Source organism: Shimia sagamensis (assembly GCF_900182745.1).
GTDB classification, from domain to species: domain Bacteria; phylum Pseudomonadota; class Alphaproteobacteria; order Rhodobacterales; family Rhodobacteraceae; genus Shimia; species Shimia sagamensis.
Genome location: NZ_FXTY01000003.1, coordinates 1 through 115343 on the forward strand (window position 1 = coordinate 1; position 115343 = coordinate 115343).

At 55.1% G+C, this 115343-nt stretch carries 103 protein-coding genes, 1 tRNA gene, 6 pseudogenes and 2 riboswitches (1 of these 112 running past the window's edge); of the genes and pseudogenes, 64 read left to right on the plus strand and 46 right to left on the minus strand.

Going from position 1 to position 115343, the window contains the following annotated elements; all coding sequences use genetic code 11:
- Positions 1–287: 287 nt before the first annotated feature.
- Entirely contained in the window at positions 288–1871 is a 1584-nt protein-coding gene (locus QOL67_RS08120; protein WP_283425479.1) for a sulfatase-like hydrolase/transferase, read from the minus strand.
- 130 nt (positions 1872–2001) lie between these two features.
- On the minus strand, positions 2002–2409 hold the full coding sequence (locus tag QOL67_RS08125) for a hypothetical protein (RefSeq protein WP_283425480.1): 408 nt from the start codon (positions 2407–2409) through the stop codon (positions 2002–2004).
- A gap of 96 nt (positions 2410–2505) precedes the next feature.
- Between QOL67_RS08125 and QOL67_RS08130 the strand changes: the two genes are divergently transcribed.
- Positions 2506–3486, plus strand: coding sequence for a LysR family transcriptional regulator (locus QOL67_RS08130; protein ID WP_283425481.1), 981 nt, complete (start codon positions 2506–2508; stop codon positions 3484–3486).
- A gap of 55 nt (positions 3487–3541) precedes the next feature.
- A complete protein-coding gene (locus tag QOL67_RS08135; protein ID WP_283425482.1) occupies positions 3542–3865 on the plus strand; it encodes a nuclear transport factor 2 family protein in 324 nt (107 codons plus the stop codon).
- A 488-nt stretch (positions 3866–4353) separates the two neighbouring features.
- Here the strand turns inward: QOL67_RS08135 and QOL67_RS08140 are convergent, their stop codons facing one another.
- Entirely contained in the window at positions 4354–4899 is a 546-nt protein-coding gene (locus QOL67_RS08140; RefSeq protein ID WP_283425483.1) for a type II toxin-antitoxin system PemK/MazF family toxin, read from the minus strand.
- 824 nt (positions 4900–5723) lie between these two features.
- On the opposite strand from QOL67_RS08140, the gene QOL67_RS08145 reads away from it, so the two are divergent.
- Together QOL67_RS08145 and QOL67_RS08150 are read left to right on the plus strand one after the other, a co-directional pair.
- Positions 5724–6848, plus strand: coding sequence for a plasmid recombination protein (locus QOL67_RS08145; protein ID WP_283425484.1), 1125 nt, complete (start codon positions 5724–5726; stop codon positions 6846–6848).
- Between the two features lie 109 nt (positions 6849–6957).
- Positions 6958–7317: a hypothetical protein gene (locus QOL67_RS08150; protein WP_283425485.1), complete on the plus strand. Its 360-nt coding sequence runs from the start codon at positions 6958–6960 to the stop codon at positions 7315–7317.
- 96 nt (positions 7318–7413) lie between these two features.
- Here the strand turns inward: QOL67_RS08150 and QOL67_RS08155 are convergent, their stop codons facing one another.
- The 3 genes from QOL67_RS08155 to QOL67_RS08165 form a co-directional block, all read right to left on the minus strand.
- Positions 7414–7611, minus strand: coding sequence for a TA system antitoxin ParD family protein (locus QOL67_RS08155; protein WP_283425486.1), 198 nt, complete (start codon positions 7609–7611; stop codon positions 7414–7416).
- Positions 7612–7861: 250 nt separating this feature from the next.
- A complete protein-coding gene (locus tag QOL67_RS08160) occupies positions 7862–8737 on the minus strand; it encodes an amidohydrolase family protein (RefSeq protein WP_283425487.1) in 876 nt (291 codons plus the stop codon).
- Positions 8727–9737 (minus strand): ester cyclase, encoded by a 1011-nt coding sequence (locus QOL67_RS08165; RefSeq protein ID WP_283425488.1) that lies wholly within the window; start codon positions 9735–9737, stop codon positions 8727–8729. The genes QOL67_RS08160 and QOL67_RS08165 overlap by 11 nt, the downstream gene beginning before the upstream one ends.
- A gap of 185 nt (positions 9738–9922) precedes the next feature.
- On the opposite strand from QOL67_RS08165, the gene QOL67_RS08170 reads away from it, so the two are divergent.
- The 14 genes from QOL67_RS08170 to QOL67_RS08235 all read left to right on the plus strand — a co-directional run bounded on the left by QOL67_RS08170 (position 9923) and on the right by QOL67_RS08235 (position 23912).
- A complete protein-coding gene (locus QOL67_RS08170) occupies positions 9923–10975 on the plus strand; it encodes an ABC transporter ATP-binding protein (protein ID WP_283425489.1) in 1053 nt (350 codons plus the stop codon).
- A gap of 98 nt (positions 10976–11073) precedes the next feature.
- The gene (locus QOL67_RS08175) at positions 11074–12300 is read left to right on the plus strand and encodes an ABC transporter substrate-binding protein (protein ID WP_283425490.1); all 1227 of its coding nucleotides are present in this window, start codon (positions 11074–11076) and stop codon (positions 12298–12300) included.
- Between the two features lie 72 nt (positions 12301–12372).
- A complete protein-coding gene (locus tag QOL67_RS08180; RefSeq protein WP_283425491.1) occupies positions 12373–13398 on the plus strand; it encodes a carbohydrate ABC transporter permease in 1026 nt (341 codons plus the stop codon).
- Between the two features lies 1 nt (position 13399).
- On the plus strand, positions 13400–14281 hold the full coding sequence (locus QOL67_RS08185; RefSeq protein ID WP_283425492.1) for a carbohydrate ABC transporter permease: 882 nt from the start codon (positions 13400–13402) through the stop codon (positions 14279–14281).
- Between the two features lie 127 nt (positions 14282–14408).
- Positions 14409–14939: an ester cyclase gene (locus QOL67_RS08190; RefSeq protein WP_283425493.1), complete on the plus strand. Its 531-nt coding sequence runs from the start codon at positions 14409–14411 to the stop codon at positions 14937–14939.
- A gap of 10 nt (positions 14940–14949) precedes the next feature.
- Positions 14950–16278 carry a histidinol dehydrogenase gene (gene hisD, locus QOL67_RS08195; RefSeq protein WP_283425494.1) on the plus strand — a complete coding sequence of 443 codons (1329 nt, stop codon included), beginning with the start codon at positions 14950–14952 and terminating at the stop codon, positions 16276–16278.
- Position 16279: 1 nt separating this feature from the next.
- A complete protein-coding gene (locus tag QOL67_RS08200) occupies positions 16280–17338 on the plus strand; it encodes an ester cyclase (RefSeq protein WP_283425495.1) in 1059 nt (352 codons plus the stop codon).
- Positions 17335–18099, plus strand: a complete 765-nt coding sequence (locus tag QOL67_RS08205) for an SDR family NAD(P)-dependent oxidoreductase (RefSeq protein ID WP_283425496.1) — start codon at positions 17335–17337, stop codon at positions 18097–18099. The genes QOL67_RS08200 and QOL67_RS08205 overlap by 4 nt, the downstream gene beginning before the upstream one ends.
- Complete coding sequence (locus tag QOL67_RS08210; RefSeq protein ID WP_430458942.1) at positions 18099–19136, plus strand: LacI family DNA-binding transcriptional regulator; 1038 nt, start codon at positions 18099–18101, stop codon at positions 19134–19136. The genes QOL67_RS08205 and QOL67_RS08210 overlap by 1 nt, the downstream gene beginning before the upstream one ends.
- Positions 19137–19142: 6 nt before the next feature.
- Positions 19143–20132, plus strand: a complete 990-nt coding sequence (locus tag QOL67_RS08215) for a nuclear transport factor 2 family protein (protein WP_283425497.1) — start codon at positions 19143–19145, stop codon at positions 20130–20132.
- A gap of 154 nt (positions 20133–20286) precedes the next feature.
- Positions 20287–21246 (plus strand): cupin domain-containing protein, encoded by a 960-nt coding sequence (locus tag QOL67_RS08220; protein WP_283425498.1) that lies wholly within the window; start codon positions 20287–20289, stop codon positions 21244–21246.
- A gap of 157 nt (positions 21247–21403) precedes the next feature.
- Positions 21404–22528 carry a cobalamin-independent methionine synthase II family protein gene (locus tag QOL67_RS08225; RefSeq protein WP_283425499.1) on the plus strand — a complete coding sequence of 375 codons (1125 nt, stop codon included), beginning with the start codon at positions 21404–21406 and terminating at the stop codon, positions 22526–22528.
- Positions 22525–23220 carry an alpha/beta fold hydrolase gene (locus tag QOL67_RS08230; RefSeq protein ID WP_283425500.1) on the plus strand — a complete coding sequence of 232 codons (696 nt, stop codon included), beginning with the start codon at positions 22525–22527 and terminating at the stop codon, positions 23218–23220. Before QOL67_RS08225 ends, QOL67_RS08230 begins: the two co-directional genes overlap by 4 nt.
- Complete coding sequence (locus QOL67_RS08235; protein ID WP_283425501.1) at positions 23217–23912, plus strand: RraA family protein; 696 nt, start codon at positions 23217–23219, stop codon at positions 23910–23912. Before QOL67_RS08230 ends, QOL67_RS08235 begins: the two co-directional genes overlap by 4 nt.
- Before the next feature lie 126 nt (positions 23913–24038).
- Here QOL67_RS08235 and QOL67_RS08240 read toward each other — a convergent pair whose 3' ends face one another.
- Both QOL67_RS08240 and QOL67_RS22045 read right to left on the minus strand, forming a co-directional pair.
- Complete coding sequence (locus QOL67_RS08240; protein WP_283425502.1) at positions 24039–24380, minus strand: hypothetical protein; 342 nt, start codon at positions 24378–24380, stop codon at positions 24039–24041.
- Between the two features lie 31 nt (positions 24381–24411).
- Positions 24412–24999 carry an AAA family ATPase gene (locus QOL67_RS22045; RefSeq protein WP_430458943.1) on the minus strand — a complete coding sequence of 196 codons (588 nt, stop codon included), beginning with the start codon at positions 24997–24999 and terminating at the stop codon, positions 24412–24414.
- A 172-nt stretch (positions 25000–25171) separates the two neighbouring features.
- On the opposite strand from QOL67_RS22045, the pseudogene QOL67_RS22125 reads away from it, so the two are divergent.
- Positions 25172–25760, plus strand: a pseudogene (locus QOL67_RS22125) (IS3 family transposase); the annotation flags it as partial.
- 299 nt (positions 25761–26059) lie between these two features.
- On the opposite strand, the gene QOL67_RS08250 reads toward QOL67_RS22125, so the two are convergent.
- A complete protein-coding gene (locus QOL67_RS08250; protein WP_283425503.1) occupies positions 26060–27742 on the minus strand; it encodes a sulfatase-like hydrolase/transferase in 1683 nt (560 codons plus the stop codon).
- 200 nt (positions 27743–27942) lie between these two features.
- On the minus strand, positions 27943–29154 hold the full coding sequence (locus QOL67_RS08255; RefSeq protein WP_283425504.1) for a DUF3179 domain-containing (seleno)protein: 1212 nt from the start codon (positions 29152–29154) through the stop codon (positions 27943–27945).
- Positions 29155–29678: 524 nt separating this feature from the next.
- Between QOL67_RS08255 and QOL67_RS08260 the strand changes: the two genes are divergently transcribed.
- A complete protein-coding gene (locus QOL67_RS08260; RefSeq protein ID WP_283425505.1) occupies positions 29679–30293 on the plus strand; it encodes a hypothetical protein in 615 nt (204 codons plus the stop codon).
- 202 nt (positions 30294–30495) lie between these two features.
- On the opposite strand, the gene QOL67_RS08265 is transcribed toward QOL67_RS08260, so the two are convergent.
- Both QOL67_RS08265 and QOL67_RS08270 read right to left on the minus strand, forming a co-directional pair.
- Positions 30496–32166: an alkaline phosphatase family protein gene (locus QOL67_RS08265; protein ID WP_283425506.1), complete on the minus strand. Its 1671-nt coding sequence runs from the start codon at positions 32164–32166 to the stop codon at positions 30496–30498.
- Positions 32167–32239: 73 nt separating this feature from the next.
- A complete protein-coding gene (locus QOL67_RS08270) occupies positions 32240–33883 on the minus strand; it encodes a sulfatase-like hydrolase/transferase (RefSeq protein ID WP_283425507.1) in 1644 nt (547 codons plus the stop codon).
- 526 nt (positions 33884–34409) lie between these two features.
- Here QOL67_RS08270 and QOL67_RS08275 point away from each other — a divergent pair.
- Positions 34410–35606, plus strand: coding sequence for a tetratricopeptide repeat protein (locus tag QOL67_RS08275; protein ID WP_283425508.1), 1197 nt, complete (start codon positions 34410–34412; stop codon positions 35604–35606).
- Positions 35607–36379: 773 nt separating this feature from the next.
- Here the strand turns inward: QOL67_RS08275 and QOL67_RS08280 are convergent.
- Together QOL67_RS08280 and QOL67_RS08285 are read right to left on the minus strand one after the other, a co-directional pair.
- A complete protein-coding gene (locus tag QOL67_RS08280) occupies positions 36380–37219 on the minus strand; it encodes an amidohydrolase family protein (RefSeq protein ID WP_283425509.1) in 840 nt (279 codons plus the stop codon).
- A 35-nt stretch (positions 37220–37254) separates the two neighbouring features.
- Positions 37255–38052 (minus strand): IclR family transcriptional regulator, encoded by a 798-nt coding sequence (locus QOL67_RS08285; protein ID WP_283425510.1) that lies wholly within the window; start codon positions 38050–38052, stop codon positions 37255–37257.
- 181 nt (positions 38053–38233) lie between these two features.
- Between QOL67_RS08285 and QOL67_RS08290 the strand changes: the two genes are divergently transcribed.
- From QOL67_RS08290 to QOL67_RS08335, 10 genes are all read left to right on the plus strand, one after another.
- Positions 38234–39556 carry a type 2 periplasmic-binding domain-containing protein gene (locus tag QOL67_RS08290; RefSeq protein ID WP_283425511.1) on the plus strand — a complete coding sequence of 441 codons (1323 nt, stop codon included), beginning with the start codon at positions 38234–38236 and terminating at the stop codon, positions 39554–39556.
- 71 nt (positions 39557–39627) lie between these two features.
- The gene (locus QOL67_RS08295) at positions 39628–40521 is read left to right on the plus strand and encodes a carbohydrate ABC transporter permease (RefSeq protein ID WP_283425512.1); all 894 of its coding nucleotides are present in this window, start codon (positions 39628–39630) and stop codon (positions 40519–40521) included.
- A 5-nt stretch (positions 40522–40526) separates the two neighbouring features.
- Positions 40527–41390: a carbohydrate ABC transporter permease gene (locus QOL67_RS08300; protein ID WP_283425513.1), complete on the plus strand. Its 864-nt coding sequence runs from the start codon at positions 40527–40529 to the stop codon at positions 41388–41390.
- Between the two features lie 5 nt (positions 41391–41395).
- Positions 41396–42484: an ABC transporter ATP-binding protein gene (locus QOL67_RS08305; RefSeq protein WP_283425514.1), complete on the plus strand. Its 1089-nt coding sequence runs from the start codon at positions 41396–41398 to the stop codon at positions 42482–42484.
- Positions 42485–42487: 3 nt separating this feature from the next.
- Positions 42488–43597 carry a mandelate racemase/muconate lactonizing enzyme family protein gene (locus QOL67_RS08310; protein ID WP_283425515.1) on the plus strand — a complete coding sequence of 370 codons (1110 nt, stop codon included), beginning with the start codon at positions 42488–42490 and terminating at the stop codon, positions 43595–43597.
- On the plus strand, positions 43597–43926 hold the full coding sequence (locus QOL67_RS08315) for an L-rhamnose mutarotase (RefSeq protein ID WP_283425516.1): 330 nt from the start codon (positions 43597–43599) through the stop codon (positions 43924–43926). The genes QOL67_RS08310 and QOL67_RS08315 overlap by 1 nt, the downstream gene beginning before the upstream one ends.
- A 4-nt stretch (positions 43927–43930) precedes the next feature.
- Positions 43931–44680 carry an SDR family oxidoreductase gene (locus QOL67_RS08320; protein WP_283425517.1) on the plus strand — a complete coding sequence of 250 codons (750 nt, stop codon included), beginning with the start codon at positions 43931–43933 and terminating at the stop codon, positions 44678–44680.
- Positions 44681–44700: 20 nt separating this feature from the next.
- Positions 44701–45543: a fumarylacetoacetate hydrolase family protein gene (locus QOL67_RS08325; protein WP_283425518.1), complete on the plus strand. Its 843-nt coding sequence runs from the start codon at positions 44701–44703 to the stop codon at positions 45541–45543.
- A complete protein-coding gene (locus QOL67_RS08330; RefSeq protein WP_283425519.1) occupies positions 45543–46832 on the plus strand; it encodes an L-fuconate dehydratase in 1290 nt (429 codons plus the stop codon). Before QOL67_RS08325 ends, QOL67_RS08330 begins: the two co-directional genes overlap by 1 nt.
- Positions 46833–46911: 79 nt before the next feature.
- Entirely contained in the window at positions 46912–47880 is a 969-nt protein-coding gene (locus QOL67_RS08335) for an aldo/keto reductase (RefSeq protein WP_283425520.1), read from the plus strand.
- Between the two features lie 359 nt (positions 47881–48239).
- On the opposite strand, the gene rhaI is transcribed toward QOL67_RS08335, so the two are convergent.
- Complete coding sequence (gene rhaI / locus QOL67_RS08340; RefSeq protein WP_283425521.1) at positions 48240–49514, minus strand: L-rhamnose catabolism isomerase; 1275 nt, start codon at positions 49512–49514, stop codon at positions 48240–48242.
- 55 nt (positions 49515–49569) lie between these two features.
- Positions 49570–51666, minus strand: coding sequence for a bifunctional rhamnulose-1-phosphate aldolase/short-chain dehydrogenase (locus QOL67_RS08345; RefSeq protein WP_283425522.1), 2097 nt, complete (start codon positions 51664–51666; stop codon positions 49570–49572).
- A gap of 188 nt (positions 51667–51854) precedes the next feature.
- On the opposite strand from QOL67_RS08345, the gene QOL67_RS08350 reads away from it, so the two are divergent.
- From QOL67_RS08350 to QOL67_RS08380, 7 genes are all read left to right on the plus strand, one after another.
- Positions 51855–52655, plus strand: coding sequence for a DeoR/GlpR family DNA-binding transcription regulator (locus QOL67_RS08350; RefSeq protein ID WP_283425523.1), 801 nt, complete (start codon positions 51855–51857; stop codon positions 52653–52655).
- Positions 52656–52710: 55 nt separating this feature from the next.
- On the plus strand, positions 52711–53700 hold the full coding sequence (gene rhaS / locus QOL67_RS08355; protein ID WP_283425524.1) for a rhamnose ABC transporter substrate-binding protein: 990 nt from the start codon (positions 52711–52713) through the stop codon (positions 53698–53700).
- 96 nt (positions 53701–53796) lie between these two features.
- Positions 53797–55341, plus strand: coding sequence for a sugar ABC transporter ATP-binding protein (locus QOL67_RS08360; protein ID WP_283425525.1), 1545 nt, complete (start codon positions 53797–53799; stop codon positions 55339–55341).
- Positions 55338–56315 carry an ABC transporter permease gene (locus tag QOL67_RS08365; protein WP_283425526.1) on the plus strand — a complete coding sequence of 326 codons (978 nt, stop codon included), beginning with the start codon at positions 55338–55340 and terminating at the stop codon, positions 56313–56315. The genes QOL67_RS08360 and QOL67_RS08365 overlap by 4 nt, the downstream gene beginning before the upstream one ends.
- On the plus strand, positions 56312–57313 hold the full coding sequence (locus QOL67_RS08370) for an ABC transporter permease (RefSeq protein ID WP_283425527.1): 1002 nt from the start codon (positions 56312–56314) through the stop codon (positions 57311–57313). The genes QOL67_RS08365 and QOL67_RS08370 overlap by 4 nt, the downstream gene beginning before the upstream one ends.
- A gap of 4 nt (positions 57314–57317) precedes the next feature.
- The gene (gene rhaM, locus QOL67_RS08375) at positions 57318–57632 is read left to right on the plus strand and encodes an L-rhamnose mutarotase (protein WP_283425528.1); all 315 of its coding nucleotides are present in this window, start codon (positions 57318–57320) and stop codon (positions 57630–57632) included.
- Positions 57629–59011, plus strand: coding sequence for an FGGY-family carbohydrate kinase (locus tag QOL67_RS08380; RefSeq protein ID WP_283425529.1), 1383 nt, complete (start codon positions 57629–57631; stop codon positions 59009–59011). Before rhaM ends, QOL67_RS08380 begins: the two co-directional genes overlap by 4 nt.
- A 143-nt stretch (positions 59012–59154) precedes the next feature.
- Here QOL67_RS08380 and QOL67_RS08385 read toward each other — a convergent pair.
- Positions 59155–59960, minus strand: a pseudogene (locus QOL67_RS08385) (transposase); the annotation flags it as partial.
- A gap of 153 nt (positions 59961–60113) precedes the next feature.
- On the opposite strand from QOL67_RS08385, the pseudogene QOL67_RS08390 reads away from it, so the two are divergent.
- The 3 genes and pseudogenes from QOL67_RS08390 (at position 60114) to QOL67_RS08400 (ending at position 64425) form a co-directional block, all read left to right on the plus strand.
- Positions 60114–61316 (plus strand): annotated as a pseudogene (locus QOL67_RS08390) (IS30 family transposase).
- Between the two features lie 327 nt (positions 61317–61643).
- Positions 61644–63167, plus strand: a complete 1524-nt coding sequence (locus QOL67_RS08395) for a sensor histidine kinase (protein ID WP_283425530.1) — start codon at positions 61644–61646, stop codon at positions 63165–63167.
- Positions 63160–64425, plus strand: a complete 1266-nt coding sequence (locus tag QOL67_RS08400) for a response regulator (RefSeq protein ID WP_283425531.1) — start codon at positions 63160–63162, stop codon at positions 64423–64425. The genes QOL67_RS08395 and QOL67_RS08400 overlap by 8 nt, the downstream gene beginning before the upstream one ends.
- Before the next feature lie 293 nt (positions 64426–64718).
- Here QOL67_RS08400 and QOL67_RS22065 read toward each other — a convergent pair whose 3' ends face one another.
- From QOL67_RS22065 to QOL67_RS08410, 3 genes and pseudogenes are all read right to left on the minus strand, one after another.
- The gene (locus QOL67_RS22065) at positions 64719–64958 is read right to left on the minus strand and encodes a transposase (RefSeq protein ID WP_430458944.1); all 240 of its coding nucleotides are present in this window, start codon (positions 64956–64958) and stop codon (positions 64719–64721) included.
- Positions 64906–65425, minus strand: a pseudogene (locus QOL67_RS08405) (transposase); the annotation flags it as partial. The gene QOL67_RS22065 and the pseudogene QOL67_RS08405, both read right to left, overlap by 53 nt.
- Before the next feature lie 273 nt (positions 65426–65698).
- Positions 65699–66670 (minus strand): helix-turn-helix transcriptional regulator, encoded by a 972-nt coding sequence (locus QOL67_RS08410; protein ID WP_283425532.1) that lies wholly within the window; start codon positions 66668–66670, stop codon positions 65699–65701.
- Positions 66671–66925: 255 nt separating this feature from the next.
- Between QOL67_RS08410 and QOL67_RS08415 the strand changes: the two genes are divergently transcribed.
- Both QOL67_RS08415 and QOL67_RS08420 read left to right on the plus strand, forming a co-directional pair.
- Positions 66926–67990 (plus strand): DUF1214 domain-containing protein, encoded by a 1065-nt coding sequence (locus QOL67_RS08415; RefSeq protein ID WP_283425533.1) that lies wholly within the window; start codon positions 66926–66928, stop codon positions 67988–67990.
- 146 nt (positions 67991–68136) lie between these two features.
- Positions 68137–68304 (plus strand): annotated as a pseudogene (locus tag QOL67_RS08420) (IS3 family transposase); the annotation flags it as partial.
- 12 nt (positions 68305–68316) lie between these two features.
- Here QOL67_RS08420 and QOL67_RS08425 read toward each other — a convergent pair.
- The 12 genes from QOL67_RS08425 to QOL67_RS08480 form a co-directional block, all read right to left on the minus strand.
- Positions 68317–68649, minus strand: coding sequence for an L-rhamnose mutarotase (locus QOL67_RS08425; RefSeq protein ID WP_283425534.1), 333 nt, complete (start codon positions 68647–68649; stop codon positions 68317–68319).
- Positions 68643–69503, minus strand: coding sequence for an amidohydrolase family protein (locus QOL67_RS08430; protein WP_283425535.1), 861 nt, complete (start codon positions 69501–69503; stop codon positions 68643–68645). The genes QOL67_RS08425 and QOL67_RS08430 overlap by 7 nt, the downstream gene beginning before the upstream one ends.
- On the minus strand, positions 69500–70465 hold the full coding sequence (locus QOL67_RS08435) for an aldo/keto reductase (RefSeq protein ID WP_283425536.1): 966 nt from the start codon (positions 70463–70465) through the stop codon (positions 69500–69502). Before QOL67_RS08435 ends, QOL67_RS08430 begins: the two co-directional genes overlap by 4 nt.
- 10 nt (positions 70466–70475) lie before the next feature.
- Positions 70476–71675, minus strand: a complete 1200-nt coding sequence (locus QOL67_RS08440; protein ID WP_283425537.1) for a UxaA family hydrolase — start codon at positions 71673–71675, stop codon at positions 70476–70478.
- Entirely contained in the window at positions 71676–71975 is a 300-nt protein-coding gene (locus tag QOL67_RS08445) for a UxaA family hydrolase (protein WP_283425538.1), read from the minus strand.
- Positions 71972–72874 carry a GntR family transcriptional regulator gene (locus QOL67_RS08450; protein ID WP_283425539.1) on the minus strand — a complete coding sequence of 301 codons (903 nt, stop codon included), beginning with the start codon at positions 72872–72874 and terminating at the stop codon, positions 71972–71974. Before QOL67_RS08450 ends, QOL67_RS08445 begins: the two co-directional genes overlap by 4 nt.
- A 40-nt stretch (positions 72875–72914) precedes the next feature.
- Positions 72915–73586: an RraA family protein gene (locus QOL67_RS08455; protein WP_283425540.1), complete on the minus strand. Its 672-nt coding sequence runs from the start codon at positions 73584–73586 to the stop codon at positions 72915–72917.
- 10 nt (positions 73587–73596) lie between these two features.
- Positions 73597–74376: an SDR family NAD(P)-dependent oxidoreductase gene (locus tag QOL67_RS08460; protein WP_283425541.1), complete on the minus strand. Its 780-nt coding sequence runs from the start codon at positions 74374–74376 to the stop codon at positions 73597–73599.
- The gene (locus QOL67_RS08465; protein ID WP_283425542.1) at positions 74369–75403 is read right to left on the minus strand and encodes a zinc-binding alcohol dehydrogenase family protein; all 1035 of its coding nucleotides are present in this window, start codon (positions 75401–75403) and stop codon (positions 74369–74371) included. Before QOL67_RS08465 ends, QOL67_RS08460 begins: the two co-directional genes overlap by 8 nt.
- A 72-nt stretch (positions 75404–75475) precedes the next feature.
- A complete protein-coding gene (locus QOL67_RS08470) occupies positions 75476–76387 on the minus strand; it encodes a sugar ABC transporter substrate-binding protein (protein WP_283425543.1) in 912 nt (303 codons plus the stop codon).
- A gap of 101 nt (positions 76388–76488) precedes the next feature.
- Positions 76489–77481, minus strand: a complete 993-nt coding sequence (locus QOL67_RS08475; protein ID WP_283425544.1) for an ABC transporter permease — start codon at positions 77479–77481, stop codon at positions 76489–76491.
- 1 nt (position 77482) lies between these two features.
- Positions 77483–78262 (minus strand): ATP-binding cassette domain-containing protein, encoded by a 780-nt coding sequence (locus QOL67_RS08480; RefSeq protein WP_283425545.1) that lies wholly within the window; start codon positions 78260–78262, stop codon positions 77483–77485.
- 748 nt (positions 78263–79010) lie between these two features.
- Between QOL67_RS08480 and QOL67_RS08485 the strand changes: the two genes are divergently transcribed.
- From QOL67_RS08485 to QOL67_RS08495, 3 genes are all read left to right on the plus strand, one after another.
- Positions 79011–80444 carry a hypothetical protein gene (locus QOL67_RS08485; RefSeq protein WP_283425546.1) on the plus strand — a complete coding sequence of 478 codons (1434 nt, stop codon included), beginning with the start codon at positions 79011–79013 and terminating at the stop codon, positions 80442–80444.
- A complete protein-coding gene (locus QOL67_RS08490; protein ID WP_283425547.1) occupies positions 80441–81469 on the plus strand; it encodes a hypothetical protein in 1029 nt (342 codons plus the stop codon). Before QOL67_RS08485 ends, QOL67_RS08490 begins: the two co-directional genes overlap by 4 nt.
- A 364-nt stretch (positions 81470–81833) precedes the next feature.
- The gene (locus QOL67_RS08495) at positions 81834–82436 is read left to right on the plus strand and encodes a DUF1415 domain-containing protein (RefSeq protein WP_283425548.1); all 603 of its coding nucleotides are present in this window, start codon (positions 81834–81836) and stop codon (positions 82434–82436) included.
- 23 nt (positions 82437–82459) lie between these two features.
- Here the strand turns inward: QOL67_RS08495 and QOL67_RS08500 are convergent.
- A pseudogene (locus tag QOL67_RS08500) lies at positions 82460–82904 on the minus strand (transposase); the annotation flags it as partial.
- Positions 82905–83046: 142 nt separating this feature from the next.
- Positions 83047–83247: riboswitch (cobalamin riboswitch) on the plus strand.
- A gap of 128 nt (positions 83248–83375) precedes the next feature.
- Here QOL67_RS08500 and QOL67_RS08505 point away from each other — a divergent pair.
- From QOL67_RS08505 to QOL67_RS08525, 5 genes are read left to right on the plus strand one after another with little or no spacing between them, the layout of a single operon-like run.
- Positions 83376–84161, plus strand: a complete 786-nt coding sequence (locus QOL67_RS08505) for a DUF4198 domain-containing protein (RefSeq protein WP_283425549.1) — start codon at positions 83376–83378, stop codon at positions 84159–84161.
- Between the two features lie 6 nt (positions 84162–84167).
- Complete coding sequence (gene cbiM / locus QOL67_RS08510; RefSeq protein ID WP_283425550.1) at positions 84168–84779, plus strand: cobalt transporter CbiM; 612 nt, start codon at positions 84168–84170, stop codon at positions 84777–84779.
- A complete protein-coding gene (locus QOL67_RS08515; RefSeq protein WP_283425551.1) occupies positions 84776–85348 on the plus strand; it encodes a cobalt ABC transporter permease in 573 nt (190 codons plus the stop codon). Before cbiM ends, QOL67_RS08515 begins: the two co-directional genes overlap by 4 nt.
- Positions 85348–86130, plus strand: coding sequence for a cobalt ECF transporter T component CbiQ (gene cbiQ, locus QOL67_RS08520; RefSeq protein ID WP_283425552.1), 783 nt, complete (start codon positions 85348–85350; stop codon positions 86128–86130). The genes QOL67_RS08515 and cbiQ overlap by 1 nt, the downstream gene beginning before the upstream one ends.
- Entirely contained in the window at positions 86127–86771 is a 645-nt protein-coding gene (locus QOL67_RS08525) for an energy-coupling factor ABC transporter ATP-binding protein (RefSeq protein ID WP_283425553.1), read from the plus strand. Before cbiQ ends, QOL67_RS08525 begins: the two co-directional genes overlap by 4 nt.
- A 16-nt stretch (positions 86772–86787) precedes the next feature.
- Here QOL67_RS08525 and QOL67_RS08530 read toward each other — a convergent pair whose 3' ends face one another.
- Positions 86788–88266: a capsular polysaccharide export protein, LipB/KpsS family gene (locus tag QOL67_RS08530; protein WP_283425554.1), complete on the minus strand. Its 1479-nt coding sequence runs from the start codon at positions 88264–88266 to the stop codon at positions 86788–86790.
- A 198-nt stretch (positions 88267–88464) separates the two neighbouring features.
- On the minus strand, positions 88465–89322 hold the full coding sequence (locus QOL67_RS08535) for a MurR/RpiR family transcriptional regulator (RefSeq protein WP_283425555.1): 858 nt from the start codon (positions 89320–89322) through the stop codon (positions 88465–88467).
- Between the two features lie 190 nt (positions 89323–89512).
- Between QOL67_RS08535 and QOL67_RS08540 the strand changes: the two genes are divergently transcribed.
- From QOL67_RS08540 to ddpX, 6 genes are all read left to right on the plus strand, one after another.
- Positions 89513–91078: an ABC transporter substrate-binding protein gene (locus QOL67_RS08540; RefSeq protein ID WP_283425556.1), complete on the plus strand. Its 1566-nt coding sequence runs from the start codon at positions 89513–89515 to the stop codon at positions 91076–91078.
- Between the two features lie 67 nt (positions 91079–91145).
- Positions 91146–92162 carry an ABC transporter permease gene (locus QOL67_RS08545; protein ID WP_283425557.1) on the plus strand — a complete coding sequence of 339 codons (1017 nt, stop codon included), beginning with the start codon at positions 91146–91148 and terminating at the stop codon, positions 92160–92162.
- Positions 92162–93052, plus strand: a complete 891-nt coding sequence (gene ddpC / locus QOL67_RS08550) for a D,D-dipeptide ABC transporter permease (RefSeq protein ID WP_283425558.1) — start codon at positions 92162–92164, stop codon at positions 93050–93052. Before QOL67_RS08545 ends, ddpC begins: the two co-directional genes overlap by 1 nt.
- Position 93053: 1 nt before the next feature.
- Positions 93054–94031: an ABC transporter ATP-binding protein gene (locus QOL67_RS08555; protein WP_283425559.1), complete on the plus strand. Its 978-nt coding sequence runs from the start codon at positions 93054–93056 to the stop codon at positions 94029–94031.
- A complete protein-coding gene (locus QOL67_RS08560; RefSeq protein ID WP_283425560.1) occupies positions 94028–94984 on the plus strand; it encodes an oligopeptide/dipeptide ABC transporter ATP-binding protein in 957 nt (318 codons plus the stop codon). The genes QOL67_RS08555 and QOL67_RS08560 overlap by 4 nt, the downstream gene beginning before the upstream one ends.
- Positions 94981–95508, plus strand: a complete 528-nt coding sequence (gene ddpX, locus QOL67_RS08565; protein ID WP_283425561.1) for a D-alanyl-D-alanine dipeptidase — start codon at positions 94981–94983, stop codon at positions 95506–95508. The genes QOL67_RS08560 and ddpX overlap by 4 nt, the downstream gene beginning before the upstream one ends.
- An 18-nt stretch (positions 95509–95526) precedes the next feature.
- Here the strand turns inward: ddpX and QOL67_RS08570 are convergent, their stop codons facing one another.
- The 4 genes from QOL67_RS08570 to QOL67_RS08585 are packed head-to-tail and all read right to left on the minus strand — an operon-like array spanning position 95527 to position 98712.
- Positions 95527–96567 carry a FecCD family ABC transporter permease gene (locus QOL67_RS08570; protein ID WP_283425562.1) on the minus strand — a complete coding sequence of 347 codons (1041 nt, stop codon included), beginning with the start codon at positions 96565–96567 and terminating at the stop codon, positions 95527–95529.
- Complete coding sequence (locus tag QOL67_RS08575; protein ID WP_283425563.1) at positions 96568–97515, minus strand: ABC transporter substrate-binding protein; 948 nt, start codon at positions 97513–97515, stop codon at positions 96568–96570.
- Positions 97516–97528: 13 nt separating this feature from the next.
- Positions 97529–98311, minus strand: coding sequence for an ABC transporter ATP-binding protein (locus QOL67_RS08580; protein ID WP_283425564.1), 783 nt, complete (start codon positions 98309–98311; stop codon positions 97529–97531).
- Positions 98308–98712, minus strand: coding sequence for a DUF1636 family protein (locus QOL67_RS08585; RefSeq protein WP_283425565.1), 405 nt, complete (start codon positions 98710–98712; stop codon positions 98308–98310). The genes QOL67_RS08580 and QOL67_RS08585 overlap by 4 nt, the downstream gene beginning before the upstream one ends.
- 100 nt (positions 98713–98812) lie before the next feature.
- A riboswitch (cobalamin riboswitch) is annotated at positions 98813–99026 on the minus strand.
- 381 nt (positions 99027–99407) lie between these two features.
- Between QOL67_RS08585 and QOL67_RS08590 the strand changes: the two genes are divergently transcribed.
- Both QOL67_RS08590 and QOL67_RS08595 read left to right on the plus strand, forming a co-directional pair.
- Positions 99408–102197, plus strand: a complete 2790-nt coding sequence (locus QOL67_RS08590) for a bifunctional aconitate hydratase 2/2-methylisocitrate dehydratase (RefSeq protein WP_283425566.1) — start codon at positions 99408–99410, stop codon at positions 102195–102197.
- A 185-nt stretch (positions 102198–102382) separates the two neighbouring features.
- The gene (locus QOL67_RS08595) at positions 102383–104014 is read left to right on the plus strand and encodes a DUF1214 domain-containing protein (RefSeq protein ID WP_283425567.1); all 1632 of its coding nucleotides are present in this window, start codon (positions 102383–102385) and stop codon (positions 104012–104014) included.
- A gap of 280 nt (positions 104015–104294) precedes the next feature.
- Here the strand turns inward: QOL67_RS08595 and QOL67_RS08600 are convergent.
- Both QOL67_RS08600 and QOL67_RS08605 read right to left on the minus strand, forming a co-directional pair.
- Positions 104295–104370: transfer RNA gene (locus QOL67_RS08600), tRNA-Ala, on the minus strand.
- 99 nt (positions 104371–104469) lie between these two features.
- Positions 104470–104805, minus strand: a complete 336-nt coding sequence (locus QOL67_RS08605) for a TIGR02300 family protein (RefSeq protein ID WP_283425568.1) — start codon at positions 104803–104805, stop codon at positions 104470–104472.
- 108 nt (positions 104806–104913) lie between these two features.
- Here QOL67_RS08605 and QOL67_RS08610 point away from each other — a divergent pair, with 108 nt between their 5' ends.
- A complete protein-coding gene (locus tag QOL67_RS08610; RefSeq protein WP_283425569.1) occupies positions 104914–105606 on the plus strand; it encodes a M48 family metallopeptidase in 693 nt (230 codons plus the stop codon).
- A gap of 45 nt (positions 105607–105651) precedes the next feature.
- Positions 105652–106305 carry a GntR family transcriptional regulator gene (locus tag QOL67_RS08615; RefSeq protein ID WP_283425570.1) on the plus strand — a complete coding sequence of 218 codons (654 nt, stop codon included), beginning with the start codon at positions 105652–105654 and terminating at the stop codon, positions 106303–106305.
- 6 nt (positions 106306–106311) lie between these two features.
- Here the strand turns inward: QOL67_RS08615 and QOL67_RS08620 are convergent, their stop codons facing one another.
- Complete coding sequence (locus tag QOL67_RS08620) at positions 106312–107637, minus strand: MFS transporter (protein ID WP_283425571.1); 1326 nt, start codon at positions 107635–107637, stop codon at positions 106312–106314.
- A 125-nt stretch (positions 107638–107762) separates the two neighbouring features.
- Here QOL67_RS08620 and QOL67_RS08625 point away from each other — a divergent pair, with 125 nt between their 5' ends.
- Positions 107763–108746 (plus strand): NAD(P)H-quinone oxidoreductase, encoded by a 984-nt coding sequence (locus tag QOL67_RS08625; protein ID WP_283425572.1) that lies wholly within the window; start codon positions 107763–107765, stop codon positions 108744–108746.
- A 122-nt stretch (positions 108747–108868) separates the two neighbouring features.
- Positions 108869–110170 carry a ferredoxin reductase family protein gene (locus QOL67_RS08630; RefSeq protein ID WP_283425573.1) on the plus strand — a complete coding sequence of 434 codons (1302 nt, stop codon included), beginning with the start codon at positions 108869–108871 and terminating at the stop codon, positions 110168–110170.
- Positions 110171–110416: 246 nt separating this feature from the next.
- On the opposite strand, the gene QOL67_RS08635 is transcribed toward QOL67_RS08630, so the two are convergent.
- From QOL67_RS08635 to dgcN, 4 genes are all read right to left on the minus strand, one after another.
- Positions 110417–111277 (minus strand): D-amino-acid transaminase, encoded by an 861-nt coding sequence (locus QOL67_RS08635; protein WP_283425574.1) that lies wholly within the window; start codon positions 111275–111277, stop codon positions 110417–110419.
- A 68-nt stretch (positions 111278–111345) separates the two neighbouring features.
- Positions 111346–112098, minus strand: coding sequence for a metallophosphoesterase family protein (locus tag QOL67_RS08640; protein ID WP_283425575.1), 753 nt, complete (start codon positions 112096–112098; stop codon positions 111346–111348).
- A gap of 3 nt (positions 112099–112101) precedes the next feature.
- A complete protein-coding gene (gene dgcA, locus QOL67_RS08645; protein WP_283425576.1) occupies positions 112102–113064 on the minus strand; it encodes an N-acetyl-D-Glu racemase DgcA in 963 nt (320 codons plus the stop codon).
- 190 nt (positions 113065–113254) lie between these two features.
- Positions 113255–114256 carry an N-acetyltransferase DgcN gene (gene dgcN, locus QOL67_RS08650; protein ID WP_283425577.1) on the minus strand — a complete coding sequence of 334 codons (1002 nt, stop codon included), beginning with the start codon at positions 114254–114256 and terminating at the stop codon, positions 113255–113257.
- A gap of 335 nt (positions 114257–114591) precedes the next feature.
- Between dgcN and QOL67_RS08655 the strand changes: the two genes are divergently transcribed.
- Positions 114592–115343, plus strand: partial view of an L-malyl-CoA/beta-methylmalyl-CoA lyase gene (locus QOL67_RS08655; protein ID WP_283425578.1) — the 5' portion only. The gene runs 208 nt beyond the window's last position; only the first 752 of its 960 coding nucleotides appear in the window; it begins with the start codon at positions 114592–114594; its stop codon lies beyond the right edge, outside the window.

The window sequence follows — 115343 nt, forward strand, 5'->3', positions numbered from 1 at the left end:
AGCAAACGAGCGAAGCCTGAAAAGAAAGGCGCTCGCGCGACGTTCAGTCCCTCATTTTCTGCGCCAGCAACACGATGTTTTTCCACAGAATCGGCGGATACCGGCCATTCGCTGCGGCGTGGGTAAAGGGCGGCTATGCGCAGAAAGCGAGCTTTGCAAAGTCATTTCCTTAGAGATGGCGTGCTAGTTGTCGACGCACCGCTACACATCCGTTCACCCCGCCCATTTATTGGTGCTGGTTCTAGCGAAAGTGATTGGGCCGCACGCAGTGCGGCCCAATCACTAGTTTAGTGTCCTTGTGCATCCAACCGGGACTCTTCTGGAGCCATAGGAGGGCGATGCGGAAACTCGGCTATGCGGCTATTATGTATACCCAGCAGTTTCTGCATAGGGGCGACTGCGAACAGCCCCGGGTAAAGCTCACCGAATTTCTCGCCTGGGTCTCGCATGATGTTGTAAAAGTCCATGCCGGGCAGCCCACCGTGACCTTCCTTGATGTGGATTTTGAAATCCTCATAGCGGATCGCGGCCAAGGTCGGACCACTGTAGTGCGCCATAAAGTTACGACGGCCGCTGCCTTCGCCATTGAGGAACAAAGACGTTTGATCCACACCGTCCGTGATACGGTCATTGGGGATGAACTCCGTGGCACCACCGATGCGCGCCGCTGTGGTGAACAGATCGGTCACGTGCAACATGTCCACTGGGTCCTGACCTGGATCGATCATGCCGGGCCACCATGCCATCGCAGGAACGCGTACGCCGCCCTCAAGCACATCGCCCTTCGCACCGCGCAGGTTGGTGTACCCCGCGGTTGGGAAAAAGGCGTACATCGGACCGTTGTCGCTGATCCAAACAACCAGAGTATTCTCGGCAATACCCTCTTTCTCCAGCGTCTCCAGCAACTGGCGCACGTGTTTGTTGTGCATAGCCATAAAGGAAGCTTGGCGGTTATTCTTGTCTACTCCAGGCGCATCCATGAACTCTTCAGAGGGTGCAAGTTGCTGTGCGTATGAGGCCCAATAGATGAAGAAGGGGTTTTCTTCATTGGCATGATCACCAACGTATTGCGTGATTTGAGTGATTGACTCGTTTTCGAAGGCTTCTTGACGCTGGGGAGAGAGCTTCCCCGCGACACCTTCAATTGGCGTGCGGCCTTCACCCGCAACGCCGACATAACCGCCAATGGACATGTCGATACCGGTCTTCTCTTTGTACTCCTCATAGCCTGGGAAATCGGCAAATGGGAACGTACCGGTGCGGTCTTCAAAGGAAGCCTGCCAATAGTCTGGTGCGCCGTTAAACAGACCGTAGTAGGCGTAGTCATACCCTTGGTTTTCAGGCGCATGTTCCTCATGATCCCCGAGATGCCACTTGCCCCACATCGCGGTGGAGTAACCCGCGTCGCCAAGGACCTCGGCAATGGTCACTTCTTCCGAGGACAGGCCATCTTCCATGCCAGGCCAGAGGACGGAGAGCAGACCGGTGCGAACAGGGTGCCGGCCGGTGTTGATGGCAATGCGCGTCGGTGTGCAGGACGGCTCCGCATAGGCGGACCAGAAACGCATCCCATCAAAGGCCATTTGGTCAAGTTCTTCGGAAGGGGTGCCGCGGTGTTTGCCGCCGCCCTGCCATCCAAGCTCACCCCAGCCAACATCATCGGTCAGGATGTAGACGATGTTCGGTTTCTTACCAAATTTCGCTTCTAACTCGGCCAATTTTTGGTCGATATCCTTGTCTTCGACAGCCCACGCCTCTGCATTGCGGGATTGGTAATCCAGATGCGGGCCGTCGTATTGTTGGGCGGTCAGAGTTCCACTACTTAGAACGAGGGCGCAAATCAGTGCGCTTTTTGGTAATCTATAGTGCATTTTCTTCTCCAGTTTTGTATTTCAGTAGCCCCGAACGGGGAAATTTGAATGCAATGATCCGGCCCATCGACGCGCAAATGCACTCCGTTGGGAAAGGTCATCAATTTTGAATTGGGCAGTCAGTTGCTGTTTAGCGTTCAGCTTTTGGAGGGGGAAACGTGTCCCCCTTCCTCAACGCGTCATCGACGGATCTCTCTGCTATTTGAACGGCGCATTTGGCAAATAGCAAAGTTAGCTGAGCGTGCTCACTCAACTTGCTCCTCAGTTCTTGCGGCGACAGGTCTGTTTCGGATGGATGCCCCAATGGGTCTGTTGTGAGGCAATCCATTGCTGCGACCATCTGTTTGGCTGCACGCTTGGTCGCGTAAGTGGCACCAGCTTGTTGAAGCTCACATTTGCTCCGTGTGATGGCCTGATTGAGCGCTGCCAGTTTTTGTTCTTGTCGCCGGGTTGTCTCAGCAGAGAAGGCTTCGACGCGTGCTTCAATATCTCCAATCAAAACCGAGAAGTCCGACAGGCTCTCAAACAGCGGTCTCATGAATTGGTCCTTCCTTCAGGCAAGACTTCTTTGGTGACCTGAGAGTGCCCAGATCGATTGAGGTTTACTTAGTGTGGTATTGAGGGCGGATTGCCTGTGACTGTTCTTGCATTTCCAAATCACCCCAGCAATGATGCCTTGGGAATAACAGATATTCCATTTAGGAATTTTATTATGGATCAGCTTGATGCAATGCGTGCTTTTGTACGCGTGGCGCAGTCAGGGAGCTTTCTGAAAGCCGCAAAGCTTGAAGGGCTGGCGCAAGGAACCATCAGCAAACGGGTTGCAGCTTTGGAGACACATCTGGGCTGCGCATTGTTCAGGCGGAGCCAACGAAGTATCAGCCTCACGCCGCAAGGCGACGCATATTACGAACGATGCCTCACCCTATTGAACGATGTTGCCGCGGCGGATGCCTGGATCCAAACGGAGAGACAGTCCCCATCTGGACGTATTCTGGTATCGATGTCACCGGTGCTGGCCAGATTGGTTTTTGCACCGCTAATTGTGGACTTTGTTCGAGAATACCCCCAAATCGAAGTAAGCATGGCGTTGACAGAGGATCATTTGGATATTGTTGGCGAAGGGATCGACCTCGCTCTGCGCGTGCGAGACTTGGAGGATTCTACCCTCATCGCCTCCCGCCTTTCAAAAAACCCGCTTTCGTTGGCCGCCGCCCCCAAGTATTTGAAAACCGCACAAAAGCTGGAGACACCGGAGGATCTTTCGCACCACGAATGTCTGACTTTCACACGCTTGAAAGCCACTCAGACTTGGCGTTTCAAGCAGGGCCGAAAGCAACGTGACGTGTCAGTGTCCGGTTCATTGTCGGCGGACCAAGGGGACACTCTAGTCGAGCTCGCTGTATCCGGCGCGGGAGTGGTGATGATGCCTGAGTGGGTCATGAAAACCGCTTTGGAGCGAGGTGATCTGGTCAAGGTGATAGAGGATTGGCAACCGCCGAGCATCCCCTTACATCTGGTCTACAAGGGAGGAAACTCCGTCTCGCTGCGCATTCGTCTCTTAGTGGATTTTTTGAAGCGCGAAGTGCGGCGTAGGAACCTATTGCCGAGATAACAGACCTCCAATTTGGTTTGACCCTTCACTTTGTACAATCATTTTGGAGTAAGATATGACATTCTCACAAGCATGGAAAAGTGCCTTTGAAAACAGGGATAAGCAGGCACTGAATCAGCTAATAGGCGACGAATTTAGATACATCCGCCACCAGTCAGGCAAAGACCTGAGCAAGAGCGACATCGTTGAAATTTGGTCGTCAGCTGGCCCACGACCAGTACGTTGCGACTATAGGGTCATCTATGAAAACGAGGATGTTTTGGTCACCCACCAATTCATGAATTTCCCCAGCGGAGCAAAGGAGAGCGTGATGGTTGTGATGCTGCTTAAGGATGGAAAACTCATCCGAATGGAAACGGGCGCGACGCCTCTTTCGTAACCGGTGGCACGTGTTGCCCTAATTATGCGCTCTCTGATTGCCAAAACCGTCGTTTTGCCGGCTTTGACTGGGGTGATCTCACGCTGGCGTTTTGTAGGGCGGCATCACCTTCTCTTGACGCCCATGTGTGCAAAAATACGATCTACTACACTTACTCTTAACTGACCGGCTTCCACCCCTTCCCAGAGTGATGCTCCACAAATGCGTCGCGTGGGGCGAATGTCTTGAAAGGGCTGAGAGTGGTCATTTCTTGAGTGCGGCCGAACGGTGGCTTTGTCCGCAGTGCAGCCGTCTGGCGAACCATAATGCTGCATTCTGTGTCGAATGACTGGTTTGGTGAAGCTGCAACGCAAAAATTGACCATCCACTCGAAGGCAGGTCTGGGCCGATCGTGCCATCCACGAGAATTCATCTTCGGCACATTCAAGCGGTTTAAAGAGGGGCGCCCTCCGCGGCGTACGACTGCCGCGAAGGGATATGTCAGCTACCTACTGGCGATGTATGTTCGCGACGCTCTTGGCGGTGACCATACCTGGACGATGCGCAAAGGGACGCCGGCCGTATAGGCGTCTACGCTGCCTGCGGTCAGCGGCAATGTCTGCCTCTGCTTGCAGGCGTGTACGAATACGGTTCATTGCGTCAAACTCTTCCCCTTGCAGTGCCCCAATCACGGGAGACTTGGCGCTTGCTAGCCAGATAAAGCCACTGTGGTTTAGGTGCACCCGGATTTGGCGGGCGCATTGAAACCGTGTTGGCTTGTGAAGGCCTGCCGCACGGATGCTGGCAGGCGAGGTCACGGCCAGGTCATAACCGCGAGACTTGCCGCCATCCTGTGATGTTCCGTAAGCGATCGTCACAAATGGTATAGCGCCAATAAGTGTCCGGTCGATCACAAGGCAGGGGCGTTTCTTTGGCTCCCGTCCTTGGACTGGATTAGTGAGAATGGGAAATCGGAACGAAACGATGTCGCCCCACGTCAGATGGGTTTGCCACTCTGCCGTTCGTTTGGGCTCGTCGTGGATGATATCGAGCATTGTGTGCTCCCTTTGATGTTGATGAAACAACGCCCAACAATGCCAAGTCCCCTGATTGTGTCTGAGAGGCCTGTTCTGCTTGCGCGTCAGAAAGCGCGTGCAAGCAGAACAGGGTTCGAAGTGTTGCGTCGCTTCCCATTCAGAGTCCGGAGAAGAGCTTTCCGGTGCTCTAGTGGTGGCAAATGCAAGAGGGGTTCGGGGAGAGGGGCGCAACCGTCTCCCCGAGCGCAGAGGGGGTCTTGGGGGATGTGCAGAACAGCGCCCCAAGTCTGTCAGAAGGACGCCGAGGGGGAATGCAAAGGGGAGGTGGCGAACGCGCCCCTTTTGCTCGGCAGAAGGCCTCTCGCAGACAGCGCGGGGTTTGGGGCAGCGCCCCGGCGAACGCCAAGTGGCAAGTAGGGTGGAACACCCGAAGTGCCACTTGCTTAGTGAGTACTTACCCGGCATCTGCGTTGCCGCGGTGGATTCAGCAATCACGCTGATTTCTCTGTTTTGAGGTTCGATACCATTTGGCGAGGAGACACGTCACATGGAGCCTCCTGATGTCATATCACACACCGGTTTTTAGCCACGCCTCCGCGCGCCATCCCATTGTATTGCGGTTTGCAGAAATGCGCCTGGAAGATCTTGCCAAGTTTGTCATGCACGCAGAAAGAGCCGGCGGGGATCTGAGCCACGTAGATCCGCTACGCCAAAACAAGAATGAACATCTGATTGGAGATCGGGACTGGGTAGACCTTGCCAAGAAAGAAATCGAGTACATGCGTGTTGCCAACTTCCACGAAGAGCTCTTGGCGCTCAAGAAGCGCAAGCGGCGCAAAGACATGGAGGCGCGTATTCTGGAGGGGCTAAAGGATCCCTGGCGGGCCTCCAAAGGCGGGCCCTTGCGCGAGGTAATCCTGACGGCCAACAAGGATTGGTTTGCAGAAGCAGAAGAGTCCGACGTTCTCTTCAGTGAGGATGAGAAAAGGGCAAAGGAAGAGCAGTTCAAGGCGCACGCGGTGAAGTGGTTGAAAGCCCGATTTGAAGCAGACGTTATTCATGCTCATGCGGATCACGATGAAATGGCTTGCCATGTCCACGCTGTTATCATGCCGCGACATGAAAAAAAGTCAGCACGTCGCGGTACTCAACAAACATTGCAGCCGTCTTCACACCCCTTGCTGGAAAGTTATGAGGACGCTCAAGATGATGTCGGTGCCTTTTTTGAGGAGATTGGCCTGAGAAGGGGCGCAAAGGGGGCGGAGGCGCGCCGAGAGGCCATGCGTGCAAATGCCAAGGCGCGTCTGATTGCGGGTGAGACTGGCGCGGAACCTGTGCTGCAAGACATTCCAAAAAGGCGAGAGCATGTGCCTACGCCAGTTTGGTGGCAGACGGAGATACTACGGTTGCAAAACGAGGCTGAAGCTCTGGTCAGAGATCAAGCCGCTGCTTCCAGAAGCAAAACGGAAGCGAACCAAAAGATTGAAAAGGCCAAGAGTGCTGAACGAGCTGCAAAGCAGCGAGAGAGCGCAGCCCTGGAGCGGGAGAAGGATGCAGCGTCTGTGCTCGCCGTTGCAGACGCTGTCAGCAGTGGCGAGCTTCAATTTGAAGGTGCCGACCACGATGTGAAGCAAGTCCTGACGGAGCCGCAAACCTCGGAGGAAGCCATTACTCAAGAGACGTTAAAGGCTCGATCTCCGCGAGCAGTCCGTCTCCTTCAATCGCTACAAAACAGTTTTGCACAGATGCGGGTGAAATCCGACAAGCTGGCTGAGGAAAAACTCGCGACTGAAGCGAAAGCTGTGCGCGCTTCAGCCAAAGCCATTGAGAGCTTGAAAGACGCCATTTTGAAGGTTGTCCCTCAGGCAGCCCGGAAGCGCGTGTTGGCCGAATTTTTGAGGGTTGGGCAATCCGCGAAGAAAGTAGAAGAAAAGCTCCGAAAATCTCATGGTGGTCGAGATGAATAAAAGAGAAGTCTATATTTATCAGATGATTAGGTGGGTAACATTATTTGTTTCCGTCTTTCTGAAAGCGCCCCATATCCCAAGTACAAGGCACTAACAGAAGGAATTTTCCATGCCTACGACTAACACGAAAAAAGACCGCTTGGATATAAAGACTGCCAGGCTTGTGGATCAACTGAAAGCGGTAATAGCTGAACAGAAAAGCGTTGAAGAACTGCGCAAAGTCGAGTGCCAAAAGGCCATTCTAGCGACCTTTGAAGCGTGGCTAACCAAAGCCCCGGACGCTGTGCGTTTTCCAGTGATTCAATTGCTGTCTGAAACTGCAACCAAACGGAACAAGGCCTTAATTGAAGAGTTCCTTGATGGGCTGAATGTGAATGAGACTGTCGATGAGGAAGCTGAAGAAAAGGTGGAGGTCCTCGCAGACAAAAAAATGGGCGACGTTCCGAAAAGTGAGACAAAAGAAGTTTGACCAAACCTAATCTCCGGCGCGGTGGTCGGTTAAGCACCGCGCTGGAAATATACACCTGCCCAGCCTCACACTTTAGATATGTACGTACTCTCGGGGCTACTCGAACTGGTTCTCCAAGTCGAAACGCTCAAGCAAGGCCGACAGTTCGGTGTGGGGGTAGAGGCCAGATGTCTCAACCGCTTTGCCGATGGTCAGCCAATGCAAAGCCTGGGCTTTGATCGTCCGGTTCCTTCGCGCGGCTTCTTGGCGTAGCTGTTCGTAAAGTTCGGGACGTAGCGTGATGTATCGGGGCATGCGAAACCTTTCCGTTCCAATGCGCTGCATTCAAAAGCGCAAATGAATGGGAAGGGCCCAAAACGGCCTGGTGACGGCGTATGATACTGGTTTTGCCAACACTTGGGGCAATTATTGCCTGGACAGATCACGATGTTTTACCAGGCTTCCGCGGTCGTTTGTCTCAGAAAAAGCTATCGAGAAACATCTGACTGGAACCAAACGCGAATCGCGACGTATGAAGGAATTCACAGCAATTACTTGGCGGCATTCAGTCCAAAACTTCATAAAATAAATTGGCAGTAGCGCCGAAGACGGCATTTGACATATCGGCGGGCACAATGCGCGTGAAAGCATCGAATAGCGTGCCGTAGTCGGAATACAGACTGTCGACGGGGAAATTTGATCCAAACATGCAGCGACCGGGGCCAAACTGCGCAAGGCAGGTTTCCACAATTGGCCGTATGCGCTCAACGGACCATGTGTGATCGAACATTCCGAGACCGGACAGTTTGCACATTACTTGAGGCAACGCGGACAGCGCTTGTAAATCCTCTGCCCACGTTGCCAATCCACTGGTGCTGCGATCGTGTGGGCTGCCTGCGTGGCACAAAGCAACGGGCACTTCCGGCGCCTGTTCAAGCACAGCGGCGGTTTTGGCCATCAGTTCCGGGATAAGTTGCAAATCAAAAGACAAGCCGCGCGCACCAGCAAGTTTCAGCCCAGCGAGAAAGGCCGGATTGTCGAGAAGGTCGTTGGTTCCGGACACCGCGTCTTCGCCCGGTGCACGACCGATGATTTGGCGCACACCACAGACGCTGGGCAACTTCTGAAACACATCCAACTGCGCTTCCAGATCTGGCGCGGTGAGGTCGCAAAACACCACCTGCTTCATCGGCCAATCCGGCGTGGCGTCCGCAACCGATTGCACCCACTTGGCCTCTGCCAAACCATCCGCAGCCCCCACTTGGACATGCACTGAGGCGGCAATTCCGGCGGCGGATGCATTCTTGCGGAACTCTTCGATCACGTAGTCGCGTTGGATCGCGGCAGGGTCCCCAAAAAAACGAGGCGCGCCCTTGGTCATCAGCCAAGGATAGTGCACAGCGTCGAGATCCCAGAGGTGGTGATGTGCATCAATTCTCATGGCGGCCAATCCCGGTTGTGCGTGCAAGCACATCCACGCCTTGTTGGTTCCAAAAATGCAGCAGGTCTATGAAAATCCAGTTCTCTGCCAATTTGTCATCAGAGCGGCGATAGATGTCGATCACGCGAAATTCTCCGGCTTTGCCAGTTGCCGGCATCCCCATGAAGCCACCAGAAGGCACAGCGGTGAAATTGGGCCAGCCAAAGAACCCACCGTAGTGTCCCTCAGCCATGCGGCAGAGGTGCCGTGTTTTGGAGCGGTCGGTGAACCCCGCTCGAAACGGGCCGGAATGCTGTTTGGCATACCGCTCAATTGTGTAGGTCGCGCCGATGCCAGTAGGACCCCACCAGATCATATCATCATGCCATGTCTGGGCCAGTTCGTCTTCAAGTGACAACGTGCTGTCCCATTGCCCGAGATCGGCGATCATGGCTTCAATTGTTGCAAGCGTTTTAACGCCTTCTTCAGCGGGCTGCGGCGCAAACAGCAAGCCGTCGTGCGTCATCGGGCCTGGTTGCACCAGCTGCGCCGCGGTTTGGTCCGGAAAGGGGTGTAGTCCAGCTTGAACCATCAAATGCGGAAGATCGAAGTACATGGCGGTTTCAGTGATTTTCCCGTCAGCGACCCGGTGAAAGGCGCAGTACCGCAGAAAGGCCATTTTGCCTGTTGGCGGGATGCCCAGCCATGGTGCATCAAACAATCCCATCAAATGTCCCATCGAACAGACCCAGGTCCCACCGACATCGGCAATCCCGTTTTCACCTGCAAAAAAGACATCCAAACGTCGTTGAATGCGCGTCAGGCTGCGGCGCAGTGGCTGCCAGAATTGCTCTGCAACGTTCTGCGGCCCACACAGCTCATCAAAGGGATGAAATCCGCGCCACAACAGATCGGTCCCGCAGAATTTGGCGATCACATTTGGTATGTTTTTGACAGACGCGCTGTCCATCTCGGCATAAAACTGGCGCACGATCGACTTAGCGTTCTGCGATTCCGACATCCCTGTTACCCTTGTTTTTAAGGCGATGAAGCTGGGCTTCGGGCCTCTCATTTCTGCTGTTGTGACGCATTTTTGCATACGTATGCAAAAATGTCTTGCCAAAACTGCCGCTAAGTCACTACGGTTTTGCAAGCGTATGCAAAAATGATTCCTGTGAAGTGCAGGTTTCGATCAGGGGGACCAAAATGGCCGAAATTCAGCTTCGTAACGTGGGTAAGCGTTGGGGCAGTTTTGTGGGGGTCGATAACTTCGACCTGACCATCGCTGATAAGGAGTTCCTCGTGCTGCTTGGCCCTTCTGGCTGCGGCAAGACCACCACAATGCGCATGATCGCGGGGCTTGAAGATGCGTCTGAGGGCGACATTCTGATTGATGGCAAGAAGGTCAACGATCTGGAGCCCAAGGACCGCGACGTGGCAATGGTGTTTCAGTCTTACGCGCTTTACCCAAACATGAACGTCTATGAAAACATCCGCTTTCCACTGAAGGTCCGGGGCATCGATCCGTCGACCCACGACGAAAAAGTGCGCCGCGCCTCTGCGATGGTGGAGCTTGATGACTTCCTGCACCGCAAGCCTGCCGAACTGTCCGGTGGTCAGCGTCAGCGTGTGGCGCTTGCCCGTGCCATCGTGCGGGAACCCAACGTCTTTCTGATGGATGAACCGCTGTCCAACCTTGATGCCAAGCTGCGGGTTTCCACCCGCGCGCAGATCAAAAATCTCAGCCACGAACTTGCGGTTACCACAATCTATGTGACCCACGATCAGATCGAGGCGATGACGCTGGCAGATCGCGTTGTGGTGATGAAGCAGGGCGTTGTGCAGCAACTGGGCAGCCCAACGGATATTTACGACAAGCCCGCCAATTCCTTTGTCGCAAGCTTTATCGGCAACCCGGCAATGAACCTCATGACCGGCATCATGGCGGGTGGAACTTTTGAAGCACAGAATGTGCGCATCGAAGGATTGCACGCGCCAGACGGTCCCGTGACCCTCGGTTTCCGCGCCGAAGATGCTGGCCTTGGCGACGCAGGGCACCACGAAATCACAGCTCCGATTTATACGCTGGAGCTTTTGGGCGACGCCACAATGGTCACCGTCCGCATTGGCGGAGAGCTGGTCGCGGTACGAGCCCCCAAAGATTTCCGGTCAGAAATTGGCGACACCGTTTCGCTCTCGGTGCCTGCCGCAATCTGCCATTTGTTTGACGCCAAAACCGGCGCCCGGATTGAGGCCTAAGGGCCTCCAAATATCCGGCAGTCTTCTGCCGGAAACACCAAGGGATGCGCGGTTGCAAGGCGCATCCAAAGACCAAGAAGCATAACAGGGAGAAGAAAATGTTTCTAAAGAAAGTGGCCTTCGCCAGTTCCATCGCCCTCTGGGCCGGCGGCGCGTATGCGTGTGAAATCACCGCCCGCGTCAACATCATCGGCAATGAATTCCCCGCGATCCAGACCGTCGGCGCAGGTGCCGAAGAATGCGCCGGTGCCGAAGTATCCAAAAACCTCACGGCAGATCACAAAGACATTCATGTTGCAGGGATGCAAGGCAACCCTGCAGAATACACCTCTGCAATTGTTGCCAACTCCACTCTGACTATCCTGATGAACGACGATCTTGTGCGTCCATTGGATGATCTGGTTGCCAAGCACGGCGACGCGCTGCAGAAAAGTCAGCTGATCACCGTGGATGGCAAGGTTATGGCCGTGGCGTTTATGGCGAACGCCCAGCACCTGATGTATCGCAAGGACATCCTCGAAGAGATTGGTGTTGAGCCTCCGAAAACCTATGAGGACATGCTCGCCGCTGCGGAGATGATCCGCGAGAAAGGCATCATGCAGAACCCGATTGGCGGCGCTTACGCAGCCGGTTGGAACCTCGCGCAGGAATTCAACAACATGTTCATCGGCTACGGCGGCACCTTCTTCAAAGAAGGCACAGCAGAGCCGATGATCAATTCCGAAGCGGGTGTGAACACGCTGAACATGATGAAGGCCCTGACGGAGTATATGAACCCCGACTACCTGACCCATGACTCCAACGCGACCAACGCGGAATACCGCGCGGGCAACATCGCGATGCTGAACATGTGGGGCAGCCGTGCTGCATCACAGACCACAGCGGATGGTGTGACCGATGCTGTGAAAAACGGCCACGCAATTGCCGGTCCATTGACCGTTGGCGGTGGCTCAACGCCTGCATCTACCCTGTGGTGGGATGGCTGGACTGTTGCCAAAAACGTCTCTGACGAAGAGGCAGAGGCCACTTTTGTTGCCATGATGAACGGTATCCGCCCGGACATGATGCAGAACGAAGAAATCCGTCAACAGGCGGTTTGGTTAATCGACGGCTATCAGCCAACCGACGCGGCCATCGGTGTGTTTGATGCGGCCAAAGCTGGCACTGTGCCTTATCCAATGGTCCCCTACATGGGCCTGATGCACGGGTCCATCGGTAACGAGCTGTCCGACTTCCTGCAAGGCAAGGAAAGCGCAGAACAGGCGCTTGCTGACATCGAAGCAGCCTACACCGCTGCTGCCAAAGAAAAGGGCTTTCTGAAGTAAGCCCGCCTCCTGCCGGAGAGGGCGCGTTCCTCTCCGGTTCTCTTTCCCTCGCCATGTAGTCCGGACCCCAAGATGAAACACCGCACGTTTTTCTGGTTCTTTTTGCCGACAGGCCTTGCGATGCTATTATTCATCGCTCTGCCTATTGTTTCGGTGGTGATCCAGTCGGTTTATGCGCCGCATGAGGCCGTTTTGAAGACGGTCGAAAACTGCACGCCGCTTGTGGGTTGCACCACGGAAACCACCATTGATCAGGATGCCACCCGCGATATCCGCGAGGCAAAGCCGCTGGGCCGGTTTGTTGGGCTTGATATCTATCTGGACCGTGGCCACCTCGCGGCTGCAGAGGTCGGCGAAGCCTGGAGCAGCAGTGCGAGCATGGGAGAGTTCTTTGACCGGCTTTTCAACTTGCCGCTCTACCGTGCTTTGGCTTTCACCCTGACCTTCACTTTCATCGTCACGCCGCTTTTGATTGGTTTTGGTTTGATGATCGCTCTGGCCGTAAATTCTCTGCACAGTCGCCTCAAGGGATTGATGATTTTCTTCTCGCTCCTGCCGATGATCGTGACGCCCTTGATTGGCTCTCTCATCCTCTTCTGGATGGTAGACAGTCGTGGCGTCATCGGCTCCGCTCTTGTGGCGCTGGCGGGCGATCCCAATTTCTCGATGAAGGCCAGCACTGGCCTGACATGGGTCATGCTTATCGTCTACGGCGTCTGGCATTCGGCACCCTTTGCCTTTGTGGTCTTCTATGCAGGGCTACAAACTTTGCCGAAAGACCAGATCGAGGCTGCTCAGATTGACGGAGCCTCCCGTTGGCAACGGATTAAATACGTGGTCGTGCCACATCTCATGCCTCTGGTGACTTTTGTGGCGCTGATTCAGCTGATGGACAACTTTCGTGTCTTTGAACCGGTCGTCGGCTTCAACGCCTCCGCACACGCAACCTCGCTCAGCTGGATCATCTTCAACGATCTTGGCGGCGAAACCCGACAACTCTCCGCGGCCTCCGCAACCTCCGTTTTGACCATACTTGGCGTCGCGATCCTACTGTCGCCGGTGCTGGTACGGACTTGGCGCGACTTCAAGGGCAAGTAACATGGCATCCAAAGCACAACGCATGCCCCTGGGGCTCCGCATCCTGACATACGGCTTTGTCCTTGTCTGGTTCATCCTCGCCGCCTTCCCGTTTTTCTGGACGTTTTGGGGCTCTTTCAAAGTCGAGCTCGATTTCTTCTCGATTGCTGATTGGACCAATGCGCTGACCGGCGAGCGCACCAAGGCCGCCTACGACTCCGCCTTCACCGGCGCGGCTTATAAAGGCGCGTGGGTGCAAGAAGAGTTCTGGCGCAATGTGATCAACACGTTCATCGTTTGCTTCTTCGTGGTCTGTACGTCACTGACCATCGGCACGTTGGGCGGGTATGCGCTGTCTCGCTCATCCTTCCGATACACATTCTGGCTTTTGATCACTGCGCTGATTTTCCGCGCTATGCCGCCGATCACTTTGGTTGCGGGCTACCTGTTGCCGTTCTTTGAATGGAACGTTTGGGGCATCCTGCCGACCACCATCATCGTGCTTGTAGCGATCAATCAGCCATTTACCCTCTGGATGTTGCACAGCTTCTTTCAGAACATCCCCAAGGAACTTGATGAAAGCGCAAAGGTCGACGGCTGCACGCAGTTTCAAGCCTTCCGCCATGTCATCGTGCCCGTCATGTGGCCGGGCGTCATCACCACGGGTCTGTTCAGCTTCCTCTTGGCTTACAACGACTTCGCAGTTACCGCGATGCTGCTCAGCGAAAGTAACCGCACCATGGTGCCTGCCATCGCCGCCTTCCTTGGCACCACCTATACCGAAGGCAACGTCATGTTTGCGGTCGCTGCCGTGGTCTCGGCCACAGCACCTCTGTTCATTCTTGTGATGGTTTTCCAACGTCAGATCGTCTCTGGCCTGACCGCAGGGGCCGTAAAAGGATGAGTTCGTCCGCCCGTCATAACGCAATGGCGCGTCATCCGGCGCTCAACAGAATGCCTCGGGATTTCATAGGGCAGGGAGCTTCACGCCCCTTCGAAATCTCAAATATCATTCTGAAAGGAGACGCCCGATGAAAGGCTCTCGCCCCGAACAGGCCATGCTAACCCGCGACACGGATATGAGCAAGACAGACGACACCCGTCGTGTGATTGAAACTATGGTGGACGGTCTCAACGATCACCGCATCGACGATATCGGCGAGTTTTTCTCGCAGGGGTTTCGCTGGATGGGCAACCAGGGCTGCGGCACCAAAACCGGTCTGCAAGAATTCCAAGACAACTGGCAACGCCCGTTTCAGGCAGCGTTCTCCGACAAAACCTGTATCGATGAGGCCCGCCTCTACATGGGCGAATGGGCCGCGGCCTTTGGCCGGCAAGAGGCGACGCACAGCGGCGAATTTCTTGGGATCGCTGCAACCGGAAAACGCATTGAAATCCGCTACATGGACTTCTGGAAGGTTGTTGACGGCAAGATTGTAGACAACTGGGTAAACGTCGATTTTGCCCATGTCGCAGCTCAACTCGGCGTCGATTTGTTTGATGGCGAGGGCTGGGAAGCTTTTGATCGGGGGGAGAAAACCGCCCCGCGCCCGACTAAATAAGGATGATGGTATGACAATTGAGTATCTCAAACGCGGTAAAGATCAGGCCGAACGCGCCGAAGACGACGCCAAAACCCGAGCCGTGGTCGAGGCCACTCTCAAAGAGATCGAAACGCGCGGTGACACGGCCGTTCGTGAGCTGTCAGAGAAATTCGACAATTATTCCCCCGCGTCCTTCAAACTCAGCCAGCAGGACATCGACGATCTGATCGCACAGCTGAGTGATCGAGAGCTCGCGGACATTAAATTTGCACAAGAACAGGTGCGAAATTTTGCCCAAGCGCAGCGTGACACCATGCTGGATTTGGAAGTGGAGACGCTCCCCGGCGTTGTCCTCGGGCACAAAAATATCCCCGTGCAGTCGGTTGGCTGCTATGTGCCCGGGGGCAAGTTCCCGATGGTTGCCTCGGCCCATATGTCCGTCGCGACGGCCTCTGTGGCTGGTGTGCCACGCATCATTGCCTGCACACCTCCGTTTCAGGGAAAACCCAACGCTGCGGTGATTGCAGCTATGCATCTTGGCGGCGCGCATGAAATTTATGTCATGGGTGGCATTCAGGCGATTGGCGCGATGGCATTGGGCACCGAAACCATCGACCCCGTGCACATGCTTGTCGGACCCGGTAACGCGTTTGTGGCGGAGGCGAAGCGTCAACTCTTTGGCCGTGTGGGCATTGATCTCTTTGCGGGGCCAACCGAGACCATGGTAATCGCGGATGAAACCGTTGATGCAGAAATCTGTGCCACCGATCTCTTGGGACAGGCCGAGCACGGCTACAACAGCCCCTGCGTGATGGTCACCAATTCTCGGAAACTGGCCGACGACACGCTTGGTGAAATCGGCCGTATCCTGAAAATTCTGCCCACCGCCGATACGGCCTCGGTGAGCTGGGAGGAATACGGCGAGGTGATCGTGTGCGACACCTACGACGAAATGCTCGAAGTGGCTGACGACATTGCATCCGAGCACGTTCAAGTGATGACCGATCGCGACGACTGGTTCCTGGAAAACATGACCTGCTATGGCGCGCTTTTCCTTGGGCCACGCACCAATGTTTCCAACGGCGACAAGGTGATAGGCACAAACCACACCCTGCCGACCAAAAAGGCCGGTCGCTATACTGGGGGTCTCTGGGTTGGCAAGTTTCTGAAAACGCACAGCTATCAGCGGGTGTTGACCGATGAAGCGGCCACGATGATTGGCGAGTATGGCTCGCGTCTTTGTATGCTGGAGGGGTTTGTTGGCCACGCCGAGCAATGCAACGTGCGTGTGCGCCGCTACGGCGGCATCAATGTGCCATACGGGCAGGGCGCCCCCCATCGGGAGGCGGCCGAGTGATATGACCGCTGACAAACACACGCACCACAAAAAGCTGATCAAGGCTTTTCGGGATGCGTCCTACAATTTCAGCGAAGAGGGGGTGCGTGCGGCGCTGGGCGATTTGGCGACGTCGGATGCGGTGTTCCGACTGTGTCATCCGTTTGGTGATATGATCGGCCCAGATGGCTTCTTTGACGGCGCATACAGTAAGCTGTTAGAGGCTTGGCCGGATCTGGAGCGTCGTGACTATATTGTCATGGCGGGCTCAGATGATTTCGACAACGATTGGGTCGGCTGTGGTGGTTACTATACTGGTGTTTTCACGGGGCCATGGTTGGATATCCCACCCACCGGTCATCAGGTGGCAATGCGGTATCACGAGTTTTTCCGTTTTGAAGACGGCAAAGTGGTGGAGGTTCAGGCGCTTTGGGATATTCCCGAAGTTATGATGCAGGCGGACGCCTGGCCGATGGCGCCCTCACTGGGGCGCGAATGGCACGTGCCTGGGCCGGCAACCGCTGATGGGCTGGTCGCAGGGCCATATGACGCGCAGAAGGGCCAAGCCACCCGCCAGCGTATCATGGATATGCTTGAGCATCTTTTGCTGCACCCGAACAATCCTGATCCGCGCGCCATGCAGCTGGAACAATTTTGGCATGACCGCATGAGCTGGTACGGCCCCGCAGGCATCGGCACAGCGCGGGGCGTGGCTGGCTTTCGCAACTGGCATCAAATCCCGTTTCTGAGCGGCATGCCGGACCGTGGGCAGTTCGAGGAGGAAACCACCTATCATTTCTTTGGTGATGGCGACTATGCCGCCGTCACCGGCTGGCCCGACATGATCCAATCCGTGACCCATGACGGGTGGTTGGGCATCGCACCCGCGGGCAAGAAGATCACCCTCAAGTCGCTTGATTTCTGGCGCGTTGAGAACGGAAAAATCCGCGAAAACTGGGTGTTGGTGGATTTGCTCGACGTTTATCGCCAATTGGGAGTGGACGTTTTTGGCCGCTTGCGGGAGTTCAACAAGGCGCGCAGTATGGCGCGCCTGAATATCCCGGATGGAATGAGCCTATGACGAGATTACCGCGCCCCCCTTCTTTTTCACTAAGTGGCAAGACTGCCCTTGTCACCGGCGCCTCATCCGGCATCGGACAAGGCTGCGCCGTGGCTCTGGCAGATGCGGGCGCTCATGTGATCTGTGTGGCGCGCGGTGTCGGCAAACTGCAAGACACTGTGGTGGCGATGACAGACGCGGGCATGAGCGCTGAGGCGCTGTCGCTGGATCAGGGAGACCTCACCGCGCTGGCGCAGGTTTTTGAATCCTACACCATCGACATCGTGGTGAACTCGGCTGGATTGGCGCGACACGCCCCCGCAGTCGAGACGACGCCGGAAGACTATGATGCCGCCATGGGGCTCAATCTGCGCTCTGCCTACTTCTTGTCAGCTTACGCCGCCAAGGCGCTGATGGCCGCGGGCAAACCCGGCTCCATTATCCATATCTCCAGCCAAATGGGCCACGTTGGCGGCGTCGACCGCGCAGTCTATTGTGCCTCCAAGCATGGGCTTGAAGGCATGGTGAAATCCATGTCCATCGAATGGGGGCCAAGCCAAATCCGCATCAACACGGTCTGCCCGACATTTATCAAAACTCCGCTCACTGCCCAGACCTTTGAACGTCCAGAGCGCAAGGCTTGGGTGGAAGAAAAGATCAAACTTGGCCGCATTGGCGAGGTCGAGGACATCATGGGCGCTGTGCTGTATCTCGCCTCCGATGCCAGCGCGCTGGTGACCGGCACCTCAATGTTGATTGACGGCGGGTGGACGGCAGACTGATGGCAGATAAGATCACATCTCTTCAAGTGGCCGAGCGTGCCGGTGTCAGCCAGTCCGCAGTCAGCCGCGTGTTCACGCCAGGTGCCTCGGTTAGCCAAAAAACCGTGGATAAGGTGCGCAAAGCCGCCGAGGAACTCGGGTACCGTCCCAATGTTTTGGCGCGTGCCATGGTGTCGGGCAAGAGCCGCATCATTGGCCTCGTTGTTGCGTACCTGGACAACTATTTCTATCCGGAAACACTGGAAATTCTGTCCAACGCGTTGCAGAAGCAGGGCTACCACGTTCTGGTGTTCATGGCTTCAAATACCTCGGGAAACATCGACGGCGTCGTCGAGGAGATTCTTGACTATCAGGTAGATGGCATCGTCACTGCCTCGGTCGCCATGTCCTCAAGCCTGTCACAGCGCTGCCTGCAGGCTGGCGTGCCGGTGGTACATTTCAACCGTTTTGAAAACACAGATGGCGTGAGTTCAGTCACGTCAGACAACTACGAAGGTGGACGCGAGTTGGCCCGCTTCCTTGTGGCCGGAGGTCATGAGAAAATCGGTTACATCGCTGGTTGGGAGGGCGCCTCAACACAACGGGACCGTGAAGCAGGTTTCTGCGATGCGCTTACGGACCTTGGCCAGCCACTCTTTGCGCGTGACGTCGGTGATTTTGATGTTGATCGCGCCCGCGCAGCGGCCAATGCGATGTTCAATGTCACCTCTGAAAACCGCCCCGATGCCGTCTTTGTGGCCAACGATCACATGGCTTTTGCAGTGATGGACGAGCTGAGGTTTGGCCTCGACCTCAAGATCCCAGAAGACGTTTCGGTTGTCGGTTTTGACGACGTGCCACCGGCCGCTTGGCGGGCTTATGACCTCACCACCATGCGCCAGCGGGCCAATTTGATGGTCGAGGAAACCGTCGACGCCCTATTGGCGCACATCGAAAATCCGACCGCAGCGGCGCCGCGCCAGGTCGCGATTTCCACCCCTTTGATTGTACGCGGCTCTGCGCGTGTACCTGACAGTTGGCCTCCACAAGAAGGATAGACCCCCATGCAAGGCTTCGATGCAAAATTTCAGGACTTCCCCGACTACATCATCGGCATCACCAAAGAGATTTGGGAAGACCGTGGCATTGCGACTTTGCATCATTATTACAGCGACGACATTGTGGTGCGCTCGCCCGGTTCTGTGGTGATTGGCAATCAGAATGTGATCGGCGCCACAATGGCCACTTTGGCGGAATTTCCGGATCGCGAGCTTTTGGGCGAAGACGTGATATGGTCTGGAACGCCCGAAGAGGGCATGCTCTCAAGCCACCGTATCTTGACCACGGCCACCCATGACGGTGACGGGGTGTATGGCAAAGCCACGGGCACCAAACTGGCGTATCGCGTGATGGCGGATTGTCACGCCATCAACAATCAAATCAACGACGAATGGCTGATCCGGGATCAGGGTGCCATTGTTCGGCAGATGGGGTGGGATCCCAAAGACTACGCCGCTGCACTGATCGACCGCGAAGGTGGGCGTGATGTTTGTGTCAAACCGCTTACACCTGCAAATGATCAACCCGGTCCCTACAAAGGCACGGGCAACGACAACCCATGGGGACAGCGCTATGCCGATATCCTGAGCCGCATCATGGGAGCGGATATCGCCACCGTGAAACGCGACTATGACCGCGCGGTGCAAACTGAATACCCCGGCGGTTTCACCGGCCATTCATTTGGTTCTGTCGAAAACTTTTGGATGGGGCTACGCGCGGCTTTCCCGAACGCGACCTTCAAAGTCGAGCATCAGATCGGCCGAGACGACGCCATGATGCCGCCGCGTGCGGCTATCCGATGGAGCCTGCACGGCAAGCACGAAGGCTGGGGCGTCTTTGGTGAACCCACCGGTGCTGAGGTTTATGTGCTGGGCATCAGCCACGCAGACTTTGGCGCGGTGATCGCTGATCAGCCCAAAGTGCGTCGCGAATACGCGCTGTTTGACGAAACATCTGTCTGGAAACAGATCCTCCTGCAATCTGGCCAGTCATGAGCGATGCGCTTACATACGGCGGTCTGAGCAACTCTAAATTCGCGCGGCGCTTTCACGCGCACCGCGCCGCTTTACGTGCGCGCCGTCTTAACAACCGTCCTCCGGGGGCGGGATCGCCGATGATCCCACACCCAATCCCCAAAGGAGAGAGACTATGAGTACCATCCAATCCCGCATCGTGCGCTACGGCGAATTGCAACCATGCAAAACCGCCTTCATTGACGCCCATACACCGGGCAGCGACCAGAAAGAAAACTTCACGATTGTCGGTGGCGGCGTGTCCGAGTCCCCGGACCAGCATGTGCACATCACCGATAAGATCGGCTTCAACATCGGCGCCGCGGGTCAACCGCCCAAGTGCCGAAATTCGTTGCACAGTCATACTACTGCCGAAGTGTTCTTTGTCGCCAAAGGCCGCTGGCGGTTTTTCTGGGGCCTGCACGGCAACGCCGGCGAATTCATCGCCGAAGAAGGTGATATCTTCAATATTCCCACTGGTATCTTCCGAGGTTTTGAAAACGTCGGTCGGGACTACGGTATGATCATGGCGATCCTTGGAGGCGATGACGCCGGTGGCGGGGTGACTTGGGCCCCACATGTGATTGAGGAGGCCCAAGCGCATGGGCTGATGCTGGGCGACAACGGCGTGCTGTATGACAGCAAGAAAGGCGAGGCGTTGCCACATAATGTGCGCCCGATGCCGACACTGACCGAAGATGAACTCAAGGCCTTTCCCGAAGTGCCCGTCGAGGACGTGATTGGGCCATTTGTTGCCCGCTACTGGGATCTGATGGCCCTGTCTGGCAAAAAACCGGCCAAGGTCATAGGCGAAGCTGCTCTGATTAAGGACAAACCCGGTTTTGAGGTCGACTTCCTAAGTCGGGGCTCCGCTGTGTCCGCGCCAACCAAAGTGGAAAAGCCGATCGTATTGATGCCGGCCAGCGGCCATTGGCGCATTACAATTGATGATGTGACCACCACATTGTCCGCAGGGGACACCGCGGTGGCTTTGCCGGGAGAAAGCTACAGCGCGGTCCCTTCAATGACAGGAGAAGCAGGTCTTTACCGGATCACGGCAACGGATGATCCCGCCGGTGCCACTTGGGCCGGTTAAGACCACATCGTGGCGCGGCGAAATTTTCGTCGCGCCACGGGCTGGGCTTTCTTTTGAGCAAGCCTGCAAAGCACAAACCTTAACGGTGTCCCGCAGAAACGGCGCCGACGCGATACCGACGTAATACTGACGCGATACAGACAGGAGATTGGGCACTATGAGCAAAATCTTAACGACGCATGTGGGCAGCCTGCCGCGCACCCAAGACGTGGTGGATTTCATCTTCGCGCGGGAACACGAAAAACCCTATGACGCTGCCGCCTTTGATGCTGCTATGAGCACTGCTGTGGACGAGACTGTGCGCAAGCAGGTCGAGGCAGGCATTGATATAGTAAGCGACGGAGAAACAAGCAAAATCTCCTATGCCACCTATGTGAAGGACCGCTATACGGGCTTTTCGGGAGACAGCGATCGCAACGCGCCTGCCGACCTGAAGATGTTTCCGTCTTTCCTAAAACGCTTAGCGGATGATGGCGGCACCCCTCAATATGCCCGCCCCAAATGCACCGGTGAGGTCCGAAGCAAGGGTCAGGGGGAATTGATGAAAGATATCAATAACCTAAAGTCAGCGATGGCGAAGCACGGCGTGGAGCGTGGCTTCATGAATGCGGCCTCGCCCGGAGTGATTTCCCTGTTTTTGCAAAACGACCATTATGCGACGCGCGAAGCCTATCTGGCAGCTTTGGCTGACGCGATGAAAGACGAGTATGAAACCATTGTTTCCAATGGCTTAGATCTGCAATTGGACTGTCCAGATCTCGCCTTGTCGCGTCATATGCTGTTCAATGAACTGAGTGACGCGGAGTTCCTTGAAGTTGCCAACATGCACGTGGAGGCACTCAATCACGCGCTTCAAAATGTACCTCAAGATCGCGTAAGGGTCCATATTTGTTGGGGAAATTACGAGGGTCCACATTGCTGCGACATTCCGATGGACAAGGTCTTCAACACGCTGATGGCTACCAAGTCCCGCTATGTGCTGTTTGAGACCTCCAACCCCCGCCATGCTCATGAGTGGACCGTGTTCCGTGATCGCAAATCCGAGATACCGGACGATAAGGTTCTAGTGCCCGGAGTGGTCGACACGACCACCAATTTTGTTGAACATCCAGAGCTGATTTCTCAACGTATTCAACGGTTTACTGATATCGTCGATTCTGATCGCGTGATTGCAGGTAGCGATTGTGGGTTTGGGACATTTGCAGGGTTTGGGGCTGTGGATCCGGACATCGCCTATGCCAAACTCACCGCCTTATCAGAGGGAGCGAAAGCCTCTCAATGATACCGCTGGTTTTGCTCCCTGGAATGATGTGTGATGCGCGTCTTTTTGGACCTCAAATCAATGCCTTGTCCGGTCGCATACCCATCATGACGGCGCCACTTAGCGGGCAAAATACTATTGAAAAACTGGCCGCAGAAGTCTTGAGGCACGCGCCACCCAAGTTCGCCTTGGCGGGCTTATCTATGGGCGGAATTGTTGCGATGGAAATGATCCGGCAGGCCCAAGATCGGGTTGTTGGAGTGGCGCTTCTTGACACCAATCCGCTTGCGGAGACTGAGACGACAAAGGACCGTCGGGCTTTGCAAATCGCCGCAACACTGGCCGGTGACATGCGGCGTGTTTTACGCGAAGAGATGAAACCAAACTATCTGGCAGACGGCCCCAATCACGGGGCTATTCTGGACCTTTGCATGGCGATGGCGACTGATCTTGGTCCGGAAGTTTTTGTACGCCAATCCAAAGCATTACGTGATCGCAAAGATCAAACCGAGACCTTGAGACATTATAATGGTGAAACGCTCATCCTATGTGGGCGAGAGGACACCCTTTGTCCTATTGAGCGTCATCGACTGATGCAAAATCTGATCACCGGAAGCTCGATGCAGATCGTGGAGCAAGCTGGACATTTGCCTACGTTGGAACAACCCAAAATTACGACAGCAGCTCTTACTCGCTGGCTGGAGGCCCTATGAACGATACGCTCCTAAAACTACTCCAATCCGTTGACACCCCAACAGTGTGCAACGCAATCGAAGTTGCCCAAGGTCAACGCGGGTTTGATCAATTCACACGGGGCACAATGTTGTGCTCTGACCCTCATGGCGGGGCTATTGTTGGCTACGCGCGTACTGCAAAGATTGCGGCGCTGGCGCCCCCAACGGAAGCGCCGGACGTCATCAAGGCCCGCCGCATGGACTACTATAAGCATATGTCTGAAGGGCCGTCGTCGCGTGTCGCTGTGATCGAGGATGTGGACTTTCCAAACGCAATTGGTGCATTTTGGGGGGAAATAAACACAACTGTTCACAAAGGTTTAGGCGTTTCTGGTGCGCTTACTAATGGTGTCATGCGTGATCTTGGAGATTTACCGGACGGCTTCCCTGTGGTGGCCGGATCAATCGGGCCCAGCCACGGATTTGTACATGTTCGTGAGATAGGGACGCCTGTAACTGTCTTCGGTCTCAAAGTCAGTGTGGGTGACTTGATTCACTCAGATCGTCATGGTGCAGTTGTGATCCCGCCGGATGTCATCTCGGCTCTGGAGCATGCCATCAAAAAGCTCTTGGAAACAGAAAAATTTGTGCTTGGACCAGCTCGCGCTGAGGGGTTTGACTTTGAGAGATTTGTTGAAGCATGGAGTGCATTTGAACGCGCACGGACTTGATTGTTGTTAGAATTGAAGCCGGAAACAAAAGCATGGCCTACATGTAGTGAGACTTTGTCGCCAGTTGGCTCTCCAGTGAGAATGGAGTGAAAATTCAATGTCTTCAGTTTGTAACCTTCGGTGGTATCAAGCTCCCGCAACCAACGATATTTGCGAAACCGCCTCAGCCACATCGGCTACGGCGGTTTTTGCGTTCTGAGCAGACGCCAACGCCAAAATACCCGCAAAATCGCCATGCAGATCAATGTCATATCCCGCTTCAGACGGCGTCAGTACCACATGGTCAATCAGAGCGCGCAACGCTTCAGAAGCTTCGCCACGCACTTCGGGCTCATTGAGAGCATCGGCGAGGTTGCTCACTTTGGAATGATAGATGCCTGACATATTGGGGTGCAGTGTAGGCTGGGGCGCTGGCGCCTCGTTCAGCTCAACTTCCAATTGGATCTTCCTCGCTTCCAACTCAGCCATCTTGTCTTTGACTGTCGATGCTGGTGCGCCGTCAATCAGTGCTTGGACGAGACGCTCCAGAGCGTGATTTGTCTTGGCGAGTTCGGCTTCTTTGGATGCATGAGACGATTGCGACGTGGCTCTCAACCGGTTGAAAGAACTCTGTGCGTAACCCGTTCGCGCCGGCAAAATCAGCGACCAGGCTCCGGATGATTGCTGGGATTTGTTCCCTCGTGGGCTCAGGGATTTTGTAGATGGTGCATCGTGAACGCAGTGGTCCGGAAACCGATCCAAGTTTATTCGCAGTCAGGATCCAGTTAACGTGACTAGCATCAACTGTCGCCTTCGGATAGCGCTCAAAATACCGACGCGCCTCATCCCGCTCAAGAAGCCCAAGTAACTCGCCTTGGATGTCACCATTTTTGCCAGCATGCACTTTGTCGATCTCGTCCAAGATGATGCATGGGTTCAAGACACGCGAAGAGGCAACCGCGTCGGTTACAATGCCAGCGTGCGCTGAACTCCAGCCGTTGCCACGCTTGTTCAAAGCCAGATTGGAACGCGCCGGTTTGGCCCTCCTTGGCAAAGAAGGAGGAGCACCGCGGTGCCGCCTACTACGGCGGTTACATCGGTCACGCATCGAAGTTGCTCCAGCCCTTTGATTTGCTCAGAGCGATGTTCGCAACTGTTTCTGCCAGCGTGAAGTTTGGCTTCAGGCTCCAGCGCCACGCTGCTTCTTCAAACACATGCTTTGCCTCACTTCGCCAACTGACGAGAAGGGCCCTCCTGATTTCCTCCAATTTTGCGCCAGGAACCATAAACGGGTCTACCGGATCTATTGTGAGCTGGAGCTGGACCTGCGCATCAAGCCCAAGAAACGCCTGAAGAGGGACAAGCCGGAACCGCTGGCGGTGCCAGATATGACAAATGACACTTGGTCGATGGATTTCATGGCGGATCAGCTAGCTGACGGCCGATCCATTCGGACATTAAATGTCCTGGATGATTTCAACCGCGAAGGCTTGGGCATCGAAGTCGACTTCTCGCTACCCGCAGAGCGTGTTGTGCGCAGCCTCAACCAGATCATCGAATAGGCGGGGGAAACCGCAAGCGATACGTGTTGATAATGGCCCTGAATATGTCAGTGGAAAGATCATGGCGCGGGCTCAGAAGCATGGTGTTCGGATCGAATACATCCAACCGGGCAAACCACAACAAAACGCCTATATCGAGCGCTACAACCGCACCGTCCGTGGTGAATGGCTAGGCCAATACATCTTTGAAACCATCGAGGAGGCACAAGAGCAGGCAACTGAATGGCTGTGGACTTACAACAATGAACGGCCCAACATGGCAATCGGTGGGATCACACCTGCCATGAAGCTGAAAATGGCCGCGTGAATTCTACGGCTGGACCCCATTAAAAATGGGGGGATTACCGAAGCGCATCGAGCACTTGAGCAATTTGAGGGCTCCGCGCACGACGCGCTTGCCCAAAACAAAGCCCGGGAATATGAAATCCAAACCCGCAACCACACGTTATGAATCAGTGAGCCTTCGGGGGAAGGTCACACCCAAAAACCACCTCAGCCTTCAAAGCGGAAATTGATCAGACGGTCTTTGACTTGCCGATTTCGCGCCGAAAGCACAGCGTTCGGAACTCAAGCTCCATCAAAAAGCTGGAGCTTGAGAGAGTAGTGTCACCGCTTGGGTGTTTGGGTCATGTACAGGAATTCCTGCACCGCTGCGACGGACTCGGGTCGCAGGTTGTCGATGCCCTCATAAGGCATCCCAATTGCAGGCCCCTCACTGGGATAGGCTTCTTTGCGCTGCAGATGTCGCTGGATCATCCGTACAAACTTGGCACCTCCCCAGGCGCCAATCTCAGTGGAAACCGGGTATCTTTCCTGAGGATCCCGAAACAGATCATAGAAGTCCGCCAAAATGGCATTGTCGATGTTTCCGCCTGGGATCGCGAGTTTGTACTGCTCTTTCACCACGGCTTCGAGCTTACCGATGTTGTAGAGGAAGACGTAGTCACGACGCCCATGTGAGTCTCCGTTGAGCAGCATGGAAGTCTGGTCAATCCCGTCAATTATTCGATCCTTCGGAATACCCGCCATTGCGCCGCCAACCCTGGAAATGGTGGTAAAGAAATCAGTGACATGAAAGATGTCGTTAGCAATGGAATCTGCCTCGATCATGCCGGGCCAACGCACAAAAGCATCGACCCGAACGCCACCTTCAAGGGTGGATCCCTTACCGCCGCGGTATAGCATGGGTGTATACCCTGACTGCGGTGAGTATTTGGTGAAATGGCCGTTGTCCCCCATGATAATCACGATCGTGTTGTCGGCCACACCCAATGTGTCCATTTCGGACATAAGCTCACCAATCCACTGATCGACCAGCTTCATCTTCTCGACGTAAGTACCGCCATTTGGCGTGGTGTATTCGTCGGTTGTGGTTCTTGGGCCAACCAGAGGATACAGCGGCCAAAATTGGAGAAAGAACGGCTCATCTTTGGCCGCAAGCGTCTGCAATTGCTCTCGCGTTTGTTCAAAGTAGCGCACGTTCATGTCGTGGTACTTTGCCTCAGTCCAACGTTCGCCGACTTCCATGTGCACTTCGTTGACGTTCTGATCTCGAGTACCTTCTACGCCAGTCACCATGGCGGATGAATCTGTGCGCAGCCAACCGTCCAAAGTGTAGCGACCATCGTAGTTGTTATCGCCAATCCCGATGGAGACTTCCTCGTCGGCGGCATCATCGTGATAAATTGTCAGTTGGCCCTGTTGATGGATAGGAAATGCGGCATAGTCAAAGCCCTGAAAATTGGGCCAGGACTCCTTGATGTCGCCCATATGCCATTTGCCAACGTGGGAGGTGTTATAGCCCACGTCTGACAAAACTTCGGCCAGTGTTACCTCCTTGCCCGCAAGACCAAAGCCGGAGATATCGACGGCCGTGTTACCCATGCCGTTGCGGTGTGGCTGACGGCCAGTCATGAAAGCAACGCGGGTTGGGGTGCAGGATGGTTCTGTATACATCCGCGACAAGCGCATCCCTTCGCGGGCAAATTCGTTGATCGCCCGCGTTTCATAGCCACGTACTGCGTTCAGCGTGGGGTTGCCCAGGTCGCCAAAGCCGATGTCGTCGATCAGGATGTAGAATATATTAGGTGGCTTGCCTCCATTGGCTTCGCGAAACTCCGCCAAAGCATTGTCAAGCGCGTCATCCTCTGCGGCCCAACGATCCCTGTTTTGCTCCTCGAGAATGTAGTATTCTGCATCGCGCACAATCTCGCCGTGGGCTGTTGTACCCGACCACAGCAGCATTGCAGCGGACGCTCCTTTTAGGAGTGTTGAGAGTGATAATCTCATGACGCTTATTCCTCCTTGTTATTCAAAATTCAAACGGCGTACCAGCTCTTCAAAGGATTGCCGGGAAGTCGTGCTTGGCCCATTTCTACACCCACTTGAAAAAGTGGCGGCGATGACACGCTGCATTCGCTCCGTTCCCAAAAGAGCAAACCCACGAACCGCATCGGTGAATGTTGGTCATGGCCATCTCCCCAAATCAATCACTCAACACGATTGATCTCTGTATGTGGGAAGAATTCAGCCCAGACGTGCCAAAACATACCGGGTTTTACGTCTGAGGACCGCTTCAAAGTAGCATCCGGCGTCTCGCCCCAGAAGTTGATCTGCGTCACCGGTTTTCCGGTGTCATTCACCCAGATGTTCACGCTTTCGTAAATAGGATCCCAAGACAGAACAAGCGCTTGCCCGCCAACCTCGGTATTGATCACCCCGCCTTGTTCGACGACAAAATCATCGGTCCAACAACACGCATCCCCACCTATATTCACGCCCCACACGTAGGATTTTGTAGGCAGTCGCGGATCAATTGGCCGCTCAAGATTTTGCATGACCGGTTTGGCTTCGGTGTGATGCTTTTGGATCGTGGCGGTGAACGCGAGTTCCATAGCCGTGTCTAGGAGATACAAAAACGGATTAGATGGTGGCTTGTTAAGAAAGACTTGGCCTTTAGGAAAGGCCTTTTGGAAGCCTCGAAAGGTCATGCGAAAGGTCGGCCAGGGACGCATTGTCAGCGAAGGGCGCAATGGACAGGCCGGTCCATCGGTACCCAAATCCTGATCGTTGGCGCGAAAACCATAAATCTGCTGAAGTGGCTCGCCGGTATTGTTATCACGCAAGACCAGATTGTTGCCGTGTTGTGCAAGCACCTCCAGCTCTATTTTTTCGCCTTCAACTTCAGGCGTGTACCCCAAACCCAAGTTTGCTATGGCGCAAAATGTCATCACAACGTTTTCGCCTTCCAGCCCCTCTTCTGTCCCAGCCAAATGGGGCCGCATGATCTGGGATTGAGGGTGAGCACGTGCGACGCCATTGTTTTCGAGCACGATCACCTGTGTTGTCGGGCTGACAAACTCTTTTGCCTCTTCAATGCTATAGAATTTGGCTTTGTCTTTCTGGTTGCGAAGTCCAAGGTGAACATAAATCCAAGTAAAGGCGACCAATCCAAGTGTGAGTATGGTTGCCCCCCAAAACACCCAGCCAACACCGCTGCCAAACCAAAGATGCGCAACAGCGGAAACAGCCCAAGCACCTAGGCCAACGACTAGAAACTGATACTCGTAGCGAATAAACCGATCCACGTTTTTGCGTTTCGTCGTGATGAACAGCTGCGGAATATCTCCAAGGTCACGAAAATAGACTGCTGCGACAAAAATTGACAAAGCCGTTGTGAAATAAAAAAGAAGTTCGGCCAATCGTATCTCCCAGATAGAATAATTTGACAGCGCGCCCGTGTTCTTCTTTACCGTAGTGCGGCTTGGCCGTTTGAGGCAACCTTCGAGTTTCCAAAGAATTGTTCAAACACTCTAGATGATACCCGTCTAAAATGCGGCTTTTCAAGCTGGCCGATAGGACGTGCTCGTACAGCGGCACCGGCCAATTTTTAACGAAAGTGCATCAAATGCCTTTTGACTGTTTTGACACGTTTCTTTGCAAAGTTTCGGGGATCAAATTGATTACCTTTGGAGATCACGCCAAGTTGCCCTTAAGGTTGACCGGATATTTTTCAAAACAATGGAGCAAATTTATGGAACGATTTTCCTTTCGGCCTCTTGCGGCCGCGGCATGTTCGGCGCTTGCTCTAACGGCCCCTTTTTCTGCAACGGCACAATCGCTTCCAGCCCCTGGTCAATCGGAGAACGGTTGGCGCCACGCAATCGCTGCGTACATGTTTGCCCCTGTTCGCACCAAGGGTACTTCGACAATAAATGGCAATTCAGTGCCAATTGACTTGGATCTCGGAGACGTCCTGGATTTGCTCGATTTTGCCGCAGCGGGACGATACGAGGCCTGGAACAATGATTTTGGTCTGATTTTTGACGCGAACTATGTTGCGATCGAAGCGGATGGCAACTTGCCTGGCCCAGCTGGCGCAGCCTTCGACGTTACCGTACGGCAAAAGTGGTTGGCGCTTCTGGGTGCTTACCGGATTGCCAATGGCACATATGGAGACAACTCGCGCCGCTATGCTGTCGATCTGCAAGGCGGGGTGCGTTACAACAATCTCAAGCAAGAAGTGAATATCGGTCCTGCACCAACTGCCGGTGGCGACGAAGGCTGGTGGGAGCCTGTGGTCGGCGCGCGCGGCATGTGGCGCCTCAATGACAAGTGGACCACAATCGCGTCAGTCGACGTGGGCGGATTTGGGGCTGGTGGGAACGACCTGCAAGTTGGCGCCAATGTGGGATTTGACTACCAACCCTGGGACAACACCGCTATCACATTTGGCTACCGCTACTATAGCATGGACTACTCAACCACGCTTTCAGGGGGCGCCTTTGCATACGACACCACCCAGCATGGACCTTACGTCGGGGTGAAGTTTTTCTTTTAAAGTCAATGGCTTGCGTGGAAACCACTTACTCGGCGCATAAAAGTATTTCAAAGCCACCTGGTTTCAAGACTGGCTTGATCGAGACCAGGCGCAAAAGCACCTGAGAATGCAGCGCAAGCTCGAATTGTTTGAATCTATCGAATTGGTGCGAAAATATTGTTTCGCGCCAATTCCCAGCCTTGAGATCAAGGCTTTCAACCCATTACCTGGACACTTCAGTGAGTACCCGACCGGACGCACCGCTTGGCTGTGTTGTGCCGAACAAATTTGCTAAAGTTACGGCCACATCCGTCGTGGAAACGCGTCTATCGACTTTGCTTCGTTCCACCCCCTTCCCTGAAAATATGACGGGTACATGTGTGTCATAACGCCAGGGAGAACCATGCATGACCGCCACAGCCCCCGGGTCGAGCAGGAACGAGTACGCTGACTGCACGACGTAAACGTCGCCGGAGCGGGCCGGATGAAAATTGTTGCGGATTGGGATTTCGACAAAATCGCCGCGCTGTTCATCCATGGGAACCTTAGGCACTGCTATGGCTATGCCTTCTCGGGCGGACATAGCCTGAACAACCAGGCGGTCAATTTCCCGTGGGTCAACGCCTGAGGCAGAAATGTTGGCGTGGTCGTAGTAGATGTAAGGTCGGAAGAACGCCCTGATCGCATTTTCGACTCCCAGCGCTTCTTCAATTTCGGCGTTGAGGTCAAACATGATCGCTGTGTGGCCGTTGCGCGCGGTTTGATGCCCAAGGCTGGCCATAAGCTCCGGCATTTCCGGCATGCCATGATCCGCTGACAATATGTAAAGCACGTCATCACGCCCGACTTCAGTGTCCAAAAAACCAAATAGATCTGCCAAAGTCAGATCGAGGGCACGTACCATTTCTTCGCTTTCCAAGCTGGACGGACCAAAGAAATGGTTAGATGCGTCAACACCGGAGAAGCTGAGGCTCAAGTAATCAGGAAATGCGTCCTGTCCCAAAGCTTCTGCCAAGACGGCAGCCTTGCCAAACTCAGCCGTTAGCTTGTCCCCTTGTGGGCTCAGCAAAAGCTGTGTGTAGTACAAGCCATCTTCAGGGGTGCCGTAGGTATGCGGGAAGGTTACCCCAAAGCCTTTCAAGTCAGCCTCATAGTCACGGTCGTCATTGGCTGCGAGCAGATAGCTGTCTTTGTCCGCATGTAGCGTCCATTGCTGACCAATCATGGCGTCCGCTGGGCGCTCTGCGTTCCACTCCATCACCCAGTCTGGGTACGTGTCGTAGTAATAAGCGCTGGTTTGGTAAGCGCCGGTGTCCGTGCTCATCCAAAAGGCCTTGCCGGATTTGCCTGCCATGGACACAGAAGAACGATCCTTGCCAGACACGCTGAACACTTTTGACATTCCATTGTTGGATTTGATCAGCTCGTCGCCAAAGGTTGACGCCAAAATGTTGAGAGGGGAGCGACCGTCAGATTGCGCAGCCGCTTGAGTGGGATCGACTTGGTCTCCGCCTTGGTCAAACCCTTCGAGAGGCAGCAAGGGAAAGTTCGCATCCTCAATATTGTAAACCAATCGTCCGTCTGATGTGTCAAACCACGCGTTGCCAATCATGCCATGTTCTGACGGATGTGCGCCTGTGGCCAATGTGGCATGCCCAACGATGGTCTCTGTGTTGGCATGATCGTGATGCGCATCGGTGTACCACACGCCGTTGTTGATTAGCCTCATGAAACCATCTTCTGAGAACGACGGTTGATATCTGCTCAATAAATCGCCGCGCAGCCCGTCCACCGTGATCTGCACAATCAAACGTGTGTCAGCATGGACCGCCTGGCCTAGCAGGCCAATTGCCAAAGTCGCGCCGGTTAGTTTGGAAAAGGAGGATAAGGCCATCTCAAACAGCTCCGCTTCAAAGTTGGGAAGTGTATGTTGACGGCGCGCAACATGCTACGCGCCGTCAGAGTTCTTACTTTACTGGTTGCCAGCTCTGGAAGATTTCACGTGCCTGTTGGCTTTCTGGCCGCAGGTTGTCAATGCCGTTGTAGGGCGTGTCTTTTCCAAGCGCCAAATGGGGATACTGTGCGATTGTCAGCTGGTGACGTTTGACCATGTCCTGGAAGGACGCCCCGCTCCAAAGTGAATAGCCCACTTGAGCATGTTCTTCGCGAGGATCACGATACAGATTAAACACGTCGGCAGCGGCGCCCGGCTGACCAGCGGTTGGCAGGTGCATTTTGAACTCCTGCTTCACGACCGACCGCAGAACAGGACCTTCATATACATACACGTAGTCACGGCGCCCATTTCCTTCGCCTTCAAGCAGAAGAGCCGTCTGGTCAATGCCGTCGATGACCCGATCACGGGGAATAAAATCGGTTGCCCCGGCGATTCGCGCAAAGGTGGTGAAAAGGTCGGACACATGAACCATGTCGCCTGCCGCGCTACCCGGCTCAATGGCCGCTGGCCAACGAATGAACGCGTCCGTGCGCACACCGCCTTCAAGGTGTTGCGTTTTGCCGCCACGGTAGATCAGCTGGTTGAATCCTGAGGTGCCCTCATAGTGATACATCAAACCGTTGTCGGCCATGATCATCACGATCGTGTTGTCGGCCTCACCGGTCTCCTCAAGTTTTGCCAACAGATCGCCAATCCAAGCGTCCAAGAGTTGCAGCTTGTCAGCATGAAAACCGCCGTTACGCGACAATGCCTCCTCTGGATACACAAAATTCAAAGGATAAAGCGGCCAATACTGTAAGAAAAACGGTTCGTCCTTGGCTGCGAGGCCCTCAAGCTGCTCCATAATTTGACGCTGATAGCGTTCGTTCATCTCTTCGTATTTGGCCTGTGTCCATTTTTCGCCAGGTTCCATATCGACTTCGCGCGCAGTACCGCCTGCTTCGCCTTCGACACCGGTCACAAGGCCGTAGGGCTTAAACCGCTGATCAAGCTGGAACTGATTGTTCTGACCGCTTTCCGCATAGCCAAGCATGTTGTTGGTTCGCATTGTGTCCTCAGTCATCAGACTAAGCTGCACCTGCTGATGCAGAGGGAAGGCAGCCCAGTCAAAACCTTGGTTGTGGGGATAGGCTTCTTCGATGTCACCTTGGTGCCATTTGCCGACATGCGAAGTGTTGTAGCCAACCTCTTTCAACAACTCAGGAAGCGTCACCTCCTGTGCAGACAGGCCTTCGCCAACCAAAGCCACTTTCACCTCGTCGACCCCGGCGCGGACAGGATGACGACCCGTCAACATCGCGGTACGCGTTGGAGTACAGGACGGCTCCGTATACATGCGCATCAAAGACATGCCCTCTTGGGCAAAGTTGTTGATATTCGGCGTGTCAAATCCGGTCACATAATTCATGGTCCGGTTGCCCATTTGACCAAAGCTTACATCGTCGATCAGAATGTAGAGAAAATTTGGCGACCCGCCGTTGGTCTCCCGAATTTGAGTTAGCTTCTGTTCGATTTCAACGTCTTGGGCATCCCATTGATCGCCAAATTGGGCGCGCAGGTAATTGAATTCGCCGTCGTGGACGATTGGATCGCCCTCCGCCAATGCAACCGCCGCGCTAAGCGCGAGAGCCGACATGGAGTAAAGTAACTTCATTGCAGTGTCCTCCCAATAAGAATTAGTCTGATTTCGCGTCGCGATGTCGCGACAAAGTGGTCCGGATTTCTTGCCGAAGGTCCTCGAGACTTTCGGTCAAGTCGGCCAGAAAGCGTTCGTCGTTGGGCTTGTTTTGCTGGGAAACTCTCAGAATCTCCATTTTGATGGCGGCAAAGTCAGCGCACGCCTCACGGAAGGCTTTGTTGGATTTTCGCGCAGCACAAAGCATTTCAAAGTCGGAAGGAAAGTCTAGAAAGAGAATTTCATCTTCGGTCATCGTCACATCGCAATAGCTTACAACTCATTGCCTTAGCAGACCGGATTTTGACGTCGATTTACAGGTTTCAGCGCGCATGTTACCGTAGCATGAGCACTTCACCTCATTGAAAATATAGATATTTATATGCCTGGCGACACTAGAGATCCACACACAGAAAACCGCTTAGCACCTGAAGGTGTGCGTCAGTATCTAGCAAAAATAGTGGCGTCAGAGACGTTTGCTAGCTCCGCAAGGATGCAAGACATCTTGCGCTATGTGGTCGAAGAAAAGCTCGCGGATCGCGGTAGCAGCATAAAAGCCACCACTATTGGTATGGACGTTCACGGGTATTCTCCCGAGGAGATATCGGACCGCGCAGGCGTTGTCCGGGTTGACGCCGGTCGCGTACGTCGCAAGCTAGAAACGTACTACGAAACTGAGGGAAAAACTGACGAGATCCAGATCTCATTACCAACAGGCACATACGAGCCGGAAATTGTCGCTTTGGAAATTGAAAAAACCGCGACGCACAACTCAAAACATCCAAAAGCTCGCGCTGTTCTAGTAGTAGGGTGCACCTTAGCAATTGCAGTTGGGGCTTGGGCGTTGAACCGTGCAACACACAAAAGCGATCCTCCCAAAAATTCCATTCTGGTGGATCACAGGGAAATTTTTGACATTTCCCCCAACCGCGTTGAGGCCATAAATTTGGCAACGAAGGCGCGTGGCCTAATTTTCCCGGCAACAGACCAAGAGCGTTTGAGCATTGCCCTACAAGCTTTTCAGATATCCATCGAAAAAGATGATGTTTATTTTGGTGGGTATGCCGGGGCAGCGCAGGTGTTAGGAAGCCTAGCGCTTGTTGATATGGACCGCGAACGTTCGGAAACGAATTTGGCGTTGGCTGCACAACACAGCACTGAAGCCTTGCGCCTTGCGCCTGATCAAGCTTGGGCGTTGTCTGCTCAGGCATGGGTTGATTTCGCTTCAGACAACCACGCAAGCGCTTTGGAACTGTCTAACAGGGCCATCGAATTGGCACCTCTTGACCCACATATCCGCGAGTTCGATTTTTTGATTTCCTTGTTCAACTCGCGGTTTGAACACATCTTGGATGAGGCCGCAGGCTTTCCCAAGGATGCCAATCAGTTGCAGGGATATGTTTTCTCAAACGCCATTGGGTCTGCCCAGTTTCACACCGGTGACTATCTAGCTGCAATTCAAACATTCGAAGAAGCTATCGCTGCACAGGGTCCCTTTGGCCCTATTCCGCTTTCCTATCTCGCGGCGGCGTACGAAATGGCCGGAGACACGGAAAACGCCCAATTTCTTGTGTCAGTTTTGATGGGAAACTGGCCCAACGCCAGACCGGATATTTTGTTTCCTGCATTGTTCTCCGATCCAATGTCAGCGAAAACTTTGGTGGAGGCCGTCAGGAAGGCTGGCTGGGTGGCACCTGACTAGCTATTGAAAGTTGCCTGGTTCGCATCGAAACTAGGTACAAAAAGTAACCCTTGTTGAGCCTGTACGTTCGGAATTTCCCTTAGACCTTAGAAACGGCTGAAATCAACACGACATTACCACTTTTTGGGATCACATCTCACGTGTTTCCGATATGCTTGTAGCCGTGGAGGGTGAACGCTCGCAGTTCCAATTGTACCATCGAAACGTCTTTAGCGAATGTACGTATTCACCGCACGTGCCTGAGTTGGTAGATTTCCTTTCGGAGAAGGGCTGCCATGCTTGCCCGGTGATTTCAATGGATCCACGCGACACATGCGTCAAGCTGTTCTGCTGTGTCTGACATCTGCTTCTCCGAGAAAAACATCTGTTCCGATAGGCCATAACTTACAATCCATCCTTCAAAAAAACGAAAGCGCCACGTCAACCCGTTGAAACCATCGCAGGAAGCGGTCATTCAAAGTGCCCGAGATGAGCAGTAGATTTAAACCCAATTGAGCAGCGCTGTCCGGCTGATCGGCCCGCAATTTCTTTGAGGTCAGATTGCTACATTTTGGTGTAATCTTCGAATGCTGTGACCTGCTCGCCCGCAACGACACAGTTTCGGGCCCCGCGCATTCTCGGGTCATCCCATCGTCCCGATGGGCCAAAGGCCAAACATGCGCTCACTTTTAACATGGACCACTCTAGGGGGAGCTGCTCAAGCGGCTCAGAGTAGAAGTCAGGCACGTGTGTATAGGCTTTGCCCAGGGTAAGTGCGGTTAAGAAAACTCTTGTTAGAGCTTCCTTTGTGCCACCAATTTTAGTCGTGGGTACGCCTTTTGCACCGAGCTCTCAAAAATGTCTCTACAATGGCCTTTCACGGCGTTCTGAACGATTGCTAACCACGCACCATAGCTGGATGCCAAATTCAGGACAGGCCAATCGGAGCCAAACAGGATGCGAGCAGGTGTGAAAGCTTGCAAAACTCTCTCAATATACGGCGAAAGATCATCCAGGGCCCACTCAGGGCCTGCCTCAGTTGTCAGGCCTGACAGTTTACAAAATACTTCGCTGCTCTGCGCGATCCTGGTCATATCTGTAGCCCAAGTGTCGAAATGACCGTCACGGATCGCGGGTTTTGCGCCGTGATCTATTACAATTCGCAAATTCGGGTTTTTCTCTAGGAACGTGAGGAGATGGCCCAAATGACGTGGCATCACCAATGCGTCAAAGGTCAAATTGTGCAGCGCCATGGCCTCCAGTGCCGGTCGCAGATTGTCTTTGAGCATCCAAGCATCATCCTTGATGTCCTGTATCATTGGTCGGAAGCCAACAAGCTTGGGATGCTGCGCCATTCGCTCAATTTTTTCAGGTGCGTCAGCCGCTTCGAGATCTGTCCATCCCACAACGCCGAAGATCCAATCGTGTTCATCGGCCAGCGCCAGGAGATATTCCGTTTCCGCCTCTGTATCCGCTGCCTGCACAGCAATTGTGCCATCGACCCCCGCAGTCTCGAGAAGTGGTCTCAGATCCTTGGGGCCAAAGTCCCGATAAAGTGGCTGCAAGTCCGGTGTAAGCCAACTGTAATCACCACGCGCAAGCTTCCAGAAATGCTGGTGGGCATCGATTTTCATGTGCTGGTCTCCTGTGTGCGGCGCCGCAACGCGGCCTAGATCGTCGCAGTGAACTCAGGTGGGTTGCCGCCGTAAATCTCGGTCAACTCGCGCGCCAGAGCACCATACATCTCGACAATGTCTTCCAAGCTAGGCACGTCAAGGTCGTCCACCCGCTCCAAGTAGGGACACGACAGGACTGCCGCAGCATGACCGGACGGGCCAAAGATAGGGAAAGCGATGTTGGTTACGCCAATGGCCGTTGCTGAGGGCATTTTTTCATAACCAACCGCGCGAATGCGCTGGATATGGGCGTCAAATTCTGCGCGATTCAAGGCCGGTTCCCCAATCGCTTGTCTGTGCTGCGCAATCAGGTCTTCTAGCTCTTCATCTGAGCGAAACGCAGCCAGAACTCGCCCTGTACCAGTGTTCCACAGGCCAACAACTGTACCGGTTTTTAGCGCCAGACCCCAGTTGCCCGGCGACTCCGCAGAGGCGACAATCACCACGTCACCGTTGCTTTCCATACCCATATGGCACGATTGCCAGGCCTTGCGGGTGATAGCGCGCATGCGAGGCAAAGCGGCCTCAATCACGCGCCCGATGGGCGGGTGACGTTGGCTGATTGAAAACATCTTGAGGCTTAATGCATAGCGGTCGCCTGACAGGGAGCGGATCACATAACCGCGCCGCACAAGTGTGGACAGCATTCGATAGATCTCGCTTGGAGACCGTTCCAGCGACTTCGCTACTTCGCCTTGGGTCAACCCCTCGCCATGGCTGGCGAGCAATTCAATAATGTCCAATCCCTTTTCCAGCGCTGGTGCGCGGTACTTATCATCTTTCTCGGCCATACCCTGTCCTGTTTATAAGTCTTTTAGGCCCCATAGCAGAGGTCTTGGGTGTCCTTATAGGGGAGTTTTGCCCTGGGGGAGCTGCAAGTCAAGCTTGATTTGTATCTGAATAAATGTTTTACATACAAACATAGGCCGCTGGGAGGGTGGTCGCAAAGACAAGCATCTCAGGGAGGATCTGATGCGAAAATCGAATGCTTTAAGGGGTTTGATGGCGTGTTCCGCGCTGGTCGCCGCCGCCGAATCGGCGCTGGCTGCGGACTGGGGCGATCACTCTGGCGTGACCATCGAGGCCAAACTGATTGGTGGTCAGCAATATGAAGGGCTTTATGGCCGCATTGCGGACTGGGAGGCTGCAACCGGTGCAAAGGTGGAGATTATTTCCAAGAAGAGCCACTTTGAGATCGACAAAGAGATCAAATCGGACATGGCAGCGGGCACCACAAACTGGTGTGTTGGCTCCAACCACTCGTCTTTCGCGCCACAGTATGAAGGGCTTTATGCGGACCTGAATGATCTGGTGCCTGCCGATGTGGTGGCGGAGTTTGTACAGGGCAATATCGGCGCGTCCACGGTTGGCGGGGAACTCTTGATGCTGCCGCGCGCTCAGTTTGATGTTTCTGTGCTCTACTACCTGAAATCGAACTATGAAGACGCCGACAAAGCCGCAGCCTTTAAGGCGGAATACGGCTACGATCTCGCTGTTCCGGAAACCTGGGAGCAGGTCAAAGACCAATCAATCTTCTTTGCTGATCCGCCAAATTTCTATGGCACGCAATATGCAGGCAAAGACGAAGCCATCGTGGGGCGTTTCTATGAGATGGTAGTGGCCGAAGGTGGCAACTATTTGGACGAAAACAAAAAGCCGATCTTCAACTCTGATGCGGGGCAGCGCGCCTTGCAGTGGTTTGTCGATCTCTACGAGGCCAAAGCTGTTCCGGCAGGCACTACCAGTTACGTTTGGGATGATCTGGGACAGGGCTTTGCCTCCGGCACTGTGGCGCTGAACTTGGATTGGCCGGGTTGGGCTGGTTTTTTCAATGATCCAGACTCTTCTAAAGCTGCTGGTAACGTGGGTGTTGCTGTTCAGCCAATGGGCTCCGTGACTCGCACGGGTTGGTCAGGCCACCATGGTTTTTCGGTCACCAATGACTGCGCCAACAAAGAGGCCGCTGCCTCCCTGGCGATGTTCCTGACCAGCGAAGAAAGCCAGCTTGCGGAAAGCGCTGGGGGCTCACTGCCAACCCGTACTGCCGTGTGGGAGGCCAATGTGGCCGCTGCCAAGGCGGGGGATGATCCGTTCCGTGCCGAGGCGCTTGCGGCCTTTGCTGAAGGCGCCAAATACGCCTTTGCCGTGCCGCCAATCCCAGAGTGGGGTGAAAGCACAAACATTGTCTTCCCGGAGCTGCAAGCCGCGATTGTGGGCGACAAAACCGTGAAAGAAGCGTTGGACGATGCGGCAGAAGCCGTGGACGAGCTTATGCGCGAGTCTGGCTACTACTAAGCCTTCTCTCAGGTTCAAAGGCAGGGTTAGACTGCCTTTGAACCAACTCTCAATTCAAACAAAGGTGCGAAATGACCCGTCGCCGCTTGCCTGAGTGGTTAGTCTTGCTGTTGCCTGCGATCATTGTGATTGCCGCAGTGGTGCTGATCCCACTCCTCTTCTCGCTCTATTCCAGCTTTACGCCCTATAAGCTGACCCGCCCGTCGACCCTTTGGAAATGGGTGGGCACCTACAACTATGAAAAGATTCTGAGCGACGCGAAGTTCTGGGCAGCCTTTGGCCGCACCGTGCTGTTCCTGACCATCGTCTTGAACGTGGAATTACTTCTCGGTCTCGGCATCGCCTTGATGATGAACAAGGTGACCTGGGGCCAGCGCACCCTGCGCACCATTCTGATGTTCCCGATGATGTTTTCGCCCATTCTTGTGGGTTTTCAATTCAAATTCATCTTCAACGACAACATTGGCCTCGTGAACAACGCCTTGCAATCCATGGGGTTCAATGTCGCGCTGCCTTGGTTGGTGGATGGCAAGCTGGCGATGTTCTCAATCATGTTTGCTGAGATCTGGATGAGCACGTCGGTGTTTGCAATTTTGATCCTTGCGGGCCTGTTTGCCATGCCGCGGGATCCGCTGGAGGCGGCCAAAGTGGACGGTTGTACCCCATGGCAGAGTTTCCGCCATATTACGCTGCCGTTTCTGATGCCGTTTATCTACATCGCGATGACCATCCGCAGCCTCGACGTGGCCCGCGCCTATGACATCGTGCAGATCATGACTGGCGGCGGTCCGGCCCGGCGCACCGAGCTTCTTTGGACGCTGATGAGCCGCACTGGTTATGTGGACGCCCGTATGGGGCTGGCCAACGCAATGGGGTACGTCTCCATTCTGCTGTCGATCCTCTTCACCATCTATTTTTTCCGCAAGCTGAGCGCCGCGCGTGCTGAGCTGGGCATGGCGGGGTAAGGCACATGGACCGCAATCAATCTCACCGCAATCGCCGCCGCGTGCTCAAGACGCTGCACCTCACCGCTCTCTTCCTAACCATGATGATCATCTGCATCCCCGGCCTGTGGATCGTGTTGAATTCGTTTCGCCCCACGGTGGAGATCATGGCCAAACCGCCGGTTTGGGTGCCAAGCTTTACACTGGATCACTACCGCGCGATGTTTGCAGGCGCCGGCGAAGGCGGCGTGCCGGTCTTCAGCTACTTCCGCAACTCGCTGATCGTGTCGGTAACCTCAACCCTGATCGCCATCCTGATTGGCATGTCCGGCGGCTATGCCTTTGCGCGCTACCGGTTCAAAGGCAAAAACGGCTACTTTGTTGGGCTGATGTTGTTCCGGGCTGTACCTGGCGTGGCGCTTTCCCTGCCGCTGTTCATCGTGTTTGCCAAGGTCGGTATCATCGACACGCATTTTGGCCTGATCCTGGCCTATGTGGCGATGAATGTGCCCTTCACCATCTGGCTCACCGACGGCTTCTTTCGCCAAATCCCAAAGGAGTTGCATGAGGCGGCAGAAATCGACGGTTGCACCCGCTGGCAGGCGTTCTGGCAAGTGGAATTCCCGGTTGCCCGTTCTGGTGTGGCCTCCGCTGCGATCTTTGCTTTCCTCACCTCTTGGAACGAGTTTGCGCTGGCGTCACAGCTGACGCGCTCGGTGGGCTCCAAAACAATGCCAGTTGGCCTGTTGGACTTCACCGCGGAATTCACCATCAACTGGGGCGGCATGTGCGCCTTGGCGGTCCTGATGATCGTCCCCGCCCTGATCCTTACCTTCATTGTGCAGAAACACTTGATCGCCGGCCTGACCTTCGGCGGCGTCAAAGGATAACGGAAATGACCGAAGTAACCCTTTCCAAAGTCGTCAAGAAATATGGCCAGCACCAGGCGGTGCATGGCATTGATCTGGACATTCAAGACGGTGAGTTTGTTGTGCTGGTTGGCCCTTCGGGCTGCGGCAAATCCACTACCTTGCGTATGATTGCGGGGCTGGAAGATATCTCCGGCGGCGACGTGACCATTGGCGGGCGGGTGGTAAATGACTTGCCTCCGCGCGAACGCAATATCTCCATGGTGTTTCAAAACTACGCGCTTTATCCGCATATGACCGTGCGTGAAAACCTCGGCTTCAGCCTGAAGATTGCCAAACGGCCGGAGCAGGAGATCGTCAAAGCCGTGGATGAAGCGGCTGGCATTCTGGGTCTCGACGAACTGATGGACCGCAAACCCGCCGCGCTTTCTGGTGGGCAACGTCAACGGGTGGCCATGGGCCGCGCCATTGTGCGCCATCCGGATGTGTTCTTGTTTGACGAACCCCTGTCCAATCTGGACGCCAAGTTGCGTACCCAGATGCGAGTTGAAATCAAGAAACTGCACCAAAAGGTCGAAAGCACCATCATTTATGTGACCCACGATCAGGTCGAAGCGATGACCCTGGCAGATCGCATTGTGTTGATGCGCGACGGGCACATCGTGCAGGTTGGCACCCCGTTGGAGTTGTTCAACAGACCGGTGGATACCTTTGTGGCCACCTTTATCGGCTCACCGCCGATGAATTTGGTGGATGGGGTCGTTCAGGGTGAAACAATTGTTCTGAACGGCAGTATCTCGGTGCCGCTGCCGGTCACCGCTGGACCACTCACCAACGGACAAGCTGTCAAATTTGGCTTTCGTGCAGACAACCTCATGCCAATCGGGCATGCAGTCGAAGAGGAGGGGGCGGTGCACGAGCTGGACCTTTCGGTCACACTCACGGAACCGCTTGGCACTGAGACCCTCCTCTTCACCAACTTGGCAGGCGTTGAGGTGCAGGCCAAAATGTTCAACCCGCGACCAGTGACGCCAGGAGAACAGCTGCAGTTCCGCTTGATGCTCGATAAATGTCATGTGTTTGACGCCAAATCCGGCCAAGCGGTGCGGGGCTGATACATGGCAGTAATCACCCATATCGAACTGCGCATGGTGGATCTCGCGCCCAAGGTGGAGCGAGTCGATGCCATCCAGTCCTTTGTCTCGCAAGAAACGCCGCTCCTGACGATCTATGACAGCGACGGCGCGTGCGGCACGGGCTACAGCTATACTATCGGAACCGGTGGCCCGTCGGTTATGGCGTTGCTGGAGCATACTCTGCTACCACGTCTGATCGGTCAGGACGCAGATCGCATCGACGGTATCTGGCGTGACTTGCTCTACACCACGCATGCCACGGCTGTTGGGGCTATAACCTCGCTGGCGCTTGCCGCCATCGATACAGCGCTGTGGGATCTGCGCTGTCGCAAGCAAAACCTGCCTCTGTGGAAAGCCGCGGGCGGTAGTCGGGATCGAATACCGCTTTATTCCACCGAAGGCGGCTGGCTGCATCTTGGTGCCGAAGCTCTTGTAGACGATGCTCTGGCGATGCAAGCGCAGGGCTTTAAAGGCTCCAAGATCAAGATTGGCCGCCCGCACATCTCGGAGGATGCCGCGCGCCTTTCCGCTGTACGAGACGCAGTCGGGCCTGGGTATGAGATCCTGACCGATGGCAATCAGGGTTTCACGCTGTCCGAGGCCATCCGCCGCGCAAAGATGTTGGAGGATTTTGGCGTCGGCTGGTTTGAGGAACCTTTGAAGGCAGATGATGTTGCCGCGCATCGCGAGTTGGCGGGCCGGACTTCGGTGCCTATTGCTGTGGGGGAGAGCATGTATTCTCTCAGCCAATTCAAAGACTATCTACAGGCCGGTGCGGCTTCCATTGTGCAAGTGGACGTGGCCCGCATCGGTGGCATCACACCGTGGCTGAAGGTGGCGCATCTGGCCGAGGCCTTTAGTGTCATGGTTTGCCCACATTTCCTGATGGAGCTGCATCTGCCGCTGGTCTGTGCCGTGCCCAATGCCAAGTGGCTGGAATTTATCCCTCAGTTGGATGGCATCACCGAAGACGGCATGCGGATTGAACACGGCATGGCATTTGCCTGCAACGATCCCGGCCTTGGCATCAAGTGGGATTGGGCGCGGCTCGACACACTTGCCAAGCCGATCACCATCAAGGAGGGCATGTGATGCAGCGCATGGGCATGGTGATTGGCGTAAAGCCCGACAAGATCGATGCGTATAAACGGCTGCACGCCGCCGTCTGGCCTGATGTGTTGGCGCAGATCAAAGGCAGCAACATTCGCAACTACACCATTTTCCTGAGGGAACCGGAGAACTTGCTGTTTGGCTATTGGGAATACCACGGCACGGACTTCGCCGCCGACATGGCCGAGATGGCCAAGGACTCACGCACCCAGAAATGGTGGAGTCACACAGACCCATGCCAGTCTCCGCTCGCAACCCGCAACGCCGGGGAGCAATGGGCGATGATGGAAGAAGTTTTTCACACGGATTGAGACAATGACAAAACCACAAGGCCGTTTGGCCGGAAAAACCACATTGATTACTGCCGCCGGCCAAGGCATTGGCCGCGCCACCGCAGAGCTTTTTGCCGCCGAAGGCGCGCGGGTGATTGCCAGCGACATCAGCGATGCCGCCTTGGCTGAACTGGACGCGATTGAGGGCGTTAGCACCTTGAAGCTGGATGTGACCGACGGTCCTGCAGTGATAGAAGCCGCCAAAGACTTGCCCGCGCTGGACGTCTTGTTCAATTGCGCCGGTTTTGTTGCCAGCGGCAGCATTCTAGAGTGCGACGAGAAAGATTGGGACTTCAGCTTCGATCTGAATGTGAAGGCCATGTACCGCCTGATTCAGCTGACCTTGCCCGCGATGTTGCAAAATGGCGGTGGCTCGATCATCAACATGTCCTCGGTCGCCTCATCGATCAAAGGTGTGCCCAACCGATTTGCCTATTGCGCCTCCAAAGGCGCGGTAATCGGCCTGACCAAATCGGTGGCGGCCGACTACGTGACCAAAGGCATTCGCTGCAATGCGATCTGCCCCGGCACGGTGGACAGCCCGTCAATGCACGGGCGACTCCGGGCCACTGGAAACTATGAACAGGCGTTGAAAGACTTCATCGCGCGCCAACCTATGGGCCGTATCGGTACAGCTGAGGAAATTGCCGCATTGGCGCTCTACCTCGCGTCTGATGATAGCGCTTTCACCACAGGTCAGACCCACGCCATCGATGGCGGTTGGTCGGTATAAGAGTTTAAGGAGAACAAGAGATGAAACTTTTGCGGTATGGCGCGCCAGGTGCAGAAAAACCGGGATTGCTAGATCAGGACGGCAACATCCGTGACCTCTCTAGCGTGATTGGGGATGTTGCCGGAGAGGCTTTGAGCGATGAGAATATCGCAACGCTGCGGGGGCTGGACGTGGCCAGTCTGCCGCTTGTCGAGGGCAGCCCCCGTCTGGGCGCCTGCGTTGGGCATGTGGGTAAATTTATCTGTATCGGCCTGAATTACGCGGATCACGCGGCGGAGGCTGGTATGGCGCTGCCGGAAGAGCCGGTGATTTTCTTCAAAGCCACCTCTGCGATCTGTGGGCCAAACGATGATGTTGAAATTCCCCGCACCTCCGTCAAATCAGACTGGGAAGTGGAACTGGGTGTGGTGATTGGCAAACACACCAAATATGTGTCCAAGGAAGAGGCGTTGGACCATGTTGCTGGCTACTGTGTGGTCAACGACTTGTCTGAACGTGACTTCCAACTGCACCGCTCTGGTCAGTGGGTAAAAGGCAAGTCCTGCGACACCTTTGGCCCCATTGGCCCGTGGTTGGTGACGCGCGATGAAGTGGCGGATCCGCAAAACCTGGCAATGTATTTGGAGGTCAATGGCCACCGCTATCAGGATGGATCCACCAAGACGATGCATTTTGACGTAGCCACCGTGATCTCCCACCTTTCACAATTTATGAGTCTGCAACCGGGCGACGTGATCTCCACCGGCACCCCTCCGGGTGTGGGAATGGGACAAAATCCGGAAACCTACCTCAAGCCCGGTGACACGATGGAGTTGGGCATCGAAGGTCTAGGCGTGCAGGTGCAAACCGTGGTGGCAGGCTGATGGTTCAAATCACAGCTCTGCGCACTCATGATCTTCGCTTTCCCACGTCGGACGCGCTGGATGGCTCTGACGCCATGAACCCGGATCCGGATTATTCAGCCGCTTATGTGGTGCTGGAAACCGACGGTTCTCACGAGGGTCACGGTCTGACTTTCACCATCGGCCGCGGCAACGACATCTGTGTTGCCGCGATCAAGGCGATGCAGCATCTCGTTGTTGGTGTTGATCTTGACTGGATCCGAGATGACATGGGGCGCTTCTGGCGCCATGTGACAGGGGACAGCCAGCTGCGCTGGATCGGGCCTGACAAAGGCGCTATCCACCTAGCAACCGGAGCGGTTGTGAACGCGGTCTGGGATCTGTTGGCCAAAGAGGCGGGTAGACCTGTCTGGCAGCTGGTGGCCGAGATGTCGCCGGAAGAGATCGTCTCTCTCGTGGACTTTCGCTACATGAGTGATGCTCTGAGCCGCGACGAGGCGCTGGAAATCTTGCGCAACGCCGAGCCCGGCAAGCAGGCCCGCATCGCCACGCTGAAAGCCGAAGGCTACCCGTGTTACACGACCTCCGCTGGCTGGCTCGGGTACTCAGACGAGAAGCTTCGGCGTCTCTGCCAAGACGCCCGCGCGGCCGGCTTCACACACACCAAGTTCAAGGTCGGGCGCGATCTTCAGGACGACATTCGCCGCCTGACCATTGCCCGCGAAGAGCTTGGTGAAGAGATGAACATCATGATCGACGCCAATCAAGTCTGGGAGGTGGATCAGGCAATTGAGTGGGTCAAAGAACTGGCCTTCGCCAGGCCGCTATTCATCGAAGAACCAACCAGCCCCGACGATGTGCTTGGACACCGCAAAATCCGCGACGGCGTGGCGCCAATCAAAGTGGCCACCGGCGAAATGTGTCAGAACCGAATTCTGTTCAAACAGTTCATGGCGCATGAGGCAATTGACTTTGTGCAGATCGACAGTTGCCGATTGGGAGGATTGAACGAGGTGCTCGCGGTGCAGCTCATGGCAGCCAAATTTTGCCTGCCGGTGTGGCCACATGCAGGTGGCGTTGGGTTATGCGAATATGTGCAGCATCTTTCGATGATCGACTATGTCGCGATCACGGGTGAAAAAGACAATAAGCGCATAGAGTTTGTGGACCACTTGCATGAGCACTTTGTTGATCCCTGCGTGGTAGAGAATGGCGCCTACCAGGCTCCAAACAAGCCAGGTTTCTCAATCGAGATGAAGCCGGACTCGATTGCGACTTACCGTTTTCAACCGTCGTTGGCAGCAGAATAATCAGTTGCCGCATCCGGTGTGTTCGGGTGTGGCGCCAACTCAAACCAAACCGATCTAAGCCTAATCCAGAGGGTGCCTCATGAAGTTCAACCGCATTGGCAACACCGACGTGACCGTGACCGAAGTCTCCTTTGGTTGCGCCAGCATTGGCAACCTCTATCACGCGGTGTCTGATGCCCAAGCACAGGAGGTCATAGACACCGCCTGGAAAGCGGGCATCCGCTTTTTTGATACTGCGCCTCACTATGGCCGAGGTCTCTCAGAACAACGTTTGGGAAATTTTCTAAGGACCAGGTCACGTGATAGCTACACCCTGTCCACCAAAGTGGGTCGCGTGTTGTCTCCGGGACAATCGATGTCTGAGGCGGACGGGTTTGTCGACCCGCTACCAAATGATGTGCGCTACGACTATTCCGGCGACGGCATCGAGGCGTCGCTGGACAGCAGCATGCAGCGGCTCGGCACTCCAATGGTTGATATCGCCTTTGTGCATGACATAGGGCGCTACACTCATGGCCAGGGTAACGACGAGCACATGGAGGCGTTTCTTGGCAGTGGCTACGAACGCCTTGTTCGCCTGAAGGAACAGGGTCGCATCCGCGCCTTTGGGCTTGGCGTGAACGAAAACGAAATTTGCCTGGAGGTCATGCAACACGGCGCTCTGGACGTGATCCTTTTAGCGGGGCGATTGACCTTGTTGGACCGGTCTGCCGAAGAAAATTTGACACGGCGCTGTCGGGAAATGGGCACCAGCCTTGTTTTGGGTGGCGTTTTTAACTCCGGAATCTTGGCAACAGGTCCAATCGACGGTGCTACCTATGACTATACCCCCGCTAGCCCAGAAATCTTGGCACAAGCCACTGATTTGCAATCCTCTGCTGAGGCGCTTGGCCTTCCGCTTGCAACCGCTGCATTGTTGTTTGCCAAGCAGCATGATTTGGCGGCGTCGGTTTTGATTGGCACGGCCAAAGCATCGACCTTGCAGCGCAACTTGGCGGCCTTGAGGACTTCAGTGCCAGGTAAGTTTGCCGAGGCTTTCTTTGTTTGAAAGGCGGCTCTGTAAAGATGCCAAATTCGCTACAACCAAACGGGACTAAGCATCATATCCGCCGAGTGCGGCGCGAGCCGCAACTAACGACAGCTTCCCGTCCTTTGACCAGCGCCGCAATTGTTATGGTAATTTTGACTCGGCTAGAAGCAAAGCTCGCCCTTGGTCCTTATGGACTGGCATCAGCCCAAACCGGTCATTGCAGGGAGCTTCGTCGAAGGACAGCTCCCGCTTCGAATGGTCGCCGCGGTCCTTGCGGCCAAGAAGACATGGTCGAACAAGGGCCACGAGAACGCGTGTTTTCTCGCGAGCCTTAAAAATTGGCGACCATGAAATCAGCGCGATGATCGCCCTCTCTTTCAGACGATACCACCACCCGCACCATTTACCTGTGGTCGGCGCTCAGTCACACCGGTTCGATACCCAGAGGCGCGAAAAGCGGTCACTGGAGAAATGGCTCCTCCGGAAAGTTGACGAGCCTTAGCCAAAATTGGGTCCACTTCCGTACGGAATGCGGCGCGCAAAGTTGCCGATGCCATGAGCGCATCATTGTCGGACTGATAGCCGGCCAAAGCTTCGCGGTCCACGAGGCAGGCCTGAACAAACGCTCTTTGAATTTCCATTGCGGACACCATCAGGCTTTCAATCGGGTCGGTCACATTGTGGGACTGATCTATCATATGCGCCAAATCCAAACCCGGCGTACCTTCGGCGTCGACCAATTCGTTCCACACAAGGAACAGGCGGTATGGATCGATTGTTCCGCTATCCAGATCATCGTCGCCGTACTTGCTGTCATTGAAGTGAAAGCCACCAAGTTTGCCAGCGTGGATCAAGCGCGAAACAATCATCTCAATGTTCACGTTAGGTGCGTGATGACCCAGATCGACGAGGCACATAGCTTTGTCGCCAAGTTCTTGCGCGGTTAACAGCGACGTTCCCCAGTCCTGAACCACGGTCGAATAGAAGGCTGGTTCATAACTCTTGTGCTCTGAGAACAAGCGCCAATCATCCGGCAGTCCGGCGTAGATCTCTTTCATGGAGCTTAGATAGCGTTCGAATTGCCTTCCCATATGGGTCTGGCCCGGAAAGTTCGCGCCATCACCGATCCAGACCGTCAGCGCCTTTGAGCCAATCTTGTTGCCGATCTCGATGCATTCCAAATTATGCTCAACCGCTTGCGCCCGAGTGGACGCATCGGTGTGTGTCAAAGAACCAAACTTATAGGAGTGCATCTGATCCGCTTGATCCTGAAAGGTGTTGGAATTCATCGCATCAAATGACAGGCTGTGCTGATCCGCCTTGGCCCGCAAATCGGCGGGGTCGGCCTTGTCCCACGGTATGTGCAGAGAGACGGAGGGCGCAGCTTTGGTCAGCGCGTGGATGACGCCACAATCGTCCAGTTTATCAAAAATATTGGCTGGCTCACCACCGCCTGGAAAGCGGGCAAAACGGGTGCCACCGGTGCCAGTCCCCCAGGAAGGGACAGCGACGCCAAAGCTCTGCGCTTTGGCCACAAGTGCTTGAATGTCCACGCCCCGCCGGTCCAGCCGTTCACCGAGGCTGTCAAAGTCTTTGTCCAGGTCACGCTCAAGTTTGGCGTTCTCGGCCTCGATCACTTTTAGATCAAACATAGTATCCTCCCGAAGGGTCTGCGCGCGCCATCCCCACGGCGGCGCAGACAGGTGTTTAGCGTGTAAAGGCCTGAACGTTGCCGGCGTCCACGTTGATGATGTTGCCGGTCGACTTTGCCGATTTGTCGGACGCAAAGAAATAGGCGGCCTCTGCGATGTCTTCGGGCAGGACCGACCGTTTGAGCAAGGAGCGGTTGCGGTACATCTCCTCAAGACCTTCCTTGTCGGTGCCGTATGTATCGGCCCGTTGGTCCAGCCACTCACCTTCCCAAATTTTGGATCCCCGAAGCACCGCGTCCGGGTTCACAACGTTCACGCGAATTCCAACTTCGGCACCTTCGAGTGCCAGGCAGCGCGCCAGATGAATCTCGCTTGCTTTGGCAGTGCAATAAGCCGAGGCGTTGGGTGAAGCTGCCAATCCATTTTTAGAGGCCACAAATACAATAGAGCCACCCATGTTCTGTACGCGCATAATTTTGAAGGCTTCGCGGGAGACAAGGAAGTAACCGGTGGACAGGATGTCCATGTTTTTGTTCCACAAAGCTAGTGTTGTGTCTTCCACCGGCGCGGACGACGCAATACCAGCATTTGATACCAAAATGTCCACGCCGCCAAATTCCACAGCGGCATAGGCGTAGGCTGCAGCGACCTCCGCCTCATCCGTGACATCCATCAGAATGGTCCGCACAACATCCGCGCCATATCGGCTTGTCAGGTTTTCATAGGTGGCCGCAAGACTGTCCAAGCTTATGTCAGCCAGCAGCACGCATGCGCCTTCGGCCAAATAGCGCTCAGCTGTTGCGGCGCCTATACCGCCAGCGCCACCGGTGACAAGCGCAACCTGACCGGCAAGGCTTTTGGGTTTCGGCATGCGCTGAAGTTTGGCCTCCTCAAGCAGCCAGTATTCAATGTCGAAAGCTTCTTGTTCCGGCAATCCGCAGTATTCAGAAACCGCCGCCGCGCCGCGCATCACGTTGATCGCGTTGACGTAGAATTCGCCGGAAATACGCGCTGTGGCGCGGTCTTTGGCAAAGGTGATCATGCCGACGCCGGGAATGAGATAGACCACAGCGTTTGGGTCGCGCAGAGCGGGGCTGTTGTCGTGTTTGCAACGGTTGTAGTAGGCTGCATACCCTTCACGGTAGGTGGCAATTTGGGCCTCCAATCCTTCCAAGACCGCTTCTATGTTGTTCTTGGTGGGATCAAAGTTTACCACCAACGGGCAGATCTTTGTTCGCAGGAAGTGGTCCGGACAGGACGTTCCCAAAGCCGCAAGTGCCGGCATGTCCTTTGCGTTCACAAATTCCAGAACGGTATCTGAGTCGACAAAGTTGCCAACCATGGGCTGTTTCCCCGACACAAACCCACGAATCGCGGGCATGAGTTTCGCGGCAACATTGCGGCGTTCCACAGCAGAGAGGCTAGTGTGAGTTGCACCGCCAAAGGCGGGCACGTCGGCGGTTTTCGCATCGAAATAGGCGATGGCCTTGTTGATGATATCCAACGTAAGCTCATAACATGTTTTGGCGTCGTCATCCCATGTAAAGAGCCCATGCGATTCCAGGATCACGCCTTTGGCGTCTGGGTTTTCAAGGCAAAACCTCTCCAGCCACAGGCCCAGCTCGTACCCGGGCTTTTTCCATGGCAGCCAGCCAATTTCGTCGCCAAAAACCTCTTGCGTCATGGCTTTGCTGTCTTTGGAGGCGGCAATGGCGATGATCGCGTCCGGGTGCATGTGGTCCACATGGGCCTTCGGGACATAGGCGTGTAGAGGCGTGTCGATCGAGGCTGCACGAGGGTTCAGGTTAAAGGTGCAGTGAGGAAGGTAACCAACCATCTCGTCCTCAAACTCAACGCCGCGATACTTACCTTTGAGCGCACGCAGTTTGTCCATATAGAGCGTGGAAAACCCGTCCATCTTAATAGAGCCAACGTCACCACCCGACCCTTTTACCCAAAGAACTTCCGCTTCATCGCCAGAAAGTGGATCAGCTTGAAAAACTTTGGCGGAGGTGTTGCCGCCGCCATAGTTGGTGACGCGCTTGTCAGACCCAAGCAAATTTGAACGATACAGAAGTTTTTCAGGCTCGCTCATGTTGGCCGCCTTGGCCTCGTCCCATAGAGAAACAAGCCGGTTTGCTTCGGTTGTCATTGTGATCTCCTCCCGATCCACAGATAGTTCAATCAGATTTGGTCAGAGATTGAGCGTGGCGCGACAGAATGTCAATCACAAACAGTCATAAATGATCAGATCTACGCGGAATATGGAAGTAAATGACAATTAGTGATTGACAATGATTGAATGTCTGCGGCATCGTCAGTGTCAACGGGAGGAAAGTGATGCACGAAAAGGAACGCAATAGGATCATACTGTCTGCAGTGCAGGACCGTCCGGTGGTGACGGTTTTGGACCTGTGTAGTATGACTGGCGCGTCCGAGGCGACCATTCGTCGGGATATTTCCGCATTGCACGAAGCCAAGAAACTGCGCCGCGTTCGCGGTGGCGTAGAGGCACTGCACCCCAATCAACTGCCCGGCCTCGCTGGCCGACCATTTGCAGTCAACGAAGCAATCAACATCGCGCAAAAGCAAGCAATTGCGCGCAAAGCGGTGGAGCTTTGTGACGAAGGAGAGCCGATCATCATCAACGGCGGCACCACAACCTTTCAAATGGTGCACCCGCTTGCGACACGACGGTGCCAAGTGTTTACCAACTCGTTTCCGATTGCTGAGCACCTTCTGAAGAACTCTAAGAATACGGTTCTAATGTCTGGTGGTGTGATCTATCGCGAGCAAAACATTGTGCTGTCTCCCTTTGACAATGATGTGACGCGCAATTTTTACGCCCGGCGCATGTTCATGGGCGCGCAGGGGGTTGGGCCACTGGGTGTGATGGAAGCGGATCCGCTTATCATTCAGGCCGAGCAAAAGCTGATTGGTCAGGCTGACGAAGTTGTTTTGCTGGTCGATTCCGGAAAGTTCAAAGAGCGCTCCAGTCTCGTGCTGTGCCCGCTCAAAGATATCGATGTGCTGATCACCGACGACGGGATCAGTGACCGCTCTGCCGCCATGGTGGAATCAGCGGACATCAAATTGATCGTGGTGCCGGTTGGCGCTTCGAAGGAGGAGGCGGTGTCGTAGTACTCCGCGAGGGGACGGCGAGCCGTAAATTTAGGGGAACCAGGGAGGACGCCCAATGAAATTTACCAAACTCATGACATCCGTAGCCGTGGCTGCGGGCTTGTTCGCCGGACCTGCGGCCGCAGACGACATGCGGATCGCGTTGGTTGTGAAAGCACTTGGCATTGGCTTCTTTGAAGCAGCCGCAGAGGGTGCAGAAGAAGCTGCCAAGGAAATTGGCGGTGTTGAAATCATCTACACCGGCCCAACCGACACCACCGCAGAGGGCCAGATTGAAGTCATCAACTCTTTGATCGCACAGAAAGTGGACGCGATTGCCGTGTCTGCCAATGACACCGACGCGCTTGTGCCGACCCTAAAGAAAGCAATGCAACGCGGCATTACAGTTGTGTCCTGGGACTCTGGTGTGGCCGAAGACGGCCGTCAGGCGCATTTGAACCCGTCGTCCAACGCGTTGATCGGTAATATGATCATCAAACTTGCCGCAGATCACCTGCCTGACGGTGGCGAAGTCGCTGTGCTGTCGGCAACCACCACCTCCACGAACCAGAACATCTGGATCGAAGAGATGACCAAGGTGATGGGCAACTACGGCGGTATCGATGTTGTCTCTACTGTGTATGGTGACGATTTGGCGGACAAATCTTACCGTGAAGCAACAGGTCTGATGCAATCGCATCCAGAGCTGGACGCGATCATCGCACCAACGTCTGTTGGCATTGTGGCCGCGGCGCAGGCTGTTGCTGACGCGGGGAAAATTGGCCAAGTCAACGTAACTGGCCTGGGCCTGCCGTCTGAGATGGCCGGTGCCATCGAAAGTGGCGCTTCAAAGTCCTTCGCGATCTGGAACCCGATTGATCTTGGCTATTCCGCCACCATGTTGGCGCATCAATTGGCAACCGAAGCGGCCACCGCTGCGCCGGGTGCGGAAATCTCGATTGGCCGCATGGGCACAATCACATTGGACGAAACAAATGCTGCGGCGATGGCCGATCCGTTTGTTTATGACTCCAGCAACATCGATGATTTCAAAGAAATCTTCTAAGATCACTCCCTAAGAAAAGGGCGGCGTGCGATTTACGTCGCCCTTTTTCCAAGTGAACGAAGTGCCCGTGGCGGGCCTTGCGGCGGGGATGCGCAAATGACTTATCAGGCGAGCGAACAGAGTGACGATCCGGCACTCAATCCGGTTCTGTCTCTGGACAATATCACCAAAACATTTCCTGGCGTGAAGGCATTGGATGGCGTTGAGCTACACCTTTTTGCAGGCGAAGTGACCGCCTTGATTGGTGAAAACGGAGCCGGAAAGTCTACAGTGGTTAAGACTCTGACCGGTATCTATCAGCCCGATGGTGGGCGGATTGTGCTTGATGGACAGCCCGTGCATTTCCCAACCCCGCAGGATGCAGCGGATGCCGGGGTCACTGCCATTCATCAGGAAACCGTGCTGTTTGAGGAATTGACCGTCGCCGAAAATGTCTACATCGGGCACGCCCCCAAAAACCGGTTTGGCTTGATCGACACCAAGGCAATGCACGCCAAAACCGCAGAAATTCTAAAGTCCATCGGTGCTCCGATTGATGCCGGCGTAAAGCTCAAGGACTTGGGGATCGCCTCGCGGCATCTGGTCGCCATTGCCCGCGCCTTGTCGGTTGAGGCGCGCGTTGTGATCATGGACGAACCCACTGCCGCATTGAGCCAGACCGAGATCGAGGAACTCTATGAGCTGGTCGATACATTGAAGGCGCAGGGCAAGGCCATCCTTTTTATTTCCCACAAGTTTGACGAGATTTTCCGCATTGCCGACCGCTACACGGTGTTTCGCGACGGACAATTTGTCGGCGCTGGCAACATGGCCAATGTGAAGGAGGCGGAATTGGTTCAGATGATGGTTGGGCGTGCCGTTGAACAACTGTTTCCAAAGCGCCATGCAGAGGTCGGGGGCGAGGTTTTGAAGGTTGTTGGTTACAGCCACCCAACAGAGTTTGAGGATATCAACTTTACGCTTCGCCGCGGAGAAATCCTTGGGTTCTACGGGCTTGTCGGTGCTGGCAGGTCTGAGTTTATGCAATCCTTGATCGGGATCACACGGCCATCCAAAGGCGCGGTTCGGATTGACAACAAAGTGCGTGTGATCCGTTCCCCCGCCGACGCAATCAAGGCAGGCATCGTGTACGTTCCCGAAGATCGCGGCAAGCAGGGTGCCATTCTGGACATGCCGATCTTTCAAAACATCACATTGCCATCGCTGCATAAAACGTCACGTGAGGGGTTTATCCAGTTGGCCGAAGAATTTGCCTTGGCACGCGAGTACACCGAGCGGCTTGATTTGCGTGCAGCCTCACTGGATACAAACGTGGGGGCCCTGTCTGGCGGTAACCAGCAAAAAGTGGTCATTGCCAAGTGGCTGGCCACCCAGCCGCGCGTGATCATCCTTGATGAACCGACCAAAGGCATCGACATCGGCTCCAAGGCGGCTGTGCACGACTTTATGTCTGAATTGGCCGCTCAAGGTTTGTCGGTGATTATGGTCAGTTCTGAAATTCCTGAAATTCTTGGCATGTCGGATCGGGTGATTGTCATGCGCGAAGGCCGCATGGTTGTCGAAGTTCAAGGCGATGAGTTGAGCCCCGAAACACTGGTGCGTCATGCCGTCGGCATTCAAGCAAAAGGAGACGCGGTATGAGCCATCTTAAGTCCCGCGAAGCGATCCTTTTTGGTGCTATTTTATGCCTGCTTTTTGTTGTTGCAGCGCGTTTTCCCGCATTTGTCGCGCCCGGCAACCTTGTCGCGGTATTCACAGACACGTCGCCTTTGATGATCCTTGCGATGGGCCAGATGGCGGTGATCCTGACCCGTTGTATCGACCTATCGGTGGCCGCAAATTTGGCCCTAACAGGGATGGTTTGCGCGATGATCAACGTGGCGGCCCCCGATCTTCCGGTTGTGGTCATTCTGGCAGTGTCGTTGGCACTGGGCGCGATGTTGGGGGCGATCAACGGCATCCTGGTTTGGAAGCTTAGTATTCCTCCGATTGTTGTCACGCTTGGCACAATGACCATCTTTCGCGGCATCATCTTTTTGCTGACCGATGGCAAATGGATCAATGCCCACGAAATGAGCCCGCACTTTACCGGGTTTCCTCGATCTGACATCTTTGGTGTGCCGGTGCTTGGCTGGATCGCGGTTCTGGTGTCTGTCGTTATGCTCGTACTTATGGCACGCACGACGTTGGGACGGTCCATATACGCTGTGGGCGGCAATCCCCATGCAGCAATTTATACCGGCATCGACGTCGGTAAGACGCAATTCGCAGCTTTCGTGATCTCCGGCATGCTGGCTGGTTTGACAGGCTATCTTTGGGTCGCGCGATATTCGGTGGCCTATGTCGACATTGCTGGAGGCTTTGAGCTTGATGTGGTGGCGGCTTGCGTGATTGGCGGTGTATCCATTGCTGGCGGTGCGGGCACTGTTGTTGGGACGCTTCTGGGCGCCTTGTTTCTTGGTGTTGTCAAAAACGCGTTGCCCGTGGTCGACATCTCGCCATTTTGGCAGCTCGCAATATCCGGCGCGGCGATCATCATTGCGGTTGCGTTTAATGCCCAATCCGGACGCTCCAAAGGGCGCGTCATTCTGAAATCCGCGGAGCATGCACAATGAGCCTGACCGAAAACGCCCCCCGTCACGTCCCGGACCGGCTGCGGTCCCCTTTGCAGGACAAATTGGTCAGTTGGGAAAGTCTTTTGCTGGCTGTCGCCATCGCGATCTTTATCGTGAATTCGCTGGCCTCGCCATACTTCCTCAATGCGTGGAACTTGTCGGACGCCACCTTTAATTTCACCGAAAAAGCTATGATCGCCTTTGCCATGGCTTTGCTAATCATCTCCGGCGAAATTGACCTGTCGGTGGCAGCCATAATTGCTTTGGCCTCGACCGCCATGGGCGTCGCCATGGAAATGGGCGCGGGAACTCCCGTTTTGGTTTTGGTTGGCCTAACAACGGGCCTGCTGTGTGGCGCGTTTAACGGCGCTCTGGTGACCAAACTCGGCCTACCTTCAATCGTTGTGACCATCGGCACCATGAGCCTGTTTCGGGGCATCAGCTACATTGTCCTCGGGGACGGTGCGTTTCGCGGCTATCCCAGCTCGTTTTCGTGGTTCGGACAGGGCTATGTTTTCTGGGTAATCTCTGTCGAATTTGTCATTTTCGCCCTATTGGCGGTGATCTTTGGCGTGGTCCTACACAAAACCAACTTTGGCCGAATGGTTTATGCCACGGGCAATAACGCGACTGGTGCGCTCTTCTCCGGAGTGCGGGTAGATCGCGTCAAGATGGCCTTGTTTTTGCTGACGGGCTTAATGTCAGGCTTGGCAGCAATCTGTCTAACTTCGAGGCTCGGATCCACGCGACCTTCGATTGCCTCGGGCATGGAGCTTGAGGTGGTCACTATGGTTGTCTTGGGCGGCGTAAACATTCTTGGTGGCTCGGGCTCCATTCCGGGTGTCGTTATTGCCGCCTTTGTCATGGGGCTGGTGACGTTTGGCCTTGGCTTGCTCAATGTGCCTGGCATCGTCTTGTCGATCTTCATTGGTCTCTTGCTCATCGGGGTCATTGCGCTGCCAAGACTCTGGGCCATGTGGCGCAAGAAAGCGGGCTGAGTTGATGGAAAAGCACGCTTTCTGCATGACGCTTCACTCAGGTAAACTGGATGAATACCGCAAGCGCCATGATAAGATTTGGCCGGAGCTTGTTGCCCTTCTGAAGGAGGCCGGTGTGGAGGACTACTCCATTCATTACCATGCAGAAACACGTCAGCTGTTTGGCGTGTTGTGGCGCCGTAACGACCACACGATGGATGCCTTGCCAGATCATCCTGTGATGAAGCGCTGGTGGGCGTATATGGCCGATCTTATGGACTCACATCCGGACAACAGCCCCGTTGCGGTTGATCTCCAACAAGTGTTCCATATGCCATGACCACCCCGCCTAAAAACTCTCGCCACATTGCTGTGATCGATGTTGGTAAAACGAACGCCAAGCTCGCGATGGTCGATGGCGCGACAATGACCGAGTTGGCCGTTGTGACCCGCCCCAACACGGTCCTTGCAGGGCCGCCTTACCCGCATTTTGATCTGGACGGACATTGGGCGTTCTTTCTTGAAAACCTTGCGGCGTTTCATGCCCAACACGGTGTTGACGCGATTTCTGTGACCACGCATGGCGCCTCCATTGTTCTGCTGGACCAGGATGGCGCGCTGGCATGTCCAATGTTGGATTATGAGCATCACGGGCCAGACGATTTGGCCGACACCTATGATCAAATACGGCCGGATTTCTCGGAAACCGGGTCGCCTCGATTACCCGGCGGCCTCAATGTCGGGGCACAGTTGCATTGGCTTTTTGACACCGATCCAACGCTTTTGGACCGCACCAAACACATCATCACTTACCCGCAATATTGGGGGTATCGGCTGACCGGCAATCTGGCTTGTGATGTGACATCACTTGGATGCCACACCGATCTTTGGAACCCATTGGATGGCAAGCCGTCGTCTCTGGTCGCGCGGTTGGGAGTATTAGAGAAGCTTGCGCCAGCGCGGCAGTCCTCTGACATTCTGGGAGATTTGGATGAAACCGTCAGCCTGATTACGGGCCTTTCGCCTGACACGCCGGTTGTTTGCGGAATTCACGACAGCAACGCCTCTTTGGTTCCGTATCTTAATCACGGCACTCAGCCGATTTCGGTTGTCTCAACGGGGACTTGGGTGGTGTGCATGACCTTGGGCGGTGCACAGGCACCGCAACTGGATGCCCAACGTGACACGCTGATCAACGTGAATGCTTTAGGGCAACCGGTGCCATCTGCCCGGTTTATGGGGGGAAGAGAATACGAAATCATCCGGAACGGGTCAGACGCGACCCCCACGGATCAGGATCGTGATCTGGTACATAGCAACCAGATTATGCTGCTGCCGTCTGTAGTAACGGAGAGCGGGCCATTCCCGGGACAAAGAATGCAATGGACTGTCCCGCCAGAGACGGATGGACAACGCATCTACGCGCTCTCCCTCTATCTTGCATTGATGACAGAGTGCTGTCTTGAGCTGACTGCTGGCGGAGAAACAACTATCGTCGAAGGTCCGTTTGCCAGAAACTCCGACTACTTAGGCATGCTCAACTTGCTCCGTGCGGGTCATGTCGAGGCGGCGCTCTCACAGACTGGAACCAGTGTTGGCGCCGCAATGCTGATTGATAAGCCGGCAAAATCTGCGAGCGGCTTTTCATCCGAGAAACCACAAGATCAGCGCCTTTTCAGTTACGCAAAAAAATGGTTCAGCGCAGTGAACCAACGCTGATCGACAAATCAAGGCACTTATGGCTTGGGTGAAGCCGAATGACGGAATTTTGCAAAGCAGACGTCTGAGTACTCTGCGGCGAAAGTCCGCAATCCGCCGATTCTGTGGAAAAACAACGCATTGCTGGCGCAGAAAGCGGCGATCTAAATAAGGCCCGAGCGCCTTTCCCATAAGGCTTTGTGCACTTGCTGCGGTGCAGGAATGGTCTTTGCGAGTTTGCGGAGGTTTTGGGCGGTTGCGGCGAGGAGGAATTCGTCATTTGCGCCGCATGCGTTGCCCGATAGGGTCATGGCGCAGCCATGATCCCGAGAGGGGCCGCGCAATCGCAACCGCCCCAGCCCAAGGATGCGCTTGAGGTGCGCAAAGAGCATTTCGACTTTCTTGCGCAATTTTGGATGAGCTCTTGTACTGCGGTGTTTTTCTGATGGCGCGGGCAACATCTCTGGCGTCTTCGTGCTCTTCGCGGGAGATCTTGCGCATCTGCCTTCGGGCAACAATTGTTCTTCGAGGTGCAAGCCTGACAAGTTCCCTTTAACGCGCGATATCGCGCGACACCTTTGCCCGTCGGACCTCGATTTGGGTCAGAGTAATTCCGGCGGAACTGCTTAAGCGGTTCACCCTCGGGGCAGATGTATTGGTTGTTTTGCGCATCGCATTCGAAGTCTGCACGGGACCATGTTCCGTCGGTGCGCCCCGCCTTATCGATCACTGGGATATGTGGCGCGATGTTGCGATCAACCAACCAGCCTAGCATTGGCCCTGAACCGTAGGCTGTATCTGCGATCACCCATTCTGGGTCGAGATCGAACCTGTCTTTGACCCGATCCAACATGGTCTTCGTTGAACCGACCTCGGCTTGCCGTATTGAACGGGTGCCTTCAATATCAACGATGACACCATGATCGGTATCGATGAGTTAGTTGTCAGAATATGCAAAGAATGCGGGGCTTGGGAGCTGTCGTTGGGTGTGTTTTGCACGAACGTCATGCATTGGGCGGCCGCTTGCAGTCGTTGCGCTTCCGCCGCAGTGATTTTTTCGCTCCGCTTGTTTCAACGGATCGACGCAACACTTTAGTCTTTTTGGAAAGATAGAGTGTAAGTCATGGCCTATCGGAAGCGGGTATTTTTCACAGAGAAGCAAAAGGCGGAGATATGGGATCGGTGGCAGCGCGGAGAGTCGATGAGTTCGATTGGACGTGTGTTTGAGCGCGGATCTTCTTCGATCTATCCATTACTTGAGCGCACTGGTGGCATTAGACCAATAACCCGCACGCGGTCTCGGTTGGCGTTGACACTGAGTGATCGGGAAGCGATATCGCGGGGCCTTGTAGCCAAGCAGTCCCTGAGGTTCATCGCGCGCAACCTTCACCGGGCACCTTCAACTGTCAGCCGTGAAGTTCGCCGTAATGGCGGCAACAAACATTACCGTGCAGCCAGGTCCGAGGCGAATGCCTGGGATCGCGCGCACCGTCCAAAGCCCTGTAAGCTGGTCGGCAACGACTATCTTTGCCGCATGATATCGACCAAGCTACATCGCAAGTGGGTCCCCTCAACAAAGCGCATGCTGGCTGATGCGCGAACATCCTGGTGAGGAAGACAAACGTATCTCGCATGCACTGACCGGCAGGGCATCGCAGGGCAATGTCCCGAGAGGTGGACAATCTACCGGAGCCTGTTCATTCAGACGCGGGGCGTCTTAAAGAAGGAACTACAGGCGCATTTACGTGCCACACGATCCATCAGGCGGTCGCGTCATGTCACGCTGAAGCGGAGCGGCTTGGGAAAGTTCAACGACGCTGTTTCAATCCGGGAGCGGCCCCCAGAGGTAGAAGATCGGGCTGTGCCAGAGCATTGGGAAGGTGATTTTATCGCAGGCGCACGCAACAGCTTCTTTGCCACGCTGGTCGAGCGCTACACCCGCTTTGTGATGTTGGCAAAGGCTAGCAACAAAGGCAGCCACAGCGTCATTCAGGCGCTCATCAAATAATCCCGCAAGCTGCCCAAGGAGCTGTATCGTTCTCTTGCATGGGACCGGGGGTCAGAAATGGTAGGTCACAAGACCTTCACCTTAACCACTGACATCGACGTCTTCTTGTGAGAACCACACTCACCATGGCAGCGCGGCACAAACGAGAACACAAATCGTTTGTTGAGACAGTACTTCCCCAAAGGCACCGATTTGTCGATGCATAGTCAAGCTAAGCTCAACGCAGTCGCAAGACAACTGAACGAACGACCTCGAAAAACGCTGGGATACGAAACTCCAGCAGAACGGTTTAACGCATGTGTTGCGGCGGTCCGGTGAAACCGCTGCAGGTAGCGGATTGTAAATTTTCGTTGACGATCCAGAGCTGCTGTCTAGGTCATTTTTTGCAAACGACCGCTCCAAAGCGAAAGCAGACCAATTGGCCAACTTCTGGACAGCTGATTAGCTCATGCAGCCTTCTCCGTTCTGATGCTTTATCTAGACGCTTGCACCTAACTCGGGCAACGTGTCGGAGAAACATCGCGGAACAGGGGAGAATGTCGGGTTGAGGAGCTTACTCGCAGATTTAGGTACCATTGCTGACGCGCCCGAAATACGGATGAGGAACGTCTAAAGCATCGGTTCCTGATCGCGACGGGCGTTGTAATGTCTGGCGGCGGCCTGCTCTGGGGCGTGGTGGCTACCATTTTAAACCTGCATATTCAAAGCGCAATACCGTTTGGCTATGTGCTGATTACAGCAATTAACTTTGCCTTTCTGGCCCGCACCAAGAACTTTGCTCTAGCCCGGAATATCCAGATTTTTGTCAGTATTCTCCTGCCGTTCTTGTTTCAGTGGATGTTAGGCGGGTTGGTTGCATCAGGCGCTACCATGTTGTGGTCCATGTTGTGCTTGAGCGCGGCTCAGTCTTTTGACGAGCGAACACACTCGCTGCGCTGGCTTATCTTCTTTGTATTGTTGACCTTCGTCTCGCTTTACTTTGAGTTTCAAATTCCTCCGCCTATTGACCTGTTTGAGAACGAGGCACTCCTCAAGCTTCCACTGTACCTATTCACCATGAATTTCCTTGCAGTGTCGTTGGCAATTTTCGCACTGATCAGCATCTTCATGCAGCTTCGACAGCGAATGGAGGTTGAGCTGGTCCAAAGGAATGACGAGCTGGCACAATCTCAAAATGCACTGGTCCAAAGCGAAAAAATGGCGGCAATTGGTGATCTGGTCGCTGGCGTGGCGCATGAATTAAACACCCCTCTAGGCGCAATCCGCGCCTCAAACGATAACCTAGACAGGTCGATCAGTATCATCTTGTCAGGCTTGCCAGAACTCAACGAAACGGCCAACGAGTCCGAGTTGTCAGGCCTAGCTGATATGCTGCGAGGGATCGCAGCGGTCAATGTCGAGCTGACGACCAGAGAGGAACGCAGTCTTCGCAACTCACTGGCCAGTGAATTGCAAGAACACGGGTTTAACGACAGTCAGGAAAAAGCGACTCAGTTGGTTGAAATAGGCGTGTCAGCCCTCGGGACTGAACATCTTCCGGTCCTGCGAAGTGAACGCTGGCCGGTGGTGTTCTCCCAGTTGCGCGCATTCTCCAGCCTGAACAGAAATTGCCAAACAATCAAAACTGCGGCAGCCAGGTCTTCAAAAATTGTCTTCGCTTTAAAAAAATATGCTCACCCCGGAAATGATGGCCATGTTTCCTCAGCTTCGGTCGGTGAAAGTCTGGATACAGTGTTGATGCTCTACCAAAACCTAATAAAACGGGGTGTCCGGATTGAGCGATCATTTGACGGTAACACAACAATCCTAGCAGACCACGACGCGTTGAATCAGGTTTGGACAAACCTTGTTCACAACGCATTGCAGGCGATGGATTGTAATGGGGTGTTGAAGATCAAGGCGACCAGCTCCTCAGATGAGTTATTCGTATCCATCGAAGACACCGGTTGCGGAATCCCACCAAATGCAGTCGCGCGCATTTTCGAACCTTTCTATACGACCAAGCAGATAGGCGAAGGCACAGGGCTTGGATTGTCCATCAGCGCTGACATTGTACAGCGCCACGGGGGAGTGATCGAAGTAGACAGCGCTCCTGGCCGAACAGTTTTCACCGTCCGACTACCCGTAGACGCTGCGAGCAATTTGCCGAAAGGGACTGCTGATGGATGAAATTGCGCGAGTCGCCAGCAGCCCGGACGTAACGCCCACCATTTTGTGTGTTGATGATGAAAAAATCATTCTGACCAGCCTTCAAGAGCAGTTGCGCAACAATTTGCAGGGAGTTGCCATCGAGATAGCAGAATCCGGTGAAGAAGGTCTCGAAGTGCTGCAAGAGCTCATCGATGGCAACGTTCCTGTGCCATTAGTCATTTCAGATCAACTTATGCCAGGCATGCGGGGCGAAGAGTTTCTTGAAAAAACGCACGCAATGCTCCCGGATGCCCTGAATGTATTGCTGACAGGGCAAGCAACCGCGGACTCTGTCGGCGAAGCAGTCAACAGAGCGAACCTTTATCGATATATTGGAAAGCCTTGGAGCGAAGATGATCTGATCCTCACTATAAAAGAAGCGTTGATTGCCTGGGGCCGCGCACGAGATTTGCGCGCAAAGGAAAAAGAACTGCGAGAGACGCATGAGGCAAGCCTGCGGTTTGTTCCTCGAGAGTTTCTTTCGGTGTTGGGAAAACAGCGTGTCGTCGATGTCGAAGAAGGACATGCAGTAGAAATCGAGATGCAGGTCGTGTTTGCCGATATGCGCTCCTTTTCTATCCACGCTGCAAATCTTGGGCCCAGACAAGCCTTTGACCTGCTTAATGAATACATCAACATTCTTGATGCGGTTTTCCGTGAGGCAGGTGGGTTCATTGGTGGGCTTGAGGGCGACGGCGTGCTTGCCCTCTTCCCAGGAACGGTTGACGAGGCCGTACAAGCGGGAGTTGCAGCGCAACAAATCCTACTTGAACGCGGGCGGTCAACCGACATCCGGCCGGGTATCGATATGGGATTGGCCGTGCATACTGGTGTGTTGATCCTGGGCACTGTTGGCAACAGCGAACGATTGAAATGTGATGTTATCGGCGACCCGGTAAACTTCTGCGCCCGTCTCGAAAGCATGACCCGAGACTTTGATACTCCCATGTTAATCTCCGACGAGGTGGCGTCGGCACTAAAAAGTAAATTGTCGCTGCGTCGCATACCGGACATCACAGTAAAAGGGCGAGAATCACCAACTACAATCTACGAAGTGTTGGATGCTCTGCCTGCCTCTCAAAAACAGGCGCGCATTTCTACAAGTGTAGAATTCGATGCTGCGATGTTGGCATTGGAACTCGGAGAACATGAAACGGCTCGGGATATGCTCGTTGGGATATGCTCCACAGATACGAGCGACAGAACCGCAAAATTCTTGCTGCAACGAATGGGTTAAGACCAAGTCGTGGCTTTACGAACAGTCGAAAATTGGAGCAAATCTGAATTCGAAATTGTGGTGAGGCTCAACGAGGTTTTGGTCGTAAACACGGACAATGGGAGATAAGTTTGACAGCAAGTGGCTGGTCTTGTCGATCTGATACAATTGCAGCGATGTCTATCAAAAATTGGCTTTCTGCACATAGCTGACACTCGCAATGACGCAGCAAACTTCTGCTTCCGGCTTATTCTGTTGAAAAACTCATGGTTTCCCGCGTCCTGGATCACAAGGTAATGGTTCCCGCCTTGATTTTACTGAGCGGCACTGGCCCGAATTGGGGTCGGAGCTGGTTTGGCTAACTTTTTGAGGTTCTGGGCGGTTGCGGCGAGGATAAATTCGTCATGAACGCCACATGGCCCCCGTAATCGAAGCCGACCTAAGCCGTGAATACGTTTTAGATGGGCGAACGACATTTCGACCTTTTTGCGTAGCTTTCGCTGAGGACTTCTGACGATTAGCGTCGGCAGCAATAATGCCGGCATCGGCTGCATACCGTTGACCGCTTGCTAGACCTGCCTCAAGGCATTGGGCGACCACGGTTTCGAACACATGGCGCAACACATCGCTGTCGCGGAAACGCCCCTTACGGCAGATTGCGTTGCAATCGCCTATCGGGCAATGCATGCCGGTTCTTGGAAAATGTCGGGTGATCTGGAATTGGATCCGACAAATCCATCTTACAGAACCAACGATAGGCGAGGTTCAGATGGACCTCTTCGCACAGATGACGTTCTGACCGAATGCCCATGACGTATCCCACCAACAACATCCGCATCATCAATTCTGGATCAATTGAAGGCCGGCCAGTGGAGCTGGAAAATTCAGTCAGATGCGTCCGAACGCTGGACAGATCAATAACGCCATCAATAGCCCGCAGAACGTGATCGCCGGGGACGTGGTCTTCTATCAAGAAATCATAGAACAGAGCAGATTGTGCTTCCTGACGTGGTCCCATCATCACAATCAATCTCCAACATCAATAAGACAATTGAATCAGCAGCAAAGACCTAAATCAACAAGAGTTTTTCAACAGAATAGGCTGGGAGCGGACATCCGGCAGTTTCTATCGTTGATCACTGGCTAAGAGGTCCACCCAGGCCAAGCGCCGACGGCAGGTATGCGCAAATTCGGACTTTGCAAAGTCTCGCGAACGGCCACCAGCAGACCAATTAGGCTGCACCTCGAACGTCAGTTGGCCCTCCAGGTTACACCTAACCCTTGACAGTTTCGACTACTTCAGCAGCAAAAGCGGTGTCGCTTGTCTGGACGAGGCCGCTAGAGTTTCAGATGGATATTCCCCAAAACACGTGCGGTAGGCGGACGCAAAACGACCAAGGTCAAAGAACCCGAAAGACATCGCGATCTCGCTGACCTTGCCTTCGTTCGGACCAATCGCGACCAGCCGCTGCCGGGCTGCGGTCAAGCGCCACTTACGCAGAAATTGCACAACCGTGCAGTCAAATTGAGCCCGCACGCCTCTTTCGAGGGTGCGTTGTTGGACCCCTATGTTAGCACAAAGCTCCGATACCGAACTCCAGTCTAACAGATGGGTGTGCAAATGCTCCAACATGGTTTTGACTGCTCTGACCGCAGCAGAGCTGCCAATATGCGATGGAGCCAAGTCATTTGGGATCACCACTTGGGTCAAAGCCGCCTGAATTTCGATACTGATGGCGCTTATGCCTCTAAGCTGTCTCGACGGCGAAATTTGCGACCCCAGCCGCAAAACGTTTCGCAATGTGTTTTGCAGATGAATTACGTCCGCAGTCGATTGTGCGAGCGCAAACTGACGTGTTTGCGATGTCAGTTTCTCCAAGGGCAGCGCAAACCCGTTCTCGAATTTATGAGTGAGATCAATTTCGATCACCAGATTTTCGTGATTTGCGCCATAGTTGATATCGAGAAGATCAAAATTGGTCGCGTACACTTGGTCGTTGAGCAGGCCATCATTCAAGATTGATGACTGTTCCAGATTTCCAACAGGCGCGCAGATCATCAGGCGGTTCGGCGGCGGTACTCCGATCAATTGTGATGTGCCGTTGTAGCGCTCCCGATAGACCGACATTCCGGGCAGGTTCAGATATTCTAGTTCAAAGTGATTGTGGATCGGATCGTTGATTTCAAGTTGAACATCCCACGGCTTGAGAGCCATCTCAATTTCACTGGCGTGGTTTGAAGAAAAGAAACCACGTTCAAACAACATCCGGCAACCACCCGATAAATTTCGACAAAAACCGTTTCAGATCGTAAGTAATCGGCACTCACAGACTCCAAAGCTACTTTTTGCCTACAACATTTGGACCTTGTCGAAAATTACGTAGTGACTGGCCTTGCGGCAAGCCAAATTTGATCACGAAGGCCACGGAAAAAGCCAATAGTCGGCAAACGTGGTCGGGAATTGACCGGGAAGATCGTGAGGCCTGGTTTGACTTAAGCTTTGAAAGGAAGGAACAAGAGGATGTTCGAAGCAAACAAAACACTGTCGTTGGCTGCTGTGGCTCTTATGGGATCTGTCGCTTTGTTTACCGCCAGTCCGGCACTGGCCGGCGATTTTGGCGAGCCTGTCGTCAAAGAGGTAACAGAAGACACCTTTATCCGCTCCGAAGTGGACGCGCGCCTGTTGTCCTTTCAGCAATCTGGCGGCATGAACCGAGGGGTATTCTTTGCGGTTCCAACCCCCACAGACCACCAAGTTGTTCCCCGCATGAACCGCGATACGCTTTATTCGGGCATCCCGGTAGACACTAGCAAAGGTTTCTCTGTGACATTGCCTGAGGTCCCGGACGAACGTTACGCATCGATCTACATTATTGATCAGGATCACTACACGGTCGATATCCTGTCGGTCCCCGGCACCTATCATTTCGGTCCGCAGGACACACGTTGGGTCGTGGCAATTCCTCGTATTCAGGTGCGGGACCCCAATGACCAAACCGACATAAAAATTGCACGCAATATACTGCGTCAGGTGCATGTGGACTCTGGCAGTGCAGAACCGTTGGACGTGTCTTGGGATTGGGCGAAAATGTTGGAAATGCGCGCCGAATACGAAGCCAAGGCACGAGCGTTCACCCAGTATCCGCCGACATGGCAAGACACGCGCGCATCTGAAGCCACCACACCGGAACACCACCGTATCGCGGTTGCCAGTTCCTGGGGCCTATTCCCGGATTACGAAACTGTCTATATTTTACAACCAAGCCCGAGCGGTACAAACGCCAGTGAGGTTTGCTACACCGCAAACTATGAGGTGCCAGAGCACGAACATTTCTGGTCGATCACCATGTACGATTCAGAGGGCTACATGTTTAGCGATGACCGCGCTGTGCTGAACGACGGCACAGCCGAGATGAACTCTGATGGCACATTTACCACATACTACGGCTCCAAAGGGGCCTGTGGTGATGTGCCAAACCGCATGGATACCGTCGACAATTTCTCAATCCTCATGCGTGTTTATGGACCAACCCCAAGCGTGAGTGCCGGCGAATATACTTTGCCTGAAATGACACTGGTCAACTGATGTTTTCCCAGAAACCAGCGGCGGCGCGGGATCATGCCTGCACCGCCAAAGGACTTTTGAAACCATTTTAGGGTCCGCTTTGGGCTGCGTGTGCCTCCCCCCAAGAACTGGTCCGCCCCTATAATTGGGGCATCGGAGGACCATAGGTGGCGATTAAGAGACCCAAGCCTGAAGAGATTGTCGTGAAGTTGCGACAGGTTGAAGTATTGATGGCGCAAGGAATGCCTCGAATTGATGCAATTCGTCAAATCATCGTGACGGAACAGACCTATTACCGCTGGAAGAAAAAGTACGGTGGAGTCGGTGCAGAACAAAATTGATTTCCCTTACGCCAAAAAGAAAACCTGCTTCATTTCGGCCCACCATTCTCCTTCTTTGCGCGTGTCCAAAGGGCGTTGCATCGGGCCGCAGACTTCCCACCATTTCTGCGTGACCTCGTGCTCAGCTATGGCCGCCATATCCGCATCAAAGTCGGAGCCGCAATATTCCCAATAGCTGAACATCAGGTTTTCCGGCTCACGGAGAAAAATGGAGTAATTGGTGATATTGGACTGCTTTAGCCGCGCCAGAACTTCCGGCCAAACATCAGCGTGAAGTCGTTTGTATTCTATGATGTTTTCGGAAGAGATCCCGATCACCATGCCCATGCGTTCTACCATTGCTTGCCCTTTGTTGTCGTGCGGCAGAGATCATAGAAAACCTCTGCGTTCAGGCCCATAATCCTGGCGAGATCTTCTTGCGACAAGTCGGCCAATAGTCTGTCAACAATCTCGCGCCAGCCCATGTAGGTACTGGCGAGATTGACCACCGGCCAGTCGCTGCCAAAAAGCACCTTTTCGGGCCCAAAAACCTGCAACACGTGCGTCGCAAATGGTGCCAGATCTGACATTGTCCAGGCGGGACCGATCTCAGTGACCAGTCCGGAGAGCTTGCAGTACACATTTGGCAGTTCAGCCAATCGGCGCATACCGGCCACCCAATCTTCGTCTGCTAGCTGCCCACCGCCCATCTTCGGTTTGGCGATGTGATCTATCACGATTTTTAAAGTTGGGTTCTGTCTTGCGATTTGTTCGATTGCCGCGAGATGGCGTGGTTGGATCAATGCATCAAAGCAAAGGCCCAAGTGGGCCATATGAGACAAGGCCGAGCCAACTGTGTCCTGCAGAATCCACTCTGTATCCGGAATGTTCTGCAGCATCGGGCGCAGACCTTTAAGCGCGGGATGCTGATTGAGTCTATCGATGACCTCAATAGCGTCACTTGCATTTAGATCAGCCCATCCGACTACGCCCGCGACCCAAGGCACTTCATCCGCTATCCGCAAAAGAAACTCGGTTTCAGCCACCGTATCAGTGGCTTGCACCAGTACCGTACGATCAACATCACTTTTTGTCAGAAGCGGCGCCAGATCTGCCGGTTCAAAGTCGCGGAAAATGCCTGCGACGGTCTCATTTGGCCAAGGGTAATCGCCCCGAGCAAGCTTCCAAAAATGCTGGTGTGAGTCGATGATCATTCGTCTGCAACAATCATGCCATGGGTGTTGAAGTCTTCCCACAACGCGGCAGGCACTGGCGCATTGAATTGCGTGATATTGCGCTTAAGCGACGTCGCCTTGCTGGTGCCGATCAACGTTGACGCTACAAGCGGATGCTGATCCGGATATTGAATAGCGGCCGCAGGCAACGCAGTGTCATGCTGTGCGCACACGGCTTCAAGATTGGCCACCTTTTCCAAGATCTCGGAAGAGGCAGGGGCATAGTTGTAATGTGCGCCGGGACGAGGACCGGTGGCCAGAATGCCAGAGTTGAAGACACCTCCGATCACCAATCGCACATCGTGTTGACGCAGAAGCGGAAACAGGCGTTTGCGTGCCGATTGATCCAGCAATGTGTAGCGGCCTGCCAATAGGATCAGATCCAACTCAAATTGCCCAAGCAATTCCTCACAGATCTCCACCGTGTTGACCCCAAGGCCAACCGCTTTCACAGTGCCATCCGCCTTGAGTTCTTCCAGAGCTTTCACGCCAGAATCCAATAACTGGGCCCGATGGTGTTTGGTGTTTGTGCCTGCGTCGGGATCCCCAATGTCATGCACAAACAGAATGTCGATGCGGTTCAACCCAAGACGCTGAAAGCTATCCTCAACGGACCGCATAATTCCGTCGTAGGTAAAGTCGAAATGCTGTTTGAAAGGCCAAGCATTATGAAAACCATTGACGACCTCTGAAGGGTTGCTGTCCGGTGTAAGCACACGTCCTACTTTAGTGGACAGAACCCAGCCGCCTTTATCCCTTAAGAATTCACCAAGCAGGCCTTCAGAGGCCCCATTCCCATAGTGTGGAGCTGTATCAAAATATCGAATGCCGTTGTCCCAAGCGGTGGTTAGAACGTCCTGGACAGCGGATTTGCTGACCGGCCTGTAGAGACCAGAGAGAGCTGCAGTGCCAAGAGCCAAGCGATGTGTGTCATTGAGCATTACGATTGCCTTAGTTGGGATGACATCCGGGCTCTTTCGGAGCCGCAGATTTATATGTCAGGACAAATTCGGCGTGCCCCAAGTCTTCAGAGGCGGTTTTTTGACCCTGGCCAAGGGACACCAGTCTCTCGACAATCTCAGTACCGACATCTTGTAAGGTTGCACCGCCCTCCAACACCCGACCAGCGTTTACATCCATGTCGCCGGACATGCGTGTATATGTTTCCGGGTTGGCGCATACTTTGAGGACCGGAGAAATTGCCGATCCCACCACCGACCCGCGCCCGGTGACAAAGATCACAGCGTGCGCGCCACAAGAAATCAATTCAATGATTTCTGCAGTGTCGTTGATGTTCGGATAGCCATATTTGGGGGGGCCATCCGGCACGACGTCCAATAGATACAACCCGCCTGATGGGGCGGTTTGGGCGGGGCGGAGAATACCGGCGATCTTGCTTTGCCCCGACTTGGCATAGGCGCCGAGAGATTTCTCCTCGATCGTCGACAGTCCGCCAGTCGCATTGCCGTTAGAAAAAGAGCCATACCCCATCGCCGCATAGTATTTGGCTGCTTTATCCACCGAAGCGATGATCGCGGGCCGCAGGTCCGCATTGGCGGCACGATCCGCCATCACGTGTTCACAGCCGATCAGCTCACCGGTTTCCTCAAAAATGCAGGTTGCGCCCTCCTGGACCAACATGTCGAAGGCCACGCCGGCGGCCGGGTTTCCAGTAATGCCAGATGTTGCGTCTGAGCCGCCACAAATGGTGCCAATCACCAGCTCAGACACCTCCATTTCGACCTTTGGCAAAGCCATGATTTCGGACTGGGTTTGTTGCACCCAGTCCCGTCCAGCTTTGATGGCAGCCCCCGTCCCCCCCACGTCTTGAATTGTGATGACATTCACCGGACGACCCGACGCGCGGATGGCCTCAGCCAATTGGCCTTTTTTGAAATTTTCGCATCCAAGCGAAACAAGTTGAACGGCCCCGACATTGGGGTGTGTGCACAAGGCCGCCATCATGTCTTGACCGTAGTCCGATGGAAAGCACCCAGAAAATCCTACAACCTGCACATCCCCGTCCGGAAAAGGCCGGGCAATCTGCTTGCAAACATGATGGGCGCATTCCACCAAATATGCGACCAAGACAACGTTTCGAATACCTTTGCGGCCGTCTTTTCGCGGCCAAGCCATCATTGCGGTCATCATTTACTCCATCACCTCAACTTGGGTGTATCGGCTGGATAGGTTATGCACATGCACATGCGTCCCCAATGGGATGTCGGTCGCTGCAAATCCGATGGGAAAGCCGTATTTGACGATGTCTCGACCGGCAGGAATATTCTCTACCGCGAGTTTGTGGCCAAGCCCCAGTGTTTGCGGCACGACAACGTCGTGCCCTCGCAGACGAATGCACTCGCCTGCCAGTATTGTAGCCTTGATCACGGCGACATTATCGCCGTCGGCCAATACCAGAATCCGATGGTCGTTCTTTGAGTGTTCAGTCACGTTTCAGTGTCCCATGTCACGCTGCCAAGGAGGGTTGTGCGGGCGGCATTCAAGTGCGCCTGAAAGAGATCGACGGCCCCCACTTTGTCGTCGGTCTTTAACGCATGTATCACTGCAAGGTGTTGCTCTGCGGCCACCAGGTTACGCTCGTGTTCGTCGCGCTTGTTCCATCGATAGTGGTAGTGGAAGATCACTGACACCAGTTCAAAGAAGTCGTCGATAAACCTGTTGCTGAGACCGTCGAGCAAAATTCGGTGAAATTGCTCATCGAGACGCGGAAAATTGAGATACTCCGTGTCGATATTGCGAATGATTTTCTCATGAGCCTTATCTAGAGAGATCAGTTGTTTGAACGCAGTCTTATTTGACCCTGCCTCCACAAGGGATTGGAAGGCCCGCAGCTCAAACATCTCGCGCACATCAAACAATTCGATGGCAAAATCTCGGGTAAAGCCACGCAACACCCAATGCCTGTTCGGCTCTTTCTCTATCAGGCCAAACCGAGAAAATTTAATCAGGCATTCGCGAAGCACCGAAGTGCTTGCGCCAAACGCTCTCACCATTTCACTCTCGTGCAGAATGGTCCCCGGTTTTAAATCGCCACCAAGAATGTATTCCATGAACTGGGTTTCGACGCGCTCACTGGTCGACAGTGTTTCTTCCCGCGCAAAGTAGTCCGTCGGGACTGGTTTGCGGAGAACGGTTTTGGTGCGTCCCGACCACTGAATAATCCCGCTGTCATTTAATTGGGTCAGCACAGCGCGGACGGTGGTCCGGCTGATCCCGAGGCGGTGCGTCAATTCAACCTCAGATGGCAATGTGCCCTCAAGCGGCAAAGTCGCCACAAAATCCAAGCTTCGGTTTAGGCTGTCTTTGTATGTTGAATTATCGCGTGACATGAAACGGCTCTGAATAATTTGAATTCTTTGGCAGACTGTCTTACATCACGCCAAAGGTTGCAAAGGCGTCTTGTGTCGACATGCCGCCCTTGATCGCATCGGCGACGTCGTTTTCAGTTGCAACTTTGACCAACGCATCTTGAATGGCTTGGCTCTCGACCTCTTGAGGGATGATCAAAACACCCTCGTCGTCGGCAAAAATGAGGTCGCCGGAATTTACACTAACACCCTCAATCGAAATCGGCACACGGTAGTCCAAAACCTTACCACGTACCCCCTGATCTTGCGCAAAGGTTCCACGTGAGAAGGTTGGGAAGCCAAGATGCTTGATTTCATCGCTGTCGCGCACGAAGCCGTCCAATACTGCACCAGCGGACTTCAGGTGAAGCGCACGCGTGGACATTAACCCTCCCCACAATGCGTATTCAAAAGAGCTGCCAGACGCGATGTAGATTTCGTCTTCTTTTAGATCATCCAAAGCTTCGAACATGAGGCCAAAAGGTTTGTCTGTTAATGGGCCATGGCCCTTACCTTCAAGGTAGTCCGCTTCCAAAACAGTCATTGCGCGGCCAGCGAGTTTTGTGCCGCATACAAGCGGTTTGATGGGTTGCGGCAGAAACTGCTTGCGGTACCCCAGCACATCAAGGACGTCGCCGATCACCGCAGTGAACAGCTTTTCTTTCATTGTTGAAAACAGTTCTTTGTCGGTCATGTTCTGTTCCTTAAAACCCTGTTGCTCCGCCACCATCGACAAGCAGGACCTGTCCGGTGACATATTTTGCAGCTGGCGCGCAGAGAAAGGCACAGGCCCATCCGATGTCTTCCGGATCTCCCAGGCTGCCCATGGGAATGCGGCTCATGATTTTTGCTTTACGTTCCGGGTCGCCTTTGGTCGCCGTCCGAAACACATCAGTATCGATCCAACCTGGCGCGACGCCGTTCACACGAATGCCACTTTGAGCAAATTCTGCGGACAGGGCGCGGATCACACCGTTGATCGCGGTCTTGGAGATAGTGTAGCCGGACACATTGGGTTGCCCGATGTAGGCTGTCATTGAAGAGATAAAAAGCACTGAGCCTTTGGTTCCCGCGTTCAACATCTGCCCCATCACGGCACGGCTCAATTCCAGAGCACCGCGCACATGCACATCAAACACGCTGTCAAAGTCGGCAAGATCAGACTGCATGAAGGGCTTTTTGATGGTGTTGCCTGCGTTGTTCACCAGAATATCAAAAGCGCCGTGATCGGCATGTAACTGTGCGGCGGCGGCGGGAATGGCCGCGACATCAGTCAAATCCAGCACTTGATAACTCGTACCCATGCCGATTTCCGCACAGGCAGCCTGCAACACATCTTCGCGGCGTCCGGCAATCACTACCTTAGCGCCACTTTGCGCAAGGCTTGTTGCAATCGCCTTGCCAAGGCCTGTGCCACCTCCGGTCACCAGCGCGGTTTTCTTGCTCAAACCGTATTGTTCAGCGAGCCGCGTTGCGTCAGTCATTGTCGTTACCTTGCATGTCGATCATTACCTTGAAAATATCTTGTCTGTTGGCTTCCCAAAACGGGAAGGCCTGTGCAGCGTCTTGCCATGAGAACACCCGAGAAATCAGTTTTTGGGCCAGTTCCGGCTTTGTTTGGAGATGATCGATGACAGCTTCGAAATCAGAGCGTGTCGCGTTCCGCGATCCCATGATGTCGAGTTCTTTGAGATTGAACAGCGACGTATTGTAGCTGACTTCGGCTTTCGCGTAGCCAACATAGACCACGCGGCCCCCAAAACAGGTCAAGTCAACAGCACTGCGAAAAGTCTCGGGTAAACCCACTGCCTCGATGACAACATCCGCGCCATGTCCGTTGGTGAGTGTTGCCACACGATCCGACAGCGAATCCGTGAGCGGGTTTATGATGTCTTGCACGCCCAGACTGCGCAGTGTGGCCTGTTTTGCATCGCTAATTTCAACTGCGATCACGCGTGCACCGCGCGCCAGAGCGCCAACAACGGCACCAATTCCGATCATGCCGGCACCAAGAACGACCACGGTGTCATTCTGGGTGACCGAACCACGTTGCACAGCATGAAATCCGACTGACAGAGGTTCAACCAAGGCTTGCTCTCGCAGGGAAAGCTGGTCGTTTAGGATCAGACGGTCATATGGGACGACCAGCTGAGAGGCCATGCCTCCGTCGCGTTGCACACCGAGTGTTTCGTTGAATTTACAAGCATTGGGCCGACCTGCGCGGCAGGCGGAGCATTTTTTACAAGCAGTGTAGGGAATTACAATCGCTGTAGCGCCGGACGTGTACTCGGTTGGCACGTCGGGGCCGGTTTGCACAATGGTACCACCAATTTCGTGGCCTGGTATGCGCGGTAGCTTGACGAGAGGATTAAAGCCGCGAAATGTATTGAGGTCACTGCCACACAGACCGACACACCCAACCTCCAACAGGACGTCTTGCGGGCCCAATTTTGGCATTTCTACCGTAGTGAAGGCAGTTTCGCCAATGGAGGTGATGGCCAATGCTTGCATGGGTTTGGGCGTCCTTCGAATTGGGTTTGGAACAGCCGCCTGCCACATGGCAGGCGGCCAAAGTGGCATGTCTTACTTGAAGTCGCCGACGTTGTCTGAGGTGATCAAGATGCCGTCAATTGGTGTGAAACTTGGAACCTCTTCGCCTTTGATCAGGCCGATGAGGTTTGTCACCGCCTCAACCCCCATGCGCGTGTTGTCCTGTTTGATCGTTGCGGCCTGCTCGCCGGCCTCAATGGAAACAAGATTGGCGGGGTTGCCGTCAAAGCCAACAATGACCAAGTCATCGATTTTGCCAAGCTCAGTGGCCGCAGAAACCGCAGCAAGAGCGCCCGGATCCCAGGCCGAGAAGATGGCTTTGATATCCGGATTGGACTGCAAGAAGTTAACGGTGGTTTCATAGGCGCAGGCGTCTTGCCAGTCACAGATCTGGAAAATCACTTCGTGACCGGCGGCCTCTGCAGCGATTTTAACCCCATCGCGACGCGCATTGCCGGTCTGGTGTCCGGCAGAGCCGCCGAGGATCAGGACCGATCCGCTGTCCAGTTTGTCGACAATATAGCTGCCAGCAATCGAGGCCGCCGCAAGGTTGTCGGTTTGAACCAGGCTGGCAACATGCTCATGTTCGATGCCAGTGTCCACAGCAACAACGGGAATGCCTTTGCGCTTCGCGTTATCCAGCGACGCATCGAAGGCCCGGTTGTCAACAGACCCAATAATAATGCCATCAACACCCATGTTAATCGCGCGATCGACAGCATCTTTTTGTGCCGCAGCGTCTGCAGAAGACGCTGTCAGATCAATGAGTTCGACACCCATTTCCTCAGCCTGAGCTGCAGCAGATTTCGCCACGCCAATCCAAAATGTATTGTCTGTCGAATAACCGGTGTAAGCGATGCGCAGATCATCTGCGAATACGGCTCCTGCGGTCAATGCGGATACCGCGACAGATGCCACCATCCCCTTGAGTGCTTTAATTTTCATTGGTCTTCCTCCCTTTGGCTTCTTTGAGTGCCCGAGTTTCGGGCGGTCTTTTCCCGCGGGCGCTCCTCCACGCCCGTCAGAATTTTCAGATTTGATGTGCGCTAGCGGCTTGGTCGGCGCCAAACGTCCCAGTAAACGGCGACAATAATGATGATGCCGATAGCGATGCGCTGAACTGAGGTTCCGACGCCGAGATATGACAGCCCCACGATGATGGTCTGCATGATCAGCATGCCAATAAGAGTTTTTCCAACCCCGCCACGGCCGCCAAACAGGCTTGTACCGCCAATCACCACAGCGGCGATTGCAAACAACTCATAGCTCTGACCGCGCGCTGGCATTGCGAAGTTCAGTTTGGAGACCTCAAGAATGGCTGCTGTTGCTGCGAGAACGCCGCCCAACATGTAGTAGTAGATCCGACTTTTACGCACGTTGACACCTGACAGGCGGGCCACTTCTTCGTTGCCTCCAATGGCGAAGGCATGGTTGCCCAACTGTGTCTTTGTAAGGAACAGCCCAGTCACAAGCGCCACTCCGAACATGATCAGCATTGGCACCAGATACCCCGACCCCAACATCTGAAAGCTATCGGGAAAGCGCGACAAGTCCCGCCCACTTGCAAGGATTTCGGCGATCCCTTTATAGGCTGTTAGTCCGCCCAGCGTGACAATGAAGGCAGGCACTTTGGTGAACACCTGAATGGTGCCATTGAGTGCTCCCATTGCGGCGCCAGCCAGCAGTCCAATGAGGACCGCAACCACCACAGGTAGCTGATATTCGGCCAAAGCAATGCCCACAATTACGCCGACAACGGCAAAAATCGAGCCCACAGAAAGATCCAAGCCACCGGATATCAACACAACCGTGGTGCCGCAGGCGAGGATGGCAAGAATGGAGGCCTGGCCAAAAATCGACAACAGAGTGTCTAGGCTTCTGAATGGTTCAGACAGGGTGAAGAACACCAAATAGATCAGTACAAGCGCTGCCAATACCTGCCAGATCTGCAGAAACTGGTGTTTCAGGACTGCAAAACTGGAGCCGTCGGCGGAGGGTGTGGAAAACTGGGTAGAAGAGTTTTGAGTCATGTCTGTCATCTCAAGCGGCCTTGTCTTCGGATGCGCCGGTGATCAAACCGACAAGCGTATCGCCATCCACATCTTTCACGTCGCGCACAGCCGCTAGACGGCCGAGGCGCAAAACCATGACACGATCACAATAGTTCATGACATGCTGCATGTTGTGGGTAATCATAATGACGGACAATCCGTGATCCTTCAGGGAGCGCACCAGATCCATCGCCATTTTGCTTTCCCGCACGCCGAGCGCAGCCGTGGGTTCATCCAGAATGGCAATGCGCTTGCCAAACATTACGGTTTTCGCCAAGGCCACAGCTTGGCGTTGACCACCGGAGAAGGCTTCGGCTTCGCGATAAATATCGGCGATGCGAATATCCAACTTTTGAAACAGCGCGCGGATTTCAGCGTCCATTTTTGGGAAATCCAACGTGCCAAACAGCCGGCCCAAAATGTCGTTACGGATTAACTCGCGCCCGAGAAACATGTTCTTTGTGATGGACAATTCGTTGACCAGTGCCAAGTCTTGATAAACTGTTTCAATGCCCGCTGCTTTCGCATCGGTCGGCGAGTTGATCTGTACCTCGTGACCATCCATTTCGATGGTTCCGGAGGTTTTGGGAATTGCGCCGGTCAATGCTTTGATCAGCGTTGATTTCCCGGCGCCATTATCACCCACAACTGCCAGAACTTCCCCCTCATGCAGGTCAAGATCCACAGTTTCGAGCGCAACTACCCCGCCATAGTGTTTACTAACGCCCCGGGCGCGCAGAATGGGTTTTTTGCCATCTTGGCTGGCCATGATTTTTCCTCCCTGCAAAGCACTTCCTCGAACGCTTTGTTTTTCTATCTATAAAAAACATAATGCGAGTCGGTCAAATGTTTTTTTTACATAAAATACAAAGCCTGACCAGAAGACGCCATGAGTGGGTGTCCGACACAGCAATAACCCCTTAGAATTTCTACTAAATGGCGGGTGCCGTAAGTCAATGACGCCACATCTCTCCCGGAGCTATGGAAGTCGCGGTGATATACCTTTTTCCGAGTTTTTGCCAATTCTGACCTCAAAAAAACTGTACAGAAGTTCTCCGATTTTCCCCTAAGCACGGAACGCTCTTTTCTGCTTTGGGCTGGGAGCGGTCATTCGCCGGTAACCGCGTCGATCATCGACCAAGTGTGGGAACGTGACGTTGCACCGCCGCATGTCGGCTTAGAGCCCTTAGTCCTGGATGCTGCACAGCGCACGAATGGCGGCCTTTATCCACGCGTTTTAAAGTGCGGCATGTTGTATGGTGCACTTGGTTTGCACTGACCAGCGCCTTACGGCGAGCAATCGGGGTTGAGATTGGGAACGAAAAGTGCAAATTGCGCCATAGATGGCTATTTACCGTATTTCGGCGGGTTCTAAAGTGTTGATCCAAAACGCGCATTTCGGAATGATCGTCCTCGCGCCGTTGGAACCGCTGTCCGCAAAGTCCGGAATACGCACCTAATCCAGTTCTGAGGATCTCCCCATGGATGCAGCAACGCAAAATAACGATGACCGTTCGATGTCAAAGCATCTAAGCACCATTCGTTCGTTGGCCAAGACCAGGGATTTTGAAGGTATCCTTGAACAGCTTAAACCGCTGCGCGAGCAGCATCCCAAACATCCCGAACTGTTGATCTGGCAAGCCAGGGCTCATCTGCATCTGCGCAGAGTAGACCACGCGAAAGAAACGGTCGCCGAAGGGGATAGGCATGGGTTGTCGATGCCAGCCTGGCTGCACATTAAGATCCGTTTGGCCCTGGCCACGGGTCTTCGCCACGAGGCGGTTGCCCTAGGTCGGGTTCTTTGCGCACGTGAGGCATTTCCCCTGAACAACCTGGGTGGCCTTTTGCTGGACAACGCGCAGCGGCTTGAAGATTGGCAAAGCTTGCGCCTGTTCGCCCAAAAGGTGCTTGCCAACGATAAAAAAGACCGGAACGCGCTGCGCCACTTCTATGAGGCAGAAATTCAAATCGCGCGGGAAACCATCGCACTGGACGACATCGAGACGATGGTTTTCCAACGGGATGGGCACCCAGATCACCTGGTCGCGCTTGAACTCTTTTGCACGATCCTCTGTAAACGCCCGCAAGACGTTCACCCCCTTATAGAACGAGCAAAACAGCGCTGGCCCGACGCCGAACAGATCGACCATCTGACACAGAAATTGGATGTGTTTTTTGACCTAAGTAATCCCCCCTTTCCCGCCTCTGCCCTTGGTGGTCGGGTGCCATTGGATATCCCAGAATTGGCCCAGCACACCCACGCGATCGAGGGGATGGCAAACAAGCCTGTGCAGATAAGTCCAATCCGACCAAGCAACACCCTTTTGCTGACCTGCCTACATTCCCATAAGGCTATAGTCCTGTTTGATCGCTATGCGGCCGCTTTGGGCTGCACCGCTGTCTATCCAGTGGACCCTGATGGATATTATTGCTCCACGGGCTTGGCTGGCTTTGCTACGGGCTACACTGAGACTGTGACCAAGCTCGACACCCTGTTGAGAAAAATGGGCCCAGACCACCGTTTGGCCATTATCGGCAGTTCGGGCGGGGCGTTGGCCGCTCTGAATTTTGCCGTGGACTTGGCGCCGGAACGGCTTGTCCTATTTGGTCCTGCTACCTGTGTCGATCCCGCGTTCCAAGCCGAGATTGGCGACAAGCGCCGCCCCGCCACTTTGGAGAAAATGGCACGCCGTGTACCCCTCGACCTTCGCAATCCGATCAATCGTCTTCAGCACTCGCCGCCAAAGCGAACCAAGCTGATCTATGCTGGCAACAACAGCATTGACGAAAAACACGCGGCGCTTTTGAACGATTTGCCCAATCTAAATGTCCAAGCCCAAGCCGATGTCACCCAGCACGATATAGCGAGTTACCTGGCGCGCAAGGGCAAGATGCTGTCCTTCCTGCAAGGCGCACTCTTTGACCAGCCAGAGGCCTCCCTACAGACATGACTGATCTCTCACTGTCGCCTGCGCACCGATTGTTGGCTTTGCGCAAACGGCTGACACGGCTCAAAGGCAGCAACTACGACATTTCAAATCGCTGCAACTTAAAATGCGAAGGGTGCCTGTATTTCTCCAAACCTGTCGATCAACGCATTACCGCGGAAGCGAAGATAAGCGCGTGGGACGATTTGTTTCGCGCCGAAGCCGCCCGTGGGATTAACTTTGCTTATCTGGCGGGGGCGGAACCCAGTATGGTACCAGAGCATATCGAGAGCGCCGTCGCGCACATTCCCCAGGGCGTGATATTCACCAATGGAACCAAAGGCATCTCAAGCGACATCAGTTATCGCATCCACGTGTCGATGTGGGGCTTAGGTGAAACCAACGCAGCATTGCGCGGTGCCGATGTCAATCGCAAGGCGTTGCGCAACTACGCCGGGGATCCGAGAGCGCTGTTCACCTTTACCATCTCGGCCCTGAATATTGATCAAATCGTCGAAGCCGCGCGCTTATGCAACGACAATGGTGTCGATATCACATTCAGCTTCTATTCAACAACGGAACAGTACAACCGACAGATCACCCAATCCACGGACTCCGTTGACCCGTATTTTCGAGTCGGCACCGCTGACAATGACCCACGCCACACGCAAGACAGCCTGGCGCTGGCCCGCGAGCGCATCATCGACGCGATGGCCCTGTTTCCGGAAACGGTCGTCTATTCCCTGCACTACAACGATTGGATCTCACAGCCCATCGACAAGGTCTATGCCTTCGACGAAGCCGGTGTAGCCACCAATTGCGGCAACCGGCTGAGCAACGGGTTTGAACATTTCACCTCAGACGCCACGCGCAGCAAAAGCAAATGCTGCAGCCCCAATCTCGACTGCAAGGACTGCCGCGCCTATGCAATGGGCTGGGCAACCTATTTCAACCGTTTCAAAGCCTTCAAAGGTGATTCCGATAATTTGGAAGCATGGATCGACGGGCTTTACACCTGGGCTCGAATGTACTTGCCGAAAGAAACCTGATTCAGATCCAAGGTTCATACGACAGACCGGCGTTTCACCGCATGGTATGAGGGCCACTGGCTTCGAATGCAGCGTCCGCACCCCGGACCGGCAGGCCTGTTTAGTATTGCTCTGTGGAGACGTCGCCTGATCGTCAATCGCTTCCTGCGCATATCCACAGTCAATAGGCAAATGCTGCACCCGTGCGTCAACGACAGTTGTAGGAAAGCTGCAATGCGGCGTTTTGGCATTCGGTCAAAGGCAGTTCCGGGCCGTTTGCCATTGGCGAAAGGTTGTATGACACACTAGACGGTTGTGACTATGCCGTGTCGATGGTTTTGGCTTTCGCAAACAAATTGGAAATATGAGCAGAATATGCTTTAAGTTGGCCAAACAAAAAAGGATCTATCGTATCAATAAGTTTGACTCTGAGACGCTATCAAAAGCTCATCAAGACGTGGTTACAAAAACCCGTCGGTGGCTCGAAAAAATGGTAGTAGGACTAAACCTATGCCCATTCTCCTCTAGCGTCATAGCCCGTGACCAAGTTCATTATGCCATATGTGATGCCACCGCCGATGCACAGCTAAAGCAGTTCTATGTGGAGGAGTTAAACCGTCTGCTAGAGGCCAACGAAAATGACATTGCCACTAGCTTGCTCATGTTTACCCGAGGTCTAGATGAGTTCGGTGATTACCTCGACTTACTCGATTGGTTTCAGCAGCTTTTGGAGGCAGCAGAACTGACAGAGCATGTGCAATTAGCCTCCTTTCATCCTCAATATCAATTTGAGGGGGTGGCCGCAGACGATCTTAGCCACTTTACCAATCGCTCCCCCTATCCAACCATACATATTCTGCGTCAAGCTCAGATGACCAAAGTCCTCGCTCACGTTTCGGACCCCGAGAAAATCTATTTAGACAACATAGAAACATTGAATAAACTTGGCCGCCAGCAGGTCGAAGCACTCTGCCCCTGGGGTAAATAACAACTGTTTGCATTGTCTTGTAGCCGCGTCAGATCGATCATGTCAGCCACTAAGCGAGCGTCGTCAAAACGTCCAACCGGCACCCGCCTTTGAGTGGATCGGTGCTGCCCTAAGGCAAGGCAGGCGCGTCGCTCTGAGATGAGGAACTGGTTTCTTCGCTCATGTTCAATGCAGCGACGACGCGTAGAGCTCAATAGTTTCCCCATGCGGCTTCCGACAGGATGATTTGCCCAAAGTCAGGTCCGAGACGGTACAGCGCAGCCGGTCTTTCTCTTTCTGAAAGCGTTTGAGTTCCTTCAGTTGGTCGGTTCCCATACCGCCATATTGCTCGCGCCATCGATAAAACGTCCGCTCGGTAATCAGCCCCTGACAGATTATGTCTACCCGCTGCATTCCTTGACCGCACAGCACCTCAACCTGTCGCAACTCCGTGACACTCTCTTCCGGTTTGTGTCGCTTGCTTCCCACCTTCAATCTTCTGTTTGCCAACTATAGAGCCGGACCAGTTCAGTGGGGGAGGATCAGATATTCTCACCGCTCCCCCCAACAACGTCGCAAATAGCGTGCTCTAAGACGCAATACCTTATTGACCGGTCTGCCCGAGGTCTGGCACACACACGCCATGTTCGGTTCCGGGGAATCCTCCGGAAGCAATAGGGAATGCAGTGCGGCTGTCTTGGCCAACTCTGCAACTGCCCCCGCAACTGTAAGCGGCGAGCACAGCTGATCATGCCACTGGGGATCCCCGGGAAGGCTCAGCGACGTGCTACGACCCGCGAGTCAGGAGACCTGCCGGACATGCGCCCTCGGAAGGGGCACTCATCATCGGCGACGGGGTGTACGCTGGATCTGTTTGCCACATTGGGCAACCAGCTCCAGTCTCCTCAAAGTCACAAAGTAATGCGCCGGGGAAGGCGCGACGTGATAAGGATCCAAGTTGTGAAAAAACTGGTGTTGGCAGCCACTGCTGCGCTGATATTGCCCGTAATGGCCCAGGCACATTTCCTGCTGGAATATACTGAGGACACTATGATTGCGCGTCCGGGTGATGTGCCGGTGAAACTGGTTTTCTGGCACCCGCATGATGCCGGTCACGTGATGACCCTAGAAAAGCCGGAAGAGTTCTATGTGATTCACAACGGCAAAAAAACCGACCTTATGGACACATTGAAAGAGACCACCTTCGACGGTCCTGACAACACTGCCAAAGCCTTCATGGGGTCCGTGCCAGTGAAACGCTCAGGCGACTATGTACTCGTGACCGTGCCTGCGCCTTACTACGAAGAGTCTGAGGACATCTATATCCAGCAGATCACCAAAACTTACCTGAACCGAAACGAGCTGCCCACCGATTGGGATCAACCTCAAGGGCTGCCCACCGAGATCCTGCCCCTGAACAAACCCTACAATGTCATCGCAGGCGGCACATTTACAGGCCGCGTGCTGAGCGAAGGCCAGCCGGTTACCGGTGCGGAGATCGAGATCGAATACATGGCGGCAGAGCCTGATCTGTCCGGCACCGGCGCCAAAGCCAAGACCGCGTCGCCGCTGCCTGGCGGCGCGTTGGTGGCGATTTCGGATGACAACGGCTACTTCACCTTTGGTGTGCCAAAGGCTGGCCTCTGGGGCTTTGCAGCTCTAGGGGTTGGCCCCAAAGTTGAGCATGACGGCAAAGAGTTGAGCCAAGACGCGGTGATTTGGATCCGCGCTTGGGATCTGGAGTAAGCTTGCATGCACATTGTTGACGGTGCCTTGTCCAACCCTGTTGTGATCGGCGGCGCGATTGCCGCAGCCGGGGGGATTGCCGTTGGCCTCAAATCTCTGGATCTGGACCGCATCCCCACGGCGGGGGTGCTGTCGGCCAGCTTTTTTGTGGCCTCGCTGATCCACGTGCCAATTGGCCCGTCATCTGTGCATTTGATCCTTAACGGTCTGGCTGGGCTCTTGCTCGGCTGGGCCGCGTTTCCGGCGCTGTTTGTTGGCTTGCTTTTGCAGGCGGTGTTTTTTGGCTTTGGCGGTCTGACTGTGTTGGGTGTCAATGCAGTAAATATCGCGCTGCCGGCAGTTTTAGCTTGGTTGATCTTTGGTCGCTTGATCGCACGCGGCACACCGCTTCATGGCGCAATCTGGGGTGGTATCGGTGGCGCGTTTGCCATTGCCGCAACCACCGCCTTTGTCGCGATGTCTCTGGCCCTGTCTGGCGATGAATTCTTGCCGGCCGCCAAACTTGTTTTTGTGGCGCATATTCCGGTTATGGTGATCGAAGGTCTTTTGACAGGCTTCGCGGTTCTCTTGGCGCGCAAAGTCAAACCGGAGCTGTTTGTGAAAGGTTCATCTGCGTGAAACATCTGATCCTGATTGTCTCATTGTTGTGCGCGCCGCTTCCTGCCATGGCGCATAAAGTGATTGCCGGAGTTTTTCCCGCAGGCGACGCGATTGAAGGCGAACTTGGCTTTTCAAGTGGGGACATGGCCGTGGGGCAGGAGGTCATCGTGTACGGACCCGATGGAGCGGAACTGGGCCGTACCGTCACGGATGAAGACGGGTTTTTCCTCTACACGCCCACCAGTCCGGTCGCGCATAGTTTTACCGCCGACATGGGGGCGGGGCATGTAGCCAAGGTGGTCATGCCTGCAGAAGAGGTTGCCGAGATCATGGGCGTCGCCGCAATTGTTGCAGACGCACCGGTTGAAAAGGTTGCGACCAACAGCAAAACCGTCGCTTCTTTATCGGACGAGGAGCGCCAAGCCATTGCCAAGTCCGTGAGAGATGAGATCCGTCCCCTGCGCCGTGAAATTGCGGCCTACCGCGAAAAGAACGATATGCAAAATATTCTTGGCGGCATTGGCTACATCCTTGGCTTATTCGGTTTCGGCTTTTATCTCGCGGCCCGTAAGAAGACGTCTGCCTGATGGCGCATGCGTTGGCACCCAAGGCCACGACGCTGGCGGAGACAGGCAGTGATGCGCCCTATGGCGTGATCGGAGATCTTGATCCCCGAGTTCGGATCGTAATGGCCTGTGTGTTTGCCATGGTGACAGTGGCTTTAGTGGACATACCGTCTTTGATCGCTGCGCTGATGGTGTCGGTGGGGCTCCTGATTTTGTCCCGTCTGCCGATCCGTCGCACGCTCAAGCGCATGGCAATGATGGACAGCTTCATTATTTTTATGTTGGTGCTCCTACCGTTCACCATGCCGGGCGACGAGATGTTCTCCGTGTTTGGATTTCCAGCAAGCTGGCAGGGGCTCTGGAAGGCCATCGAGATTGGACTGACCGCCAATGCGGTGATCCTGACACTGATGGTGCTTGTTGGTACTATGGAGCCGGTCACGCTTGGCCATGCGTTGCACAAACTGCGCTGTCCCGAAGTTCTGGTGCATCTTCTGATGTTCACCGTGCGCTATATCGAAGTGCTGCGTGAAGAGTACCTGCGCCTGCGGGGAGCGATGAAAATCCGCGGGTTCCGGCCTGGCACCAATTGGCACACCTACCGCAGCTTTGGCTATCTGGTTGGCATGATGCTGGTGCGTGCCATCGAACGGTCAGAGCGCATTTTGGGGGCGATGAAATGCCGGGGCTTCTCGGGCCGCCTTTTGTTGCTACAAGAGTTCTCCATGACCCGAAAGGATCACCTGTTTGTCACTCTGCTGAGTGCGTTGTGCCTTGGTCTGCTATTTTTGGATTACGTATGACAATCCTAAAGCTTGATGACATCCGCTTTGCCTATCCGGGCTATGCACCCGTTCTGGAAGGCGCGTCGCTTCAGCTTGAGGCGGGGCAGCGTTTGTCGATTACCGGTCCAAACGGGGCTGGAAAATCCACCCTTTTTCGTATTGCGCTGGGTCTTCAAACACCGGATGCCGGTACTGTTACAGCCTTTGGCCAAGAGCGGCGGGTCGAGGCAGATTTTCACGAAGTGCGCCGCCGGATCGGGCTGGTGTTTCAGGATCCCGATGATCAACTGTTTTGCCCCACGGTGGCCGAAGACATCGCCTTTGGACCGCTCAACCTAGGACGTAGCAAGGCAGAGGCTCTGGCCACGGTGGAAAAGGTGCTGACCGACCTGCAACTGCTGCACCTGCGTGATCGCATCACACATAAGCTGTCTGGTGGAGAAAAACGGCTCGTGACTTTGGCAACCGTGCTGGCGATGGAGCCGGAAGCGCTTTTGCTGGACGAACCCACCAATGCACTGGACACCAAAAACGAAGCGCGGCTCTTGGAAATCCTAAGTGGTCTGCCGCAAGCAATCTTGTTGGTGAGCCACAACCCCGCGTTTCGGGCCGCTTTGGCACCGGACACAGTGGAGTTACGTGACGGCCGACTGCTTTAGATTTCCGAGTCTCTGGCTACAGTTTTCCGTAGGTTGTTGGCACATCGCCCTGGATAATCTTAGTGACGGATTTGGCCACCAACGCTGCATTTTCAGCAGAATTGAAGCCGTCAATTTTGTCAAAAAACAGCCCGTCGATCGCGCCTTCATGAGACCGGTCGACCAATGCGCCGTAGGCTTTCTCAAGCGCAGCATGGTCCACGCCCTGCGCTGCAATTTGCGCAAAGTTCAACCCTTCTTGATAGGGGGTCACCCCCGGCAGCGATCGGTACCACGCGCCCCCAAACACCACCGCTGGCACGCCACTTAACAGGCCTTCCCAACCGGCTGTGCCCGCAACAGTGCCCACCACTTGCGCGTTGGCAACCAAGGCGGCGGAATCCGCAAAGGAGGGCAGCATCTTGACGTTAGGAATGCGTGACAGGCGGTGAAAGAAAAACGGCCCGCGGGCAAACAGGCCTTGGCGTGGGTTCTCTTTCACATAGACCTGCCAATCATCGGGAATGGAGCGCGCAATTGCTTCGATCATCAACAACTGGTCGCGGTATCTTCCCCCTAACGTGGATGCAGACATCTCCGGTTGATTGTGCAGCGGCACATAGACGTATTTTTGCTCATAATCGACTGTGCCGCGGTCAAATTCAGCCAAGTGTTCATAATAAGCCAGCGCGTTTTTGTGGAAATAATGGGCAAATGGATCGCGCCAATCAGGCAAGCTGCCGTAAACATCAGAAACACGTTTCAGCAGTGTGTAGAGGCGATGTGGTTTGAGCAGCAGAACAGGTTCGCGCCGCAGAACATACTTCAAAAAGCTGCCCACCGCCTTTGCGTTCAATTTGCCGGTTGCGCCAGGTTTCTGCCAATCGCCGTCCATAAAAAACAGATCCGGCAGTTTGCCGTGCTCCAGTGGAATGGCCGGGGCGTCGGAGGCGGAAGGATCAAAAACGCCATAGTCATCTATCGCGCCAGAGGAGAAAAAGCGGTCGTTGAACAGGGATTGCTGGTTCATTACAAGCGTTTTGATGCCGAGGCTCTTGGCAACCTGATACAGAACCGTGTCATACCCCAGATGTGGCGTCATGAAGAACACCACATGGGTGATTTCCTCTTCGATCATACGTTGGGCAATCACGTCGGTGAGCATGTAGTAATAATCCAGGTAATCCTGCAGGTTATCCAGATTGTGGGCGTTGTAGTTGTAGTTCTCACTCACCCGTTGAAAGTGATCAATGGCCATTGTTGCCATGTCGTGGAATTCATTGGAAGACAGCAAATCCAGGTTGGCACTTTGATGCACCGTGTCTTGCATGTGGTGCTTGCGCAGGCGCTCGTGCCGCCAGTCCCGTTTCATTGTGTTGATTGGGCGGGAGAACAGATCCGCGCCACGATCCCCAACAACCAGGGAAATCTCGATTTCACCGTTTGATTGTTTTTCAATCTCGCGCAGAAATTCGAGGCGATAGGTGCCGCGCACATCGCAGAGGAGTTTGGCCATCGTTTGTATCTCCCAAAGCTTCCGCAGTCGCGCCGCCACTGGGAGTATTCCTCCGGGAGCTGGACACGTCCGACCTCCACTTTCTATAGAGCGCGGCTTTGCGTGTTTTAAGGGTAAATCCGCCGTGTGTGGCAACTTCTGCCGAGCCAGCATGTGATATGACTGTTTGGTTGGCGCAGATAAGGCAAATGCTACCCGCTATTCCGGTAAGAAGTTGCCAAACAAATCCTGAGATATGGCGATCCGTTCCACTTTGTCTCGCGCTTTGTCTCCAAGCTCGGTCACCACATCTTGAAACATCAGATTTAGGCCAAAATGGAGACCGGTGGGGAATGGCAAAAACATGTGACCCTCGTTGGGATAGGGTAGCATCACGTCACTCAGTTCTGCACCCCAGTCGCAAAATTCATCGCAGAATAGGATTACTTTGAAACCCCGTTCTTGCGCAGCCTGTGCCAAAATTGGTCCGTGATTCCCGTATCTGAATGTGTCGATCAAGATTAGCGCCTTGGTTTCGGATTCAACCCCAAAAACATCAGCATAGACACCATCAGTGCCGTCCAAAAACACCACATTGGAGCGCAGGTATTTAAGGCGCATGGCAAATCCGTTGGCCAGATATTGCATCACCTGAAATCCCGCAGCCATCACGCTCTCAGAATGTGCCACATATTGCACGGCGTTTTGCCATCGCTCGGTTTCCCGTAAATCCAGGGCCGTGCGAATGGCGGCGTTGGCAATTGCGTGGTCCTGGGTTGCGTCGCGCGTCTGGCTTGCTTGTTTGAAGCTTTTAAACCGGCTGCCGATTCGAGCGGACGTCGGCCCGTAAAGGTCACGGCGTGCGTCGGCTCGCAGCTCATTGAGATTGCTAAAGCCAAGTTTCTTGAAAAATCGGCTCACCGTCATAGGGCTGACCTGTAATTTTTCGGCAATCTCTGCGCTCGTCTCTAAAGCAACGGCTTCCGGCCGGCTACTCAGATAGGTGGCAACACGTTGTTCCAGCTTGGTAAACGTCTGATTTGCACTGGCTATTGCCTCCGAAATATTCACGCTCATCCTCAGACCCTTTTGCCCGACGCTTTCCCCAATAAACGGACCATATCAAAAATTATCCGGTATGCACGTACCATAATGGTGTTGACTGTTATTGCAATACCATAGAGGGTCAGGCCACTTGCCGTTGGGGAAATGCCCAACAAGATACGGCCGAACGGCCAAAGACATCGTTCTGGGGAGGACAGCGAAGATGAAAAATTCACATTGGTTCCAAGTGGTTGGCGCGGCAGCCGTCACAGTTGGTATGGCGGTCAACGCGCCAGTAGCCATGGCAGATGGCGATGCAGACCTGTTGGTTGTGGCTAAGGCGTCTGATCCGCAAACGCTCGATCCAGCACAAACCATGGACAACAATGATTGGACCGTAACATATCCGTTGTACCAACGTTTGGTGGCCTACGACGTATCTGAGGATGGCAAAGGCCTGACCTCTGTGATTGGTGAGCTGGCCAGCACATGGACTGCCTCTGATGATGGCACGGTCTGGACGTTTGATCTGGCATCCGGCAATGCGTTCAGCGACGGCGCAACAGTTGACGCTGCCGCCGTGGAGTATTCTTTCAACCGTCTGATGGATCTGGGCCGCGGCCCGTCTGAAGCGTTCCCGGGTGGCATGAAAGTCGAAGCCACCGGTGACATGCAGGTGACCTTCACACTCGAGCAGCCGTTTGCGCCGTTCCTCTACACGCTGGCCAACAATGGCGCCGGTATTGTGAACCCGGCTGTTGAAGGCAAGGGCGACGATCACGGCACCGAATGGCTGTCCGCCAATTCCGCAGGGTCCGGCGCTTACATGCTGACCGGTTGGGAGCGTGGCCAAAGCCTCGTGCTGGAGCCAAACCCGAACTACGGTGGCGCAACCCCTGAGATCGAGAAAATCCGCGTCGACATCATTGCAGAAGCGGCCGCGCGTCGTTTGAAGCTTGAAGCGGGTGACGTTCACATCGCGGAAAGCCTGCCGGTGGATCAACTTGATGCGCTTGGGAGCAAAGACGGCATCGAGGTGCAGAACTACCCAAGCCTCAAGGTGACCTACCTCTACTTGAACAACAAAGTTGCGCCTCTGGACAATGTGGATGTGCGTCGTGCGATCTCTGCTGCGGTGGACTATCAGGGTATCATCGACGGCATTCTGGACGGCAACGGTGTGCAGATGCACGGCCCGATCCCAGAAGGCATGTGGGGCCAGAACAAAAACGCGACCCAGTATTCTTATGATCTGACCTCTGCGAAAAAGGCTCTCGACGTTGCTGGCGGCGCAAGCGAGGAAATCTCCTTCCTCTACTCCGATCGCGACCCACTGTGGGAGCCAATTGCCATCGCAACCCAAGCGTACCTGTCCCAATTGGGCCTGAACGTGAAGCTGGAGAAGCTGGCAAATGCCACCATGCGTGAGCGTTTTGACACCGGCGAATTTGGCATTGCCACCGGCAACTGGAGCCCGGACTTCGCGGACCCCTACATGTTCACCAACTACTGGTTTGACAGCAAGCGTCACGGTCTGGCGGGCAACCGCAGCTGGTACTCCAACGACAAAGTTGACGGCCTGCTGCAGCAAGCTGTTGTCAGCTCCGACACAGCAGAACGCACCGCGCTTTATGGTGAGCTGCAGGAAATCGTGACGGATGAGGCGGCCTACGTCTATCTGTTCCAGAAAGACTACCGCATCGCTGTTCGGGATGATGTCGAAGGCTTTGTTTTCAACCCAATGCTCGAAGATATCTTCAACTTCGGCGGCATGTCACTCTCCGACTAAGCCCCAAGCAATTGGCCCAAGACTGCTGCGGTGGTCTTGGGTCTCCAGCCAATAAAGAAACGCGCCGATGTCCTTCCTCAATGTCATCCGCCGCCGATTGATGTTCCTGATACTGGTTCTCTTTGGCGTGACGGTTATCACCTTCACCATCTCAAATCTCATTCCCGGCGACCCGGCCCGCATGATTGCGGGCGACCGCGCGACGCCGGAGATTGTGCAAAATATCCGCGAGGATCTCGGCCTCGATAAACCGCTTCCCATCCAGTACCTGCGCTACCTCGAAGGCGTGGTTCAGGGCGACTTCGGAAACTCAATCCGCACCCGCCGCCCGGTGCTGGAAGATCTGCGTATCTTCTTCCCAGCGACGCTGGAGCTGGCGCTCACTGCGCTGTTCTTTGCCACCGCTTTGGGCATCCCTCTGGGCGTGGCCTCCGCTGTGTGGAAAGACAAACCGATTGACCATTTTGTGCGGGTGATTGCCGTGACCGGCATCTCCACACCGGCCTTTTGGCTTGGCCTTCTGGTGATCCTGCTGTTCTACGGCAACCTCGGTTGGCTCCCCAGCGGCGGGCGCATTGACCCGTCTCTTGAAATGCCCACCCGCGTCACTGGCTTCCTGATGATTGACAGCCTGTTGGCCGGTGATTTGACCGCCTTTGGCTCCGCTCTCAAACACATCTTGCTACCTGCCTTCACGTTGGGCTTTGTGCACCTCGGCGTGGTGGCCCGCCAAGTGCGTGCCGCGATGCTCGAAGAGCTGCAGCAGGACTATATCCGCACCGCCAAAGCCAACGGTCTCAGCCGCTTCAAAGTGGTCTTCACCGAAGCGCTGCCCAACGCGATGATCCCCTCGATCACCGTGCTTGGCCTTGCGCTGGGCGATCTGCTTTACGGCGCGGTGCTGACTGAAACCGTCTTTGCCTGGCCCGGCATGGGCGCCTATGTGGTGAACTCGATCCAAGCGCTGGATTTCCCAGCAGTGATGGGTTTCACCGTGGTGGTCTCGCTGGCCTACGTGTTGATCAACCTTGCGGTCGATCTGATCTATATGGCGGTTGATCCGCGCATCCGGGAGGTCTCGTGATGAGCGACGCAACCGTCTCTGTGAACCCAATCAAACGCGTCTTGTCGCGGGTGGATTGGGGCTACCTTTGGTATCAAATCAAGAAAAGCCCGCTGACACTTGGCGGCGGAGCTGTGGTCTTGATCGTGTTGTTTCTGGTGATCTTTGCACCGGTCTTTGCCACCCATGATCCCAACGCCATCGATCTGCGCGCCCGTCTAGCCGCGCCCGGTTGGGAGCATTTCTTTGGCACCGACGAAGTGGGCCGCGACCTCTATTCTCGCATCCTCTACGGTGGGCGGCAATCTGTGGCTGTTGGTTTCTTTGTGGTGCTTGTCGCCGGTTTCATCGGTACGTTTGTTGGCGCTTTTGCCGGCTTGATTGGCGGGCGTGTGGATGTGGTGATCATGCGACTGATGGATGTGGTGCTTTCCGTGCCATCTCTGGTGCTGATCATGGCGCTGGCTGCGGCGCTTGGCCCAAGCCTGATCAATGCCGCCATTGCCATCGCCTTGGTGCGCATCCCGATTTATGTGCGCATCTCACGTGGGCAAACTTTGCTCATCCGCGAGATGTCTTTTGTAACCGCCGCCGAAACCTTCAAGGCGTCCAAACTGCACATCCTGCGCTGGCACATCCTGCCCAACATCTTGTCGCCAGTCATGGTGCAGGCCACGTTGGACCTTGGCAGCACCATTCTCTTGGCTTCCGCGCTCAGCTTCATTGGCCTTGGTGCGCAACAACCCACCGCCGAATGGGGTGCCATGGTGGCCACCGGACGCAACTACATCTTGGACCAGTGGTGGTACTCGGCCTTCCCCGGCTTTGCCATCCTGATCACCGCCACCGCCTTCAACCTTCTGGGTGATGGCATCCGCGACATCCTTGATCCCAAACAGAAGGCACGCTGACATGGCGGACCCAGTATTAAAAATTGACGGGCTGGAAGTTCTGTTTCCAGGCTTCTCAGGTGACGTGCATGCCGTAAATGGCGTGGACTTGGATGTGCAGCCGGGCGAGATTGTTGGTCTAGTGGGCGAAAGTGGCTCGGCCAAATCAGTCACCGCCATGACGGCGCTTGGCTTGTTGCCCGCTGGCGCATTCCGCCAATCCGCGGGCACCATCAGCATCCTGGGGCGCGACGTCGCCACCATGTCCGAGCGTGAGATGAACAAGCTGCGCGGCGGCGATGTGGCAATGATCTTTCAGGAGCCACAAACCGCGCTTAACCCCACCAAGACCATTGGCAAACAGATGCTGCGGGTGATCGAACTACATTCCAACCTGCGCGGTCTGGCGGCCCGGGACCGTGCCATCGAACTGCTCAAGGACATGCGCATCAACGATGCCGAAGAAATCTTGGGCCGTTATCCGTTTGAGCTCTCCGGCGGTATGCGGCAGCGTATCCTGATTGGCATGGCCTTTGCCTGCTCACCCAAACTGTTGGTGGCAGACGAACCCACCACAGCCTTGGATGTGACGGTACAACGGCAGGTGCTGCAATTGTTGCACGCCAAAGCCCGTCAAACCGGCGCATCAGTGCTGTTTATCTCGCATGATTTGGCGGTGATCAGCCAGTTCTGTGACCGCATCTATGTGATGTATGCAGGCCGTGTGGTGGAATCCGGACCGGCGCAAAAGGTGCTGGGCAATCCGCAACACCCCTATACCGCCGCCCTGATCGAAGCGCTGCCAGAGGATGCCAATCCGGGGGAACCGCTCGCGTCAATCCCGGGCACCGTGCCCAATCTGGTCAATCCGCCAAAAGGCTGCGCCTTTCAGGCCCGCTGTCGCCATGCGCACGCCGCCTGTGACTCGCGCCCTGTGCTGACCGACGTTGGCACCAAACACCAAGCCGCTTGCTGGCTGCGCGAGGAGATCTCCGCATGACTATTGATAGTGTGATGACGCTCTCCAACATCCACATGCGCTTCCCGTTTGGCGAGGACTGGCGCGGCCGCCCACATGGTTTTGTGCATGCGCTCAACGGCATTGATCTCGAGATCTTGCGTGGCAAAACCTTGGGTGTTGTTGGGGAGTCCGGCTGTGGCAAATCCACTCTGGCGCAGGTGCTTATGGGCATTCGTAAGCCGTCTGAGGGCGAAGTGATCCGCAACTTTGGCGCAGATCATGATGTGCAAATTGTGTTCCAAGACCCGCAAAGCTCGCTCAACGCGCGTATGCCGGTCTGGCGGGTAATCACGGAACCTGTGTTTGCCGTCACCAAACGCCCCAAGGCCGAGTTGCGTGCATTGGCAGCTGATCTTGCCGCCAAAGTGGGTCTGCGCCCCGAGGTGCTCGACCGCTATCCCCATGAGTTCTCCGGTGGTCAGCGTCAACGTATTGCCATCGCCCGTGCGCTGTCCTCTGATCCGGATGTGATTGTGCTCGACGAGCCGACCTCGGCGCTTGATATCTCCATTCAGGCGCAAATTCTGAACCTGCTGAAAGACCTGCAGGCGGAACGCGGCCTGACCTACATTTTCATCTCCCACGACATCTCGGTGGTGCGCTATCTCTGTGATGAGGTGGCGGTGATGTATCTGGGTCAGGTGGTGGAGCATGGCGCGTCCGACGCTGTCCTTGCCGCGCCCAAACATCCCTACACCCGGCTCCTGCTGGACTCGATCCCAACCATGCGCGCCACCGGCGGGCTGGGGGAGTCGCTTAGCAACACAGACCTGCCGTCCAACCGAAACCTGCCCACTGGCTGTTTCTTTAAAGACCGCTGTGAACTGGCGGGCGTAGGCTGTGACGTGCGACAAAACATGGTGCCTACCGAGCAGGCCCAGGTGCGCTGTTGTCAAACTGCAGCCACCACCCCACAAAAGGTGTCCGCATGACGCTGGTCCCAATTCAACACGCGGCCATCGACGTGCAACTTGCCTATGCGACCACCGAGAACTTCGCCGGTGAGGTGCTCTACACCACGCCGGAGGATCAACAGGCACGCTTGCACACACATGCCGCCGATGCCCTCTTTCATGCCGCCGATCGCGCCGCCGCCCTTGGACTGCGCCTTCTGCTGCTGGACGCCTATCGCCCACAAGCGGTGCAACGCCGCTTGTGGGAGGTACGGCCTGACCCCGAATTTGTTGCAGACCCGGCCATCGGTTCGGATCACAGTCGCGGTACCGCTGTGGATCTGACGCTGACCCGTGCGGATGGCACTGTGCTCGACATGGGCACAGACTTTGACGCCGCGTTGCAACAATCGCATCACTCCAGAATCGACATCTGCCGTGAAGCTCAGCAAAACCGTTTGGTTTTGTTAGGTCTCATGGCAGGTGCCGGTTTTGAGTTGAACCCCTATGAGTGGTGGCACTACGCGTTGGAGAATTCGGAAAACTACCCGTTGATCTCCTAATCCATGGCGCTGGGCGCTTTACCGCGCCCGCCGCCGCAACAGCCAGACAAAGAACATCCCGCCGATCAATCCGGTGACAATGCCAATGGGCATGTCTTCCGGTGCCATAATCGTGCGGGCGAAGATGTCGGACCACAAAAGATAGATAGCCCCAAACAAGGCCGAGGCCGGTATCACCCGGCAGTAGTCCCCACCCACCAACAGGCGCACAATATGCGGCACCATCAGCCCGACAAAGCCAATCATGCCGGAAAATGCCACCATCACCCCGGTGACCAACGCGCCGACAACAAAGATGATCAGGCGAAACCGCGCCACCGGTATGCCCAGCGTGGCAGCGGTCTCATCACCCACTGTCATGGCATTCAATTTGCCCGCGTTGGCCCAAATGTAAGCCCCGCAGAGGACAAGGACAGCAAAGGGGAAAGCCAAGTGGCACCATTGTGCCAATCCCAATCCGCCCAACATCCAGAACACCACCGTGTGGGTCGCGCGCGGATCGCCCAGAAAGATCAACACATTGGCCAACGACATCACAATGAAAGACACCGCCACGCCCGCTAAGATCAACCGATCCGCGCTGGTGGCCGATGCAAATTGCGACACCGCTAAAACCAGCAAAGTTGCGGCCAGTGCCCCACCAAAGGCAAACAGCGGCACGGTGATCAGGCCCAAAAACATGCCGGTGTGCATCAAAGCCAAGATCGCACCAAAGGCAGCGCCGGAGGAAATGCCCAACAGATGTGGATCCGCAAGGGGGTTGCGCGTCACAGCCTGTAAACTGCCGCCAACAACCGCCAAACCGGCCCCCACCAGACAAGCCAACAAGGCGCGTGGGAAGCGAATGTCCCAGACAATCGCCTCGCGGCCCTTGGACCAGTCCTGTTCCATTGTGCCCGGCGCCACCTGATTGATCAGGATGCTCCAAACCGTGTGCAGGGGCACAGATACGGCCCCGACACTGATTGCGACTGAAATTGAGAAAAGCAACAGGAGCCCCCCTGCGCCGATCACATAGGGAAATCTGCTCTTTGGCTGCCCTGCTGCTCTCTCGCTCATTTATTTGGCCCGGAATGCTTCGGCGAGGGTTTTCACCGCAGCGATGTTGCGCGGACCTGGGGTTGCCTCAACGTACTCAAGGGTCACAAACCGGTCGTTCTTCACCGCGTCCATCTCCGCAAAAGCCGGGTTGTTCATCATAAACGCACGTTTTTCTTCAGCCGTGACATTGCCGTAGTTCACGATCACGATGACCTCCGGGTTGCGCTCCACAACCGGCTCCCAGCCTACCTTGGCCCAGCTTTTCTCCAGATCGGCCATGATGTTGGTGCCGCCAGCCGCCTCAATAAGTGCGTTTGGCATGGCATAGCGCCCTGCGGTGAACGGTGAGTCTTCGCCGCTGTCATAAACAAACACGCGGGGTGCGGTCTTTAGCGGCGTCAAGCCATCGGTGAAGGCCGCAAGATCCGCTTTGTACCCCTCAACCAGCGCATCAGCTTTGTCTTTCACATCAAAAATCGCGCCGAGGTTTTGGATGTCGGTGTACATGTCATCCATGCTGGCGGCGTCCTTTTCGCCGATGTGAATGCAGCTTTCGGTGAGCTCATAAACCTTGATGTCAAACGGCGCGAGGGTCTCCGGCGTGACTTCGCCGCCCACTTTCATGCCGTAGTTCCAACCGGCAAAGAAGAAGTCCGCATCCGCGCCGATCAGCACTTCTTTGGACGGATACTTAGCAGATAGCTCTGGCAGTTCTTCCACGCCAGCGCGCATCTCTTCGTCCAGCGTCTTCCAGCCGGAAATGCCGGTGTAGCCCACCATGCGGTCCGCCAGTCCCAGCACCAGCATCATCTCGGTCAGGTTCACGTCGTTGGAGACCGCCGCCTTGGGCGGGGTGTCAAAGATCACGTCGCGGTTGCAGCTTTCCACGGTGGTTTCGGCCAACGCCGTGGTGGTAGAGAGCGCCAAAATTGCGCTGGCTGCAACAGATGACAGTTTGAATTTCATGAAAGAGGATCCTTTAGGTGGGAAGGTGGAATGTAAGATGTTGGTTTTGACTGACGCTCAACTTCTGGCGCTGGGCGGTGACCAAAAACGTGTCTGACACCAGCTTTTCGCTGAGCACCTCATCGGCGCTGCCAAAGCCGTGGCAATGCCCGTCTTTTAGAAGCAGGATGGCGTCACACACGTCTGAGGCCATGTTCAGATCATGCAGCGAAACAACGATAGTCAGCCCAAGGGATCGGATCAGCGAGAGGATTTCGAGCTGATGGCGAATGTCCAGATGGTTGGTTGGCTCATCCATCACGAGCACCTGCGGCTGCTGCGCCAAGGCCCGAGCCACCATCACCCGCTGGCGTTCCCCGCCCGACAGCGTGTCAAAGTTGCGCGTGGACAAATGCTCTAGCTGCATCCGCGCGATTGCTTGGGTTACAATCTCCGCATCATGTGCCCCACTTGATGACAAAGCGCTGCGATGCGGGGTGCGCCCCAGCGCCACAATGTCTCGCACCGTCAAGCCAAACGCGCCGGGTTGTTCCTGAAGCACAGCTGCGACCTTGCACGCTGCCGCTTTGGCGGACATACCCCAGAGATCCTGCCCATCCACCATGATCTGCCCCGTTGTGGGTTTCTGATAATGGTAGATCATCCGCAAGAGCGTCGACTTGCCCGCGCCATTGGGGCCAACCACACCAAGCACGCGGCCGGGGTAAACCTCAAAGCTCACAGGGTGCAGCAGAAACGGTTGGTTTTTTGCAGGACGCCAACAGATGTCTTTGGCCACCAAATGCCCGGTTCTCATGACAGGCGCTCCGCGCTGTCCTCAATCGCCAACATCATCGATGGCACCCGCGCCAACGTGTGTGCGCGCAGCTTGCCGGGGCGATCCACCGAGGAGCACCAGCCGTCGCCTAGCACCGCATATTGCTGTGCAAAGGATACCAAGTCTTCGATATCCTGCTCCGGTGTGATGTCGCCAAACAGATACGTGGCCTTGCGTGTGCTGTGATAGGCAACGGTGCAAGGATGTTTGCAGCCCGCCATACAGGCGACGCCGGATATTTCGAACTCTTCCGTGATCGCATCGCCCGCCATATCGATGGCGGCGCGCAAGCGCTTGATCAGCTCATAACCGGGGCGACAATTTTCGCCGACATGTTTGCAGGATGTGCATATCGAAATTCTGTGAGTGGGGTGGTGCATCTCGCCCTCCGCGATAGCGCGGGGCAAGCACAGTCAGTTTTTCACACGGATCAATCCGTAAAGCCATCATGGCCTCCTGTCCGGACGCCCCGCCCGGGTTGAAGTTACATTTTGGATGGCAGGTCTCCTGACTCGCGGATTGTGGCTTTCCCGAACCTTCCCAAACGCATGGCGTTCAGTGGTCTACTCGGGGTCGCTTGCCGCTTACAGTTGCGGGGGCAGTCACGGAATTGGCTCAAAGCTGGGCCGCACCGTATTCCCTTTTCATCCCGATTGACTGACGTCTTTCGGGAACCATCTCTTCCGAAGTCGTGGAAACCGGTAGGTGAGTCAATAGGCTTTCCGCCTCAAGGAACAAAATCCTGCGGCATCCTATGTCACGGATCGCAAGATATTGTTTGACCGTGAGTCATGCAGTTTGGGCATGTGTGTCTTGGCTGGAAACAGCCTCCGGTTCAGAGCTGTCCGGCAGGTGGTTGTACGCTGGCAAACCGAGACCTGGCACACTACAATGCAGGCTATACGCCGCACTGCGCCATCACATTTGGGGGAGGCCAAGACAATTGTTCCGAAGGGCAACTTGCGTCTTTTTCAAGCTTGGTATACATCGGCATACAATACCTGCCCTGTGACTCGCTATTGCATTAAAGACAGGGCGTTCATGCTTAAGCCAACCTCAAATCGCTAGGATCATCATGAGCTTGTATACAGATTATCTGAATGAGATTGAGACCCGGAAATCCGAAGGTCTGAATCCAAAGCCAATCGATAACGGCGCGCTGGTCAGCGAACTGATCGAACAGATCAAAGACACCGCCAACGCCCATCGCGAAGACTCTCTGAAGTTCTTCATTTACAACACCTTGCCGGGCACCACGAGTGCTGCTGGCGTGAAGGCAGACTTCCTCAAAGAGATCATTCTCGGCGCGTCTGACGTGGCCGAAATCTCCCCGGAGTTCGCCTTTGAACTGCTGTCGCACATGAAAGGTGGCCCTTCCGTGCGCGTGCTGCTCGACCTGGCGCTGGGCGATGATGCCGCAATTGCTGCGCAGGCTGCAGACGTGCTGAAGACACAGGTCTTCCTCTATGACGCCGACCAAGCGCGTCTGAAAGAGGCGCTGGATTCGGGCAACGCTGTCGCCAAAGATCTGCTGGAAAGCTACGCCAAGGCGGAATTTTTCACCAAGCTGCCAGACATCGACGAAGAAATCGAACTCGTGACCTACATCGCAGGCGAAGGCGACATTTCGACCGACCTTCTGTCCCCAGGCGCAGAAGCGCATAGCCGGGCCGACCGTGAACTGCACGGCAAGTGCATGATTTCGGAAGCTGGGCAGAAGCACATCGAAGAGTTGAAGCTGCAGCACCCTGGCAAACAGGTCATGCTGATTGCGGAAAAAGGCACCATGGGTGTCGGCTCCTCCCGTATGTCCGGCGTCAACAACGTGGCGCTCTGGACCGGTAAGCAAGCGTCGCCATATGTGCCGTTTGTAAACTACGCGCCAGTTGTGGCGGGCACCAATGGCATCTCCCCAATCTTCTTGACCACCGTGGGCGTGACCGGCGGCATTGGTCTGGACCTGAAGAACTGGGTGCGCAAATCTGATGAGGACGGCAACCCGATCCTCAACAATGACGGCAACCCGATCCTGGAGCAGAAATACTCCGTGGAAACCGGCACTGTTCTGAAGATCAACACCAAGTCCAAAAAGTTGCTGAGCGAAGACGGCGAAGAGCTGGTCGACGTGGCGGCGTCCTTCACCCCGCAAAAAGCCGAGTTCATGAAGGCAGGCGGGTCTTACGCAATTGTCTTTGGCAAGAAGCTGCAAACATTTGCGGCTGGCGCGCTGGGCGTTGAGCCAACACCTGTGTTTGCAGCCTCCAAAGAGATCACCAAAGACGGCCAGGGCCTGACTGCGGTTGAGAAGATCTTCAACAAAAACGCAGTGGGCACCACCCCGGGCGCAACCCTGCATGCTGGCTCTGACGTGCGTGTTGAGGTCAACATTGTTGGTTCACAGGACACCACCGGCCTGATGACCATGCAGGAATTGGAGGCCATGGCGGCCACCATCGTGTCCCCGATCGTGGACGGCGCGTATCAGTCTGGCTGTCACACCGCCTCTGTGTGGGACAAGAAAGCACAGGCCAATACCCCACGTCTGATGAAGTTCATGAACGACTTTGGCCTGATCACTGCACGTGATCCCAAAGATCAGTATCACGCTATGACCGACGTGATTCACAAGGTGCTGAACGACCTCACCGTGAGTGACTGGGACATCACCATCGGCGGCGACAGCCACACCCGTATGTCCAAAGGCGTGGCCTTTGGTGCGGACTCCGGCACCGTTGCTCTGGCATTGGCCACTGGTGAGGCCTCCATGCCGATCCCTGAGTCCGTCAAGGTGACCTTCAAAGGTCAGATGGCTGAGCACATGGACTTCCGCGACGTGGTGCACGCCACCCAGTTGCAGATGTTGGAGCAGCACGGCGACAACGTGTTCCAAGGCCGCGTGATCGAAGTGCACATTGGCACGCTGCTGGCCGACCAAGCCTTTACCTTCACCGACTGGACTGCGGAAATGAAGGCAAAAGCCTCGATCTGTATCTCCAACGATGAGACGCTTGTGGGCTCTCTGGAGCTGGCCAAACACCGCATCCAGATCATGATCGACAAGGGCATGGACAACGATGTGAACATGCTTCAGGGCCTGATCGACAAAGCGGACGCCCGCATTGCCGAAATCAAGTCCGGTGCCAAGCCTGCTCTGACCCCAGATGATAGCGCCAAATACTTCGCAGAAGTTGTGGTCGATCTGGATCAGATTGTAGAGCCAATGATCGCTGACCCGGATGTGAACAACGCCGACGTCTCCAAGCGCTACACCCACGATACCATCCGTCCAATCAGCTACTACAACGCTGAAAAGAAAGTGGATCTGGGCTTTGTTGGCTCCTGCATGGTCCACAAAGGCGACATGAAAATTGTCGCTCAGATGCTGAAGAACATCGAGGCTGCCAACGGCAAAGTTGAGTTCAAAGCACCACTGGTTGTGGCTGCGCCGACCTACAACATCATCGACGAGATGAAAGAAGAGGGTGACTGGGAAATCCTGCAGAAGTATTCGGGCTTTGAGTTCGACGATCTGTTCCCCAAAAGTCAGGCCCGCACTGAGTATGAGAACATTCTCTATCTTGAGCGTCCGGGCTGTAACCTCTGCATGGGCAACCAGGAAAAAGCCGCCAAGGGTGACACCGTGCTGGCCACCTCAACCCGCCTGTTCCAGGGCCGTGTTGTGGCTGACTTGCCCGAGAAGAAAGGCGAGTCGCTGCTGGCCTCCACACCGCTGGTGGTGCTCTCTGCCATCTTGGGCCGTACGCCTACGCTGGAAGAGTACAAAGAGGCTGTGGAAGGCATCGACCTGACCAAGTTTGCGCCACCACTTGAGGTGCCTGCAAACGCCAAGTCGGCGCACTTCTAAAGCCAAGTGGATGCACTTCGGTGCAGCCTAAAAGAAATCACCCCCGGCGCGGAAACGTGTCGGGGGTTTTTTGTTGCCTGGGATTTGGGCGCCGCGGCTGATCAGCGTCAAAACCAGGGAGCGTCTATTGCCCGACAGGTTGCCGGCTCTGAGAAAAAGCCAGAAAGCCGACCATCGCTTGTCGCGTGTTTGGTGCTGCAGATTTCAAGAGCATACTTGAATGCATCACCGCAATCGACGCACTGTACACAGTATTATTGGCCATCCGCTTTGAAACAACCGGAGTTCATTCAATGAAAAATATAATTGGCTCGACTGCTATCGCCTTATCTTTTCTATGCAGTGCCTCTCTGGCGACCACGCCAACAGACGCGAATTTTAACGATACTGGCGATATTTTGGCCCGCTCGCAAAAACATGCTGACATCGAATATGACATCATGGTGCAGCGTGCCACTCAGGCCGCCATCCACTATATGCCCGCTGTTGCCCAAGTTGACTTTATCAAGGCGACGGTACGCGCTGGCGGAGGGTACGATACGGTGAACTTTGTCACCAAGCCTTTTGGGTCAGAGAAAGGCTTTCTGACAGCTAACGACACCACTGCGTATGCATGGGGGTCGATCTCTGTCAAAAACGGTCCGATGGTTGTTGAAGTGCCGCCAATGACAGACAAAGTCGACTACTTTGGGTCTTTCATTTCGGCATGGCACGTGCCGATGGTGGATGTTGGCTCTAGAGGGGCTGACGAGGGCGATGGCGGGAAGTACCTGTTCCTTCCCCTCGGATACAGCAACGAGTTTGGCACAGCAGATGAGTTAGCAGCGCAGGGCTACATAATTGTGCCCAACTTTGACACGCATGACGCGTCTTTTTCATTCCGTCCAACACTGCTGAACGGCGCCACGCATGCCGAAGCTGGAGAGCATGCAAAGGGTATCAAAATCTACGCTCTGGAAGAGGCTGTGAACGGTGAAATCGAGCCAACCGATTACCTCGATGCGACTGATCTTCCGTATGACTGTTTGCCCTACTACAACATGACTTTCATTGAAGACATCAACGATGTGGTGCAGAACAACCCGGTTCGTGAGAAAGATCGCGCCATTTACTCTATGCTCCAAAGTATAGGCATCAAGAAAGGCGAGGCATTTGATCCAACGCCAGCCCAGAAAAAAGCCGCACTTGAGGGCCTGGAGCTCGCATACGCTTACATGCAGGCGAAATTTGTAACCGAGGGCGAAACTGTTGCGCCGCTTTGGGTTAAGGATGGCGAGAAGCTTTCAGAGTGGTCCTTTTGGAACTTCGGCCCTCAGGCTCAGATGGGGTTCCCGTTTGAAGATGGTGAGGAGATCCTTATCGACAAACGTGCAGCGACATATTTCTACGTAACTTTCCTGCCTAGTGAGCTAGGTGGTGCGACGTTTTATCTGACGGGACTGCGCGATTCAGATGGGAATATGCTGAATGGCGAAGACACGTATAAGCTCAACGTGCCGGCTGACGTGCCCGCAAAGGATTTCTGGTCTGCCATCGTCTACAATATGGAAACCAAGAACTTCAATCGGGGTGTCGACCGTGTCGGTGCCTCTACCAAAGACCTGGACAAGATGGTGAAGAATGAGGATGGCTCGGTTGATGTATATTACGCGCCAAACTTGGATAAAGTTCCCGAAGGTTACGAAGCAAACTGGGTGACCACAGAGAGTGCAACAAACGCAAACGATTGGTTTTTTCTGTTCCGCCTGTACCGGCCGGAAACAAAAGACTGGTTCAAGAACTGGATGCTGAACGACGTAGAAAACATCTCGAAATAGGAAAACTCAAAGGGCTCCTTCGGGAGCCCCTTTTATTACTGTTTCGAAAACGCATCTCTGACCAGCTCGGTTCTGGTTTGAGTGGTTCCACTTGCCGAGCAAAAGTAAGCATCTGTGAATTTTTCCGATAGGTCAAAGCACAGCCTTGGCCAATTGGTCTTGGAACTGTCGTTCCTCGCGATCACAGCGGATAGCCTTCTTCTGGCGCAAATGCGCAGGCCAAGCAACGCGGGTAAAACCTTCGAACCAAGCCGCACTTCAACATTTTTGGAAGGTGGTTTGGTGGAGCCTAGGAGGATCGAACTCCTGACCTCTTCGCTGCCAGCGAAGCGCTCTCCCAGCTGAGCTAAGGCCCCAAACCAGTCAGGCATCTCTGCCTGTGCGCGCCTAATTAGGCGCATCCCGGGGCGGGTTCAAGCGAAAAATTCCGCCCCGGTGTAACTTTTTTCAGACGATCAATTTTCTTCGTCGTCAGCCGCAACATCCGCAATTTCATCCAGCGAAACGTTGTCGTCTTCATCATCGTCATCATCCAGAACATCGTCTTCGAGTTCCAGATCAACGGTGTCATCATCATCTTCCAGCACGTCGTCTGCGGAATCCGCATCCTTCGCTTTTGCCTTCAGTGTTGCCGCATCCTCTTGGTCTGCCGCAATCATCCGGCTTTTGCCGGCTTCTACTTCCACGACATCGCCCGTGTAGGGGCTGATGACTGGGTTTTTGTTCAGGTCATAGAATCGCTTGCCGGTGGTTGGGCAAACGCGCTTGACGCCCCATTCTTCATTGGGCATGGGTTGTCCCCTTCAATCGGTTGAGTCTCTCTCGACGATTTGGGGGAGGTGCCATAACAATGGCCCCGTGTCAAAGGGTAACATCGCATTGTCGCTATAGGAGCGCAGATGGCGCAATTTAACATCTCCGGAACGCCATCTGTGACGGTGGCTTTGCGCCGATCTGCCCGTGCGCGCCGGATCAGTCTCAGAGTCTCGCGACTCGATGGGAAAGTGACGCTGACGATTCCCTCAAATGTGTCCGACCGTGAGGCAATGGCGTTTGCCCATGAGAAGCAGGACTGGCTGCGCAAGCAAGTTGCCCAACAGCCGGAGGCCGTTGTGGTGGCACATGGGGCAGAAGTGCCTGTTGCGGGTCGCGTACGCTTGATTGTGCCGGGGGCAGGGCGCTCTGTGCAATTGGGCGGCGGTGAGCTTGCGGTGCCTGGCAAACCAGAGTTGGTCGGGCGCAAGGTACAGGGCTTCCTCAAGGAGCTTGCGCGCCATCGGCTGGCCGAGGCTGTGGATCACTACGCCGCGCGCTTGGGGCGCCAACCCACCAAACTCACGCTGCGCGACACCCGATCTCGTTGGGGCTCCTGCTCCTCCAGCCGTGCGCTGATGTTCTCTTGGCGCTTGGTCATGGCCGCGCCGGATGTGCTGGACTACGTTGCCGCGCACGAGGTGGCCCATCTCAAGGAAATGAACCATTCACAAGCCTTCTGGAATGAGGTCACCATCATCCACGGTCCCTACGAGACCCCGCGCCGCTGGCTGCGCCATCACGGCCAGGAGTTGCACCGCTACCAATTTGCCGGATAACCGCGCCACATTGACCTTTGCATCATTTGTGATCACAAAGGCGCCATGATCCCATCCAGCCGTCCCGCCTCTGACCAATCCGCCGCCGCCCACGACCGAGTGTACCGCAGCCTGCGCGCGAGCATCATGTATGGCGAGCTTGCCCCAGGCGCCCCCCTCACGCTGCGTGGCATCGGCAAAGAATTTGGTGTCTCCATGACCCCGGCCCGTGAGGCCGTGCGCCGCTTGGTGGCCGAAGGCGCGTTGACCTTGTCCAATTCCGGTCGCGTGGCCACGCCAGAACTCAGCAGCGAGCGCCTCGAGGAGCTTGCCGCCCTGCGTGCTTTGATCGAGGTCGAACTGGCCAGCCGCGCGCTGCCCCGCGCACATATGGCGCTGATCGACCGTCTTGTCGCCATCAATGGCACCGTTGCGGATGCAGTCAGCAAGCGCGATTCCGTGGGATACATTCGCGCCAATCTGGAATTTCACCGCACGTTGTATCTGCGCGCTCAGGCACCCGCAATGTTGGCCATGGCGGAGACCGTCTGGTTGCAACTGGGCCCCACCATGCGCGCACTTTATGGCCGCCTGCGCCAGACCGAGCCGCCGCACTACCATCGTCTGATCATCGCCGCGCTCAAAGCCGGGGACGAGCCCGGCCTGCGCCTGGCGGTGCGCTCTGATGTGACCCAAGGCCTGCGCCTGCTGGCCCGCTAAGCCATCTTAGCCGTGTGTCGGCCACACATGGTGTTCGTCATCTATCACATAAGCATGCGCATGGCGTCGGCCGCCGTGTGCCTGCAAATGAGGGTGATCCTCGGGTAACTCAGGATGCTCATGCATCACCTCTTTGGGCGCCGGGGTCCACACCCAATACCCCACAACCGTGCTCGCCAATCCAAGCGCCCCCAGTACCAACAAGGACAGCGCCTGCGATCCTTGCGTCGCACTCCACCCCGCCAATGGATAAGCGACCAGCCAACACACGTGGCTGAGGGCAAACTGCGCGGTGAACACCGCAGGGCGATCCTCTGAATGGGCCGAGCGGCGCAACAGGCGGCCCGAGGGTGTCAAAATAGCGGAATAGAGCGCTCCAATCACAGCCCATAACCCCAAAAACGCCGGCCAACTCAAAATCCCAACATTTTGCATCCACAGCCCGTGTCCAACCGTAGCGAACGCCAAGGCCACAGCACTGGTGCCCATGACCCGCCGGTCCGGCAATTGCTCCAATAGACGCGGCAAAGACAGCGCCGCTGCCATGCTGCCAGCCCCAAAGGCGCCCATGGCCATCGCGAGCCCGGCCTCCCCCATGCCATATCCGTTGCGCACCAACACCACGGTGTTCACCAGCACGTAAGACACGCTCGCCGCTGCCGCCATGTTGAACGCTAGCAACCCCCGCAGACGCGGTGTCGACAGGTAGATCCAAGCGCCGCGGGTCAGCCGTTCGCGAAATGGACGGTCTTTGCTTTTGGGGCGCGGCGGCAAAGTTGTGATCAGGATCAACAGAGTGGAGATCAAGAACCCAGCTGCGGTGCCCACAAATAATCCATGATAGCTCATCACCAGCAGCAACATGCCCGCAAGTGCCGGGGACAGCAGGTTCTCCAGATCATAGGCCAAACGGGATAGAGACAGTGCCCGCGTGTAGTCTTCTTCCTTGGTCAAAATGTCCGGAATGATCGCCTGAAAGGTCGGAGTGAATAGCGCGGACGCGCTCTGGAGCAAGAAGATCAGCACATAAATTTGCGCCACCGAGTCCACAAACGGCAAAAACAGTGCTACGCCAAACCGCACCAAATCAGCAAAAATCAAAACGCCACGGCGGGGCAGGCGGGCCGCCAGCGCCCCCAGTACCGGGGACAGGCCCACATAGGCCACCATTTTGATGGCATAAGCTGTGCCCAAGACCGCACCGGCCGCAGGTCCGGCCAAATCATAGGCCAAAAGCCCCAGCGCAATGGTCAATAATCCGGTGCCTGCGAGGGCCACAACTTGGGCGGCAAACAACTTGGCGAAGGCTGGGTGTTTGAGAATCCGTATCATAGCGCCACCCTAGTCTTGATGTGCCAAAGGGCAAGAGACCCCGTCGCGGCGTCAGCGCTACAAAAGTGACTGTTCCCCATTGCCCGCGCTCTGTTAGACAGAGGGCGCAACACAGGGAGACCACCATGTCACAGACCATGAACGCCGTTGAAATTTCAAAACCCGGTGCCGCGGATGTGCTTCAAATGGTGCCGCGTCCCATTCCGACACCTGGTCCCGGCGAAGTGCTGATCAAGGTGGCTTATGCCGGTGTGAACCGCCCCGACGTGTTGCAACGTTCTGGGCTCTATAATCCGCCTGCAAACGCCTCCGACCTGCCGGGGCTTGAGGCCTCTGGCACTATTGCCGCAATGGGCGCAGGCGTCAGCGCGTGGTCCGAAGGCGACGAAGTCTGCGCCCTGCTGCCCGGTGGCGGCTATGCCGAATATGTCCTCACTTCCGCCGACCATTGCTTGCCAGTGCCCAAAGGCATGGGCATGAAAGAGGCGGCTTGTCTGCCGGAAACATTCTTCACTGTGTACTCCAATGTCTTCCAGCGCGGCGGATTGAAGGCGGGCGAGCGCTTTCTGGTGCATGGTGGCTCGTCTGGTATTGGTACAACTGCGATCCAGCTGGCCAACGCCTTTGGCGCACGTGTGTTCACTACCGCTGGCTCCGATGAGAAATGCGACGCTTGCCTGCAACTTGGTGCGGAAAAGGCCATCAACTACCGCGCTGAAGATTTTGTCGACGTGCTGCGTGCCGAGGGTGGCGCCAACCTGATCCTTGATATGGTCGGTGGTGATTACCTGCCGCGCAATGTGAAGTCCCTGGCTGACGATGGCCGCTTGGTGCAAATCGCCTTCCTGCAAGGCCCGCAGATCCAGCTCAACTTTGCCCATGTGATGATGCGCCGTCTCACCATAACCGGCTCCACTCTGCGACCGCAAAGTGATCTGGCCAAAGCCAAGATCGCCGACGCTCTGCTAGCTGATGTCTGGCCGCTTCTGGAAAGTGGTCGTGTCGCCCCCGTTATGGACAGCGAGTTTGCTCTGGCGGATGCGGCGGCGGCCCACCAACGCATGGAAAGCAGCGGTCACATTGGAAAAATTGTGATGAAAGTGGCCTAAACTCAGGTTTATTCCCGCCGTTTAGGCCGTTTCCCCCCTTTTCACTACCGCTGCCCTTGAGGCATGTAGACCACGCGAACTGATGGCCCGCTGTGGCCTAGGCACGAGGTGGGAACAGGACCGTGAAAAAATTTGGACTTCTTTTGGTGGCAGTGGCGTTGGCCCTGCCGTTTGTGTGGTGGCCACAAATCGCACAAGGCCGTGACGGCATAGCGCTGTTTAGTCAGTATCTCGGTCTTGGTGCGCTGATTGCCATGGCGTTTTCTCAAGTGATTGCCACCCGTTGGCCCGGCGTTGAATTGATCTTCGGCCCAATGGATCAAACATATCGTCTGCACAAATGGCTGGGCATTGGCTCCATGGTGGCCATCCTGCTGCACGACACCATTGATGCCGAAATGAAAGGGCTGGGCCGCGAAACCATGTTGGTGGAGCTGGCGGAAACCCTGGGTGAGATCAGTCTTTATGGCCTGCTGATGCTTGTGGTGGTTACGGTTGCGACCTTCATTCCCTATCACCTGTGGAAATGGACGCACCGCTTCATTGGCATCTTCTTCTTGTTTGGCGCCTTCCATTATCTCTACATCCTCAAGCCGTTCAAAAACGGCGACCCGCTGGGCCTCTACATGTGGGTGGTCTGCATCATCGGCACGGTTGCCTATGTCTGGACCTCCGCGCCACGGGGGATGCGGCCGCGCAAGCACTACAAAATCACTGCGGTGACTCAACAGGGCGAGGCCATAGCCGTGGACATGAAGGCCACCGGTCGCCCACTGCGTCACCGTGCGGGTCAGTTTGCTTTCTTCCGGTTTGCCGGTGCGGGCCTGAATGAGCCACATCCCTTCACCATCTCCTCCGCGCCGTCGGATGATGGGTCTCTACGCATCACTGTTGCGCCTCTGGGAGATCTGACCAACCGCGTGTCGCGCAGTCTCGCCGTGGGGCAGGCGGTGCAGACAGACGGTCCCTATGGACACTTCGGCCGTGCCAAAGGTGCGCAAGTCTGGATTGCCGCCGGCGTCGGTGTGACGCCCTTTGTCGCGCTGGCACAGGCCCTGCCAACAGACGCCGCGCCGGTGACTTTGGTTTACTGTGTGCGCAACAAAACCAATGCGCCCCATCTGGCGGAACTCGAAGCGCTGGCCGGCAAAAAGTCAAACCTGACACTGATCCTGTGGCAAAGCGCGGATCAAGGCCGCTTCTCCGCCGCCGCGTTGCCTGATCTTGTCCCCGACTTATCAAACTGCAAAGTCCTGTTCTGCGGCCCGGTCCCCATGCGTCGAACCCTGTCCAAGGATCTGCCAAAGCACGGCATCTCTCAACGCAGCTTCCACTACGAGGCGTTTGAGATTCGCACCGGCATTGGCATCCGTCGTTTGGCTGAATGGCTGTGGCAGCGACATCAAGCGCGCAGCGCAGGGTAGCGAAACCAATGGCCTAGGCGGTTCCGGAAATTTGAAGCAACCATTGGTTGACTTGTGAATCAATCTCAGCGAGCATGGGTGTACTCAATTCTATTCATGCTGATTGCCGCCACTCACGCTATTTCCCAATCAGCATGCCATGCCCCGCTCACGGGACGTCAAACACATTGGTGTGGCTGCGTCACATAAAAAAGGCTGGAGTTTCACCACCCCAGCCCCTGTGCTTTTGTACGGTCAGATCCCCCTTTAGATCGCGGCTTTCAGGCTCTCGTCCAGATAAATCTCACGCAGACGTGTTGCAATTGGCCCCGGGGTGCCATCGCCCAACGACACGCCGTCAATCTCTACCACCGGCATCACAAAGGCGCTGGCAGAAGTTGTAAACGCCTCATCAGCCCCCTGTGCTTCCTCAACGGTGAACAGGCGCTCTTCGATCTTGAGCTGCGCTTCGGCTGCCATACGCAGAACCGCCTTACGGGTGATCCCATGCAGGATGTCATTGCTCAATGGCCGGGTCACAATCACGCCATCCTTCACAAAATACGCGTTGTTGGAGGTGCCCTCGGTCACATAGCCATCTTCCACCAACCAGGCATCATCCGCACCGGCCTTCTTGGCCATCATCTTACCCATAGACGGATACAACAGCTGCACAGTCTTAATGTCGCGACGGCCCCAGCGGATGTCCTCAATCGAGATGATCTTGGCACCCTTTTTGGCCGCAGGGTTGTCCGCCAGTCCAGGTTTGTTCTGCGTAAACAGCACGATGGACGGCGGTGTGTCCTCAGATGGGAAGACAAAATCGCGGTCGCCATCGCTGCCACGTGTGACCTGCAAATAGATCAGGCCTTCAACAATGCCGTTCTCTTCCACCAGCTTTCGGTGGATCGCCAGAAGCTCGTCCTTGCTGCACGGTTCTGCCATCTCCAGCTCATCCAGCGAACGCTTCAAACGCACCGCGTGGCCGTCAAAGTCGATCAGCTTGCCGTCCAGCACTGAGGTCACCTCATAGACCGCATCCGCCATCAGAAACCCACGGTCAAAAATCGAAATCTTGGCGTCTTCTTCCGGCAGGTAGTCGCCATTGACGTAAACAGTGCGGCTCATGTGTCTCTCCTAGCAATCTGCTGCTTTGTCGGGTGCGCTGCACCACAGGTCAAGCGTGTTTCGAAATCTCAGGTGTCAAACCAACCGGTTTGCAACGGGTGTGCCCAATCCGGGCGGTTATTCCTCTGCGCCAGATCCACCATCCGGCTGGCATCATAGGGCACACGTCGCAGCGACATGTCCCATTCCGTGTTGCGCCGCTCCATCAACGCAAATCGCGCCGCCGGATCGCCGCTTTGCACCACATGTGGCACTGGCGTGACATCGTCATAAGCGGGCAACCCCACACTTCCGGGATTGAGCACCACCGCGCCGCTCGCCAGTTGTATGATGCGTGGCAAATGGGTGTGGCCACACAACAGTACCTGTGCCTTCGCTGGCGCGGTCGCCGCCAACTCTGCCACCGCAGATCCGCCGCGGTCCACCACGTCTCCCTGCGGCGTCACATCATGCAACCAATAGGTCTCGTCGCTGTCCGGCGTGCCATGACACAGGAACACATCCTCAATCAAAGCTGCCGCTGGTAGCGCTGCCAGCCAGTCTTTATGCACTTCCGTCAGCTGCGCCGCCGCCACCGCATCTGAGGGCCCGAGGGTCTCCATTGCGCGCAGCACATAGCGATCATGGTTGCCGTGCACAGAGATCATGTCATCCCGCGCCATGACCTCGTCCAGCGTCTCAGCTGCCGCCAAGGGACCGCTGACATGATCGCCAAGATTCAAAATGCGGGAACACCCCAGCCGATCAATCTCGGCAAACACCGCCCGCAACGCATCCACATTGCCGTGGATATCGGAAATTACGGCCCAGCGGTCCTTCATGGCTTAGCCCCAAAGCGCTGCGCTTGGCGGATGCACGCCGTCTTCGTCAAAGGTCAGCGGCGTATCGCGGTCTTCGGCCAGCAACAACGGCCCGTCCAGATCGGTGACCATCGCGCCTTGTGCCACCAGCGTCGCCGGCGCCATCGCCAAGGACGAGCCGACCATGCAACCCACCATCACCTTATAGCCTTCCGCCAAAGCCGCCTCTCGTAGTTTGAGTGCCTCGGTCAAGCCGCCGGTCTTATCGAGCTTGATGTTCACAACATCATATTTGCCTTTGAGCTTGGACAGGGTTGAGCAATCATGCGCGCTTTCATCCGCACACACCGGCACCGGGCGCTCCATGCCAATCAAGGCGTCATCGTCACCGGCGGGCAGCGGTTGCTCCACCAACGCCACACCAAGCCGCACCAGATGTGGTGCCAGATCAGCATAGACCTCAGCAGACCAGCCCTCGTTGGCGTCTACAATGATGGTGGACTTTGGTGCACCTGCGCGCACGGCCTCAAGGCGGGCCATGTCATCCGGTGTGCCCAGTTTGATTTTGAGCAGCGGTCGATGGGCGTTTTTGGCCGCCTGCGCCTGCATCTCAGCAGGTTCTGCCAAAGACAGCGTATAAGCGGTGATCTCTGGGCCCGGCTTTGGCAATCCCGCCAGTTCCCACGCGCGCTTACCGGCTTTTTTGCACTCCAGATCCCAGAGCGCACAGTCCAGCGCGTTGCGCGCCGCGCCCGCTGGCAAGGTATAAAGCCCTTGGCGTGTCACCGGACCTTTGACGCTTTCAATCAACTGTGTGACATTTTCCAATGTCTCACCGTAACGCGCATAAGGCACACATTCGCCCCAGCCCACATGTCCGTCTTCCTCGACCTTAACGGTCAGAACTTTGGCTTCGGTGCGCGAACCACGCGAAATGGTAAACACCTGCGCCAGTTTGAACACATCGGGGGTGACGGAGATTTGCATAAAACAGCCTTCATTTTTGGGGGCATTTCGAAACCTTATGACCGGCCGACAGGTCGGTCTGCGCCTGCCTGCCCCCCGGCAGGCGCATTTGCAACGTCGTATCATGACGAAGCGCTGCATTTTTTACGATGCTAATGAGAAAATCTCACGAAGCACAAGCGCCTACCCAGACAGGCGCAGACCTTTCAGCTCACAACGCTTCCAGCGCATCCACCAGCTTACCCGCACCAAAGCGGAACGGATCGGTTGCGGGCAGGCCCATTTCGGCCTCTACCTCCGCCAGATAAGTTTTGGCCTCGTCTTCACCCATGTGTTGGGTGTTGACCGATACGCCGACCACCTGACAGGCCGGATTGCCCACTTGGGCCAGCGGCAACGCCATTTCGCGCAGCTGCGTCAGGCTTGGCAGGTCATAGTCGGGCAGGCCGCGCATGTGATCGCGGGTGGGTTCATGTGCCAGAATCAACGCGTCCGGCTGGCCGCCATGGATCAACGCCATGGTCACACCGGAATAAGACACATGGAACAGGCTGCCTTGACCCTCGATGTGATCCCAGTGATCCGCGTCATTGTCTGGCGTCAGCCATTCGACAGAGCCCGCCATAAAGTCGGCAATCACCGCGTCCAATGGCACGCCATCCCCAGTGATTAGGATGCCGGTCTGACCAGTGGCGCGGAAGCTCGACTTCAAGCCACGCTTGCGCATCTCCGCATCCATGCACAGCGCCGTGTACATCTTGCCGACGGAACAATCTGTGCCCACGGCCAGCACCCGTTTGCCGCTGCGCTTTTTGCCATTGGCAATTGGGAATTCCACCTCTGGCACCCGCACATCGTGCAACTTGCGTCCGGTGGCTTCGGCAACCGCCACAAGATCAGGCTCGTCGCGCAGCAGATTGTGCAGGCCAGAGGCCAGATCAAAACCTTCTTCCAGCGCCATCACCAGGACTTTTTTCCACTCCTGGGAGATCACGCCACCGCGGTTGGCCACGCCGATTACCAGTGTTTTGGCGCCAGCTTCACGGGCGTCCACGAGGGTCATGTCGGTCAATCCCATGTCAGCTTTGCAGCCCTCCATGCGGAATTGTCCCACGGCGTTGTCTGGACGCCAGTCTTTGATGCCCTGCGCAACTTTGGCGGCCAGTTGGTCCGGTGCATCGCCCAAGAACAGAAGGTATGGAGTTTCGATCATCGCGCGTCCCTTTTGTGTGATCCCCAATGGAACGCAAAGTCTACGCGCAAGAATGTGGATCAGGTTCTCAAATGTTGCTGACTTTTGGCCAATGTGTGCAAATTTCTTCGAACATTGACCGATTAAACGAAAGGAATTTGCTGCACATGCAAGAAATTGGCACCTCCGCTAAACAGTCGCATTACCGATGCTATACCGACGTGTAATTGCTCCAAGGAATGCTGCGATGCGGCGAAATTAATGCCGCGCGCGCACAATTTACTTGCGGTTAGGTGCGCAACTTCCTAACAATCAGCGTCAGAAAAACGTAACATCCTTACTTAGAGAGTGACGTCATGAGCTTCCGACTTCAGCCTGCCGCCCCCGCCCGTCCCAACCGCTGCCAGCTGTTTGGCCCGGCGTCCAACACCAAGCTTTTTGCCAAAATGGCGGCATCGGACGCGGATGTGATCAACATTGACTTGGAAGATTCCGTGGCGCCGTCAGATAAAGATGTGGCGCGTGCCAATGCAATTGAGGCAATCAATTCAATTGATTGGGGGAAAAAGACCCTGTCGGTGCGCATCAACAGCTTGGACACCCCATACTGGTACCGAGATGTTGTTGATCTGTTGGAGCAGGCGGGCGAGCGCCTTGATCAGATCATGATCCCCAAGGTGGGTTGCGCCGAAGACATCTACGCCGTGGACGCTTTGGTCACAGCAATTGAAGCCGCCAAAGGCCGCAAAAAACGGATTGCCTTTGAGGTCATCATCGAATCAGCTGCCGGCATCGCCCACGTAGAAGCCATCGCCGCATCCTCCCCACGTCTCCAAGCCATGTCCCTCGGCGCCGCCGACTTCGCCGCATCCATGGGGATGCAGACCACTGGTATTGGTGGCACGCAAGAAAACTACTACATGATGCATGAAGGCCAGAAGCACTGGTCTGATCCATGGCACTGGGCACAGGCCGCAATTGTGGCCGCCTGCCGGACCCACGGCGTGCTGCCGGTGGACGGTCCGTTTGGCGACTTTTCCGACGACGAAGGCTACATCGCGCAGGCCAAACGCTCCGCGACGCTAGGCATGGTGGGCAAATGGGCAAT

Bases quoted from the DNA above. Each gene is read 5' to 3' on its own strand.
- dgcN (WP_283425577.1), bottom strand. From the start codon at position 114,256: ATGATCGAAACTCCATACCTTCTGTTCTTGGGCGATGCACCGGACCAA.
- QOL67_RS08450 (WP_283425539.1), bottom strand. From the start codon at position 72,874: ATGTCACGCGATAATTCAACATACAAAGACAGCCTAAACCGAAGCTTG.
- QOL67_RS08350 (WP_283425523.1), top strand. From the start codon at position 51,855: ATGCACGAAAAGGAACGCAATAGGATCATACTGTCTGCAGTGCAGGAC.
- QOL67_RS08235 (WP_283425501.1), top strand. From the start codon at position 23,217: ATGAACGATACGCTCCTAAAACTACTCCAATCCGTTGACACCCCAACA.
- QOL67_RS08625 (WP_283425572.1), top strand. From the start codon at position 107,763: ATGTCACAGACCATGAACGCCGTTGAAATTTCAAAACCCGGTGCCGCG.
- QOL67_RS08525 (WP_283425553.1), top strand. From the start codon at position 86,127: ATGACAATCCTAAAGCTTGATGACATCCGCTTTGCCTATCCGGGCTAT.
- QOL67_RS08290 (WP_283425511.1), top strand. From the start codon at position 38,234: ATGCGAAAATCGAATGCTTTAAGGGGTTTGATGGCGTGTTCCGCGCTG.
- QOL67_RS08230 (WP_283425500.1), top strand. From the start codon at position 22,525: ATGATACCGCTGGTTTTGCTCCCTGGAATGATGTGTGATGCGCGTCTT.
- QOL67_RS08305 (WP_283425514.1), top strand. From the start codon at position 41,396: ATGACCGAAGTAACCCTTTCCAAAGTCGTCAAGAAATATGGCCAGCAC.
- QOL67_RS08240 (WP_283425502.1), bottom strand. From the start codon at position 24,380: ATGGCTGAGTTGGAAGCGAGGAAGATCCAATTGGAAGTTGAGCTGAAC.
- QOL67_RS08470 (WP_283425543.1), bottom strand. From the start codon at position 76,387: ATGAAAATTAAAGCACTCAAGGGGATGGTGGCATCTGTCGCGGTATCC.
- QOL67_RS08205 (WP_283425496.1), top strand. From the start codon at position 17,335: ATGACGAGATTACCGCGCCCCCCTTCTTTTTCACTAAGTGGCAAGACT.
- cbiQ (WP_283425552.1), top strand. From the start codon at position 85,348: ATGGCGCATGCGTTGGCACCCAAGGCCACGACGCTGGCGGAGACAGGC.
- hisD (WP_283425494.1), top strand. From the start codon at position 14,950: ATGACAATTGAGTATCTCAAACGCGGTAAAGATCAGGCCGAACGCGCC.
- QOL67_RS08185 (WP_283425492.1), top strand. From the start codon at position 13,400: ATGGCATCCAAAGCACAACGCATGCCCCTGGGGCTCCGCATCCTGACA.
- ddpC (WP_283425558.1), top strand. From the start codon at position 92,162: ATGAGCGACGCAACCGTCTCTGTGAACCCAATCAAACGCGTCTTGTCG.
- QOL67_RS08560 (WP_283425560.1), top strand. From the start codon at position 94,028: ATGACTATTGATAGTGTGATGACGCTCTCCAACATCCACATGCGCTTC.
- QOL67_RS08615 (WP_283425570.1), top strand. From the start codon at position 105,652: ATGATCCCATCCAGCCGTCCCGCCTCTGACCAATCCGCCGCCGCCCAC.
- QOL67_RS08145 (WP_283425484.1), top strand. From the start codon at position 5,724: ATGGAGGCGCGTATTCTGGAGGGGCTAAAGGATCCCTGGCGGGCCTCC.
- QOL67_RS08635 (WP_283425574.1), bottom strand. From the start codon at position 111,277: ATGAGCCGCACTGTTTACGTCAATGGCGACTACCTGCCGGAAGAAGAC.
- QOL67_RS08180 (WP_283425491.1), top strand. From the start codon at position 12,373: ATGAAACACCGCACGTTTTTCTGGTTCTTTTTGCCGACAGGCCTTGCG.
- QOL67_RS08490 (WP_283425547.1), top strand. From the start codon at position 80,441: ATGACTGATCTCTCACTGTCGCCTGCGCACCGATTGTTGGCTTTGCGC.
- QOL67_RS08225 (WP_283425499.1), top strand. From the start codon at position 21,404: ATGAGCAAAATCTTAACGACGCATGTGGGCAGCCTGCCGCGCACCCAA.
- QOL67_RS08530 (WP_283425554.1), bottom strand. From the start codon at position 88,266: ATGGCCAAACTCCTCTGCGATGTGCGCGGCACCTATCGCCTCGAATTT.
- QOL67_RS08580 (WP_283425564.1), bottom strand. From the start codon at position 98,311: ATGAGAACCGGGCATTTGGTGGCCAAAGACATCTGTTGGCGTCCTGCA.
- QOL67_RS08540 (WP_283425556.1), top strand. From the start codon at position 89,513: ATGAAAAATTCACATTGGTTCCAAGTGGTTGGCGCGGCAGCCGTCACA.
- QOL67_RS08620 (WP_283425571.1), bottom strand. From the start codon at position 107,637: ATGATACGGATTCTCAAACACCCAGCCTTCGCCAAGTTGTTTGCCGCC.
- QOL67_RS08160 (WP_283425487.1), bottom strand. From the start codon at position 8,737: ATGAGAATTGATGCACATCACCACCTCTGGGATCTCGACGCTGTGCAC.
- QOL67_RS08285 (WP_283425510.1), bottom strand. From the start codon at position 38,052: ATGGCCGAGAAAGATGATAAGTACCGCGCACCAGCGCTGGAAAAGGGA.
- dgcA (WP_283425576.1), bottom strand. From the start codon at position 113,064: ATGCAAATCTCCGTCACCCCCGATGTGTTCAAACTGGCGCAGGTGTTT.
- QOL67_RS08575 (WP_283425563.1), bottom strand. From the start codon at position 97,515: ATGAAATTCAAACTGTCATCTGTTGCAGCCAGCGCAATTTTGGCGCTC.
- QOL67_RS08455 (WP_283425540.1), bottom strand. From the start codon at position 73,586: ATGACCGACAAAGAACTGTTTTCAACAATGAAAGAAAAGCTGTTCACT.
- QOL67_RS08295 (WP_283425512.1), top strand. From the start codon at position 39,628: ATGACCCGTCGCCGCTTGCCTGAGTGGTTAGTCTTGCTGTTGCCTGCG.
- QOL67_RS08265 (WP_283425506.1), bottom strand. From the start codon at position 32,166: ATGGCCTTATCCTCCTTTTCCAAACTAACCGGCGCGACTTTGGCAATT.
- QOL67_RS08425 (WP_283425534.1), bottom strand. From the start codon at position 68,649: ATGGTAGAACGCATGGGCATGGTGATCGGGATCTCTTCCGAAAACATC.
- QOL67_RS08440 (WP_283425537.1), bottom strand. From the start codon at position 71,675: ATGATGACCGCAATGATGGCTTGGCCGCGAAAAGACGGCCGCAAAGGT.
- QOL67_RS08480 (WP_283425545.1), bottom strand. From the start codon at position 78,262: ATGGCCAGCCAAGATGGCAAAAAACCCATTCTGCGCGCCCGGGGCGTT.
- QOL67_RS08465 (WP_283425542.1), bottom strand. From the start codon at position 75,403: ATGCAAGCATTGGCCATCACCTCCATTGGCGAAACTGCCTTCACTACG.
- rhaI (WP_283425521.1), bottom strand. From the start codon at position 49,514: ATGTTTGATCTAAAAGTGATCGAGGCCGAGAACGCCAAACTTGAGCGT.
- QOL67_RS08640 (WP_283425575.1), bottom strand. From the start codon at position 112,098: ATGAAGGACCGCTGGGCCGTAATTTCCGATATCCACGGCAATGTGGAT.
- ddpX (WP_283425561.1), top strand. From the start codon at position 94,981: ATGACGCTGGTCCCAATTCAACACGCGGCCATCGACGTGCAACTTGCC.
- QOL67_RS08610 (WP_283425569.1), top strand. From the start codon at position 104,914: ATGGCGCAATTTAACATCTCCGGAACGCCATCTGTGACGGTGGCTTTG.
- QOL67_RS08210 (WP_430458942.1), top strand. From the start codon at position 18,099: ATGGCAGATAAGATCACATCTCTTCAAGTGGCCGAGCGTGCCGGTGTC.
- QOL67_RS08475 (WP_283425544.1), bottom strand. From the start codon at position 77,481: ATGACAGACATGACTCAAAACTCTTCTACCCAGTTTTCCACACCCTCC.
- QOL67_RS08485 (WP_283425546.1), top strand. From the start codon at position 79,011: ATGTCAAAGCATCTAAGCACCATTCGTTCGTTGGCCAAGACCAGGGAT.
- QOL67_RS08415 (WP_283425533.1), top strand. From the start codon at position 66,926: ATGTTCGAAGCAAACAAAACACTGTCGTTGGCTGCTGTGGCTCTTATG.
- QOL67_RS08200 (WP_283425495.1), top strand. From the start codon at position 16,280: ATGACCGCTGACAAACACACGCACCACAAAAAGCTGATCAAGGCTTTT.
- QOL67_RS08155 (WP_283425486.1), bottom strand. From the start codon at position 7,611: ATGCCCCGATACATCACGCTACGTCCCGAACTTTACGAACAGCTACGC.
- rhaM (WP_283425528.1), top strand. From the start codon at position 57,318: ATGGAAAAGCACGCTTTCTGCATGACGCTTCACTCAGGTAAACTGGAT.
- QOL67_RS08165 (WP_283425488.1), bottom strand. From the start codon at position 9,737: ATGTCGGAATCGCAGAACGCTAAGTCGATCGTGCGCCAGTTTTATGCC.
- QOL67_RS08310 (WP_283425515.1), top strand. From the start codon at position 42,488: ATGGCAGTAATCACCCATATCGAACTGCGCATGGTGGATCTCGCGCCC.
- QOL67_RS08410 (WP_283425532.1), bottom strand. From the start codon at position 66,670: ATGTTGTTTGAACGTGGTTTCTTTTCTTCAAACCACGCCAGTGAAATT.
- QOL67_RS08250 (WP_283425503.1), bottom strand. From the start codon at position 27,742: ATGAGATTATCACTCTCAACACTCCTAAAAGGAGCGTCCGCTGCAATG.
- QOL67_RS08280 (WP_283425509.1), bottom strand. From the start codon at position 37,219: ATGAAAATCGATGCCCACCAGCATTTCTGGAAGCTTGCGCGTGGTGAT.
- QOL67_RS08170 (WP_283425489.1), top strand. From the start codon at position 9,923: ATGGCCGAAATTCAGCTTCGTAACGTGGGTAAGCGTTGGGGCAGTTTT.
- QOL67_RS08325 (WP_283425518.1), top strand. From the start codon at position 44,701: ATGAAACTTTTGCGGTATGGCGCGCCAGGTGCAGAAAAACCGGGATTG.
- QOL67_RS08135 (WP_283425482.1), top strand. From the start codon at position 3,542: ATGACATTCTCACAAGCATGGAAAAGTGCCTTTGAAAACAGGGATAAG.
- QOL67_RS08175 (WP_283425490.1), top strand. From the start codon at position 11,074: ATGTTTCTAAAGAAAGTGGCCTTCGCCAGTTCCATCGCCCTCTGGGCC.
- QOL67_RS08570 (WP_283425562.1), bottom strand. From the start codon at position 96,567: ATGAGCGAGAGAGCAGCAGGGCAGCCAAAGAGCAGATTTCCCTATGTG.
- QOL67_RS08220 (WP_283425498.1), top strand. From the start codon at position 20,287: ATGAGTACCATCCAATCCCGCATCGTGCGCTACGGCGAATTGCAACCA.
- QOL67_RS08460 (WP_283425541.1), bottom strand. From the start codon at position 74,376: ATGACTGACGCAACGCGGCTCGCTGAACAATACGGTTTGAGCAAGAAA.
- cbiM (WP_283425550.1), top strand. From the start codon at position 84,168: ATGCACATTGTTGACGGTGCCTTGTCCAACCCTGTTGTGATCGGCGGC.
- QOL67_RS22065 (WP_430458944.1), bottom strand. From the start codon at position 64,958: ATGCAGCCGATGCCGGCATTATTGCTGCCGACGCTAATCGTCAGAAGT.
- QOL67_RS08315 (WP_283425516.1), top strand. From the start codon at position 43,597: ATGCAGCGCATGGGCATGGTGATTGGCGTAAAGCCCGACAAGATCGAT.
- QOL67_RS08125 (WP_283425480.1), bottom strand. From the start codon at position 2,409: ATGAGACCGCTGTTTGAGAGCCTGTCGGACTTCTCGGTTTTGATTGGA.
- QOL67_RS08370 (WP_283425527.1), top strand. From the start codon at position 56,312: ATGAGCCTGACCGAAAACGCCCCCCGTCACGTCCCGGACCGGCTGCGG.
- QOL67_RS08380 (WP_283425529.1), top strand. From the start codon at position 57,629: ATGACCACCCCGCCTAAAAACTCTCGCCACATTGCTGTGATCGATGTT.
- QOL67_RS08320 (WP_283425517.1), top strand. From the start codon at position 43,931: ATGACAAAACCACAAGGCCGTTTGGCCGGAAAAACCACATTGATTACT.
- QOL67_RS08215 (WP_283425497.1), top strand. From the start codon at position 19,143: ATGCAAGGCTTCGATGCAAAATTTCAGGACTTCCCCGACTACATCATC.
- QOL67_RS08150 (WP_283425485.1), top strand. From the start codon at position 6,958: ATGCCTACGACTAACACGAAAAAAGACCGCTTGGATATAAAGACTGCC.
- QOL67_RS08365 (WP_283425526.1), top strand. From the start codon at position 55,338: ATGAGCCATCTTAAGTCCCGCGAAGCGATCCTTTTTGGTGCTATTTTA.
- QOL67_RS08345 (WP_283425522.1), bottom strand. From the start codon at position 51,666: ATGACAACCGAAGCAAACCGGCTTGTTTCTCTATGGGACGAGGCCAAG.
- QOL67_RS08430 (WP_283425535.1), bottom strand. From the start codon at position 69,503: ATGATCATCGACTCACACCAGCATTTTTGGAAGCTTGCTCGGGGCGAT.
- QOL67_RS08590 (WP_283425566.1), top strand. From the start codon at position 99,408: ATGAGCTTGTATACAGATTATCTGAATGAGATTGAGACCCGGAAATCC.
- QOL67_RS08120 (WP_283425479.1), bottom strand. From the start codon at position 1,871: ATGCACTATAGATTACCAAAAAGCGCACTGATTTGCGCCCTCGTTCTA.
- QOL67_RS08140 (WP_283425483.1), bottom strand. From the start codon at position 4,899: ATGCTCGATATCATCCACGACGAGCCCAAACGAACGGCAGAGTGGCAA.
- QOL67_RS08435 (WP_283425536.1), bottom strand. From the start codon at position 70,465: ATGCTCAATGACACACATCGCTTGGCTCTTGGCACTGCAGCTCTCTCT.
- QOL67_RS08190 (WP_283425493.1), top strand. From the start codon at position 14,409: ATGAAAGGCTCTCGCCCCGAACAGGCCATGCTAACCCGCGACACGGAT.
- QOL67_RS08360 (WP_283425525.1), top strand. From the start codon at position 53,797: ATGACTTATCAGGCGAGCGAACAGAGTGACGATCCGGCACTCAATCCG.
- QOL67_RS08605 (WP_283425568.1), bottom strand. From the start codon at position 104,805: ATGCCCAATGAAGAATGGGGCGTCAAGCGCGTTTGCCCAACCACCGGC.
- QOL67_RS08555 (WP_283425559.1), top strand. From the start codon at position 93,054: ATGGCGGACCCAGTATTAAAAATTGACGGGCTGGAAGTTCTGTTTCCA.
- rhaS (WP_283425524.1), top strand. From the start codon at position 52,711: ATGAAATTTACCAAACTCATGACATCCGTAGCCGTGGCTGCGGGCTTG.
- QOL67_RS08335 (WP_283425520.1), top strand. From the start codon at position 46,912: ATGAAGTTCAACCGCATTGGCAACACCGACGTGACCGTGACCGAAGTC.
- QOL67_RS08270 (WP_283425507.1), bottom strand. From the start codon at position 33,883: ATGAAGTTACTTTACTCCATGTCGGCTCTCGCGCTTAGCGCGGCGGTT.
- QOL67_RS08400 (WP_283425531.1), top strand. From the start codon at position 63,160: ATGGATGAAATTGCGCGAGTCGCCAGCAGCCCGGACGTAACGCCCACC.
- QOL67_RS08535 (WP_283425555.1), bottom strand. From the start codon at position 89,322: ATGAGCGTGAATATTTCGGAGGCAATAGCCAGTGCAAATCAGACGTTT.
- QOL67_RS08330 (WP_283425519.1), top strand. From the start codon at position 45,543: ATGGTTCAAATCACAGCTCTGCGCACTCATGATCTTCGCTTTCCCACG.
- QOL67_RS08300 (WP_283425513.1), top strand. From the start codon at position 40,527: ATGGACCGCAATCAATCTCACCGCAATCGCCGCCGCGTGCTCAAGACG.
- QOL67_RS22045 (WP_430458943.1), bottom strand. From the start codon at position 24,999: ATGCGTGACCGATGTAACCGCCGTAGTAGGCGGCACCGCGGTGCTCCT.
- QOL67_RS08395 (WP_283425530.1), top strand. From the start codon at position 61,644: ATGTCTGGCGGCGGCCTGCTCTGGGGCGTGGTGGCTACCATTTTAAAC.
- QOL67_RS08545 (WP_283425557.1), top strand. From the start codon at position 91,146: ATGTCCTTCCTCAATGTCATCCGCCGCCGATTGATGTTCCTGATACTG.
- QOL67_RS08585 (WP_283425565.1), bottom strand. From the start codon at position 98,712: ATGCACCACCCCACTCACAGAATTTCGATATGCACATCCTGCAAACAT.